This is a genomic window from Rhizobium sp. 16-488-2b, assembly GCF_017741815.1.
Taxonomy (GTDB): domain Bacteria; phylum Pseudomonadota; class Alphaproteobacteria; order Rhizobiales; family Rhizobiaceae; genus Rhizobium.
Genome location: NZ_JAGHMF010000026.1, coordinates 55,119 through 169,800, shown reverse-complemented (window position 1 = coordinate 169,800; position 114,682 = coordinate 55,119). Strand labels below are relative to the sequence as shown.

The window sequence follows — 114,682 nt, the reverse complement described above, 5'->3', positions numbered from 1 at the left end:
ACCCTCAGGCGACAAGCGCGCCCGTTGCGGCTGCGGCACCTGATCCGGCCGTCGAACTGGAAAAGAAGCGCGACCAGACGCGCAGCGAACTGGATGCGCTATCGAAGACCATCAATCTCTCTTCGAGCAAGGTCGCGGAACTGCAGAAGAGCATCGAAGATCTGGACAAGAGCACCAGCAGTGTTCGCCAGGCGCTGATCGATTCCGCCGCGCGGCGCAAGTCGCTGGAAAAGCAGATACTGGAGAGCGAGAAGAAGCTTGCCGATCTGGGCGTGAAGGAAGATGCGGTTCGCCACTCGCTGCACGAGCGGCGTGGATTGCTGGCCGAGGTGCTCGCGGCGCTGCAGCGGATGGGCCGCAACCCGCCGCCGGCGCTTCTGGTGACACCCGATGATGCGCTTGCTTCGGTGCGCAGCGCCATCCTGCTCGGTGCCGTTGTTCCCGGCATCCGCAAGGAGACGGACAAACTCGCCGCCGATCTCGGCAACCTGGCCTCGCTGCAGGCCGCAAGTGCCGCCGAGAAAGCCGGCTTGACGACGACGATGACCAACAGCCTCGAGGAAGAGCGGCGCATGGATTTGCTTCTCGCCGAGAACGAGAAATTGAGCCGGAGCAATACAGCCGAGCTCAATGCCGAGCGCCAACGCTCCGAGGAATTGGCGGGCAAGGCCACGAGCCTCGAGAGCCTTGTGGCATCGATGGAAAGCGAGATTTCATCCGTTCGCCAGGCGACGGCCGCGGCGCGCCAGGCGGAGGAAAATCGCAGGCTGCTGACGGATGAACAGCGCGCGCAGGCCAAGGCTTTGGCGGACAGCGGGGTGCCCGATAAAAACCGCATTGCGCCCGCATATCCGTTCGGAGAATTGAAGGCCAAGCTGGAGTTGCCCGTTGCCGGCGATATCCTGCGCCAGTTCGGCGATGCCGATGGAACAGGCCACGAGGCGATGGGTATGACGCTGGCGACCAACCCGGAGACGGTGGTCACCGCACCGGCGGATGGTCTGATCGTTTATGCCGGCGCGTTTCGCAGCTACGGGCAGATGATCATTCTCGATGCCGGCGATGGATATCACTTGGTTCTCTCCGGAATGGAGACCATGAACGCGCGGCAGGGCAAGTTTGTTTTCGCCGGCGAACCGCTTGCGGTGATGGGTGCGAAAAGAGTGGCCAGTGCGACTGCATTGGCGCTGGAAACAAACCGACCAACGCTTTACATTGAATTTCGAAAAGACGGAAAGCCGGTCGATTCCCGACCATGGTGGACCGCCAAAGACACCGGAAAGGCACGCAATGATTCGTAGGGCTTCTCTTGTTCTGGTTGGCGCATTGATGGGTGCGACGGCCATGAGCGTCATCTATTCCGCCGGTGTGCCCGCGGAAGCGGCGGGGGCGTCCACCTACAAGGAACTGTCCGTTTTCGGTGACGTGTTCGAGCGCGTTCGCGCCCAGTACGTGACGCCGCCGGCTGAAGACAAGCTGATCGAAAATGCCATCAACGGCATGCTTTCGTCGCTTGACCCGCATTCGAGCTACATGAACGCCAAGGACGCGGCGGACATGCAGACCCAGACCAAGGGCGAGTTCGGCGGTCTCGGCATCGAAGTCACGATGGAAGACGAGCTGGTCAAAGTCATCACGCCGATCGACGACACACCGGCCGCCAAGGCAGGTGTTCTCGCCGGCGACTATATTTCTGAGATCGACGGACAGTCCGTCCGTGGCCTGAAGCTTGAAGACGCTGTCGAGAAGATGCGCGGTGCCATCAACACCCCGATCAAGCTGACGCTGATCCGCAAGGGCGCCGACAAGCCGATCGAACTGACGATCGTTCGCGATGTCGTCGCCGTGCAGGCGGTCAAATCGCGCGTCGAGGATGATGTCGGGTATCTCCGCATCATCTCGTTCACCGAGAAGACTTATCCGGACATGGAAAAGGCGATCGAGAAGATCAAGAAGACCGTTCCGGCCGACAAGCTCAAGGGCTACGTGCTCGACCTGCGCCTCAACCCGGGCGGTCTGCTCGATCAGGCGATCCAGGTATCGGATGCGCTTCTGCAGCGCGGCGAGGTGGTTTCCACCCGTGGCCGCAATCCGGATGAAACCCGCCGCTTCAATGCCGGCCCGGGCGATCTGACTGATGGCAAGCCTGTGATCGTTCTGATCAACGGTGGCTCGGCTTCGGCATCGGAAATCGTTGCCGGCGCCCTGCAGGATCTGCGTCGCGCCACGGTTCTCGGCACGCGCTCCTTCGGCAAGGGATCGGTTCAGACCATCATTCCGCTTGGCGAGAACGGCGCACTTCGCCTGACGACGGCGCTCTACTACACGCCGTCGGGCCGCTCGATCCAGGGCACCGGCATCACGCCTGACATCAAGGTCGAAGAGCCGCTGCCGGATGATCTGAAGGGCAAGATGGTGACCGAGGGCGAATCCGCCCTGCGCGGCCACATCAAGGGCCAGAGCGAGACGGACGAGGGCTCGGGCTCCGTCGCCTACGTGCCGCCGGATCCGAAGGATGACGTGCAGCTCAACTACGCGCTCGACCTTCTGCGCGGCAAGAAGACGGACCCGTCTTTCCCGCCGAACCCTGAAAAGGCCGTTAGCGCCAAGTAATGATCAGATGAGGCGTCAGGCCGGATGAGGATCCGGCCTGACGCCTTTTTGCTGTCCTGATGATGGAAGCAGCCGAAGAATGAATACCGATCTGCACGCGCCTCTTGGACAGAACCGCAAACCCGGCGGCAAGCGCCCTGGCGTCTTGCACACGGGGCGGGTGGTCGCCGGGCTTTGCCTCGTGCTGATCGGCGGCTTTTCGGTCTATACCGCCTTTCGCGGTGATGGCCTGAAGCGCGAGACGCCGCCCGCCAAGGAGCAGGCCTCCGCCGTTCCTACCGATACCGCCCAACAGACCGCCGCGCCCGATGCCGCGCCTCCCAACGGCATGCCGCGCAGCGAGCCGAATTCCGGCGCCAATGTCGAGCGGATGACGACTGGCGATGGCTCGGTGGTGACCAAATACAGCCCGAAAACCCGCGACGGAAATGGCCCCGTTCTGATCGATGCCATGCAGGTGGGGCAGGATCCGCGAATGGCCGCGCTGCCGAACGATGCCCTGCTCGAGGCGTCGTCGTTCGGGCGGCTGCCGATCGTTGGCCCCGATGGTCGTCGGCCGATGGATCAGTATGCGCGGCCGTGGTCGGGCGCGCATGGAACGCGGATCGCGATCGTCGTGAGCGGGCTTGGCCTGAGCCAGACGGGCACGCAGCGGGCGATCCAGCAGTTGCCCGAGGAGGTGACGCTTGCATTCGCTGCAACCGGTAACAGCCTGCAGCGTTGGATGCAGGAGGCGCGCCGCTCCGGCCATGAAATACTGATCCAGGTGCCGCTCGAGCCTTTTGATTATCCGGCGAACGATCCAGGCCCCGACACGCTGCTGACGTCGAAAAGCGTCGCCAAGAATATCGAGAGCCTGCACCGGGCGATGGGCGAAATCACCAACTACACCGGCGTTTTGAACTACCAGGGCGGCCGTTTCCTCTCGGATGCGAATGCCCTGGAGCCTGTCATGCGCGATATCGGTAAGCGTGGGCTGCTCTTTCTCGACGACGGCACCTCGGCGCAGTCGAAGACGGCCGCGATTGCCAAGGGCACCGAGACGCCCTACGCCTTTGCGGACGTGCAGCTCGACGGGCAGGTGGATTTCAACGCGATCACCAACAAGCTGGATGAACTCGAGCGCGTGGCCAAGCGCAACGGCCAGGCGATCGGTGTCGCCTCGGCATTTGACGAGAGCATCGATGCCATTTCAAAATGGACGGAAGAAGCGGCGATGCGCGGCATCGAAATCGTCGGGATCGCCGCGCTGACCAACGATCCGAAGAAACCATAACAGAGACAACCATGAGCCAATCGACCGTTAAAGCCGAAGATCTGCCCTATCGCCCCTGTGTCGGCGTGATGATCCTCAACCGCGCCGGGCTCGTTTGGGCCGGCCGCCGGATTCCGGCGGAGAATTCGGAATATGATGGCTCGCCGCAGCTGTGGCAGATGCCGCAGGGCGGCATCGACAAGGGCGAGGACCCGCTGACGGCGGCCTATCGCGAGCTCTATGAAGAGACGGGGATGAAGACGGTGACGCTGCTTGCCGAGGCGAAGGACTGGATCAACTACGATCTGCCGCCGCAGCTGATCGGTATCGGGCTGAAGGGCAAGTTTCGCGGTCAGACGCAGCGCTGGTTCGCCTTCCGCTTCGATGGTGATGAGAGCGAGATCGCCATCAACCCGCCGCCGGGTGGACATTCCGCGGAATTCGACGCCTGGGACTGGAAGCCGATGGCGGAGTTGCCGGAACTGATAGTGTCGTTCAAGCGCGGCGTCTACGAGCAGGTGGTCAGCGAGTTTAGCCATCTCGCCGGATTGCCGGCTGCCTGATTTATGGCGCCAAATTTGGATGCCGGCCGCCTGGGCGACCGGCTCCTGTGGCGTGATTATTCGGCTTGGTCGGCCGAGTCGGCGTTCAGCTGGCCATACTTGGCCTCGCCGATCTTGCCGAGCAGCTCGAGCTGCGTTTCGAGGAAGTCGATGTGGCCTTCCTCGTCCATGAGGAGCTCTTCGAAGAGCTTCATGGAAACGTAGTCGCCGGCCTCATGACAGATATCGCGTGATTTCTTGTAGGCGGTGCGAGCGTCGTATTCGCCGGCGAGATCCGCTTCCAGAACTTCCTTGACGTTCTGGCCGATGCGCAGGGGCGCAAGCGTCTGCAGGTTGGGGTGGCCTTCGAGGAAGATGATGCGTGCGACGAGCTTGTCGGCATGCTGCATCTCTTCGATCGATTCAGCGCGCTCCTTCTTGGCGAGCTTGGTGTAACCCCAATCTTCAAGGAGCCGGTAGTGAACCCAGTACTGGTTGACAGCACCAAGTTCCAAAAAGAGGGCCTCGTTAAGCCGCTCGATGACTTTTTTGTCGCCTTTCAATGTCCGCTCTCCTGTTTTCTTCATGGAAGTTTCTGAGGCGGGACATGAAATCAAATATTTCGGCATCCGTCGAGTGCCGACGGGCGTGATAGTCCTCGGTCGTCTGAATGATGATGTCGACCACATTCGGGAAACAACCGCAGCAACGGCCGCGTTTTTCCATGGCGTGGTAGACTTTCGCAGGGACAATAAGCTGCCAACAGTCCTCATCGAGAAGGCTGTTGATAACCTCCCGGATTTCGGTGTCGGTTATATAGTTGCAACTGCAGACAAGCACGTCTTCATTCCAAACATGACAATGACTATCGTCTTTTTGCTAAAGAAGACGTTCGTTGTCAAGAAAGATTCATATTCAGGCACTCCCGCTTCGCCTGCCTTCCGGCCCGCTTACGATCCAATCAAAGCGGATGGTTCTCCGCTTGCGACGATGACCGAACGGACCCGCCATTGAAAATCAATGAAAATTACGGCCCTTCGGCATGACCGACGCCGTGGCTTCATTCCGCCCGCGCTTGTCATGCGTGGTTATTCTTTTTTCCATCACCGCCTTCTCCAATGTCTCGTTGAGCTTCTTCTGTCGGGGATCGGCGGTCGGTCGGCGCGCTTCGTCCGAGCGGTCGCAGACGCCGAAGCGATTGGCCTCCTTCTGCAAGAGGCCCAAGGCGTGCGTCATGTCCTCGATGTGATCGACAACCGTATGGATCACCCCACTCTGGCTCTGCAGCTTGCCGCGGATCTTGACGAGCCGGGCGCCCATGACGATGGCGCGATATTTCTCGAAGGTCTTCGGCCAGACGATGGCATTGGCGACGCCGGTTTCATCCTCCAGCGTCATGAAGATAACGCCCTTGGCCGAGCCCGGACGCTGGCGCACCAATACGAGGCCGGCAATCGTCACCCAGCGGCCGTTCGGCACCTTGAGCAGGTCGACACTGCGGGTGATGCCGATCCCGCGCAGTTCGTCGCGCAGGAAGGACAGAGGGTGCGCCTTGAGCGACAGCGACAGATATCGGTAGTCCTCGACCACCTGCTCGCCCGGCAGCATTGCAGGCAGTCTGGCTTGCGGCTCGACCTGCAGATCGAGATGAGATGCCTGATCGAACAACGGCAAGCGCTCGGCAGCACTCTTCACATCCAGCGCACGGACCGCCCATAGCGCCTCGCGCCGGGACAGGCCGATGCTGTTGAAGGCATCCGCATCCGCCAGCCGCTCGATGTCGGATTTTTCGAGACCCGAGCGCAGCCAGAGATCGCGGATGGATGTGTAGCCATATCCCCGGTGAGCCATCAGTTTCTCGCGTATGGCCTCCTCGGATAACCCCTTGACCTGGCGAAAGCCGAGGCGGACGGCGTGGTTGGCCTTGATGACATCAGTCATCTCACGATGGCGGAAATCGATCCGACGAACATCGAAGCGTCCGCCTTCCAGGAGGCAGTCCCAATCCGAGCTGTTGATGTCGACGGGCCGGATCTCCACGCCGTGTTCCCTGGCGTCGCGGACCAGCTGCGCAGGCGCGTAAAAGCCCATCGGCTGCGAGTTCAGCATGGCCGCACAGAAGACATCGGGGTAATAGGCCTTCACCCAGGAGGAGGCGTATACGAGCAGCGCGAAGGAGGCCGCGTGGCTTTCCGGAAAGCCGTATTCGCCAAAACCCTTGATCTGATTGAAGCATTGCTGTGCGAACTCTTTCGAATAGATCTCCTTGGACATCATGCCGTCGATGAAGCGCTTTTCGAAATTGCCGATCGTGCCGGTTCGCTTGAAGGTCGCCATCGCCCGGCGCAACTGATCGGCTTCCGCCGGCTTGAAACCGGCCGCGGTGATGGCGATCTGCATCGCCTGTTCCTGAAAGAGAGGGACACCCAATGTCCGTTTCAGAACGTCTTTTAGCTCCTCGCTCGGATAGTCGATCGGAATACCTTGCCGTCGCTGCTCTCTACGCTTCAGATATGGGTGGACCATGTCGCCTTGGATCGGGCCGGGCCGGACGATCGCCACCTCGATCACCAGATCGTAGAATTCTCTTGGGCGCAGGCGTGGCAGCATGCTCATCTGCGCCCGGCTTTCGATCTGGAAAACACCGAGTGTGTCGGCCCGGCAGATCATGTCATAGACGGGCTCTTCGTCTTCGTGTTTGGCATTGCCGAGATCCGCGAGGGTCTTCTTCTCGTCGTAATGCAGCAGAAGAAGGTCGAAGGCCTTGCGCAGGCAGGTCAGCATACCGAGTGCCAGAACGTCGACCTTCAATATCTTCAAATTGTCGAGATCGTCCTTGTCCCACTCGATCATGTAACGGTCCGGCATGGCCGTGTTCATGATGGGCACGACTTCATCGAGCCGATCGCGAGTGATGACGAAACCACCGACATGCTGGGTGAGGTGGCGGGGAAAGCTTAGAAGCTCTGACGCATATTTCAGCACGTTGTTGGTCACGATGTTTCCGGTATCAAGACCGGCAGCCTTGGCCTCGCGTTCCGAAAGCTTGTCGTCAGACCAGCCCCAGACCAGACTGCCAATCGCCGACTGGACGTCTTCCGACAGGCCAAACGCCTTTGCGACCTCCCGCCCTGCGGAACGCGTGCGGTAGCTGGTCACGGCCGCCGTGAGCCCGGCATGCTCCTTTCCGTATCGCTGGTATATGTGCTGGATCACCTCTTCACGCCGGTCATGCTCGAAATCGACATCGATGTCGGGAGGCTCGTCGCGGTCCGTGGACATGAAGCGGTCGAAGAGAAGCTTATTCTTCTCCGGATTAACCTCGGTGATTTCCAGGCAGTAGCAGATGACCGAGTTGGCAGCCGAGCCACGGCCCTGGCAAAGAACATGTAGCTTGTATCGGGCATGCATGATGATCCTGTGGACCGTCAGGAAATAAGGCGCGTATTGTTTTTCCTTGATTAGTTCCAGCTCATAGCGGATCTGCGCTCTGGTTTCATCCTTCATCTCCTCTGGAAAACGTCTGGCGGCTCCGGCCCAGGTCAGGCGTTCAAGTGTCTCGTAAGGGGTTTCACCCTCGTCGTTTTCATCCGGGTAATTGTGCTGCAGGTCGTCGAGGCAAAAACTCAGCCCGGCGAAAAACCTTTGTGTGTTGATGACCGCGTCCGGATGATCCCTGAAGAGACGTTTCATTTCACGTTCGTCTTTCAGATGGCGTTCTGCATTCGGCGTCAACAGGAAGCCTGCCTTATAGATAGGAACGTGTTCACGTATCGAGGTGACGACGTCCGACAAGGGGCGGCGAGCCGCTTCGTGAAATAGCGGCTGGTTGGTGGCGATGAGAGGCACACGGTTGCGGGCGGCCAGCATGGAAAGAACGGAAAAAACGCGCCTGTCGCGACCGTCATAAGCGGGCGTCAGTGCCATGTGGAACTTACCCCGGAAACGCTCGCGCAGGCGTCGGAGGCAGGCTTCGAAGACGGGGTGACGACCGGTATCGTCGGCGATTGATGGGTTGGGTACAAGCGCCAGCATCATCCGGTCTCCCCATTCGATAAGGTCGGCCTCCTGCAAGAGGCAACTGCCCTTTTCCGCGCGCAGATTACCGGCGCTCAGCAGGCGACAAAGATGGGCCCAGCCTTTTCGGTCTTGTGGATAGGCCAGAATGTCCGGGGTCTCATCCGAGAAAACGAGACGAGCCCCCGGCTGAAAGCGAATTGGGTCGAGAACGGTTTCTGGCTTCTCGTCCCCCTGCAGCCGTCCCTGCTGTTTTCGCTCGTATTTTTCTTTGATCGCCTTGGCTTGGGCATGCGCCCTGACGACGCCGGCCACAGAGTTGGTGTCGGCAATGCCGAGACCGCCCAATTTCAGGAGCGTGCCCTGCAGCACCATCTCCTCAGGCTTGGATGCACCTTCCAGAAAGGAGAAGTTCGTCTTAGCGCCGATCTCGAAAAAACCGGCGTTCATGCGAGCATTCCATGCATGTACCAGCTCTGCTTTTCATCGTAGCCGTAAAGGCCTTCGCGATAGATCCAAAACCGATAGCCCTGATCGTCCTCGATGCGAAAATAATCGCGCGAGGGCTTATCCTTGTCGTCGGTCTTGTCTTTCATCCACCATTCTTCGGCAATCCGTTCAGGCCCCTCGCTTTTGACAACGCGGTGGCGCATGCGGCGCCATTGAAAGCTGACGGGTGCGCCGTCGGGAACCTCTACGGCGAAAGCATCCATGGGTTCCGGCCGCTGCAAAATACGGACCGGTCTTTCGCTGCGTGCTGGTGGTGTAATGATTTGCTCAATTCGGGATGCCGATAAAGCGTCGATCGCGGGGACGAGAATAGCCGCCCTTTCTGGTATATGGCTCTCGCGTAACTGAAAGGTTTGAAGACAATCGGCACCGAGCCTTGCCGAAACGCGATCAACGAAGATGGCCAGCGATGCGTCCGTTTGACGGTGCCCCTCGAAATCGCTCTGGGCCGTATCGAAACTTTCATGGCGCAGGACATTGAGCCGCAGGATCTCGAACCCGTAGCCGGCGTCGAGATCGTCATGGACGGCCTGCAGGCGTTCGGTGAAGAGGACGGCGATGCGCTTGGGTTCCCGCAGCGGCCTGGTCGTGCCGGCCGCGATGCGGAAGACCTTGCCATCGACGCGAAACAGGACGAGTTCGAAAACGCGGCCACCGACGCCGCGCGCCTCCAGCGACGGTTTCAGCGCATGGGCGATCTGGTCGGTCACGGCCAGAATCTCCTCTTCCGCGACGACCGGTTCCATCAAGCGGCGCTCGGCCGAGAGGCTGGCGACGGGCAGGCGCGGCGATATCGGCTCCTCATCCGTTCCAAGTACCTGGTCAAGCCGCAACAGCACGCTTGCGCCGAAACGACGGGTCAGCGGCGCGCGCGGGGTTTCCATCAGGTCGCCGATGTATTTCAGGCCCATCTTGGTGAGTGCTGCGACCGTGTCGTCCGAGAGGCGCAGTGCAGCGACCGGAAGGGGAGCAACGACCCGTTCCGTCTCATCCGCGTCGATCACGCCTCCCTGGCCGAAACGGCTGACCGCCCAGGAGAGGCCCGGGGAGGCGGTGATAGCCCCTCGGACGTCGATGCCCATTTGAAAGAGCCTGGACAGGATATCCTTGAGGAGCGCCTTTTCGCCGCCGAAGAGGTGGGCGCAGCCGGTGATATCGAGAAACAGGCCATCCCTGCCGTCGAGCGCCACGAGCGGCGTATAGCGATCGCACCAGTCGGCGATGCCTTCGAGAAAGCGCAGGTCGGCAGCGGGATCCTCCTCGATCACCTCGATCGTCGGGTGGATGGCGCGCGCTTCGGCGACACCCATGCTCTTTTTCAGGTTGATCGCCTCGGCTGCCTCGTCCAGCGCCGTCAGCCGCATGGTGTTGGCGTGGCGGCCGGAGCAGACGATCGGCGGCGTCTCAGGACGATTGCGCAAACGCCAGGCGAGACCCCACTTCTTCCTGGATATGCGATCGGTTGGCAGATGCGGAAAATGCAGCGCCAGAATGCGCTGAGCGTTCGCCTGGAAAGCGAGTGTTGGCTGATGGGCGGACAGGGAAAAACCGGCGGTCATGGGGGTTCCACTCCAGAAGAATGGAGAAGGGAGCCGGGTTTCGGCTCTTCTCCAGGGTGATGCGAAAGATCGGATTGCCGATGCTGCCGCCCAGCATCGAACCATCAGGCAAGGGCCGCGCCGCAGATGGCGCGGGTTCGGCACGAAAGCGGAAGATGGCGCTGCTGGCCTCTTCCTCCGCTGCCTGCCGCAACAGGAAAAGCGGGCGGCGAGACGCCTTTGCCCGCAGGTTGAGACGGCGGCTCTCCGTCAGGCCGAAGGGCCTGGGATTGCCGCGAACCTCGAGAATGGTGGCTGGAAAGACGCCGCTTTCGACGGCGGTTTCCGCCAGCCACAGCGCATCCTCCAGCTTTTTGGGTGCGGCGTGCAGGAAGAGCCGCGGCTTCAGGCCGAAATCACTAAGGCCGACGGCATAGGGCCGTCCGGCCTCCATCGTCGCCACCGTGTCGGCGATCCAGAGGATCGGCAGGTGCGTATTCGCCCCCTCCTCTTGCCCATGCTGGAGCATGGCTGCGATCGCCAGAACGAAGCCGCTGCTTGCGCCGGCATTGCGCAGTAGCGTCGTGCGGATTTCGGTCAGGCCATCGAGCGGCAGGCCGCCGTCGAGTGCCTCATCCAGAGCGGGGATGCCAAGCGGCAGACGCAGGGCGTCTTCGCTCTTCGGCTTGTCGAGAACGGTTTCGGCCAAAGCCTGGTTTTCCGCCGCCGCCAATGCTGGCACCGGTTTTCCTTCAAGCTTTGCAATGGTTTCGCGGAGCGCAAAAAGCCGCTCGCGCGCCACGGCCGACTGTGCCACGACGTCACTCCATCTATCGGATGTTCCTATTATGTTCTTATGGATTCCAGAGCTCGGCCGAAGAGTCAACAGCCGTTTGATGTGAATTTATTCCTGCCTTTGATTCCGCTCTCGAAAATCAGCTGCAAAGGCTCTATATGGGCGGCAAAGGAAAGGAGCTTTTATGGCTCGCATAGACCAGAGCGACAATTGGCAGGATCGCCACGCTCCGACAATCAGCACGTTCGAGTCCCTGGCGATGGAGGCCTACAGCCACCTGCCGGAAGAATTCCGTGCGCTGACCACCAATCTGACGATCGAGATCGAAGACTTCCCCGACGACGACGTTTTCGAGGACATGGCGTTGGAAACGCCTTTCGATCTGCTCGGCCTGTTCGAGGGACGCGGGATTTCCGAACGCTTCACCCTGGAAACGGGCGAGCTTCCGAACCGCATCCGCCTCTACAGGCGGCCGATCCTCGATTACTGGGCCGAGAACGACGAAACGCTGGGCGATATCATCACCCACGTGCTGATCCATGAGATCGGCCACCATTTCGGTCTCAGCGACGACGATATGGAGCGGATCGAGGCGAGCGCCGAAGAGGCGGCCGAGCGCTAGGCGCTGCCTTCCCCTTAACGCTGGTCTTCGCCGGAAATTCTTACTGCTCGGAGAGCTTCATGTCGGGGTGGTAGTCCTTGCCCTCGACATGCTTGACGATCGCCTGGGCGCACATCACCTGGCCGGTCTGCGAGTTGAAGGTCATGGCCGGCGAGCCGTTCAGCGACCAGCCCTTGTTGAGGGCATCGGTTACGCGGTGGCAGAAGGCGGCGTCGTCCTGGCCGGTCAGAAGGCGGTAAAGCTTCATCACATCGTCTTTCAGTTTGCCGTCTGGCCTTTTGCCTTCTGGCGATCTGCAATCAGGCGGGCTTTATGAACCAGAGTTTCCGCCTGGACAAGATGCAGCCGCTCGATCATGCGTCCGCCGACATTGATGACGTTGAGGCCATCCGTGGCGGGGTCGGCGAAAGCTTTCATGATCGCTTGGGCTTCTGCGATGGCGGATGCGTCCGGGCCGAAATGCCGGTTGGCGGGCTCGATCTGCGCGGGATGAATCAGCATCTTTCCATCGAAACCCATGGCGCGTGCCTCGGCGCATTCGGTGTCGAAGCCATCGATATCCTTGAAGTCGTTGAAGACGCTGTCGATCGCGCAGAGGCCGTAAGCGCGCACGGCGAGGATCACCTGCATCAGCCAGGGCACGAGATACTGCCGGCCGGGTTGCGGCAGCACGCCTGTTTCCTTTCTGAGGTCGTTGAGGCCGACGACGAAGCAATCGAGCCTTGAGCCTGCCGTCCGTCCGGCCTCGGCGATCGCCGCGGCATTGAGGATGCCGCGCGGTGTTTCGATCATCGCCCAGATCCGCACTTCATCAGGCGCATCGGCATCCGCGAGAAGATCGCTGACTAACATGACGTCCTGCGGTTCGTTGACCTTCGGCAGCAGGACGGCATCCGGCTCAAGCGCGCTCACGAGTTCCATGTCGGCTCGGCCCCAGTTGGTGTCGAGGCCGTTGATGCGGATGATGCGTTCCTTGCCCTCGAGCGGCTTGCCCTGGAAGAAAGCGGCCAGGTTATCGCGCGCTTCGGCCTTCTTCTCGGGCGCCACGGAATCCTCAAGGTCGAAGATCACGGCATCGCAATCGAGCTGATGGGTCTTTTCAAGCGCGCGAGGGTTGATCGCGGGAACGCTCAGCACCGAGCGGCGCAGGTTCATCGAACGGGTGAGAGGAGACTGGCTCATCACGAATGTGTGTCAAGCTTTGTGACTGATGGCAAGACAACAAAAAGCCATGCTTATCTTGCAAAAGACAAGACGAAGGACCACATTCCTTTCCTAGAAAGGTTTCAAACCCATGCAGAATATTCGTTCCGTCTTCCTTTTGCTTGCAGGCATCACCGCATTCGCAGCATTGGCGCTCTTCACCTTTTCGGTGACGCTCGCCGTTGGCGCCATTCTGACGGTGCTGATGGTCGGCCGCGCTCTCTCGCTGAAGATGAAGGCGGCTCCCGTCTGCGCAAGGGCGAAGTCCAAGACGCGCGATGGTCAACCCATGCGCATCTGGAACGACGGTCGCGGCACGATCATCGATCTCTGATCGCCCCTCTCCGATCGCTTCTGGCGTCCCGAATTTATTTCATTCAGTCTGTCGGCTGGCGTTTTGCTCGCGCGTCCTAGATGCGGCAAGGCTTGTGGCTGCACAAGCATCACGCCAGGCATCAATGGAGGACTGCATGGAAAGCGAAACGCAAACCGGCCAGATGGCCATGCCGCCGGTCAAGAACGGGCTGCTCCCCTACATCACTGTCGACGGCGCGTTGAAGGCGGCGGAATTCTACAACAAAGCTTTCGGCGCCGAGCAGGCATTCGTCGTACCGCCCGATGAAAATGGGCGCACGATGCATGTGCATCTCTACATCAACGGCAGCTCACTGATGCTGAGCGACGCCTATCCCGAGCACGGTCATCCGTTCCGGCCGCACCAGGGTTTCTCGCTGCAGCTCGTCGTCGACGATATCGATCTGTGGTGGGATCGGGCGGTGAAGGCCGGGGTCGAGGTGGTCATGCCCGTCGAGCGCATGTTCTGGGGTGACCGCTATGGTCAGCTACGCGATCCCTTCGGCGTCTCCTGGGCGATGAACGAGCCCGCCAAGGCCGGCTAGATCAGTCGCGCCCGGCCGGCCGGGTCTTCGGGGCGCTGGCCGGGGCTGCAGATTCCCCTTCATTTTGCCGGGAAACTGGACTAAACGCTGATCAACACACTATCTCTGCCGAACTGGAGGCCAGGCCATGGAAAAATTCACCAAGCTGACGGGCGTCGCCGCCCCTCTGCCGGTTGTCAACATCGACACCGACATGATCATCCCGAAGGATTACCTGAAGACGATCAAGCGCACTGGCCTCGGCAAGGGTCTCTTCGCGGAAGCCCGCTACAATGAAGACGGCACGCCGAACGAGGATTTCGTTCTCAACAAGCCGGCCTACCAGAACGCTAAGATCCTCGTCGCCGGCGACAATTTCGGCTGCGGCTCCTCGCGTGAGCACGCTCCGTGGGCGCTGCTCGATTTCGGCATCCGCTGCGTGATCTCCACCAGCTTCGCCGACATTTTCTACAACAACTGTTTCAAGAACGGCATCCTGCCGATCAAGGTCAGCCCGGAAAATCTGGAAAAGCTGCTGGACGATGCCTCGCGCGGCTCCAATGCCATCCTGACGGTCGACCTGGAAAACATGGAAATCACCGGCCCTGATGGCGGCTCCATCAAGTTCGATCTCGATGCCTTCAAGCGTCACTGCATGCTGAATGGTCTCGACGATATCGGCCTGACGATGGAAAAGGGCAAGGAAATCGACCAGTTCGAAAAGGCCAACGCCGCTTCCCATCCCTGGGCCGCCTAAGCGCCTCGACAGGATTGCATGATCAAGCCGGCGGGTTCTCTCCCGCCGGCTTTTTCTTTGGCTGCACGGTAGCGCTGTTTCGGTGCTTTGACGCCGCGATAGGCTGGGCTACATTGCCTCTCGCTCAATTGCGGGATTAGCCTGGCATGTCGGACCAAGATAAATCACAGGTGTCATCGCCGACCGAGCTCGTGGAGGCGTTCGACGACATCGCTCAGGGGCTCGCCGAGCTCGATCGCGGCGAGAGCACCGATCTGGATGAGGTGCTTGAGAAAGCGCGGGCAATTGTTGTTGCCGCGGAGCGGCGACATGGACACCCCTTGGCGCAACATAAAGCTATCGACGGTAACGCCTGATCGGCTCGGTCGCTTCAGAGCAGCCGCTCTCTCCACATCTTGAGCTTCTCCAGCGACACACCGATGCCGCCGCAGACCTCGATCAGTGGGTTCTTGAAGCGGGCGAGGAGGTCGGGGTGGCAGTCGGCGACGGCAAGAGCGGCGCCACAGGCGGGTTCGACGAGGATGCGATAGGCGTCGGCGAATTTCAGGCAGGCGGCGACGGCTTCGGCGTCGGTCACCGTCACGCTCTCGATCGGATGATGCCTGGGAAGGTCGAAGACATGCTGGGCGACCTGGCGGGCGCCGAGCGAGGTGGCGATCGAGGTGATGGCGGGCAGGGTGATGCGTTCGCCGGCGGCCAGGCTGGCGTTGAAGGATGCGGCCCCTTCTGTCTCGACGGCGATGACGGGCACATTATCGAGGCCGTTGCGCTTTAGGCCGGCGACGATGCCGGCAAGCAGGCCGCCGCCGCCAACGCTGGCAATCACGCAGTCGAATTCGGCGCCCTTGGCCACCACTTCGTCAATCAGCGTGCCGTGGCCTTCCCAGAGCAACGGATGGTCGAACGGGTGCACATAGGCGGCCTTGCGCTCTGCGGCGAGATTGACCGCATGGGCATTGGCCTCGTCAAAGACGGAACCATGGACTAGGACGGCGGCACCGGTGGCTGCGATCGAGCGGCGGACGTCCTCGGAGGTCGTTTCCGGCACGACGATGGTGACAGGTATGCCGAGCGCACGGCCGGCATAGGCAGCGGCGATGCCGGCATTGCCGCCGGAGGCGCAGAAGATTTCCTTGGCGCCGTTTTCCACCTCATGCTGGCACAACCTGCCGACGCCGCGCAGCTTGAAGCTTCCCGCCGGCTGCAGCGCGTCCAGCTTCAGCCAGAGCGGCCTGTTTGCAGCGCTATAGTCGGCGGATGTCTGAAAGAGCGGCGTGTCGAGATGGAGCGGTGCGGCGGGCATGGGCGTTTTCCGGGTCATGGTCACGATGCCCTTCTTGTTGCCGATGCAAATCGAGGGGTCAACCGATCGTTCAACTGATCTTCAACTCTGGCGCCAACCGTACCGAAACGGCCTCTTGGTCGCTTGAAATGCCTTCTGCCGAGGGATAATAAGCCGCAACTTGTTTTTCCCGGAGGTTTCCATGACGACGCGCAATCTTTTCCTGCTGCCGGGTGACGGCATTGGTCCCGAGGCCATGGGCGAGGTCCGCAAGATCATCGCTTACATGAACGAGGAAATGTCCGCCGGCTTCGTCACCGACGAAGGTCTGGTCGGTGGCAGCGCCTATGACGCGCATGGCGCAGCGATCTCTGAAGCCGACATGCAGAAGGCGCTTGCCGCCGATGCGGTTCTCTTCGGCGCCGTCGGCGGTCCGAAGTGGGACGACGTTCCCTATGAGGTGCGCCCGGAAGCCGGCCTGCTGCGCCTGCGCAAGGATCTCGAGCTGTTCGCGAACCTCCGTCCTGCCATCTGCTACCCGGCGCTCGCTGCCGCTTCCTCGCTGAAGCCGGAGCTGGTCGAAGGCCTCGATATCCTGATCATCCGCGAACTGACGGGTGGCGTCTATTTCGGCGAGCCGAAGACGATCACCGATCTCGGCAATGGCCAGAAGCGCGCCATCGACACGCAGGTCTACGACACCTACGAGATCGAGCGCATCTCAGCCGTGGCCTTCGAAATGGCCCGCACGCGCCAGAACCGTGTGTGCTCGATGGAAAAGCGCAACGTCATGAAGTCGGGCGTGTTGTGGAACCAGGTCGTCACCGCGACGCACAAGGACAAGTATTCCGACGTCAAGCTCGAGCACATGCTGGCGGATGCCGGCGGCATGCAGCTGGTGCGCGCGCCGAAGCAGTTCGACGTCATCGTCACCGACAACCTGTTCGGCGACATGCTGTCCGACGTTGCCGCCATGCTGACGGGCTCGCTCGGCATGCTGCCGTCGGCTTCGCTTGGCGCGCCTGACGGCAAGACCGGCAAGCGCAAGGCGCTTTACGAGCCGGTGCATGGTTCGGCCCCCGATATCGCCGGCAAGGGCATTGCCAACCCGATCGCGATGATCGCCTCGTTCGCCATGTGCCTGCGCTACTCCTTCGCCATGGTCAAGGAAGCCGACAATCTCGAAAAGGCGATTGCCAACGTGCTCGACAAGGGCATCCGCACGGCCGATATCATGGCCGACGGCGCCAAGAAGGTCGGCACGGTCGAGATGGGCGAAGCGATCCTCGCCGAGTTCAAGGCGCTTTCTGCCTGATATTTCACGTGAAACATCTTTCAGACCCTTCGCATCTCACGATGCGGAGGGTCTTTGCATTGAAGGTGCCTATCGCCGCCCCTATCTCACTCCTGCATTGAGAAAAGAGCGGGAGTGGAATGAGCGAGAGCGATCGAAGGCCGGGTTTCTGGGGCTATCTGAAGAAGCGCTACCAGGCGCGCCGTACGATCCATCGCCGGGTTCCCTGGAAGGGGTTTGCCTTTTCCGCGATCAACGCCGTGGCCATCGCCTTTTTCGTGTTCGATCGCCCGCTCGGTATTGCGGCCAAGGAACTGGCGCAGCCGCTGGTCACGCTTGCCGGTGATATCACCGACATCGGCAGGCTTGCCTGGATTCTCGCCGGTCTGACAACCGTTGTTGCGACCGCCTATCTGGTCCGACGGCGCTTGTGGAAAGTGCGCGAGCGGTTCCGGATGATCTATTTCGGGCAGATGACTGCCTATGTAGCGCTATCCGTCCTGTTCACCGCCATTATCGCCAACTCCCTGAAGTTTGCGATCGGGCGCGCGCGACCGCTGATCTATGATCAGGAGGGTATCTTCAGTTTCGCGCCGTTCAACATGGATTTTCTGCACCAGAGTTTTCCCTCCGGGCATTCGGCGAATATCGGGGCGCTGTTCATGGCGTTGGCGCTGCTCTTTCCCCGCTTTCGCCTTGGCTTCGTGGCCATTGGTCTGTGGCTGGGCGCCACCCGTATCATCATCGGCGTGCATTATCCCAGTGACGTTACGGCGGGGCTGGCGCTTGGCGCGTGGATCGCTTTTGCCACGTCCATCCTGTTTGCACGCTTCGGTCTGGTGTTCTCGATCGGGCGCGATGGCGGGTGGCCGATACCGCGGCTCAGCCGCTTGTTGTAAGCGCCTCCGTAAAAATTCTGTAGTCTGCTTCTGCTAGGTCTCGGTGGTTGATCGACAACCCCTGACCAGGACCGCCGACAGACATGAAATCCTTTCTCTCTTCGCTTGAGAAACGCAGGCTCCGCTGTCGTCACGGCATGCCGCATCTGCGTTGGCAGTCCTGTCTGTTCGTCACGGTCAACGCCGTGATCCTCTCGCTCCTATTGTTCGATGGTCCTGTCGGCGGCGATCACGTGCCGCCAACCATTCGCAGGGTCGGCCTGATGTTGACCGATTTCGGCAAGTCCGACTGGATCATCATCGTCAGCGCCTTCCTTCTGTTCCAGGGCTGGGCATCGTCGCGCACCGCCACCAGCGTGCGTCACCGCCTGCAGGCGCTCAGGGTCAGCTGGATCGGCTGCTATCTCTTAACCTCGATCGCGTTGTCGGGACTGGTCGCCAATCTCCTGAAACGGCTGATCGGGCGGGCCCGGCCGGAACATTTCCAGGACTACGGCATCTTCTCGTTTTCGTCCTTCTCCGGTCATTCCTTCGAAAGCTTCCCATCAGGCCACGCAACGACGATCGGCGCCTTCTTCGCCGCCTTCGCGCTGCTTTTCCCGCGCTATCGCATTGCTTTCGCGGCTTGTGCGCTGTGGTTCGGCATGACGCGGGTCATGGTGAGTGCGCATTATCCGAGCGACGTGATCGCCGGTCTGGCGCTCGGCGGGTGGTTCTCGATGATGGTGGCCATCGTCTACGCGCGCCATAATCTTCTGTTTCGCCCAAGCGTCGGCGGCTGGCCACAGCCGAAGCGGCTGTTTCCGGCCATAGAAAACCCGGCGCCTTTGGAGCGCCGGGCCTTGTCTCTCGTCTCCGGGATGGTCAATCCATTGCGTGGATATCGCGGTTCTTGGTCTCCGGCAGGAAAATCAGGCCGATCACAAGCGTGATCGCAGCGAAGATGATCGGGTACCAGAGGCCGAAGTAGATGTCGCCGGTGGCGGCACTCATCGCGAACGCCGTTGCCGGCAGCAGGCCGCCGAACCAGCCGTTGCCTATGTGATAGGGCAGCGACATGCCGGTGTAGCGGATGCGGGTCGGGAATAGTTCGACCAGCAATGCAGCGATCGGGCCGTAGACCATCGTCACATAGAGAACCAGCACGAACAGGATGGCAATCGTGCCGATCCAGTTGACGCGAGCGGGATCAGCCGCCATGGCGAAGGTGCCGCCGCCGGCGATATTGTAGACCGCCATGTCGGTGACGCCATTGGCTTCATCCGCCGTCAGCAGCTTGGCCGCCACCAGCTTGTCGGCCGGCATCGTCTCCTTGGCCCCTGCGCGGATCGCATCGGCGTTCAGCGCAAGTTCCGGATTGGCGGCGATGAAAGCATCGAGCTTCGCGTCCGGCACCTTGATGGCGCCGCGGTTCAGTGGATAGCCACCGTCGTGGAGCGCGATGTTGATGCTCTTCTCGAAGGCCGCAGTAAGGCCCTTGGCTTTGTCGCCGGCAGCGACTGCGTCAAAGCTGGTGATGGTTTCGTCACCGATCTTCACAGTCGCTGGCTGGCCGGCAGGGCCGGGGACGACATCATAAGGCACCGAGTTCTTGGTCAGGAAGGCTGTCGCCACGTCGCAGGAACTGGTGAACTTCGATGTGCCGGTCGGGTTGAACTGGAACTTGCAGTCCGTCGGATCGGCCGTCACCGTTGCCCGGACCGAGGCCTGGGCTTCGGCAAGCGCCGGGTTGGCGGTCCAGGTGAGGGCCTTGAACAGCGGATTGTAGGTGACTGCCGCAATCAACAGGCCAGCCATGATGATCGGCTTGCGGCCGATCCTGTCCGACAGGCCGCCGAAGATGACGAAGAACGGCGTGGCGAGAATGAGGGCCACGGCGACCATGATATTGGCTGCCTGCAGGTCGACCTTCAGAACGTTCTGCAGGAAGAACAGCGAGTAGAACTGACCGCCGTACCAGACGACCGCCTGGCCCATGGTGGCGCCGAGCAGGGCGATGAGGGCGATCTTGGCGTTTTTCCACTGACCGAATGCTTCCGTCAGCGGCGCCTTGGAGCCCTTGCCTTCCGCCTTCATTTTCTGGAAGGCGGGTGATTCGTTCATCCGCACGCGGATCCAGACGGAGACGCCGAGAAGGACGACCGAGACCAGGAACGGAATGCGCCAGCCCCAGGCGGCGAAGGCTTCCTTGCCCATGATGAACTGGACACCGACGATGACGATCAGCGACAGGAAGAGGCCGAGCGTCGCGGTGGTCTGGATCCATGAGGTGAAGTAGCCGCGGCGGCCATTCGGCGCGTGCTCGGCCACGTAGGTGGCTGCCCCGCCATATTCACCGCCGAGCGCCAGGCCCTGCAGCAGGCGAAGTGCGATCAGGATGATCGGCGCGGCGATGCCGATGGTGGCGGCACCGGGAAGGATACCGACCAGGAAGGTCGAGAGACCCATGATCAGGATCGTCACCAGGAAGGTGTATTTACGCCCGACGAGATCGCCGAGTCGGCCGAAGACGAGCGCGCCGAATGGGCGTACCAGGAAGCCGGCAGCAAAGGCCAGCAGCGTGAAGATGTTACGGGTGGCTTCTGGATATTGGGTGAAGTAGGTCGCGCCGATATAGGTGGCGAGCGAGCCATAGAGATAGAAGTCGTACCACTCGAATACGGTGCCAAGCGAGGAGGCGAAGATGACCTTCTTCTCCTCCGATGTCATCGGTCCGGCTTTCGCGCCCCCGACGCTTGCGACATTTGCCATGTTCTGTCCTCCACAGAATGATGTGAAATGCGGCGCGCGACCATACTCTCCTCAAAGCATACCCCTGGTCGCGGTTCGCCCGAGGAAAGTGTGCCAGAAAATACCACGCTTACGGAGAGCGGCTTTGGGATTATGACTTTAGTCTAAGGCTTTGCAGTCAGGCCGGGCCGCAGCAGCTCAGGTTCAGGCACGAAAAAAGCCGGATGGCGGACCATCCGGCTTCGATCGTTTTCGTGAAGTGCCTGTCTTAGGCGGCTTCCGTCGTGTGTGCCTTGCGGACTTCCTCGTCCGTCAGGATACCGCTGGCGCGGAGCAGTGCGGCGAAGCGACCGTTGCTCTGGCTGAGCTCGTCGAAGCTGCCTTCTTCGACGACGCGGCCGTTGTCGAGGAAGAGAACCTTGTCGGCTTCGCGAACCGTCGACAGACGGTGGGCGATGATGAAGGTGGTGCGGTTCTGACGAAGATTGTCGATCGCAGCCTTCACGCGGTTCTCCGTTTCGACGTCGAGCGCACTGGTCGCCTCGTCCAGCACCAGGATCGGCGCATCCTTGAGGATGGCGCGGGCGATGGCCACACGTTGGCGCTCGCCACCCGAAAGCCTGTTGCCGCGTTCGCCGACATGGGTGTCGTACTGGTCTTCGCGGGTCTCGATGAAGTCGGCGGCAGCGGCGGCTTCAGCTGCACGGCGCATGTCTTCATCCGAAGCGTTCTCCCGGCCGAGGCGAATGTTGTCGCTGATCGAGCGGTTGAGCAGGCCTGCATCCTGGAACACAGTGGCGATATACCGACGCAGCGACTTGCGGGTGATCTTCGTCGTATCGTGGCCGTCGACGAGGATCTGGCCGCTGTCGGGGTCGTAGACGCGCTGCAGCAGGTTGATCATCGTGGTCTTGCCCGAGCCGGTCGGGCCGACGATCGCAACCGTCTGGCCAGCCTTGGCGGTGAAGGACACGTTGTGCAGGCCCTGTGCCGTGTTGCCGAAGCGGAACGACACGTTGCGGAACTCGACTTCGCCCTTCACGTCGGTGATGTCGGCGTTGCCGGCAGGCTCTTCGCGATCACGGACCGAGTCTTCGAGAGCATAGAAGTCCTCGAGCTTGGAACGGGCCTCGAAGATCTGCGAGGCGAACTGGCGCATCTGGTCGAGACGAGAGATCAGAAGGTTGGCAAAGCCGATGAAGGCGATGACGTCACCGATGCGCAGCTCGCCGGCCTGGACCATGACGGTACCAATGACGAGAATGATCATCATGGCGATCGTCGAAGCCATGCGGTTCATCGCGCCGGCCAGCGCCCACCAATCGAGAACCGGGTACTGGGCCTGCAGCAGGCGTTCGGTGAAGGACTTCAGAGCCTTGGTTTCGGCTTCGATACGGTTGTAGCTGTGCAGCACCGAGACGTTGCTGATCGAGTCGCTGACATGCGAGAAAACCGTGTGGTAGTGGTTTTCGACCGAAGCCTGGCCATCCTTCGTGCGGCTCATGACGAGACGGCCGATCAGCCAGTAGGCGATACCGAGCACGACAAGCACGCCGGACAGACGGACGTCCATCGAGATCGCCGTCGGGATGAGGATGGCGATGGCAACGGCGGTCGCAAGGTGATTGCGCATGAATTCGAGCCAGAGGCCGAACAGCGTCTCACAGGCGCGCAGCAGCGTATGCAGGGCATTGGACGTGCCACGCTGATGGTGCCAGGAGAGCGGCATGGAGATGATGCGGCCGAAAGCTTCCGTCAGAAGCGTTGCGCGGCGGCCATGCGCCAGCCGGTCAGCCTCGCGGGCGACCAGGACGAAGGCGATCGTGTTGAAGACGGCGAAACCGGCCCACATGAACAAGATCGGCTTGACCTCGCCTTTGCCGGAAATTGCATCTATAATGCGGCCGAAAAGGATCGGCTCGGCGATGGTGATCGCTGCGAGCACGATGTTCGCGATAACGACCAGGGATACGCGGAACTTATAGGCGCCAAGATAGCGCAAAGCTCTTGCATAGACCTTGAAAAGCGACACGGCGAATTCCTCTTTGTGCATCTGCGAAATAGCGGATGTTGCGATGCTACAAAAACCTATCTGAACTGGCGATTAACAAGGCATTCATTGTTGGAATTTCGCCGTCGCGCCGATGCCCGCTTTCATGAGCGACTGCCAGATGTGGTAAAATTTCTTAGTGAAATGAAAAGGGGCGGCATTTAACCCTTGCGTTGTCGCGTCAAACTGGCACAACCATAAACGATATTCTGAACTCTAATTTCAATTGCATCGATAACCGTTCGCTATCGGGGCAAATCCTGTCGCAGCGGCTTCACTTAAAAGCCTGTGATGGGATGGGGGCATTTTAGTGAATATTCATTCATTAATTCAATTACTTGTCGTTCTTGAAGAGTGCCGGAAACCGGAAGCGGTGGTCGATGAGTTGAAGCATGTCGTCCTGTCTTATGGCTTCGAGTTTCATGGGTTGCTTCGCTACCCCAAACACAGCGAGGACCTGACAGGGGCGGCGCTCGCCGGCGAATGGCCCGAGGGATGGCCGCAGATCTACGTCGGCAAGAAATATATGCTGAACGATCCGACAATCCGTTATCTCGCCTTCGCGCAACAGCCGTTTCGCTGGAAAGATAGTCTCGCGGCATTCCGCAAGGATCCGCACTATCGGCGGATGGAACAGGTGATGTCCGCTGCCTGGGGCTATGGCCTGAAGGACGGCTACATGTTTCCGATCCATGGGAGAAGCGGTGTGCTCGGCTATCTGAGTGTCGGCGGCAAACCTGTCGATTTGTCTCCGCTCGAGATCACGCTGTTCGATGCGATCGCCAAGCGGGCATTCTGGCGCCTGCTCGAACTGCGCGGCGAAGACGGTTCGGTGTCGGACGATCTGTCGGGTGCCGACACAAGGCTTACGCGGCGCGAAATGGAAATCCTTCAGTATCTCGCGGAAGGACTGACGTCGGTCGAGATCGGCAAGCTGTTGCAGATCTCCAACCATACCGTCGACTGGTATATGAACGGTCTGCAGGACAAGCTGAAGGCAAAGAACCGCCAGCATGCCGTGGCTGTTGCTTTCCGCCACGGGCTCATTAGCTAGCTAGTTTAGAGAAATTCGATCTTGCGTCGTCGTGGGAAATTGAACTTTCCGTGACAGCGGGTTAAGACTCCTTTCGCGGGTGCAGCATTGCCCGTTTTTATGCCGTGAGGAGACTGCATTTGCCCATTTCCAAGATCCTTGTCGCCAACCGTTCCGAAATTGCCATCCGCGTGTTTCGCGCTGCCAACGAGCTCGGGATAAAAACGGTCGCGATATGGGCTGAGGAAGACAAACTGGCGCTGCATCGCTTCAAGGCGGACGAGAGTTACCAGGTCGGCCGCGGCCCGCATCTTGCGCGCGACCTCGGCCCGATCGAGAGCTATCTTTCGATCGACGAAGTCATCCGTGTCGCCAAGCTCTCCGGAGCGGATGCGATCCATCCGGGCTACGGCCTGTTGTCCGAGAGCCCCGAATTCGTCGATGCCTGTAACAAGGCCGGCATCATCTTCATCGGCCCGACCGGCGATACGATGCGCCAGCTCGGCAACAAGGTGGCGGCCCGCAATCTCGCGATCTCGGTCGGCGTTCCCGTCGTTCCGGCCACCGATCCACTGCCTGACGATATGGCCGTTGTTGCCAAGATGGCTGACGAGATCGGCTATCCCGTCATGCTTAAGGCATCCTGGGGCGGTGGCGGTCGCGGCATGCGCGCCATTCGCGATCCGAAGGACCTTGCCCGCGAGGTGACCGAAGCCAAGCGTGAGGCGATGGCCGCCTTCGGCAAGGATGAGGTCTATCTCGAAAAGCTCGTCGAGCGCGCCCGTCACGTCGAAAGCCAGATCCTTGGCGATACGCATGGCAATGTCGTGCATCTCTTCGAGCGCGACTGCTCGATCCAGCGCCGTAACCAGAAGGTCGTAGAGCGCGCGCCAGCCCCTTATTTGAGTGAAGCGCAGCGCCAGGAACTGGCCGCCTATTCGCTGAAGATCGCGGGCGCCACTGGCTATGTCGGCGCCGGCACCGTCGAGTATCTGATGGATGCCGATACCGGCAAATTCTACTTCATCGAAGTCAATCCGCGCATCCAGGTCGAACACACGGTGACCGAAGTCGTCACCGGCATCGATATCGTCAAGGCGCAGATCCACATCCTCGACGGCTTCGCGATCGGCACGCCGGAATCGGGCGTGCCCGCACAGGCCGATATCAAGCTCAACGGCCATGCCCTGCAGTGCCGCATCACCACCGAGGATCCGGAACACAACTTCATCCCGGATTACGGCCGTATCACCGCCTATCGTTCGGCATCCGGCTTTGGCATTCGTCTCGATGGCGGCACGTCCTATTCGGGCGCCATCATCACCCGCTATTACGATCCGCTCTTGGTTAAGGTCACGGCCTGGGCGCCGAGCCCGTCGGAAGCGATCTCGCGCATGGACCGCGCGCTGCGCGAATTCCGTATCCGCGGCGTCGCCACCAACCTGACCTTCCTGGAAGCGATCATCACGCATCCGAAGTTCAAGGATAACAGCTACACTACCCGCTTCATCGACACGACGCCGGAGCTGTTCCAGCAGGTCAAGCGCCAGGACCGCGCGACGAAGCTGCTCACCTATCTGGCCGACGTCACCGTCAACGGTCACCCCGAGGCCAAGGATAGGCCGCGCCCGACGGCGGATGCCGCCGAGCCCGTCGTGCCCTACACCAACGGCACGACGATCAAGGACGGCACCAAGCAGCTGCTCGACACGCTTGGTCCGAAGAAGTTCGGCGAATGGATGCGCAACGAAAAGCGCGTGCTGATGACCGACACGACGATGCGCGACGGCCATCAGTCGCTGCTCGCGACCCGCATGCGCACCTACGACATCGCCCGTATCGCCGGCACCTATGCGCATGCACTGCCGAACCTGCTCTCGCTGGAGTGCTGGGGCGGCGCCACCTTCGACGTCTCCATGCGCTTCCTGACGGAAGATCCGTGGGAGCGCCTGTCTCAGGTGCGCGAGGCGGCACCGAACCTCCTGCTGCAGATGCTGCTGCGCGGCGCCAACGGCGTCGGTTACAAGAACTACCCTGATAACGTCGTCAAATACTTCGTCCGCCAGGCTGCGGCCGGCGGTATCGATCTATTCCGCGTCTTCGACTGCCTGAACTGGGTCGAGAACATGCGCGTGTCGATGGATGCGGTGGCGGAAGAGAACAAGCTTTGCGAAGCTGCGATCTGCTATACCGGCGATATCCTGAACTCGGCACGTCCGAAGTATGATCTGAAGTACTACACCGATCTCGCCGTTCAGCTGGAAAAGGCCGGCGCGCATATCATCGCGCTGAAGGATATGGCGGGCCTGTTGAAGCCGGCCGCTGCCAAGGTGCTGTTCAAGGCGCTGCGCGAGGCAACCTCGCTGCCGATCCACTTCCATACGCACGACACCTCGGGCATTGCGGCCGCGACCGTTCTGGCTGCCGTCGACGCCGGCGTCGATGCCGTCGATGCGGCCATGGACGCGCTGTCGGGCAACACCTCGCAGCCGTGCTTGGGCTCGATCGTCGAAGCGCTGCGTGGTTCGGAGCGCGATCCGGGTCTCGATCCGGAATGGATCCGCCGCATCTCGTTCTACTGGGAAGCGGTGCGCCACCAGTACGCGGCCTTCGAGAGCGATCTCAAGGGACCGGCGTCGGAAGTCTACTTGCACGAAATGCCGGGCGGCCAGTTCACCAATCTCAAGGAACAGGCCCGCTCGCTCGGCCTCGAGACCCGCTGGCATCAGGTGGCGCAGGCCTATGCCGACGCCAACCAGATGTTCGGCGATATCGTCAAGGTGACGCCGTCCTCCAAGGTGGTCGGCGACATGGCGCTGATGATGGTGAGCCAAGATCTGAGCGTCGCCGACGTCGTCAGCGTAGACAAGGAAGTGTCCTTCCCTGAATCCGTCGTCTCGATGCTGAAGGGCGATCTCGGTCAGCCGCCGTCTGGCTGGCCGGCAGCGCTGCAGAAGAAGGCGCTGAAGGGCGATGCGCCCTATACGGTGCGTCCCGGCTCGCTGCTTGAGGATGCTGATCTCGATGCCGAACGCAAGACGATCGAAACCAAGCTGGAGCGCGAGGTCAACGACTTCGAGTTTGCCTCTTATCTCATGTATCCGAAGGTCTTCACCGACTTCGCTCTGGCATCCGACACCTACGGCCCGGTCTCGGTTCTGCCGACGCCTGCCTATTTCTACGGTCTTGGCGACGGCGAGGAGCTGTTTGCCGATATCGAGAAGGGCAAGACGCTCGTCATCGTCAACCAGGCGATGAGCGGCACCGACAGCCAGGGCATGGTCACCGTGTTCTTCGAGCTCAACGGCCAGCCGCGCCGCATCAAGGTTCCGGATCGCGCCCATGGTGCCACCGGAGCTGCTGCCCGCCGCAAGGCTGAGCCGGGCAATGCGGCCCATGTCGGCGCGCCGATGCCTGGCGTAATCTCCCGCGCCTTCGTCTCGGCCGGCCAGACGGTCAGCGCCGGTGACGTGCTGGTGTCGATCGAAGCCATGAAGATGGAAACGGCGATCCACGCCGAGAAGGACGGCACGATCGCCGAAGTTCTCGTCAAGGCCGGCGACCAGATCGATGCCAAGGACCTGCTGGTCACTTATGCAGGGTAAGTGATGCTGGCGGGCGTCGTGTCATGCGGCGCCCGGTCGGGCTATCCGCTGTGTGGCGTTCTTGGCGGCGTACCGTGTCGTTTCAATAGGTTACGGACGCGGCCACTTACTCTGCCGTCATCCTCGGGCTCGTCCCGAGGATCTGCCAACGGTCCAACTTGCTTGACGTGCATGGACACTTGGCGCGTGTTTTTGTCGACTCGACGGCGCGTGCTGATCCGTCGCGAATGTCCGCACCGTTGAACTCCGGGAGGCGTGCTTAGATCCTCGGGACAAGCCCGAGGATGACGCCGAGCGGGTTTTTGACTCGCGTTTCAATGAGTTGCGGCTGCGGCCATCCGCTCCGCCGTAATCCTGACTTTGCCCCGTGATCTCGTAATTATCCCTCAAATATCGTAGGTATGCGCGGCGTTGATCGTCGAGATGAAGCGCTTGGTGCGTTCGCGTTCCGGGGCGGTGAAGATGTTCTTCGCGCTGCCGGTCTCGACCACGCTGCCCGCTTCCAGGAAGACGACGTCGTTGGCGATCTTCGAGGCGAGCCTCAGGTCGTGGGTCGCCATGACCATGGTCGTGCCCTCGCTGGCGAGGCGGCCGAGGACGTCGACGACTTCGGCGGAGAGTTCCGGGTCGAGCGCCGATGTCGGCTCGTCGCAGAGAAGGACGCGGGGCGAAGGGGCCAGCGCGCGGGCGATCGCCACGCGCTGCTGCTGGCCGCCCGACAGCGTCGAGGGCCAGGCATCGGCCTTGTGGGCCATGCCGACCTTGGTCAGGAGTTCCATGGCGCGGTTGCGGGCCTTTTCCTTCGGCCATTTCAGCACGGTCACCAGGCTTTCCATGACGTTTTCGATCGCCGTCTGGTGCGGGAAGAGCTGGAAATTCTGGAAAACCATGCCGGTCTGACGGCGGATCTTCTGGATCGCCTGCCAGCTGGTCTTCTGGCCGGGCTTGAAGGTCAGGGTTTCCTCGCCGAGGCGGATGGTGCCTGCGGTCGGGATCTCCAGGAGGTTGATGCAGCGCAGGAGCGTGCTCTTGCCGCCGCCCGAGGGGCCGACGAGCGCGGTAACGCTGCCTTCGGGAATGCGGATGCTGATGTCCTTCAGGATAACGGCGTCGCCGAAGCGCTTTTCAATATTCGAGAGCTCAATCATGCGTTTGCCTCCAGCATGCCGCCATAGCGGGCGAAGCGGCGCTCCAGCCTGACCTGCAGGGCCGAGAGAACGGAGCTCAGGGCGAGATAGATGAGGGCTGCCTCTATATAGAGGATCAGCGGTTCATAGGTGGTGGCGACGATGCGCTGGGCGGCCTGGAAGAGCTCCGGCACGGTGATGGCGGCGGCGAGCGACGTATCCTTGACCAGCGAAATGAAGGTGTTCGACAGCGGCGGCACGGCAACGCGACCGGCCTGCGGCAGGATCGTCCGGCTCATCGCCTGGCGCCAGCTCATGCCGATCGAATAGGCGGCCTCCCACTGGCCCTTGGGCACGGAGGAGATGACGGCGCGGATGATCTCGGAGCTGTAGGCGCCGATGTTGAGCGTGAAGCCGATCAGGGCTGCCGGGAAGGCGTCGAGCAGGATGCCGATGCTGGGCAGGCCGTAGAAGATGACGAAGAGCTGTACCAGAAGCGGCGTGCCGCGGATCACCCAGACGTAGAAGCGGGCGATCGCCACGAAGGGGGCTGCGCCAAAGAGCCGGGCGATCGCGGTGATCAGGCCGAGTACGAGCCCGAAGGTGAAGGACAGCAATGTCAGCGGAATGGTGAAGACCAGCCCGGCCCACAACAGGGGCACGAGCGAATCCGCCATCAATTGAAGCCAGTGCGGCACGGGCGTTCCCTTTCGCGGGGTTTATAGGTTTTTACGTGGAATACCCCTCCCCAACCCCTCCCCACAAGGGGGAGGGGCTAAGAGGTGGCACTATGCGTGCAGAACGTACGCATTGGCGCTCATGTCGGATTTAGTCGGAAAGCGCCCAATAAAAAGCCCCTCCGCCTTGCGGGGAGGGGTTGGGAGGATATCTGCGCTGTGCTTCAGACTTACTTCGAGACGTCCTGGCCGAAATACTTGTCGGAGATCGTCTTGTAGGTGCCGTCGGCCTTGATATCGACGAGCGCCTTGTTGATCGCTTCCAGCAGTTCCGGTTCGCCCTTGCGGATGATGATGCCGGAGTGGTCGGCATTTTCTTCCTGCGCGGCGATCTTTACCGGGGCGTCGGGCTTGTGCTTCTTGAAATCGAGGAAGGACAGGCTGTCGTTGATGGTGGCGTCGGCGCGCTTGGTGAGCACCAGCTGGATCGACTGGTCGAAGCCGTCGGTGCCGACGAGTTCGGCGCCGGACTGTTCGGCGAGCTTGCCGAAGTTGCTGGTCAGTGACTGCGCCGACTTCTTGCCCTTGAGATCAGCGAAGGTCTTGATGCTGTCGTCGCCGTCGCGAACGATGAGCACGGCCTTGGAGGCGATGTAGGGCTCGGAGAAGTCATACTTTTGCTTGCGTGCATCGGTGATGCCGACCTGGTTGATGACGGTGTCGTAGCGCTTGGCGTCGATGCCGGCGATCAGGCCGTCCCACTTGCCTTCGACGAACTCGGCCTTGACGCCGAGCTTGGTGGCGACTGCTTCGCCGATCTCGACGTCGAAGCCGACAAGCTTGCCGCTGGCATCATGGAAAGTGAACGGGGCGTAGGTGCCTTCGGTGCCGATCTTCAGCACGCCCGCCTGCTTGATGGCGGCGAGGTTTTCGCCGGCCAGTGCCGGCATCAGGGCGGCGGCCTGGATCAGGGCTGCGGTGGCGAGGGTCTTCAGGAGGTTCATGTGTCTGTCCAATTCACCAGTGTGTTCGATGGCTGAAAAATCGCAGAAAAGCCGATGCCGCGATGCGTCAAAAACTGCGAAGAAAATCGGCAATTGCGAATATTTTTCTCATTTATCACGGTTTTGGTGTTCAGTGTTTCACAATGTGAGGCGATGATTTGTTTGCTCCCGCTTGTTTGCACGTTTGTATCGGTTTATGCATGATTCAATCGATTTGAGATTGGTCAGGCTAAATCCGGCATGAACACGAACGAACTTCTGCTGCAGGAGCGCAAGAGCGTCATTTCGCGCAAGCTGCAGACCCATGGGCGCGTGCTTGCCGCCGAGCTCGCGGCGGAATTCGGTGTCTCCGAGGATACGGTGCGCCGCGACCTGCGCGAGATGGCGGCGGCGGGGCTCTGCGAGCGGGTCTATGGCGGCGCGCTGCCGGTTTCGCCTGCCGGCGGCAGCCTCAATCACCGCGCTGGCATCGCGCGCGACCGCAAGCAGGCGCTGGCGGCGGCCGCCGTTTCGCAGATCGCGGCCGATATGACCGTGTTCTTCGATGCGGGCAGCACGAACCTGGCGATAGCCATGGCATTGCCGATGGATCTGCCGCTGACGGCGGTGACCAATGCGCCGTCGATCGCCGCGGCGCTGATCGACAAGCCGCTCGTCAACGTCATCCTGATCGGCGGATTGATCGACCGGCAGGTGGGCGGCGCGCTGGGGGCAAAGGCGATGCGCGACATGGAGCCGCTGTCGCCCGACCTCTGCATTCTCGGCGCCTGCGGCGTCGATATCGCGGCCGGCGTCACCGTCTTCGGTTTCGAGGATGCGGAGTTCAAGCGCTTCGTCGCGACCAAGAGCCGGCAGGTACTTGTCGCCGTCACCTCCGACAAGTTCGGCACGGCCGCGCCGCATGGCGTGCTCTCGGCCGCCGATTGCGGCTGCCTCGTGGTTGAGCGCGATGCCGATCCTCAGATGCTGGCGCGCTACCGCGATCTTGGATGCAAGACGCTGGTTGCCGGCGAAAACGAATAAATATCGTTCAATGATGCGCCGGACGAGGAGTGCCGGCGCCAGTGCATAATGGGAAGAGACATGGATAATCACGTCAACACAGCGCTTCCGGTCAGAAGCGGCTACGTCACCAAGAACAGGACGGCGGTGTCGCTGCTGTTCCTGATCAACGGCTTCACCGTTGGTTCCTGGGCGCCGAAGATCCCCGAATTCGCCGAACGACTGGAGCTCAGCAAGTTCCACCTCGGGCTGATGATCCTGGTGCTTGGGATCGGCTCGCTGACGCTGATGCCGATTGCCGGCGCACAGATCGCGCGGCATGGATCGCGGGTCGTATCGCTTGCCATGGCCGTGTGCCTGCTGCCCGGCCTGCTGGCGCTGACGCTGGCGCCCAATATTGTGATGGCGGCAATCGCGATCTTCCTGTTCGGCGGCTTCATGGGGGCCATGGATGTTGCCATGAATGCCAATGCGGTCGCCGTCGAGCAGTCGATGCGGCGGGCGATTATGTCGTCCTGTCATGCCTTCTGGAGCCTCGGCGGGTTGATCGGCGCCGGCCTCGGTGGGCTGCTGATCGCGCATTTCGGCGTGTTTGCACATGCCATCGTCGCGACGGCTCTCGCGGCCATCACGCTTGCGGTTGCCTGGAACATGATCCTTGCCGACCAGCCGCATCCCGATACGAAGAAAGAGAAAACGCGGCTGCCGATGGTGCCGCTGCCCTGGCTGCTCGGTCTCGTCGCGCTGTTTTCGATGATGCCGGAAGGCGCGGTTCTCGACTGGGGCGCGCTTTATCTCCGCGAAGAACTCGGTGCTTCGGTTGCGCTCTCGGGCTTCGGCTTCGCTGCCTTCTCGCTGACGATGGCGGCGATGCGCTTTGCCGGCGACCTCGTTCGTGATCGCCTGGGCGGCGTCATGACGCTCAGGATCTGCACGCTGTTCGCCATCGCGGGCATGCTTCTCGCAGGTTTCGCGCCGAATGCGGAGATCGCCATCCTTGGCTTTGCCTTCTGCGGCATCGGTATCTCCAACATGGTGCCGATCGCTTTCTCGGCAGCGGGCAATATTCCACATCTGAAGGCAGGTATCGGTATCTCGGTCGTCACCACCATGGGCTATTCCGGCATGCTGGTGGCGCCGTCGGCGATCGGCTTCGTGGCCGAGCATGTCGGCTTCTCCGTCGTTTTCATGGCGCTGCCGGTGCTTCTCCTCGTGGTGCTGGCGCTCTCCAACCTGGCGCGCTATGCGGACGGCATTTCCGGTGGTGGTCACTAAGAGACGTCAAACAAAGTGATGGATGCCGCGGGTTGACAAGCGGGCGGTCATGATCCACCTGAAAGGCACGAAATTTAAGGGTTCAAGAGCTCTATCCATGTCTTCAGCTACGGATTTTGATCCGAAACCGCGCCGCGCATCCGTTGCCGTCGATGTCGGCGGCGTCATCGTCGGCGGCGGCGCGCCCGTCGTCGTCCAGTCGATGACCAATACGGATACGGCCGATATCGACGCCACTGTCGCCCAGGTGGCCGCGCTCTACAAGGCCGGCTCCGAGCTTGTTCGTATCACCGTCGATCGCGATGAAAGCGCTGCCGCCGTGCCGCGCATCCGCGACCGGCTGCTGCGCCTCGGCATGGACGTGCCGCTGGTCGGCGACTTCCATTATATCGGCCACAAGCTGCTTGCCGATCATCCCGATTGCGCCGAGGCGCTGGCGAAGTACCGGATCAATCCCGGGAATGTCGGCTTCAAGGACAAGAAGGACAAGCAGTTCGGCGACATCATCGAGATGGCGATCCGCTACGACAAGCCTGTGCGTATCGGCGTCAACTGGGGGTCGCTCGACCAGGAACTGCTGACCGCTCTGATGGACCAGAACTCGGCCGCCGGTTCGCCGCTCTCGGCCCGCCAGGTTACCCGCGAGGCGATCGTGCAGTCGGCGCTGATCTCGGCCAATCTCGCCGAAGAGATCGGCCTGCCGCGCAACCGCATCATTCTGTCGGCCAAGGTCAGCCAGGTGCAGGACCTGATCGCTGTTTATTCCATGCTGTCTGAACGTTCCGACCATGCGCTGCATCTCGGCCTCACCGAGGCCGGCATGGGCACCAAGGGCATCGTCGCTTCTTCTGCCGCCATGGGCTACGTGCTGCAGCACGGGATCGGCGATACGATCCGTGTATCGCTGACGCCGGAGCCGAATGGCGACCGTACGCGTGAAGTGCAGGTGGCGCAGGAAATCCTGCAGGTCATGGGCTTCCGCCAGTTCATTCCTGTCGTCGCGGCTTGTCCCGGCTGCGGGCGTACGACGTCGACGGTCTTCCAGGAGCTGGCGCAGAACATCCAGAACGACTTGCGCAAGAACATGCCCGTGTGGCGCGACAAGTATCCGGGTGTCGAGGCGCTCAACGTCGCGGTCATGGGCTGCATCGTCAACGGCCCCGGTGAGAGCAAGCATGCCGATATCGGCATCTCGCTGCCAGGAACCGGCGAGAGCCCGTCTGCGCCCGTCTATATCGATGGCCAGAAGGCGATGACGCTGCGCGGTCCGAATATCGCGTCGGATTTCGAGGCGCTGGTCGCCGATTACATCGAAAAGCGTTTCGGCCAGAACAGGACGGCGGCGGAGTAATCCGCGCCGTCGCTTTTCCTATCCAAAATCAGATCCGGCTGGTGAGCAGCTTCAGCCCTGCGAAGCAGTAGAAGGCCGCCATGGCGCCTTCGATCCAGCGGCGCAGGCTTGAATAGATCTTCAGCGCCTGCGGTGTCGAGAAGAGCACGGCATAGCCCATGAAGACGATGAAGCCCGTCGTCAGGCAGATGCCGACGATCAGGCCGGCAACGGATGCCGGCGCGCCCTGAGGCATGCCGAGCGCGATGATCGCCAGCCATGCGAAGATCGCCTTCGGATTGGTGACGTGAATGCCGTAGCCGCGCAAAAGTAGCGCGCGGGTCGACATGTTCTTCGGCGTCGTGGCCTGCTTGATATCGGGATTGGCGCGCACGGCCTTGAAGGCCTTGTAGGCAAGATAGAGCAGATAGAGGCCACCGAAAATCTTCAGGATCTCAAGCGCCACCGCGTAGGTGTTGAGAATGGTGGCAAGCCCGAGTGCCGCCGCGCAGGCCCAGGTGAAGGAGCCGGCGAAAATGCCGAGCGAGATCGTCATGCCGGCCTTGCGGCCATGCACCATGGATGTCGAGACGATCGCCATGATGGCCGGGCCGGGGCTGATGACGGCGACGATATAGGCGATATAAGCCGGCAGGATCTGCGGAAGGTAGCTCAGGGTCTCGTGCATGGCGCTTCTCTTGGGAACGGCCGCGCATCGTTGCGGCCTTGCGCCAAGTTCTAGGCGCGCCACGTGTCGCTCGGCAAGAGAGCAGAGCCTGAGCGGGCGCCGGAATCTTGTCTCGGTGACGTTTTTTCAGCGATTGCTGTCTCAGCTCTTGCGCTCGGCGATGAAGCGGGCTGCTTCGACGAGAACCGTGGCGCGCTCGCCATAGGGGGCCAGCAGCGCTTCGGCTTCCTTCACATGGGCTGAGAGCGTCGCCTCGGCCCAGGCCATGCCGTGCAGGCCCACCAGAGTACCCTTGCCGCGGCCGGCGTCCTTGCCGGTTGCCTTGCCCATGGTGGCGCTGTCGGCGGTCAGGTCGAGGATGTCGTCGGCGAGCTGGAAGGCGAGGCCGATGCGTTCGCCGAACCGGCGCAATGTCGCGCGGTCCTCAGCCGGGCTGCCGGCCACGATGGCGCCCGCCTCGCAGGCGAAGCGGATGAGCGCACCCGTCTTCATCGCCTGCAGCATGATGATGCCCTGTTCGTCCGGCGCCTGCTTCTCCGCGGCCAGATCGAGCGCCTGTCCGCCGGCCATGCCGCCGAGGCCGGAGGCGCGCGACAGCGCGAGGATCAGCGCGACCTTGCGCGCCTCGTCGATACCTGGCGTCGAGGCGATGATGTCGAAGGCGTAGGTGAGCAGGCTGTCGCCGGCGAGAATGGCGGTCGCCTCGTCATAGGCGATGTGCACCGTCGGCTTGCCGCGGCGCAGGTCGTCGTCGTCCATGGCAGGCAGGTCGTCGTGGACGAGCGAATAACAGTGAACGCATTCGAGCGCGGCGCCGATCCGCAGGGCGGCGTCGCGATTGCCGCCGAGCATCGTTGCCGTCTCGACGACCAGAAACGGGCGCAGCCGCTTGCCGCCGTTCAGCACCGCGTAGTGCATGGCCGAGCGCAGGTTTTCCGGGCGTGCGATCTCGTCGTCCAAGACCGCTTGAGAAAGCAGCGCGTCGAGCACGCCTTCGATCTCACGGGCGTTGGCTGCGAGCCGGCTTTCGAATGTCTTCAGATGCGCGTTCATGCGGCGTTGTTTGGCACGGGCGGGCTTGGGCTTGCAACGGAATTGTCGACAGAGCAACCAAGATTTCCTTTGTGTCTGGCCATGCCAGTTTGCAGGCGGTATGGAGAAGAGGGGAACGAGACTGGGTCAGGGGAATTGGACATCACGCCGGAGACAGACGACAGCATGGCCATGCCGATCCATCGGCGCGCCCTCGTTTGGCTAAAGGGTCGTTCGCTTATGATGCGCATTGTTCTGGCGATCGCCGCGCTGCTTGTTCTGCCCTATGCGCTGATCTTACTTTACGTGCTGCCCTTCATCCATCCAGTCTCGACCTTGATGCTGCGCGATCTGGTTCTCTTGCGCGGCTACGACCGGCAATGGGTGTCGATCGACCAGATCTCGCCGGTTCTGGTGCAATCGGTGATGATGTCGGAAGACGGGCAGTTCTGTTTCCACGGTGGCGTCGACTGGGGCGAGATGCGGATGCTGGTGACCGACACGTTGCGCGGTGAAGCGACGCGCGGCGGCAGCACCATTCCGATGCAGACGGCGAAGAACCTCTTCTTGTGGAACAGCCGTTCCTTCGTGCGCAAGGCGATGGAACTGCCGCTGGCGGTGACGGCCGATTTCGTCTGGTCGAAGCGGCGGCTGATGGAGATCTATCTCAACATCGCCGAATGGGGCCCGGGTATCTATGGCATCGAGGCGGCGGCGCGCTATCATTTCAAGGTGCCGGCGTCGAAGCTCACCAGCCGGCAGGCGGCGCTGCTTGCGGTGTCTCTGCCCAATCCGATCGACCGCAATGCCGGCAAGCCGGGCCGCGGCCTGCGCAGTCTCGCCGGCGTCATCGAGCGCCGGGCGCGCAATTCCGGCGAATACATCAGATGCATTTATGACTGACATCAGAAGATGTCGCTGGTGACCCCAGATATCATCTGGCATGCGTGATCGCACGTATGAAGGATGATGTGCGGCTCGGCCGCGCTTGCTTGCAAGGGAGATATCTTTGGACCGGCTGACGCTCTATATCGGCAACAAGAACTATTCCTCCTGGTCGTTTCGCCCCTGGATCGCTCTGACGGCGGCCGGCATTCCGTTCGAGGAGGTTCTGGTTCCTTTCGACAACGCGGCCGGCAATCCGCACTTTCGGGCGTTTTCGCCGACCGGGCAGGTGCCGGTGCTGCAGCATGGCGCCACCCGCGTGTGGCAGTCGCTCGCCATCATCGAATATGTCGCCGAGCTTTATCCCGAAGCCGGCCTGTGGCCGAAGGCGCGCGACAAGCGGGCCGTGGCGCGCGCGGTGTCGATGGAGATGCTCTCTGGCTTCAGGGCGCTGCGCAGCGCCTGTCCGATGAACATGCGCCGCCCGAAGGGCCGGATTGCGCTTGCCGACGGCGTCATGGCCGATGTGGCGCGCATCGAGACGATCTGGCGGGATCTGCGCGCTCATTCCGGCGGTCCCTTTCTGTTTGGTGAATTCTCGGGCGCCGATGCGATGTTCGCGCCTGTCGTCAATCGCTTCGAGATCTACGATCTGGTGGCGTCGGGCGATACGTTGAGCTATATGGCGGCGATGAAGGCCCTGCCGGCCTGGAAGGCCTGGGAGGATGCGGCGCGCGCGGAGCCTTGGATCGTCGAGGAAGACGAGGTCTGATAAGAGATTCACGTGAATCTCAAAAAATAAAGCTGGGGACTGGTCAAGCCCCTCCAAGGCATGTATAAGCGCGCAAAATTTCCGAAATCGCGATATGTCGTTTCGGCCGCCAGTCTGGCCGTTGGATGTGTTCGCCTGTGAAGTGGAGTAAGAAAAATGGCTGTACCTAAGAGAAAAACAAGCCCGTCCAAGCGCGGTATGCGCCGCTCTGCTGACGCGCTGAAGGCCCCGACCTACGTTGAAGACAAGAACTCCGGCGAACTGCGTCGCCCGCACCATATCGATCTGAAGACCGGTATGTACCGCGGCCGTCAGGTTCTGACGCCGAAGGAAAGCGCATAATTTCATTATGCGTTCTGCTTCAGCAGAATTCGCAAGGCCGGCCGTGTGCCGGCCTTTTGCGTTTTGGCAATAATATATCGCATGATCACTTGAAGTGACGCGGTGATTTACGGCACTATTCTTCCACCGAGGGAGAATACCGCCACATGTTCACTGCAATTCCGCTGATGGTCGTGCCTTTCATTCTCTATAATCTTGCGATGGTCGGGTTCATGGGCAGCGGCGGACTTCCCGCGCTTCACAATGACCTCATCGTACTGTCGATGATCTCAGGGGCGATCTGGAGCATGTCGCTTGGTGACCTGTTCATCGTCGTGGCGCTCGTCGTTCTGTTCTTCGAGATTTTGCGCGCAACGCGCAACGCGCGCGGCAGCCTGGCCAACCACATGCTGTCCATGCTTGTCTTCATCGCGTTTCTGGTGGAGTTCCTGCTTGTTCCGGATGCGGCGACGCAGGTGTTCTTCATTCTTCTGACGATCGCGCTGATCGATGTCGTCGGCGGCTTCGCGGTATCGATCCGCAGCGCCGGGCGGGATGTCTCTATCGGGCTATGAGTCTCGGCATCTCCCCGAGCTCTCGGCTTGAGGAGATGCGAAGCGATCGGGGTCTGGTATCAGAGACTGTCGAGCTTGCTCTGAAGCGCGCGCAGCTGTTCCTTGAGTTCGTCGATATCCTTGGCTTCGGCCTTGCGGCTTTCCTTGGCGGCTGTTGCCGGCGCCTTGAAGGGCGAGAACATCTGCATGGCCTGCTGGAACATCTCGGTGTTGCGGCGCACCTGGTCCTCGACCATCTGCATGGGCAGTTGCAGGTTCTTCGTCAGCGGCGTCTCACCGAACGCGCGTGTCACCTGCTCGCGCATCTGCGTCTGCTGTTCGGTAAAGGCGCGCATGGAGTGTTCCAGGAAGCTCGGAACCACCATCTGCATCTGGTCGCCGTAATAGGTGATCAGCTGGCGTAGGAAGGAAATGGGTAGCAGCGTGTTGCCGGTCTTCGATTCCTGCTCGAAGATGATCTGCGTCAACACGGAATGCGTGATGTCGTCGCCGCTCTTGGCGTCCTGTACGGTGAAGTCCTCTCCCTTCTTCACCATCTCCGCCAGGTCTTCCAGAGTCACGTATGTGCTGGTGCCGGTGTTATACAGTCGGCGATTGGCGTATTTCTTGATCGCTACCTGGCCCTCATTCTTCGCCATATGAATCTCCCAAAGCCCGTCTTATTGTCATTGAAATTCCTCCACTTGGGAGTGTAGACGCAAAATCGGGCCGGTGACAATCTCTTTGTGCGATGCGGCAAGCCCCTTTTAGTGCAAGACAATTCACGCAGCGTAAGTTCTTTCGAAAATTCGCATGTGCTGTCTTGTCGTTTGACTTGGCGATGAAGCTTTGTCAGTTTCAACCTATATGTGGTGGAGCAAACGAGGAGACCTTCATGTCCAGTCCGTCTATCGTCATCGCCAGCGCCGGCCGTACGGCCGTCGGCTCGTTCAACGGCGCTTTCGCCACCGTCGCCGCCCATGAACTGGGTGCCGCGGCCGTCAAGGGCGCGCTCGATAGGGCGGGCGTCGATGCCTCCGAAGTGGACGAGGTCATCCTCGGGCAGGTGCTGCCGGCGGGCGAAGGGCAGAACCCGGCGCGCCAGGCGGCGATGAAGGCCGGCGTTCCCAAGGAAGCGACCGCCTGGGGCATCAACCAGCTCTGCGGGTCCGGCCTGCGCGCGGTCGCACTCGGCATGCAGCAGATCGCGCTCGGCGATGCGAAGATCATCGTCGCCGGCGGCCAGGAATCGATGTCGATGGCGCCGCATGCAGCACATTTGCGCGCCGGCACCAAGATGGGCGACATGAAGATGGTCGACACCATGATCAAGGACGGCCTCACCGACGCCTTCTACGGCTACCACATGGGCGTGACCGCCGAAAACATCGCCCGCCAGTGGCAGCTGACGCGCGAGGAGCAGGACATGTTCGCCGTTGCCTCGCAGAACAAGGCCGAGGCCGCGCAGAAGGCCGGGCGTTTTAGCGACGAGATCATTCCCTTCGTCATCCAGGGGCGCAAGGGCGACGTCACGGTCGATGCGGACGAATATATCCGCCACGGCGCCACCATGGAGGCAATGGCCAAGCTTCGGCCGGCGTTCGACAAGGAAGGCACGGTGACGGCGGCTAATGCATCTGGTCTCAATGATGGCGCGGCCGCTGCCGTGCTGATGACCGAAGCGGAAGCATCGCGTCGCGGCATCCAGCCGCTGGCGCGCATCGTCTCCTGGGCCACCGCCGGCGTCGATCCGCAGATCATGGGCACCGGCCCGATCCCGGCCTCGCGCAAGGCGCTGGAAAAGGCAGGCTGGTCGATCAACGATCTCGACCTCGTCGAGGCCAACGAGGCCTTCGCCGCGCAGGCCTGCGCGGTCAACAAGGATCTGGGCTGGAACCCCGAGATCGTCAACGTTAATGGCGGGGCGATTGCCATCGGTCACCCGATCGGCGCGTCCGGCGCGCGCGTGCTCAACACGCTTCTGTTCGAGATGAAGCGCCGCGGCGCCAAGAAGGGACTTGCGACATTGTGCATCGGCGGCGGAATGGGCGTCGCCATGTGCTTCGAAGCACTCTAATAGCCTGCTTTATATCGTGTCGTGGTTGAGCTCCGGGGATAGCGGAGCCTTACATATGGGGAGCGGAACATGAGCAGAGTCGCTGTTGTCACCGGCGGTACGCGCGGTATTGGCGCCGCCATTTCACTGGCCTTGAAGAGTGCGGGCTATCGGGTCACGGCCAACTATGCCGGCAATGACGAAGCCGCCCAGGCGTTTCATGCGGAGACCGGCATTCCAGTCTTCAAGTGGGATGTATCGAGTTACGAAGCCTGTTCCGAAGGCCTTGCTCGGATCGAAGCCGAGCTCGGCCCGATCGACGTGCTGGTCAACAATGCCGGCATCACGCGCGACGCGATGTTTCACAAGATGACGCCGCAGCAATGGCACGAGGTGATCAACACCAACCTCACCGGCCTGTTCAACATGACGCATCAGGTTTGGGCCGGCATGCGCGAGCGCAGCTTCGGCCGCATCGTCAATATCTCGTCGATCAATGGTCAGAAGGGCCAGATGGGGCAGGCGAACTATTCGGCGGCAAAGGCCGGCGATCTCGGCTTCACCAAGGCGCTTGCCCAGGAGGGCGCGACGAAAAACATCACCGTCAACGCCATCTGCCCCGGCTATATCGGCACCGAGATGGTGCTCGCGGTTCCTGAGAAGGTGCTCAACGAGCGCATCATTCCGCAGATCCCGGTCGGGCGTCTTGGTACGCCGGACGAGATCGCGCGCTGCGTGGTATTTCTCGTTTCGGATGATGCCGGCTTTATCACCGGCTCGACGCTCAGCGCCAATGGCGGGCAGTTGTTCGTCTAAGGCGGGCTTTGCCTTGCGCAGATCTGCTTAGCGGATCGAGGCGGTATGTTCGGTATCGCTGACGGTCGTCTGGTGCGACGGCTTATGCGGGGTCTTGCTCGTGTCGTATGGGTTGAGCGCCGCATAAGTGGCGAGCGCAATCGTCAAGATTGCCGCAGCGCCGATGATCTTCGTCATTGTCTTTCCCTCCCAAGCCGGTCGAGGCATTCCTGATCCCGACCGGTGTCGATATTGGGGCGAATTCGAGGAATTATTCGGTCATTCAACCGTTGGGATGGTGCCGGTCGCGGACCTTCACCGGCACGCGGACGCGCACCTGGTTTTCAGTGCGGAGCGCCATTGCTGCCTTTGCCAGAAATGCCGCCGCGATCAGGATGGCGGTTGCCGAATTCAGGATGATCTGGGCCATGATTTTGTCCTCTCACAAGGGCGGCGCGTCTGATGTGCCGCCGTTTCGTGAGGGGAATATGAGCCTGCCGGCCGTTACCGGATAGACCAGGCTTTGGCGACCGATTGTCAACGCGAAATTGACAATCGGCATTTCGCGGTCACGCAGGCTCGCCGCTGATCCAGGTCTGGTTGACCTTGATGCCGTCGGTCATATGCACTAGATCGGCGCGCAGGCCGGGCGCGAGGCGGCCACGGTCATCGAGCTTCAGGAAGCGGGCGGGGTAAAGCGTTGCCATGCGCAGCGCTTCTGATAGCGACAGATCGAGATAGGTGAGGCCGTAGCGGATCGCCGAGGCCATATCGACGTCGGAGCCGGCGAGCGTGCCGTCTGACAGCACCAGTCTCGAGCAGAAGGCGCCGGTCTCGCGGCGCACCGTGCGGCCGTTCAGCGTAAAGCTGTTCTCTGTGGAACCCACCAGCGACATGGCGTCGGTGACGAAGAACAGCTTGCCCTCGCCGCGCTTGGCTCTCAGCGCCGTGCGCAGCGCCTTGGGATCGACATGGTGGCCATCGGCGATGATGCCGCACCAGACGGCCGGATGATCGATTGCCGCGCCCACAAGCCCCGGTGTGCGATGGCCAAGCTGGCTCATGGCGTTGAAGAGATGCGTCACCCCACGGGCGCCGGCGTCGAAGCGCGCTTCGGCGGCCTCGCTCGTGCAGTCGGAGTGGCCGATGCTGACGGTGACGCCTGCCTCGCTCAGTTCTCGTACCTGTCGTGCCGTGACCTGCTCGGCCGCGATCGTCACCAGCAGCGTGCCGATCGCCTCGGCGGCGGCGGAGAGCGCCTTGACGTCGCGATCCTCGACCGGACGCATCAGTTCGGCCAGATGCGCGCCCTTGCGGGCAGGCGCGAGATGAGGCCCCTCAAGATGAAGGCCAGCCACGCCGCGGTTCGTCTTGACCGCTTCTTTCGCGGCGTCGATGGCGGCGACCGTGGCTTCACCGGTGTCGGTGATCAGCGTCGGCAGCAGCGACGTTGTGCCATAGGGCCTGTGCCCCTCGGCGATGCGGTACATGGAGGCTGGCGACGGTTCGTCGTTGAGCATCCGGCCGGCGCCGCCATTCACCTGGGCGTCGATGAAACCGGGCGCGAGGATACCGCCGTCGAGCGTGATCGTCTCGCTGTCTGGCAGGTCGTTCAGGTTGGCGATCGTCTCGATACGTCCATCGGCAACGACAAGCGCCCCGTCGTCGTGAAAGCGCTCGCCGTCGAAGATGCGGGCGCCGGTGAAGATCTTGCGCGACATCAGACGGTCTCCGTCACCTTCAAGAGGTTCGCCGGCTTGTCGGGGTCGAAGCCCTTGCGGCGGGTGACCGCCTCGATCATGCGGTAGTACACCAGCAGCGAGACCAGCGGGTCCAGGAGGCCGTTGCCGGTCGTGGGGACGCGCAGGTTGATGCCGGGGAGTTCCTGGGTCGAGAAGGGCACGGTGGTGGCGCCGAGCTTGCTCAGACGCTCCAGCGCCTTGACGTTGTTTGCGTAAGCCGCGTCATCGGGCGTGAAGGCAAGGATCGGGAAACCCGTCTGCACAAGGCGCATCGGGCCGTGCATGAGTTCGGCAAGCGAGAAGGCTTCAGCATGCAGGCCGGAGGTCTCCTTGGCCTTCAGCGCTGCCTCGAGCGCGATGGCGAAGGCCGGGCCACGGCCGCCGGTGTAGAGCGAGGTGGCGTTGAAAAGCACGTCTTCGGCGGCAGCCGTATCGATGCCCGATGTGGCGCTCAGCGCTTCGGGAAGCTTTTCAAGTGCGGCCTGCAGGTCGCCACTGGCGCCGATTGCCGCCGTGACGCCCGAGAGGGCCGCGACCGAGGCGATGAAGGACTTGGTCGCCGCGACGCTCTTTTCGGCGCCGGCGTTGAGGTCGAGCACGAGATCGGCCTGCTTGGCGAGCGGGCTGTCGGTGACGTTGACGACGGCAATGGTCGTCGCGCCGCCGCGCTTGGCCGCTTCCTGAAGCGCAACGATATCGGGGCTCGCGCCCGACTGCGATACGGTGAAGTGGATGCCGCCCTTGAGGCGCAGCGGCGTGCCATAGACCGATGCGATGGACGGGCCGACCGAGGCCACCGGAATTCCGCAGGTGATCTCGAAGAGATATTTGAAGAAGGTGGCGGCATGGTCGGACGAGCCGCGCGCGGCGGTGGTGACGACGCTTGGCGCATTCCTGGAAAAGAGCTTGGCGATCTCGTCGAAAACAGGCTTTTCCTTGCGCAGCAGCGTGGCGACCACCTCGGGGGACTGGCCGGCTTCCTGCAACATCAGCGACTGGGTTTCACTCATAGCTCGTCTCCAATTCTCAATTCTGCAACAAAATCATATGCATCGCCACGATAGTGGGAGCGGGTGTATTCAACGACGCGCTGGTCTTCCAGGCGCGATACGCGTTCGATCAGAAGGGCAGGTGCGCCGGCCGCAACGTCGAGCGCTGCCGCCGAGGTCGCGTCGAGCGTGACGGCGGAGAGCTTCTGAAGCGCGCGCACCGGACGGTGGCCGCTTGCCGTCAGCGCGTCGTAGAGCGAGCCTTCGCCGCCGGCGGTGTCATCGAGAAACTTCACGGGGACCACGGAGCGATCGATCGCCAGCGGCAGCCCGTCGGCAAGGCGCAGGCGATCGAGGCGCAACACGCGCTCGTCGACGCCGAGGCCCAGCAGGAAGGCCTCCTCCGGCGAGGGCTTGTTGATGGTGCGCGACAGGATACGCGCCGCCGGCACACGGCCGCGCGAGCGCATGTCTTCGGAGAAGGACGAAAGCCGCCAGAGCGACTGCTCCATGCGCTCGACCTTGGCCGAAACGAAGGTGCCGCTGCCATGGCGTGATTCCAGCGTGCCTGAGTTCAGGAGATCGCGATAGGCGGTGCGCACCGTGACGCGGCCGATCTTCAGGGCTTCGGCCAGATCGCGCTCGCTCGGAAGTGCTGCCCCCGGCTTCAGCAGCCCCTCATTGATCAGGCCGGTCAGTGTCTGCGCGAGACGACGATAGAGAGGCCCGCTGCGCGCTGTGTCGCGCAGTCCACGTGCCTCGATCTCCGCTATCAGACTGGTTCTATCCATGAGATTAAAATAGAACCTCTTTGGAACCAATTGCAAGAGCTAACTTGCATGAAAAAACCCTCGCAGAGCTCTGCGAGGGTTTGATGACATCGGGCATGGTCGGCTTGTTGCCGTCAGCTCTTGGAGAAAATGTAGTCCGTTTCCTGGCGCAGCACTTCGCCGGGGCGCAGAACCGCGTTGGGGAAGCCCTCGTGGTTGATGGCGTCAGGCCAGATCTGTGTTTCCAGGCAGAAGCCCGCGAAGGGGCCGTATTTGCGGCCGCCGATACCAGGCACCGGTACATCGAGCTTGAAGGCGGCGTAGAACTGGACGCCGGGCTCGGTCGTGCGCACTTCCATCGACACGCCTGAATAGAGGCTGCGCGCGAGCACCACGGAACGCTTGGCGACACGTTCGGACGAGAGGCAGAAATTGTGGTCGTAGAGCGCCTGGGTGTCGCCCTCGAAGCGCTTCAGCGAGGCCATTTCGCGGAAGTCGAAGACCGTGCCCTCGACAGGCCGGATCTCGCCGGTCGGAATCTGGCGCTCGTCGGTCGGAAGGTAGCTGTCGGCCGCAATCATGATGTCGTGGCCAAGCGTGTCGTCGCGACCGTCGAGATTGAAATAGGCGTGCTGGCAGACATTGGCGATGGTCGGCTGGTCGCTGGTCGTCTCGTAGACGACCGAGAGTTCGCCATCGCCATGCACGCGGTAGGTGACGAGGATGGTGCAATTGCCGGGATAGCCGCCGCGGCCATCGGCATCGACGATCTTCAGGACGACGCGGTCGCTGTCGTGCTCGACGATCGTCCAGTTGCGCAGCGCGATGTTCTCGAAGCCGCCATGCAGGTGGCTGACGCCGTTTTCGTTGAGGTCGAGCTGATAATTCTTGCCATCGATCGTGAACTTGCCGCCGCCGATGCGGTTGGCGTTGCGGCCGGGCGTCGCGCCGAAATAGGCGGAATGGGCGGGATAGCTGTCGAAATCATCGAAGCCGAGGGTGAGCGGCGCGTCATGGCCTTCGAGCCTGAGGTCCTGGATGACCGCGCCCCAGGTGATCACCTTGGCGGTCAGGCCGCCGCCCGAGATTTCGACGCGATGGACGGTCTCGCCCGTCTTCGTCGTTCCAAAAACGTCCCGCTTCAATCCATCCGCCATCCTGTTTCCTCCCCGGTTCGCGTCCGCAATTTCGGGCCAGAACCTGCTCTCAATTGAATGAAATCGCAACCGCCGCGATATGAAAAACAAACGCCGCCGGTCAGGTCCGGCGGCGTATCAAGCAAAGCGAAAAGGTCTCAGCCGTCCTCGCCAATATCTTCCAGATTGTAAGGTGTCGTCTGGTAGATTTCGTTGATCCAGTTGCCGAACAGCAGATGCGCGTGGCTGCGCCAGCGGTTCTGCGGCGGGATCGACGGGTCGTTGTGCGGGAAATAATTGTGCGGCATCTTGATCGGAACGCCGGCATTCACGTCGCGGAAATACTCGTCGCCGAGCGATGTCGAATCATATTCGACGTGGTTGAAGATATAGAGCCGATTGCCCTTCTTCTCGTGAACGAGGCAGACGCCCATCTCGCTCGATTCCATCAGGATTTCCAGCGTCTCGGATTTTTCGATGTCGGCGCGGCGCACTTCCGTCCAGCGTGAGACCGGAACCTCGAAATTGTCGGAGAAGCCGTTGAGATAGACCGACGACGGCTTGAGGTTCTTGTGGCGATAGACGCCGAAGGCCTTTTCCGTCAGCGCGTGCTTGGGAATGTCGTGAAAATGGTAGATCGCGGCCATCGCGCCCCAGCAGACATTCATCGCGGAGTGCACGTTGGTGCGTGTCCAGTCGAAAATCTGCTGCATTTCATCCCAATAAGTAACGTCTTCGTATGGAAGCGTTTCGATCGGCGCGCCTGTGATGATGAAGCCGTCGAACTTCCGGTGTTTGATCTCCTCCCAGGTCTGGTAGAAGGAGAAGAGATGATCTTCCGAGGTGTTCTTCGCCTTGTGATTCCCGACGCGAACAAGCGACAGCTCGACCTGCAGCGGCGAGGCGCCGATGAGGCGCGCCATCTGGATCTCGGTCTTGATCTTGTTCGGCATGAGGTTCAGAAGCCCGATCTGCAGGGGGCGAATGTCCTGACGGATCGCGGCCGTCTCGGTCATCACGCGCACACCTTCCTGAACCAGGGTTTCAAAGGCGGGCAGGGTATCGGGGATCTTGATCGGCATAGCGGTCACTCGATGAAAAAACGAAAATATCGCTATCGGTCCGCACGCGGCCCTTTAGCAACTTCTTTAACGTGGCTGCAAGCCGGCCGGCCAAATCACCACGGAGCGCTCTAAATAGACCCAGTCAGGCCGCGAATCAATGACCGATACGCGGCGTCGCCTATTTGCCGAGGTAACTCGCGCATTACCTGATGCTAGAAACTGTTGCTGGACAGGCTGACTCACGGTGCTATTCAGGTGCTACATACGCGTAAGGAAGCATGATGGCAGAGGACGTCAAAAGCAGACCGAGCATCCAGGGGCAGGACCGGGTAGGGTATGATCTCAGCCTGATCTTCCGGCTCAAGGTGATGTTTTCGGCATTCTGGCATTCCAGGGTGCGGGCGCCGGTGCTCATTCTTTCGACGGCGTTGATCGGGATCATTCTGGCGACAGCCTATGCCACCGTCATCCTCAACCAGTGGAACGCGCCTTTCTACGACGCCATCTCGCGGCGCGACCTGCCGGGGTTCTTCCACCAGCTGAAGATCTTCGCGCTGATCGCCGGCATGCTGTTGCTTCTCAACGTGGTGCAGGCCTGGCTGAACCAGATGACGGCGCTTTACATGCGCGAGGGGCTGACGCGCGACCTCGTCGACCAGTGGCTGCAGCGCAAGCGGGCGCTCAGGCTCGCCTCCAGCGGGCTGATCGGCGTCAATCCGGACCAGCGCCTGCATGAGGATGCGCGTAATCTGGCGGAAAGCACGACCGGACTTGTCATCGGTCTGGTGCAATCGACGATCCTGCTGGTGAGCTTCATCGGCGTTCTCTGGGAGCTGTCGAGCGGCTTCGTCTTCCGTTTCGGCGAATACGCCTTTTCCATTCCTGGCTACATGGTGTGGGCGGCGATCTTTTACGCGGCTTCCGCCTCGGTGCTCAGCCAGCTCGTCGGGCGCAAGCTCGTCAAGCTCAATGCCGACCGTTTCTCCAAGGAGGCCGAGCTGCGCTTTGCACTGATGCATGCCAACGAGAACATTCCGGCGATCACGGCTGCGCGCGGCGAGGAGAACGAGCGGGGTCGGATCAACACCGATATCAGCGCCGTTCTCGCCGTCATCAAGAAGCTGGCGATGGCCAACGTCAACCTGACATGGGTGTCGGCAGGCTATGGCTGGCTCGTCGTCGTCATTCCGATCATCGTGGCGGCGCCCGCCTATTTCTCCGGTGGCCTCACCTTTGGTCAGCTGATGATGTCGGTCGGCGCGTTCAACCAGGTCAACACCGCGCTGCGCTGGTACGTGTCGAACTTCGGCCCGATCGCCGAATGGCGCGCAACCTTGATGCGCGTCACCGATTTCCGCCAGGCTTTGACGACCATGGGCGACGACGTCGACCTCAAGGAAACGATCGCCTACGAGCGCAGCGCGCCGGGAACGCTGACGCTCGAGGATGTGACGATCGCCACGAAGATGGACGAGGAGATCGACCAGTGTGGCGGCTTCCGGCTGCATGAAGGCAGCGTCACCATCAAGGCCGGCGAGAAGGTGATGATCAACGGCGACCACAACGTCAATCGCAAGCTGCTCTTCCTGGCGATGTCGGAACTGTGGCCCTGCGGCAGCGGCAAGATCGGCCTGCCACCCACCGACGACATGCTGTTCGTGCCGCAATCGGCCTATATTCCCGGCGGTACCTTGCGCGAAGCGCTAGCGTTTCCCGCAGCCGCCGACACCTACAAGAACGACGATGTGGTGGCGGCGCTCGAAAAGGCGGGGCTGCACAATCTCGTTGCCCGTCTCGATACGCGCGCACGCTGGGACAAGCTGCTCGATGCCGATGAACAGCGGGCTATCGGTTTCGCGCGCCTCTTGCTGGTCCGGCCGCAATGGATGGTCTTCGACGAAGTGCTCGAGGGCATGGAGCCCGAATGGCAGTCGACGATGATGAAGGTGCTCGAGGCGATGCCGGATGCGACGATGATCTATATTGGCCGCTCCGATGCCTATATCGAGGCCTTCCGCCCGCGCGTGCTGCATCTCGAAGCGCTGGCCGCTAGGCCCGACGAAAACAAGGTAGCGGACAAGGCGCCGAACACCCCGGCGCCGGCGCTCTGATCGCTTCGATCGGGATCACATCGGCGGAACGATGCCGTTGGTGCCGACCGTGACCTGTGCCGCGGAGACCGTTCCGTCCGCTGTCTTCTCGCCCATGACGATGACATGTGCGCCTGGCGTCAGGTCCGATTTCTGTGCGGCGGTGAAGGTCACGATCGGCGTATCGTCCGATATCGAGATGGTCTTTTCCTTGCCCTGATAGGTCAGTGTCACGGTGTGGCCATCGACGGATTTGACCGCCTTGGCGACGGTTGCGTTGGTCATGCTGCTGTTGGGCTTCAGGTCCCAGGGGCGGCTACCTTCGCCGGTGCCTTTCATGGCTGCCGGAAAAATCAGGACCTCAAGCGCGCCATCGCCGCCGTCCTGTTTGGGCAGCGAGGCGATGCCGACGAAATCGCCGGGCTTGATGTCTTCGACCGACGCCTTCTTGATGCCGCCAACCTTCCATTCGGGCTTCAGTGCAATGGTCTGGTCGGCGCCCTCGCGGGTCTTGACGACGAGCGTGTCGCTGGAAAGGCTCGCGATATCGCCACGAACGCGCACACGCTGCGCATCTGCTGCCGATGTGATCTGCGACGCGCTCAGAAGAATGCCGATGGCAAGCGCCGCGACATGGCTGGTAATCAGATAGCGAGACATGGGTTTTCTCCTCATGGCTCCGGGGGCGGGAGCCTTCGGGAGATTAGGCACGAGGTCTCAGCGCTGGCCAATCAATGAAATGTGAGGGTTTCCGGCTCGGAGACGGGAACTATCTGGCAAGGATTGCCAATGGGTGGGAGAGCTTGGATGCTGGAGAAGAGCCTTGCGGATTTGTATCGCGGTTATATCGACTGTCTGAATTTCCAAGATTGGGAAAACCTTGGGACATATGTCGAGCAGGATGTGCGCTATAACGGCCAGATGGTTGGCCTCTATGGCTATCGGCAGGCGCGTGAGGCCGAGTTTCGCGCGATACCCGACCTCCATTTCGACGTCCAGATTCTGATCGCCGATGACACCACGGTGGCCAGCCGGCTGAATTTCAACATCAGCCCGCAAGGCATGTTTCTCGGGTTGCCGGTCAACGGCAGGCGAATCTCGTTTTCCGAGAACGTGTTCTACGAGTTTGCCGAGGGCAAGATCGCCAACGTGTGGTCGATCGTCGACAAGGCGGCGATCGAGGCTCAGCTTTCGGCGGCGTAGAGGGCGATCAGCCCTCCAGCTCTTCCCGGAGCATTTCGAGTTCCAGCCACTCTTCTTCCATCTTCACCAGGCTGTCGCGGAATTTCTCCATCTCGGCGGCCAGGCGGTTGAAGGTCGTGGGGTCCTTGGAGAAGAGGTTGGGGTCGGCCATCTTTTCCTCGCGCTTGGCGATCTCGGCTTCGGCCTTGGCCATCTCCTTGGGGAGGTTTTCGAGCGCGAATTTCTGCTTGAAGGAGAGCTTTCCCTTGCCCTTCGGCGCTTCGGCGGTAGGGGCCGCATCCTGCGCTTTCGCCTTCTCGGCTTTCTCCGCCTTCTTGCGCTCGTCGGCTGCACCCTTGCGCTGCGCCAGCATGTCGGAATAGCCGCCGGCATATTCGATCCAGCGGCCATCGGGCGCATCGGGAACAGCAGGTGCGATGGTCGAGGTCACGGTGCGGTCGAGGAAGTCACGGTCGTGGCTGACGAGGATAACGGTACCAGGGAAGCCGGCGACGACCTCCTGCAGGAGGTCCAGCGTCTCGATGTCGAGATCGTTGGTCGGTTCGTCGAGGATCAGCAAGTTGGACGGCCGCGCCAGCATGCGGGCGAGCATCAGGCGGGCGCGTTCGCCGCCCGAGAGGTTCTTGATCGGCGTGCGGGCCTGCTCCGGCTGGAACAGGAATTCCTTCATGTAGCCGGTCACATGGCGCTGCTCGCCGTTGACAAGCAGGTTCTCGCCGCGCCCGTCGGTCAGATAATGCGCTAGCGTGTCCTCGGGGTTCAGATCCTCACGCTTCTGGTCGAGCGTGGCGATCTCCAGATTGGTGCCGAGCTTGATGATGCCGGTGTCGGGCGGCAGCTGGCCGGTCAGCATCTTCAGGAGCGTCGTCTTGCCGGCGCCGTTCGGGCCGACGAGGCCGATGCAATCGCCGCGATGAACGCGGATCGAAAACGGCGTGACGATCGGGCGCTCGCCATAGGTCTTGGTGATCTTGTCGGCTTCGATGACGAGCTTGCCGGATTCCTGCGCGTCGGAAACGGTCGCCTGCACGGTGCCCTGCGGACCCTTGTGGCCGCGATAGCTGGCGCGCATCGTCTGCAGCTCGCCGAGGCGGCGCATGTTGCGCTTGCGGCGCGCGGTGACGCCATAGCGCAGCCAGTGCTCCTCGCGCTCGATTGCCTTGCCGAGCTTGTGCTGTTCCATCTCCTCGGCTTCCAGCACCTGGTCGCGCCAGGCCTCGAAATGGGCGAAGCCGCGGTCGAGGCGGCGCGAGGTGCCGCGGTCGAGCCAGACGGTGGCGGTCGAGACTTTTTCGAGGAAGCGCCTGTCGTGCGAAATGAGAACCAGCGCGCTGCGGGTCTTCTGCAGCTCGCCTTCCAGCCATTCGATGGTGGGAAGATCGAGATGGTTGGTCGGCTCGTCCAAGAGCAGGATATCGGGCTCGGGCGCCAGAACGCGCGCAAGCGCCGCGCGGCGCGCTTCGCCTCCCGAGAGGTTCTTCGGGTCTTCCTCGCCGGTGAGGCCGAGATGCGAGAGCAGATAGGTGACGCGGTAGGGATCGTCGCCCGGCCCGAGGCCAGCTTCCGCATAAGCTTGCACAGTGCTGTAGCCGGCGAAATCGGGCGCCTGTTCGAGATAGCGCACCGTCGATGATGGATGGCGGAACACTTCGCCGGACTGCGCCTCCACCATGCCGGCGGCGATCTTCAGGAGCGTCGACTTGCCGGAGCCGTTGCGGCCGACAAGACAGATCTTGTCGCCGGGCTCCACCTGCAGGGCAGCACCCGCCAGAAGCGGCGCGCCGCCGAAGCTCAGGAAGATATCGTCGAGTTTAAGGATAGGGGGCGCCAAAAATCAGACTCCGGAAAGATCGTAAGGGCGGGCGAGCACGATGGCACGGCCGCTTTCAAGCGAGAAGCGCACGGGGCCTTCCGCGACATTGGAAATGGTGCGCGACGAGCCGAAGGGCAAATGGAAATCGCTGAGCGGATAGCGGGCGTTCTCGATGAAGAGGCCGTTGAGCTCGCTGAAGGCGGGCACGGAAAACAGGCTGTTCTTCGGCAGGTCGAGCGTAATGCTGCCCGCGATCAGCGGCACGGCTTCTTCCGTGCCCGAGGTGAGCAGTACATCGAGGCCGGTCTCGGCGAGGCTGACGGCGTAGAGCAAGTGCTGCAGCGCGTGGTCTGAACGGTCGCCTGAAAGGGCGCCGACGAGGATCAGCCGCTTTGCACCGCGGGCGATCGCCTCCGACACGGCGATCTCGCCATCGGTGGCGGCCTTGGCGGCGGGGTAGGGTTTTCTCGGAATGTCCGAGAATGCGGCCGTCAGATCATCCGGCGTGGAATCGAAATCGCCGACCCAGAGTTCCGGCCTGACATCGAGCGCCAGCGCGTGCCGCATGCCACCATCGGCCGCGATGAAACGGCTGCCCGAGACGGCGGCGCGAAGGCGCTCCGTCATGTGCAGCTCGCCGCCGAGCAGGATGGTGAAGGTGGATTGGCTCATGGGCATTGCCCATAGCGCAAAGCGGAGGAAAAGGGAAAGGGCGCGGACATGGTTTGTCCGCGCCCTCCGGCGTTTCTGCGATAAAGCCTGGCTAAAGCGCGTCGCGATCCTTCGGATTCGCTTGCCACGCTTTAAGCCTTTGTCTGTCGCATGTCGGTGCCGCAAAACCGCTGCACACTTTTGCGCGACATGCTTTAGAACCGGTAGGTCACACCGGCGCCGATCAGCCAGGGATCGAGTTTGGCCTTGCCGGTCATATCGGCGCCGCCGACGTTCACGTTGAAATCGGGACGCAGGAAGATCTTCTTGACGTCGACATTGAGGCCCCAGTGCTCGTCGAACATATAGTCGAAGCCGGCCTGGAGCGCGACGCCGAAGGTGTTGTCGATATCGAGGCTCTGGGCGCTCTTGCCCTTCTCGTTGTAGAAGATCGTGTAGTTCAGGCCGGCGCCGACGTAGGGATGGAAGTTGCCGAAGTCGTTGAAGTGATACTGCAGCGTGACGGTCGGCGGCAGCAGCCAGGTCTTGCCGATCTTGCCGAGCCCGTCGATCGAGCCTTCGCCGGTGACGTTGGCGAATGTCGTACCGAGAATGAGTTCGGCGGCAATGTTGTCGGTGAAGAAGTAGGTGACGTCGAATTCAGGAATGACGGTGTCCGAATAGGAGAGATCCGATCCCGCGACGCCGCCAACGTAGCCGGAATCCTGGGTAATGACGCCGAGCGCGCGCAGGCGGATCATCCAGGGGCTCTGGCTCTGTGTCGCTTCCTGTGCCGCGGTCGGCTGGGTCAGGTCGGCGGACATAGCCGGAAATGCGGCGCTGGCGAGAGCGGCGGCTGCAAAAATGGCTTTGAGTTTGAAATGGCGGGGGTTCACTGATTCTCTCCTGAATTTTACGTCCAGCAGAGCTTTAGGAAATGACGCCAATCAATAGATTGATTCAGATCAATTCGTGCGCTTATTTTGACAGGCTTGGCGCAGGTGGCAGGTTCTTGTCCTTGACGGCGAACACGCGTTCGAATCCGCCCATGAACTTGTCGAACAGTCCGGCGAAGGTTTCCGCTTCTTCCGCGGACCAGTCGGCGATCACGTCCTTGATGATGGCGAGCTTCTGGGCCTTCAGTTCCTGCAGGAGCCGCTGACCGAAAGGCGTGACCTCCACGAGGATGCGCCTTGCATCCTGCTGCGAGGCGGCGCGTTGCAGGACGTTTCTGCCCACCATATCGGCGACGATGCGGCTGGCGCGCGAGGGGTCGATGCGCATGGCCTCGGCTATGGTGCCGACAGTAACCTCGCCCTGCTCGGAGGCTCGCATGACGGCATCGAGCACGTCGAGATGCGAGAGCTCGATATCAGGCGCCACCTTGGCGATGGCGAGGCGGGCGATGAGGCGCCGCCCCGTGATCATCCGCATACGGGTCATGCTCTGCCCAATATGCACGATGTCCTCGATCGCGGCGTCCGGCTCGCGGGTCTCTTCTGCGGTATCGTTCATGCGCGGGACGATAGCAGGAACTGTCGCGCAAGAAAACATGCTGCTGTCATTTATGTGACATTGACATTTATATGCTGATAGCACATAAATGCGACGAAACCCTGAAAGATCATCCGATGAACATGCAAGTCGCCGCGCAGCCTCTGGTCACGGATCCCCGTCGCCGGCTCATTCTCTTTCTTTTCCTGACGGCCGCCCTTTTCATGGCCACGCTCGACAACCAGATCGTGGCCACTGCCTTGCCCACTATCGTCGGCGAGTTCGGCCAGATCGAGCGCTTCGGCTGGATCGGCTCGGCCTATCTCCTTGCCGTCAGCGCTGTCATGCCGCTCTACGGCAAGCTCGGCGACCTCTTCGGGCGCAAATACGTGATGATGGCGGCGATCATCATCTTCACCGTGGGCTCGACGCTGTGCGGTCTGGCCGTGTCGATGGATACGCTGATCGCGGCGCGCGTGCTGCAGGGGCTCGGCGGCGGCGGCATCATGGTGTCGATCTTCGCCGTCAATGCCGATCTGTTCGAGCCGCGCGAGCGGGCGAAATACCAGAGCTATTCCAGCCTTGTGCTGATGGCATCCGGCGCCATCGGCCCTGTCCTCGGTGGCGCGATGAGCGATCTGTTCGGCTGGCGCTCGATCTTTCTCGTCAACGTGCCGATCGGCGCGATCGTGATCGCCGGGCTGGCCTTCATGCTGCCCTACCGCAAACCGAACCGCCGTCCGAAGATCGATTATGCCGGCGCGCTGCTCTTGGCGATGACCACCAGCTGCATCGTGCTTGCCGCCGATGGCAGCCAGCTTTTCGGCTCGCTCGTCGCGCCGGGCAATCTTGCGATCATCGCGCTCGGAATCGTCTGTGCCATCGGCTGGGTGCTGGTGGAGCGTCGTGCCGCCGAGCCGATCGTTCCGCTGTCGCTGTTTCGTAACCCGACATTCGGCCTGCTGCTTGTCATGTCGGTCATGAGCGGCGCGATCGGGATCGGCATGGTCAACTACTTCGCGCTGTTTCTGCAGACGACCACAGGCCTGTCGCCTTCGGCCGCCGGTGCGCTCTTCATTCTTCTCACTGGCGGCATCGTATGCGGCTCGCTGTCGGCCGGGCGGTTCATTTCGGCGACGGGACGCTACAAGCCGTTCGCCGTCGCCAGCCTCTCCTTCGGCACGGTGGCCTTCGCGCTGCTGTCGCAGGTGCATGCCGGAACACCCGTGATGATCATCGGCGCGATCATGGCGGTGCACGGCATCGGTATCGGTCTGGCGCAGCAGGTGCCGATCATCGGCGTGCAGAATGCGGCGCCCGCCCGCGATGTCGGGGCGGCGACCGGATCGGTAACGTTGTCGCGCATGGGCGGTGCCTCGATCGCCATCTCCATCTATGGTGCGATCATCGGCTCGCAGCTCGGTCGGACGGGAGCGTCTATCCCCGGCGTCGAGAATGTCGAGCAGCTGACGCCGAAGATGATGGCGGCCTTGCCTGAAGCCGCGCGCCAGGCGGTGGCGGATGCCTATGCCAGCGCCTTCGTGCCGTTGTTCCTGACCTCCTGCCTCATCGCCTTCCTCGGCCTGCTCGCGGCCCTCATGCTGAAGCCGGTGCAACTGCCGCGCACGGGTGGCGCTACGCCCGCGAAAGCGGCTGCCGAGGCCGCCGAATAGCCAACGAACTTGGCCAACGAACCCGGGCCGACGTCCACTCTTGCCAGACGCCGGCTACGGATATACATCTTGCGACGCTCTAACGGGGTGCCTCGTATCTTCCAGATGCTTGGCTGAGAGGCTTGCGAAAGCCAACCCGCGGAACCTGATCCGGCTAACACCGGCGGAGGGATTAGACGCGTGACACCAGGCACCGCCCTTTTCCCCTTCATTGAACCTAGAGGAGAGGTGTCATGACCCATTTCAAGACCTATGCGCTCGGCGCTGCCATGCTGCTGGCTGGCTTTTCGGCAACGGCAGCACACGCCGCCGACAAGACGCTCACCATCTACACCTATGAAAGCTTCACTTCCGAATGGGGCCCGGGTCCCAAGGTGAAGGCAGCATTCGAGAAGACATGTGGCTGCACGGTCAACTTCGTCAGCGTTGCGGATGGCGTGGCGCTGCTGTCGCGTCTCAAGCTCGAAGGTGCCGGCACCAAGGCCGATGTCGTGCTCGGCCTCGACACCAACCTCATCACCGAAGCCAAGGCCAGCGGCCTGTTCGATGCGAGCGGCGTCGATACCGGCGCGCTGCAGGTCCCCGGCGGCTTCAAGGATGATGTCTTCGTGCCTTATGACTACGGCCATTTCGCCGTGATCTACGACACGCAGACGATCAAGACGCCGCCGGCGAGCCTGAAGGAGCTGGTCGACGGAGATCCCGCGCAGAAGATCGTCATCGAGGACCCCCGCACCTCGACACCGGGCCTCGGCCTGCTTCTCTGGGTGAAGTCGGTCTATGGCGACAAGGCGCCGGAAGCCTGGGCGAAGCTCAAGAAGCGCGTGCTGACGGTGACGCCAGGCTGGTCGGAGGCCTATGGCCTGTTCACCAAGGGCGAGGCGCCGATGGTGCTCTCCTATACGACATCGCCCGCCTATCACATGGTTTCGGAAAACACGGATCGCTACCAGGCAGCCGCTTTCTCCGAGGGACATTACATCCAGATCGAGGTCGCGGGGCTGTTGAAGAACGCGCCGGACAAGGCGCTGGCGCAGGACTTCCTGAAGTTCATGGTCACCCCTGGCTTCCAGGACACAATCCCGACCAACAATTGGATGATGCCGGTGTCCAAGACCTCGGAGCCGTTGCCGGATGCTTTCGGCAAGCTCGTCAACCCGTCGAAGACCTTCCTTATGAGCTCGGATGAGGTCGCCAATAACCGCAAGGCCTGGATCGACGAGTGGCTGGCCGCCATGAGCATGAATTGATGCTTCTTGCGCCGTCCGAAAGACGATATGCGCTGGCCGGCGGGGCGCTCAGCCTCGCCGGCATTCTCGTTTTCGTGACGGTCGCGACGCTGTCGCTGCTGATCTCCACCGATGGCATGCCTGTCGGACCGATTCTTTCCGATCCATACATCCTGCGCGTTTTGCGCTTCACGCTTCTGCAGGCGGCGCTTTCGACGCTGCTGTCTGTCGTGCTGGCCATCCCGGTCGCTCGGGCGCTGGCGCGGCAGCCGCGATTTATCGGTCGCATCTGGATCATTCGGCTCATGGCGGTGCCGATGGGGCTGCCGGTGTTGATCGGCGCGCTCGGCCTGATCGGCATCTGGGGGCGGCAGGGTGTCGTCAACACGATGCTCTCATGGGCGGGTATCGACCAACCCGTCAGCATCTACGGGCTGTCGGGCATTCTGCTTGCGCACGTGTTCTTCAACCTGCCGCTCGCCTGCCGGCTGATGCTGGCGGCGCTGGAGCGGGTGCCGGGCGAATACTGGCTGGTGGCGAGCGGCCTCGGCATGCGGCCGGTTTCCGTCTTCCGCTTCATCGAGTGGCCAGTGCTGCGCTCGGTGATCCCGGGCGTGGCCGGGCTGATCTTCATGCTTTGCGCCACCAGTTTCACGCTGGTGCTGATGCTCGGCGGCGGCCCGGCGGCGACCACGATCGAGGTGGCGATCTACCAGTCGCTGCGCTTCGATTTCGACCCCGGCCGCGCGGTGGGCCTGTCTCTTTTGCAGATTGCGCTGACGGCCGTGGTCCTAGGGATCCTGTCGCTGCTGCCGGCATCTGGCGATGCGGGGCTGACGGCGGGTCGCACGATCCGGCGGCCCGATGGCACGCTCTTCGGTGCATGGATCGCCGATCGCGCGCTTCTCACGCTGGCGGTACTCTTTCTCGGCCTGCCGCTGCTCTTCATCGTCATCGCCGGCCTGCGCGCCGATCTGGTGAAGCTGGGCGGCGAAGCGATCTTCTGGCGGGCGCTTGCAACCAGCGGCATGATGGCGCTCTCGTCGGCCTTGCTGTCGTTCGCCCTGTCGATGCCGCTCGTGCGTGCACGCCATACGCTGTCGCTTGAGAAGAGAGCACGGCGCGGCACGCGGTCCTTCTCTGCCGCGATGGCTGCCGCCTCGTCGCTCGTGCTGCTCTTCCCACCCATCGTTCTCGCCACGGGATGGTTCCTGGCGGCGCGCGGTGTCGGCGACGTCAATGTCGTGGCGCCGGTGCTTGTCGTCGTCATCAATGCGCTGATGGCGATGCCCTTCGTCGTCAGGGTGCTGGAGCCTGCCTACGCAATCCACCAGCGCCGCACGCAGCGGCTGAGTGCCAGCCTCGGCATCTCCGGCCTCGCCAAGCTGCGGCTGATTTCGTGGCCGGATCTGCGCAAGCCGGTGCTGACGGCGCTGTCGTTTGCCATGGCGCTGTCGCTGGGTGATCTCGGCGTCGTCGCGCTGTTCGGTTCGGATAGTTTCGTGACGCTGCCATGGCTGGTTTATTCCAGTCTCGGGAGCTACCGCACCAATGATGCGGATGGGCTGGCGCTGATCCTTGGCGTGATCTGCCTGCTGTTGACGATTTCGGGCACGATGGGCTCTGGCGTGACGGATGAACCGAAGCGGGAGGCGCTATCGCATGACTGATGCCATCGAGATGCGCGGCGTGACGCTGCGGCTGGGCCAGAATACATTCCTGTTCGATTGCGGGCTGCCTGAGGGCGCGGTCATCGGCGTCACAGGTGCGTCGGGCGCGGGGAAATCCACTTTCCTCAATCTGCTGGCCGGTTTCGATACGGCGGATGCGGGGCAGATCCTGTTTGATGGAAAGGATGTTGGCCATCAGCATCCGGCAGAGCGGCCCGTGTCTCTGGTGTTTCAGGACAACAACCTCTTTGCCCATCTCGATGTCTTCACCAATATCGGGCTCGGCATCCATGCAGCGCTGAAGCTGGGCGATGCCGATCGGCGCGCCATCACCTCGGCGCTTGAGAAGGTCGGGCTGTCAGGCTTCGAAAAGCGGATGCCGGCGACGCTTTCCGGTGGTGAGCGGCAGAGGGTGGCGTTTGCCCGGGCGCTGGTGCGTCAGCGACCCATCCTTTTGCTCGACGAGCCCTTCGCCGCGCTCGATCCGAGCCTGCGGCGCGACATGGCGGGGTTGCTTCTGGCCATGCACCGCGACAGCGGCAACACGGTTGTGATCGTGTCGCACGATGCCGACGAGATCAGGCGGATTGCCGACTATGCGATTTTCATCGATCAGGGCAGGGTCGCGGTGGCGGCGCCGATCGCGCGGTTTTCGACCGGCGAGAACAATTCCGCGCTGCGGCAATTTCTCCGGATCGACGAATCTTAACAAGACAACGGCACTTTCGCCATAATTTGCGGCGACCCAGAGAACTCCTTAACCACGTTAGGCTTGCTAAAGTATAAAGCCGCCATATTTAGGCAGAGTCTCGCTATGCAACCGATGCGGAAATCAGCTAAAGCAAAGACTTGGGCCCTCGATTGTGCACTGCGGAAACGGGGGCGTACGCCTGTTGAACCTTGATGAAGACGACCGGGGCGCCATGACGGCGAGCCGGCCGAGAAGCGCGATGACTCGGAGAGCCAGACTGGACCGCATGACGACGTGGAAACTGCCCGCGCCTTCCAGTGATGTGTTCTTCGCAGCGTGCCGCTGGGCGCGACGGGCGTCGATCCTGTCCGCCTCAACCGTGGCGCTCTACGGCTGTCAGTCGGCGCTCGAACAATCCTATCAGCCCAGCGTCGGCCCTTCGTCCAATCCGCAGATCGTCGATGAAGTGCAGAAGAACGATCCGCGTGCGGCCATGGGCGCGCGCGAGCACCCGCGCATCGTCGCCAGCTATGGCGGCGAATACAAGGACGCCAAGACAGAGCGTCTGGTGGCGCGCATTGCCGGCGCGCTGACGGCGGTGTCGGAAAATCCGAGCCAGTCCTACCGCATCACCATCCTGAATTCGCCCGCGATCAACGCATTTGCGCTGCCCGGCGGCTATCTCTATGTCACGCGCGGTCTTTTGGCGCTTGCCAACGATGCGTCGGAAGTGGCGGCCGTGCTCTCGCACGAAATGGGCCACGTCACCGCCAACCACGGCATCGAACGGCAGAAGCGTGAAGAGGCAGAAGTGATCGCCAGCCGCGTCGTTGCCGAAGTGCTTTCGAGCGATATCGCCGGCAAGCAGGCGCTGGCGCGCGGCAAGCTGCGCCTCGCCGCCTTCTCGCGCCAGCAGGAATTGCAGGCCGACGTCATCGGCGTGCGCATGCTCGGCGAAGCCGGCTACGATCCCTATGCGGCCAGCCGCTTCCTCGATTCCATGGCCGGCTACAGCCGTTTCATGTCGGTCGATCCCGATGCCGACCAGAGCCTGGACTTCCTGTCGAGCCATCCGAACTCGGCGCAGCGCATCGAGCTTGCGCGCGACCACGCCCGTGCCTTCGGCCAGGAGGGCAAGGTCGGCGATACCGGGCGCGGATATTATCTCGACGGCATCGATGGCCTGCTCTATGGCGATAGCCCGGAAGAGGGCTATGTTCGCGGCCAGACCTTCCTGCATGGCGGTCTCGGTATCCGCTTCGACGTGCCGCCGGACTTCAAGATCGACAACAAGGTCGAGGCGGTCATGGCGACCGGTCCCGGCGATATTGCGATCCGCTTCGACGGCGTGGCCGACAACCAGAACCAGTCGCTGACCAATTATATCTCCAGCGGTTGGGTCACCGGGCTCGATCCGTCGACCATCCAGCAGATCACCGTCAACGGCATGGAAGCGGCTACCGCGCGCGCCAGTGCCGATCGCTGGGATTTCGACGTGACTGTCGTGCGCAACAATTCGCAGATCTTCCGCTTCCTCACGGCCGTGCCGAAGGGAAGCACCGCGCTGCAATCGACGGCCGACGTGCTGCGCTCCAGCTTCCGACGCATGACGCCGGCCGAGGCCGCGTCGCTGAAGCCGCTTCGGGTCCGCGTTCTGACGGTACAGCCGGGTGACAACATCACCACGCTCGCGGCGCGGATGATGGGGACGGATCGCAAGCTTGATCTGTTCAAGCTGATCAACGCCCTGCCGACCGGTGCCTCGGTGGCACCCGGCGACCGCGTCAAAATCATATCGGAATAAAAAGAGGCCCGGCTTGCGCCGGGCCAGTTGCATCACTGGGGAGTAATCTCGGAGTAATCGGGGTTAGTGCGCGGCCATGTACGGATCGGCGCTGACGAGGGCTGTCCGGAGCTTTTCCATGGCGCGGCTTTCGATCTGGCGGACGCGCTCCTTGGAGATGCCGAGGTCGGCGCCGAGCTCTTCCAGCGTCGCACCGTCTTCGGCAAGGCGGCGGGCGCTGATGATCTTCATCTCGCGTTCGTTGAGATGCGTGAGCGCGGAAGCAAGCCACACCCGGCGGCGTTCGCCGTCGATCATGTTGGTGACCTGTTCATCGGGAAGTGGTTCGTTGCTGACGAGGAAGTCCATCTTCTCGGCGCTGTCGGCATCGCCGGACACCGATGGTGCCTGGAGCGAGGCGTCGTTGCCGGAAAGGCGTGCATCCATGGTCTGGACGTCGGAGAGGCTGACGCCGAGCGCCGCGGCGATCTCCTGATGGATCGATTGCAGCGTCAGCTGCGTATCGCCCTTGGCGAGCTTGGCGCGCAGTCGGCGCAGATTGAAGAACAGTGCCTTCTGGGCCGAGCTGGTGCCGCCGCGCACGATCGACCAGTTGCGGAGAATGTAATCCTGGATCGAGGCGCGGATCCACCAGCTTGCATAGGTGGAGAAGCGGACATCGCGCTCCGGCTCGAAGCGGGCGGCTGCTTCCAGAAGGCCGACATAGCCTTCCTGGACAAGGTCGCTCATGGGAAGTCCGAAGTTGCGGAATTTCGCGGCCATGGAAATGACGAGGCGCATATGCGCCATTGCGATCTGGTTGCGTGCCCCGCGGTCGTCGTTGTGCTTCCAACGGACAGCGAGGTCATGTTCTTCCTCGCGGGCAAGATAGGGAGCCGCCATGGCGATCTTGATCATGCGCCGGTCTGCAGACATGTTCTTCATATCGGTCTCCTGAGTTCAGACTTTTAGCCCTGAAAAAGGGCAAACAAGGCTTGCTTCCGGACATTGCGGACCGGATCAAATTCATGGCTGGAAGATATGAAGGCCTCTAACTCTGGACGTCTCAGAGAGAGGCCCTAGTTACTGCTATGTGCTGGTTATGCCGCGAGCCCAGACCGTTTTCTTCACGTTGCCAAATTGGCAATTTGTGGAAGGCATGATCCGCTCCTCGTCGCATCCTGACATGAAAACCGGACCTCCAGCGAAATTGCTTTCTCCCGGAAGTCCGTGGTGACAGTGTGTAAACGCGCGACCGTGGAAAAGGTTCCAATAAAAAAACCCGGCACGATGGCCGGGTTTTTTGGTGAGAAGAAAGCCTGAGATCAGGCTGCTTCTTCCTCTTCTGCTTCGTCTTCTTCCACTGCCTTGCCGCGCTTCGGACCCTTGTTCAGGTTCGTCTCGACGAGGCGGACGGCTTCGGTTTCCGAGAGCTTGTTGACGGCGGCGATTTCGCGCGCCATGCGGTCAAGCGCTGCTTCGTAAAGCTGGCGTTCGGAATAGGACTGTTCCGGCTGGTTTTCGGCACGATAAAGGTCACGAACGACTTCAGCGATCGAGATCAGGTCGCCGGAGTTGATCTTGGCATCGTATTCCTGCGCGCGACGGGACCACATGGTGCGCTTGACGCGCGCCTTGCCCTGCACGACCTTCAAAGCACGCTCGACGAAATCCGTCTCGGAAAGCTTGCGCATGCCAATGCTCATAGCCTTTGCGACCGGCACTTTCAGGCGCATCTTGTCCTTCTCGAAATCGATAACGAAAAGTTCGAGCTTCATCCCGGCAACTTCTTGCTCTTCGATGGCGCTGATGGTACCGACGCCATGAGCGGGGTACACGATCGATTCACCGGTCTTGAAACCATGGCGGGCTGCTGAAGGCTTTTTCTGCTGGATCGTCATTCTTGTCAAAAACTCCCTGTTACGCTTCCGGCCAAGGCCGGAGCCGGGTCAGTCAGGCCCGGATGAGACGGTCGGATCCGTCGGGTGACTTTACTTCTGGTCCCACCGGGAAGAAGCAAGCATATTCAGACACGCAATCTTAGGGCGTGACAGCTCAAGATCATGATATGTCACGGAAATCGCGCTTGGATTTGTTTGCTTTCGTGGTGGTTTGGGGCATCCTTGATGCCGCAAAAGGAACAGTGTGTGAAAGTTACCACAAAAATATGAGGAAATCAATAATTTACTGCGTATGAGTCATGCGGGCAACACATGTCGCCCCCATAAGTCATGCATATCCGCCGTGAGATTGGGCAGATTCCGGCCCTGTCTCAGACTATAGTATCAATGGGCGATCAATCGCCGGCGCCGGGCTTTTCCGAGAAGTATTTCTCGAACTTTCCGGTCTCGCCATCCACGTCCTTGGCGCCATCCATCGCGTCCTTCTTGACGGTGATGTTAGGCCAGATGCTGGCGAACTCGGCATTGATCTTCAGCCACTTGTCGAGGCCCGGTTCGGTATCCGGCTTGATTGCCTCGGCGGGACATTCCGGCTCGCAGACGCCACAGTCGATGCATTCGTCAGGATTGATCGCGAGGAAATTCTCGCCTTCATAGAAGCAATCAACGGGGCAGACTTCAACGCAATCGGTATATTTGCAGCGAATGCAATTGTCGGTCACGACATAGGTCATGAAGAACTCCAGGATTTTCACGCAGACGGGGCCGGGCAACCTGGAACGTCGCGCCTTTCCCCTGGCCGGAGACGGACATGACCAGTCTTGGGAACTGCCACGCCATCCGGCAAGTTGCTTGTGAAGTATCGGCTTTAGTGCCGGATTTCAAGGATAAAGAAAGCTCGAAAGCGCCGAGTTTGGAGACGGATTTTCTAATCGTCGTCGGACATCAGGCGGTCGATTGCGCGGCGCTCTTTCTTGGTCGGGCGTCCAGCGCCCGTATCGCGGGTCGCCTGCTCGTAGGGCGTCAGCTGTTTGCGGTCTTGCGCGGAGGGGGAGATGTCGTCGTAGAGGAGGCGGGCCTCCTCGAAAGGGCCGCGCCGCGCGCCACCGGATTTGACGATCAGAACGAACTCGCGGCGGTCGAGCGAGAGCTCGATCCTGTCGCCGGTCTTGATCTGGTGGCTTGGCTGGGAAACGCGCTCGCCGTTGATGCGCACATGCCCGGATTGAACATGGGCCTGCGCCAGCGAGCGCGATTTGATCATGCGCGTGAAGAACAGCCACTTGTCGATGCGCTGGCGCGAACCGCTTGATGGCTGTGTCTTCTCGCTCATCGATTACTTCTTCATCTGCTCCTTCAAGGCAGCGAGCTTTGCGAAGGGCGAATCCGGATCGACCGGCTTTTCCTTGCGCGGGGGCTTTGCCTCGAAGCGCAACGGCTGGGAGCCGCCACGGTTGTTGTTGCGGTCGTCGCGACCCTTGCCGCCGCGGTCCTGACGGTCGCCGCGCTGGTCGTTGCGGCCCTGGTGCGGCTTGCCGCCGTCCTTGCCGCGGTTCTGGCGGTTGCCGTCGCGATTCTCGCCTTCGCCGCCCTGGCGACGATGGCCGTGGCCACGATCCTGGCGGTCACCCTGGCGCTCACCTCGCTCCTGACGCTCACCCTGGCGTTCGCCGCCACGGCGCTCGCCATGGCCGCGTGCCTGGCGCTGGTTGCCGTCGGTGCGGCCACCAAGACGCCAGAGCAGAACCGGCTTCGGCTCTTCGGCTTCTGTTACAGCGGCTTCGGTTGCGGGCGCAGCTTCGGCAGAGGCTTCGGTCGCGGCTGCTTCAGCGACTGGTGCTTCAGCGGCCGGCACTTCGGCAACAGGCGCTTCGGCGGTTTCGGCAGCCGGCGCTTCCGCAGCCGTCTCGTCAGCAGAGGCGCTGTCGGCGTCGTCGTGCTCGGCGGTTTCAGCGGCGGCGTCAGCGGTTGCTTCCGTCGTTGCTGCTGTGGCCGGCGTCGCGGCGGCGTCCTGTGCTGCCAGATAGGTGGCTGCTTCCTCGGCCTTCACGGCGTCGGCGCGGTAGCCGAGACCCTTCAGGATCTCTTCCATATCCTCGAGCGTGGCGCCGAGGATGGAGAGCATCGCGGTTGTCGTGGTGAAGCGGCGGCCGTCATAGGCACCCTCTGGGCGGTTCGGCTGACCCGGCTTCCACTGCAGCAGCGGACGGATGATGTCTGCCAGGCGCTCGAGGATATCGACGCGAACGGCGCGCTTTCCAAGGAAGCGGAAGCCCGCCAGCTTGTAGAAATTGCGCTCATAGCTCGGATCGGTGACGACCGAGGTGCGGCCAGCGGCCAGAACCGGAATGAGGTCGCCGTAGCCCGGCTTGTCGAGGCCGTCGTTCTTCAGCGCCCAGAGCAGCGTGATGAGCTCGGCCGGAGCCGGCTTCAGGAGCGCTGGAACGAAGATGTGGTAGGCGCCGAAGCGAACGCCGTAGCGACGCATCGAGGCGCGCGCGTCCTGATCCAGCGACTTGACCTCTTCGGTCACGTCACGACGGAAGAGCACGCCGAGATTTTCCACCAGCTGGAACGCCAGACCCTTGGCGAGGCCCTGCAGGTCTTCAGCGCGCGACAGATCGTCGAGCGGCTTCAGCACGGTCGAAATGTGGTGATTGACGAAGCGCTCCAGGCGGGCGGCGACGTGGTCGCGCGCATTGCCGGTCAGCTGTTCGTCGGCAAGCAGGATCAGGCGCGGACGCATGATGTGCTCGGTGCCGGCCAGACGTGCCACAGGATCGCCGAGCCAACGGATCGAGCCGTCGGAGCCGATCGCCAGATCGCCGTTGCCGGACGCGTGAATACGCGCTGCGCGGGCTTCGAATTCCAAAGCAAGCGCCTTTTGCGAAGCAGCCTGGACAGCCTTCGCGTCCGGACCATCCGCTCCCGATACAGGCGTGAACCGGAAACCCGACAACTGCCCTACATGATGTCCTTCTACGAAGACATCGCCATTTACACTGATTTCAGCTTCCAGCATCGCATTCTCTCTCAGGCGCTTCATGAGCACAGATGTCCTGCGATCAACAAAGCGTTTCGTCAACCTTTCATGTAACGCATCGGACAATCGATCTTCGATTTCCCGCGTCTTTTCCTGCCAGTGTGTCGGATCGGCAAGCCAGCTGGGCCGATTCGATACATAGGTCCACGTCCTTATCTGCGCGATTCGCGCCGAAAGCGTGTCAATTTCACCGTCAGTTCGATCCGCGCGGTGCACTTGTTCGGCAAGGAAATTCTCATTCACCGTGCCATAGCGCACGAGATCGGAAAAGAGGGTCGCGATCAGATCGGCGTGCTGGGCCGGCGTAATGCGCCGATAATCCGGCAGCGCGCAGGCCTCCCACAGCTTTTCGACCCTTGCAGGGGTATCGGCCAGATCGCGAATCTCGGGATAGCGCGACAGCTGCTCGAGCGCCTGCTGGTCGACAGCCGGCAGCGCGCGCGTCAGGCCGGGCACGCGCGGCCCGGTTTCAAGGCTGGCGCGCAGCGTCTGTATCGACTTGAAATCGAGGTCCGTGGTGCGCCACTGCAGCACCTTGACGTTGTCGAAGTGGTGGCCCTCGATGCGGCCGACCAGCTCCTCGTCGAACGGATCGACATGACCGGTCACGCCGAATGTGCCGTCGCGCAGATGGCGTCCGGCGCGGCCGGCGATCTGGGCGAGCTCGGCGGGATTGAGGTTGCGGAACTGGTAGCCGTCGAACTTGCGGTCCTGCGCGAAGGCGACATGGTCGACATCGAGGTTGAGTCCCATGCCGATCGCGTCCGTCGCCACCAGATACTCGACGTCGCCTGCTTGATACAGCGCCACCTGGGCGTTGCGGGTGCGCGGGCTCAATGCGCCGAGAACGACGGCTGCGCCACCGCGCTGGCGGCGGATGAGCTCGGCGATCGCATAGACCTCATCGGCCGAAAAGGCGACGATGGCCGAGCGCTGCGGCAGGCGGGTGATTTTCTTCTGGCCGGCGTAGAGCAGGTGCGACAGGCGCGGGCGCTCGACGACGGTGATGCCGGGAAGCAGATGCTGGAGGATCGGCCGCATGGTGCCGGCGCCAAGCAACAGCGTCTCGTCGCGGCCGCGCAGATGCAGGATACGGTCGGTGAAGATGTGGCCGCGCTCGAGATCGCCTGATAGCTGCACCTCGTCGATGGCAACGAAGGCGGCCTTGGTCTCGCGCGGCATGGCTTCGACGGTGCAGACCGAGTAGCGCGCATTCGGCGGCGAGATCTTCTCCTCGCCGGTCACCAAAGCGACGTTGTGGACACCAACCTTTTCGCAGACACGCGTATAGACCTCGCGCGCGAGCAGGCGCAGCGGCAGGCCGATGATGCCGGTGCCGTGGGCAACCATCCGCTCGATGGCATAATGAGTCTTGCCTGTATTGGTTGGACCGAGCACCGCGGTCACGCCGCGCCCACTCAGTATCATCGGCTGCGATGTCAGTGTCTTTGTCCTGCAGACGGGGCGGGGGTGCCCCGGGGGTAAAACCAAGCTCCTGATCCGAAGCAGACAAACAAATGGACAGCCGCCGGCGCAAACGCAAGGGCTGATTTCAATTTCACCGGCGGATTTTAGCTCTCGCGAATAGCTTGTGGAATGCTCGCATAGCGATTCGGAACAGCAGTAGAACGAATCGGAGACGAATCGCTGACTCCCGATGATTCAGGGTTTGTTCACTGCTGAGTATTGATTTTGAATCACTTTTTCCCACCAGATGCTGAATCGGAAGATTCTCGTTTGGCGTGTGTCGGTGTTTTTGTTCGGCGGATAAGGAACCGGCTCCCAGCCGTGACTTCGGTCCCGCCCGAAATGTAAAAAATCCGTTTCGAAGCAGGCTCGATCAAATCCGGAACAAAGAGCAGACGAATCAGCGACTTTGCCGACTTCCCGGTTTGTTCACGGCAACCTATTGTATTTTATGGAAATTTTAACCATAGGCGCAAATGCGGCCTTCGCCGCTGTGCCTACGCAGCTTCGGCGCGGGTATGCCAGGTGCCGTCGGCTTACCTGCTGAAAAATATTGTCCTCTTGGAAAAATCGGCGGAACCAAAAGCCGGCTTACGTGTTTCTGGCTCATTCAAACTCGAAATGCGCTGAGGTCACGGGATATGCTTGGAACGATACTACTCATTATCCTTATTCTGCTTTTGCTCGGAGCCCTACCGAATTGGGGTTATAGTCGCAGCTGGGGCTATGGACCTTCTGGCGGTTTGGGCTTAGTTCTTGTGATTATTATCATTCTCGTACTCATGGGCCGCATCTAACGCGCGCCAAAAACCCTGGGAGACATAGTTATGATGAAGAAGATTGTACTCATCGGCGCTCTGGTCGGCGCACTCGCATCCTGCACGGCCACGGAACAAGGCACCGCGATCGGCGCCGGCACCGGTGCTGTCATCGGTGGCGCGGTCAGCCACAGCTGGGGTGGTGCGGCCGTTGGCGCCGTTGCCGGTGGTCTCGCCGGCGCACTCATCGGCCAGTCGGTCGAACGCCGCGGCTACTGCGTCTACCGCGACCGCTACGGCCGCCGCTACGAAGCACGTTGCCCGCGCTAATGGCTTTGGCCTGAGCGATCGGGCCCACGGATAAGAAAAGGCGTCGGTTTCCCGGCGCCTTTTTTGTGTCTTGCAGTCGGGGACGACCGCCAAAGAAAAAGGCCGCATCGCGGGGCGATACGGCCTTTGAATCTTCAGTTCGGCGCCGGATTAGTTCTTGGCGCGCTCGACGTAGGAGTTGTCTTCGGTCGCGATGACGACGCGGGTGCCGGCGTCGATATGCGGGGGAACCGAGGTGCGGACGCCGTTGGAGAGCATAGCCGGCTTGTAGGAGGACGATGCCGTCTGGCCCTTGACGACCGGCTCGGTCTCGGTGATCTCAAGCGTCACGTGGCGCGGCAGCTGCAGGGCAAGCGCTACACCTTCATGCATCGACAGGATGCAGACCATGCCTTCCTGCAGGTAAGCCTTCTGGTCGCCCATGGTCTCATTGTCGACGACGACCTGGTCATAGGATTCCGGGTTCATGAAGTGGAAGCCTTCGCCGTCCTCGTAGAGGAACTGGTGGTTGACGTCTTCCACGAAGGCGCGCTCGACCTGTTCGGTCGTGCGCCAGCGCTCGGAGACCTTCACGCCGTCGACGATGCGGCGCATGTCGACCTGGGTGACCGGCGTGCCCTTGCCCGGGTGGAAGTTGTTGGCCGTCAGAACGACGTAGAGCTTGCCGTCCACATCGAGGACGTTGCCCTTGCGGACGGAAGAGGCGATGACCTTGACCATAAGAGTTCCTTGTAACTCGGCTTTTGGCGTCGTAGAGGACTGTCGAAATGGCCCCGGAGACGCAATCAGGTGTTCTTTGGGGGCGCAACTAACCTAAAATCCGGCAAATAGCCAGCCCTTGCGTTGGTTGATCCGGTCAGGACAGCATTCGATGAAACCCTCGATCGCCAAAGCGTCGCCCTGGTGGACGCCCAGTGTGCATGCCGACCGCCGGCCGTTCCTGATCGGACGCAACCGGATTCAGGCGGTTCTGCGCGGCTATTTCGCTCGCGAGGACTTCATCGAGGTGGATACGGCCACGCTGCAGGTGTCGCCTGGAAACGAGGCGCATCTGCATGCGTTTGCCACCGAGGCGCTGACCACGGATGGGCAGGCCGCACCTTTTTATCTGCACACTTCGCCAGAGTTCGCCTGCAAGAAGCTGCTTGCCGCCGGCGAGGAGCGCATCGCCTGCTTCGCGCATGTCTATCGCAACCGCGAGCGCGGGCCGCTGCACCATCCCGAGTTCACCATGCTTGAATGGTATCGCACCGGCGAGAGTTATGAGAGCCTGATGATGGACTGCGTGCGCATCGTAGCGCTTGCGGCCGAGACGATGCAGACGACGATGCTCAGCTATCGCGAGACTAACTGCGATCCCTTCGCCGGGCCGGAGCGCCTGAGCGTCGCCGAGGCGTTCCGCCGTCATGCCGATATCGATCTTCTGGCCTCGGTCAGCGCCGATGGCTCGACCGACCGCGAGCATCTGGCGGCCGAGATGCGGCGCAACGGCATGCGCGTCGCCGGAGACGATCAATGGGCCGATCTTTTCAGTCGCGTGTTGGTGGAGAAGGTCGAGCCGCATCTTGGCATGGGCCGCGTGACCATCCTTGACGAATATCCGGTCTGCGAAGCCGCCCTCGCACGGCCGTCGGCCGGCGATCCGCGTGTGGCCGAGCGCTTCGAGGTCTATGCCTGCGGTGTCGAGCTGGCGAACGGCTTCGGCGAGTTGACCGATCCCGTCGAGCAGCGCCGCCGCTTCGAGATCGAGATGGCGGAGAAAAAGCGGATCTATGGCGAGACCTATCCGATCGACGACGACCTGCTTGACGCGTTGGCGATCATGCCCGACGCCAGCGGCATCGCGCTTGGCTTCGACCGGCTGGTGATGCTGGCAACGGGCGCGCGGCGGATCGATCAGGTGCTGTGGGCGCCGGTTGCGGAGTACGGGCAGTGACGATCACCCGGCCGATCAAGACGGTGGACGAGCTCGCCAATGCCGGGCTCATCGCCGATCGTGACCGCGAAGCGCTGGACGACGTCGCGGCGCGCTATGCGATCGCGATGACGCCTGACATGGCGCGGCTGATCGACCATGACGATCCAGAAGATCCGATCGCGCGCCAGTTCGTGCCCGATGCCGCGGAACTCGTGATGACGCCGGAAGAGCGCGCCGATCCGATCGGCGACCACGCGCACAGCCCCGTCGAGGGCATCGTTCACCGCTATCCCGATCGCGTGCTGCTCAAGGCGGTGCATGTCTGTCCAGTCTACTGCCGCTTCTGCTTCCGTCGCGAGATGGTGGGGCCGCAGGGACTGGGGACGCTCGATCCCGCTGCGATGAAGGCTGCCTTCGATTATATTCGGGGCCATGACGAGATCTGGGAGGTCATCCTCACTGGCGGCGATCCGCTGGTTCTGTCGCCGCGCCGGCTGCGAGATATCCTCGAACAGCTCAAAGATATCGATCACGTCAAGATCGTCCGGTTTCACAGCCGCGTGCCAGTTGTCGACCCCGACAGGATCGACGCGGCGTTGATCGAGGCGTTGAAGGCGAGCGGCAAGACCACCTATGTCGCGCTGCATGCCAACCATCCGCGTGAGCTGACGACCGAGGCGCGCGCCGCCTGCGCCCGGCTTATCGATGCCGGCATCGTCATGGTCAGCCAGTCGGTGCTGCTCAAGGGCGTCAATGACGATCCCGATGTTCTGGCGGAGCTGATGAAGGCCTTCGTCGAGACGCGGGTGAAGCCCTATTATCTGCATCATCCCGATCTGGCGCCCGGCACCAGCCATTTCCGGCTCTCGGTGGAAGAGGGGCAGGCGATCGTCGCTTCATTGCGTGGCCGCATCTCTGGATTGTGTCAGCCGACCTATATTCTGGATATCCCCGGTGGATACGGCAAAGCCGATATCGGCCAAAACTCGATCCGCAGAAACGCGGAGGGTTGCTATTCGGTTTCCGACTACAACGGACAAGAGCATATCTACCCGCCGCGCGGGAGTTAACTGTACCGTTCTTCGTTTCATTTCAGCACTCGGGTTCATTCATGCTCGGGCCAAGCGTCGTTTAAGCTTTTCCTGCAAAGCAATGATCCGATTTGCTTTATCTCTACTGATCAGCCGAAGATGCTAAATTCTTAGCTTTTCATCGTGGCCAGATTTAACCACATGCCTTAGCGGAATATTGGTTTTTCCTCCTTAAAAGCACCTCCATGACAGGGCGATGAGCGCCCGCTCTGGTTATGACAGCTTGGAGATGTGAGGATGAATACGACGATCCGCGAACTGCTTGCGAAATTCGGCAAGCTGCCTGTGGCTATCGACACCGTGGCTGACGATGCCGATCTGTACGCGGCGGGGCTCACCTCCTTCGCATCGGTTCAGCTCATGCTCGGCATCGAGGACGCCTTCGATATCGAATTCCCGGACAATCTCCTCAATCGCAAGTCCTTCGCCAGCATCTCGGCCATCGCCCGGACCGTTGATCTGATCAAGGATAGCCGGAAGGTCGCCTGATGAACTTCCCGGTCAAAATCACGGAAGACAGTTTTGCAGCAAGGGCTGCCCGCGTTGCCGCCATTGCGGCGAAATTCGCGGACGCCGTCGATTTTGAAGGCCGGTTTCCTCAGGAGGCCGTGGATGCAATGAAGGCGGAGCGCCTGCTCAGCATCCAGATTCCCCGCAGCCTCGGTGGCGAAGGCGCCACCACGACCGAGATCGCCGAGCTCTGCTCGATGCTCGGCCAGGCCTGCGCCGCCAGCGCCATGGTTTTCGCCATGCACCACATCAAGCTTTCCAGCCTCGTCGAGCATGGGGCGGATAGCGCGTGGCACGCCGACTTCATGCGCCGCATCGCGGCCGAGCAGCTGCTGATCGGGTCGGCGACGACCGAAGGCGGCATCGGCGGCAATCTGCGCAACAGCATTTGCGCCATCCATGTCGAGGACGGTGTTTGCCGTCTCGAAAAGGATGCGACCGTCATTTCCTACGGGGCGCATGCCGATGCGATCCTGATCACCTCGCGCGCTCATCCTGACGCGGCGCCTTCGGACCAGGTTCTGACAGCGTTTCTGAAAGATCAGTACACGCTCGAAAAGACGCATGTCTGGAATACGCTCGGCATGCGCGGCACCTGCTCCGACGGCTTCTTGTTCAAGGGTGAAGCGCCGGCGAGCCAGATCCTGCCGAAGCCTTTCGCCGAGATCGCGGCGCAGTCGATGCTGGCGTCCTCGCACCTGCTCTGGAGCGGCGTGTGGTATGGCATCGCCATCGACGCATTCTCTCGTGCGCAGGCTTTCGTACGCGCCGCTGCCCGCAAGTCGCCGGGTGCGCCGCCACCTGGCGCGCTGCGTCTCGCCGAAGTGTCGAACCTGTTGCAGATGGTGAAGTCCAACGTCGTCGCCGGCCTCAAGGCCTACGAGGATGCCAAGGCTGATCCCGACAAGCTGTCGTCCATGGCGTTTGCCGTGGCGATGAACAACGTCAAGATCGCATCGTCGGAAACGATCCTCGAGATCGTCAACCACGCGATGCTGATCTGCGGCATCATGGGCTACAAGAACGGTACGCCGTTCAGCCTCGGCCGCCATCTTCGCGATGCGCATTCCGCTCAATTGATGATTTCCAACGACCGCATCCTTGGCAACACGTCGAGCATGCTCCTTGTCCACAAGCAGGACACCAGCCTACTGGGGTAACTCACATGGATATGCAGACCTCCTTTCTGGACCGGCTCTTTGAATCCGGCCTTCTGATCGATATGGGCGTCGACGGCCTCTATGGCCGCAGCGGCCAGTTCGAGGACGTGATCGCCGCCTTCGAGCGCCTGATCGATCGCTTCGGCGGCGCGGACGGCGCGGAAGCGATGCGCTTTCCGCCGGGCATGAACCGCGAAATCTTCGAAAAGAGCGGCTACATGAAGAGCTTCCCGCAGCTGGCCGGCACGGTCCACAGCTTCTGCGGCAACGAGCTCGACCACATGAACCTGTTGCAGTGCATGGAAGTGGGCGACGACTGGACCAAGGGCCAGGAAGCCACGGAGATCGTGCTGACGCCGGCCGCCTGCTATCCGCTCTACCCGACGGTCGCCCGCCGCGGCAACCTGCCGAAGGACGGCGCGCTGTTCGACCTGCAGTCTTACTGCTTCCGCCACGAGCCGTCGCGCGATCCGGCCCGCCAGCAGCTGTTCCGCATGCGCGAATATGTCTGCATGGGTACCGAGCTGCACGTCACCGACTTCCGTCAGAAGTGGATGGATCGCGGCCTTGAGATGATGAAGCTCGTCGGTCTCGACGTCACCATCGACGTCGCCAACGATCCGTTCTTCGGCCGCGCCGGCAAGATGATGGTCAACAACCAGCGTGACCAGAACCTGAAGTTCGAGCTCCTGATCCCGATCACCTCGACGGCCAATCCGACGGCCTGCATGAGCTTCAACTTCCACCAGGATTCCTTCGGCCAGAAGTGGGGCCTGAACCTCGAGGACGGCAGCGTTGCCTTCACGGCCTGCGTCGGCTTCGGCCTGGAACGCATCGCGCTGGCGCTGTTTCATCACCATGGCCTCGACGTCAAGCTGTGGCCGGCCTCCGTGCGCCAGGCGCTCTGGGGCTAAGGGGAACGATGGCATCCGTCTTCCCGGGGATCAGCCCGGACAGCTATTGCCCGCATGCGCTGCATTCCATGGAGCGCATGTGGCCGGAGACCAATTGCTATATCGACCTCTGGATCGAGGTGCTGAGCACGCTTGGGCTCCCGCCCGAGGCGATGCTGGGCTTCACGCTCGGCCAGGATTTCGAGGGCGACCAGTTCACCTTCTTCAAGGTGCCGCTGGAGGATCTCGAAGCACTCTACGGTATCAGGGTCACCGAGCTTGCGATCTTCGACAAGGTCGAGCGGCATGTCGCGACGCAGATCGCGCGCGGCCGTCTCTGCCTGATCGAGATGGACAGCTTCTATATGCCCGACACGCAGGGCACCGCCTACCGGCAGGAGCACGGCAAGACGACGGTTGCGATCAACCGGGTGGATGTCGCGAACAAGCGTGTCGACTATTTCCACAATGGCGGCTTCTTTTCCCTCGAGGGCGAGGATTTCGACGGGCTGTTCCAGCTCGATCTTCGCGACGAGGATCCGCAGTTCCTGCCCTATACCGAGTTCGCCAAGTTCCCCGACGCGCCTGTCGATCCGCAGGCAACGCGGGGCGTTTCGCGCGCGCTGCTGTCTTCGCATTTCGCCCGCCGCCCGCGTGAAAACCCGATCCGTGCCTTCGCATCGGTCTTTCCCGAGCAGGTCGAGGCCGTGGCCGAGCGGCCCTTCGGCTTCTTCCACAAATACGCCTTCAACACGCTGCGCCAGTTTGGCGCCAATTTCGAGCTCATGGCCGATCATCTGGTCTGGCATTCGGAGACCGAATTCGGCGAGGCCGCAGAGCATGCGCGCAAGCTCTCGGAGGCTGCGAAATCCGTGCAGTTTCAGCTGGCACGCGCCGTCACGCGCAAGAAGTTCGCGCCGCTAACGACTGCGCTTGATCCGGCGGCCGATGCGTGGGATTCGATGATGGCTTCGCTCACGAAACGTCTTTGAAGCCGGAGGCCTGATCATGCGTGGGAGACTGGCGAGCATCGCGGCGGAGGAGATCGCGCTCAGCGAGGGATGGAATCTGGTTCTGACGGAACCCGGCGCCTGCGCCAATCCGCACGACCTGCCGCTGTCCGCCCAGTTCATCCCCGCCGAGGTGCCGGGCACGGCCGCCGCCGCGCTGGAAAAAGCAGGGCTGTTCGACCGCGAAAACCCCGTGCCGCTCGACAACAGGGACGCCTGGTATGTTTGCCGCCTGTTCGACGCTGCGCCGGGTGATGCCATTTTGCGCTTCGAGGGGCTGGCGACGCTTTGCCATGTATTCCTGAACGGCCAGGAGATCCTTTCGTCCGAGAGCATGTTCACCATGCATGAGGTGCCGGTGACGCTGTCAGGCGGCGACGAGCTGGCGCTTTGTTTTCGCGCGCTGGCGCCCCGGATTGCCGACAACGGCCCGCGCGCCCGCTGGCGGCCGCAGATGATCACGCCGCAGGGCTTGAAGAATGTCCGCACCACGCTGCTCGGCCGCATGCCCGGCTGGTGCCCTGAAATCCACGCCGCCGGCCCTTGGCGCCCGCTCACGCTGGTGCGCCGCGATGTCGTATCACTGGATGACGTCAGTGTGCGGGCGGTGCTGGAGCCGGATGGTTCAGCCAAGCTCAGCGTGTCGCTCCGCACCGACGCAGAGGCGCCCGAATTGTCGCTGCGTTGCGGCGGCGTCGAGCAGGCGTTCGAAAAGGTCGGCGAGCGGCACTACTCGGCCATTCTGAGGCTGAAGGACGTGGAGCCCTGGTGGCCTCACACGCACGGAACGCCGCGCCTTTACGATTACGCGGTCGTCATCGATGGTGTCGAACATCCGCTGGGCAAGACCGGCTTCAGGAGCGTCGCGGCCGATCGCGGCAAGGATGGCGGCGACTTCGCGCTTCTCATCAATGGCGAGCGGGTGTTTTGCCGCGGCGCGGTGTGGACCACCGCCGATATCGTGAAGCTTCCCGGCGCGCGGGCGGATTATGAGCCGTTCCTGCGGTTGGCGGCCGAGGCGGGCATGAACATGATCCGCATCGGCGGCACCATGGCCTACGAGACGCCGGAGTTCTTCCAGCTTTGCGACGAGCTCGGGCTGATGGTCTGGCAGGACTTCATGTTCGCCAATTTCGACTATCCGAAGAACGATAAGGCCTTTACCGCGCATGTCCACGCGGAGGTCGAGGAGTTCCTGCACGGCGTGCAGGGTTCGCCTTCGCTTACGGTGCTCTGCGGCGGCAGCGAGATCTACCAGCAGGCGGCGATGCTCGGCCTGCCGCCGGAATTCTGGTCCGGCCCGATCACCGACGAGATCATACCGGCGATCGCGGCGCGGCTCTGCCCCGAAATCCCCTACGTCGCCAATTCGCCGTCCGGCGGCGCCATGCCGTTTTCGCCGAATGCCGGCGTGACGCATTATTACGGCGTCGGCGCCTATATGCGGCCGCTTGACGATGCGCGCCGCGCGAACGTGCGCTTCGCGGCTGAAAGCCTTGCCTTCGCCAACGTGCCGCAGCAGAAGACGCTGCAACGACATCTCGATGTTCCACCAGTGCACAGCCCGCTATGGAAATCGCGTGTTTCGCGGGATCGCGGCGCCTCCTGGGATTTCGAGGATGTGCGCGATTTCTATCTCGGCCATCTCTACGACGTCGATCCCGCGCGCCTGCGTCGCGAAAACCGCGATCTTTATCTCGACTTGTCGCGCGCCGTCACCGGCGAGGTGGCGGAAGAGACCTTTGCGGAATGGCGGCGCAGGGGATCGAGCTGCAATGGCGCGCTGGTCTGGACGCTGCAGGACTTGTTGCCCGGCGCCGGCTGGGGCGTGATCGATTCAACCGGTGCGCCGAAGCCGATCTGGTACGCGCTGCGCCGCGCCTTCCGGCCGGTGCAGGTGCTGGTGACCGACGAGGGGACCAATGGCCTCGATGTGCATGTCATCAACGAGACCGAACACAGCCTGCAACTCGATCTCGAGGTCATCTGCTTCAGAAACGGCCGGCAGAATGTGGCAAGCGGCGGACGCATCCTGACGCTTGCGCCACGCAGCGCCGAGACGTTTGCCGCAACCGATCTGTTCGGCGCGTTCTTCGACACCACCTACGCGTTCCGCTTCGGGCCGCCGGCACATGACGTCACGGTGGCGCGCCTCAGGCTTCCCGAGGGTGGCGCGGTGGTGGCCGATGCCTTCCATTTCCCGCAGGGGCGCTCGAGAGCCGTGCACGATGCCGAGATCCAGGTGTCGCTGGTCGAGGATGGCGGCGCGTGGTTTGCGGATCTGGCGACCGACAGGCTGGCGCAGTCGGTGCATTTCAGCGTCGATGGTTTCCGGTCCGACGATGACTGGTTCCATCTGGCGCCGGGGGTCGCCAAGCGCGTTCTCCTGCGGCCGCTCTCCGGGCGAGGAGCGGATGATCGCCCGACCGGCGAGGTGCTGACACCGGGCGGCGCGCGCGCCTTTTCCTTCTAAGTCGCTCGTCGCAAAAGATGAGGCGCAATCAATTTCGAAAGACTTTCTTACTAAAATAGGCCCTTCGAACGGCCTAAAGCGGATACGTTATGTCTAAGGGAATTATCGCGAATTCTGTGATGAACGGGGCGGCGGGAATGCTGCTCCTGGTAACGGGATTCCTGTCTTCCATCATCACCGCTCGGCTGCTCGGGCCAGAGGCGAACGGCATCGTCGCCTTCTCGCTCTGGCTCGTGGTGACAGGCGCGTCGATCGCCGAGCTCGGCTCCAGCATCACCATGTCGAAGACGCTGCCGCAGCTTCAGGCGGAAGGTTTTGACGCGCGCCGGCGGCTGGGTTTCGCCTCGTTGCTCGTCACCGTCATGCTGTGCTCGACGCTGTTGCTGCTCGGCCTCTACGCCCTGTTTTTCCTGACGTCCGAGCAGATGCATTGGGCAAAGACCGCACCCTCGGTCGCCTATGTGACCGGTGCGCTTTTCTTCGTTCAGGCGATCGGATCCTTCGTCAAATTCTACCTTATCGGTGAGCGGCGGCTGACTGATTTCTTCAAGCTCGCCATGGGTGTGTGCCTGTTGCAGCTGATCGGCGTCGGCGCCGGCGCGGTTCTTTATGGGGTCGAGGGTGTGCTGGTCGGCTATCTGTTGGGGCAGATGGTGTTCTTCATCGCCACCATTCCGATCCTGATGACGCCGCGCGACCGCTGCGGGGTGCCGCTGAAATATCTGGCGGCCTCGTCCATCGTACTATCGGCGCAGTTCCTGATCGATTCCATCTTCCTCAACAGGCTGGAGCTCCTGTTCCTGCAGCAGTTCTGGTCGGTCGAGATGGTCGGTTTCTATGCCGTCGGCCTGTCGGTTGCCAATATCGCGCTGCAATTGCCGATCCAGATGACGGGCAGCCTGCTCCCCTATTATTCGGAGCGGCGCCACTCCAGCGACGACCGCACCCTGCCGGTCGAGGTGTTCGCGGCCGTTACCCGCAGCATGGCCTATATCATCCTGCCGATGAGCTTCGGGCTTGCCGCCATATCGAGCGAACTGGTGCGCGCTGTCTTCGGCGAGGCATTCGCGCGCAGCGGAACCGTCGTGGCGCTGCTGGCGCTTGCCGCCCCGTCCTACACTTTCATGCAGACGCTCAGCCTCTATCTGCTCTCGATGGACCGCGCCCGCGACCGGCTGAAGGTCAGCCTCGTCGGCGCTGCCGTGATGACGCTTGGCTGCCTTGCGGTCGTTCCATTCTTCGCCGCCGAGGGTGCCGCGATGGTGCGCATCGGCGTGTTCACGATTATGTGTATTATCATGGTGCGACAGACCGGTTTCGGCTCTCAGCTCTCCGGTTTGTACGTAAATCTGCTCAAGACGCTTGCCGCGTCGGTTCTGTGCGCAATTATAGCCCTTGGAATTTTACACTATATCAATGGTTCTATTGGACTTCTTCTCGCAGTCGTTCTTGGGGGTGCTGGCTATATTGTTGCGCTCAAGCTTTTAAAGGCAATTCCGCGAGAGGATGCCGATGTTATGTTGTCGATCGTTGAAAAATTGCCCGGCTCGGTAGGAAAGTCCGCCCGCAAGGCAGTCGCCTTCATTGCGCCAGCGCGCGCCAAGCTGGCGGAAGAAGAAGAGCCCATCGAGATCACGGTCGAGACCGGTCTTGCCGAAGGCGCCGGCAATCAGGCTGCGCTGCCATTCGCTTTCGATGGTACGATCGGCCTGTTCAAGCCGGAGAACGCAGGCGTTGCCAAGCGCTCCACGGCCGTGCTCTTCGTCAATCCCTGGGGGCTTGAGGAAATGTGCAGCCGGCGGTTCTTCCGCGTGACGGCGGAGCATTTCGCGGGCCTCGGCGTGCCCAGCCTGCGCTTCGATTATCCCGGCGCCGGTGATGCTCTTGATGTCGATGACACTGTCGGCCTGAAGATCTGGGAAGACGCGATCCGCAATGCGGCCGAGCGGTTGAAGCAGCTGAGCGGCTGCAGCCGCATCATCATCGTCGCGCAGGGGCTCGGTGCGGCACTGGCGCAGAGAACCGCGCCATCGATCGAAGGCGTCGATGCCGTCGCCTTGCTCGGTCCCGTCGTCAATGGCCGCGCCTATCTGCGCGAGCTTCGTGCATGGGCGACGTTCATCAATCATCACCTGGGATTGGGCGAAGATGCCATTCCCGAGGGCAAGCACATGATCGCCGGGCTGCAGATGCCCGATGGGATCGCCGCGGAACTGTCGAAGGTCCGCATCGCCGCGCCGGAAACGCTGGCAGCACAGCGCTACCTCATTCTGGAGCGCCCGGAGCGCGCCGACGACACGACGCTCGCCGACAATCTGACCGCGCTCGGCGCGACGGTCGAGCAGCAGACGTTCAAGGGCTACGACAGGCTGATCTCCGACCCGGTCTTCTCGCGCACGCCGATGGAGGTCGTCGAGACGCTGGCGCAATGGGTGGACGAGCAAACGTCGGTCGATCCGGCCGCTGCGCCCTCCGCCTCCGCTGTCGATACGCAGTCGCTCGCAGGCGACGGCTTCGAGGAAGTGCCGGTCCGTTTCGGCGCGTTCAATCATCTGGTCGGCGTCGTGACGCGCCCGGTCGGTCGGCCGCGCGGCAACAGCGTGGTGTTTCTGTCGACCGCCTACGACCGCCAGTCCGGCTGGGGTCGCGCGGTCACCGACATGGCCCGGGGGCTTGCCCGCGAGGGCGTCGCCTCGATCCGCTTCGATTCCGCCAATGTCGGCGACAGCCCGCCGCGTCCCGACGCACCGGATCAGATCCTCTATTCCGCCACCCAGAACGCCGATGCGCAGGCCGCACTCGATCTGCTCGAGGGCATGGTTCCCGGACCGCTGATGGTTGCCGGGCGCTGCAGCGGCGGCTATGTCGCCATCCGCTCGGCTGTCGACGATGTTCGAGTGAAGGCCGCTGTTTCGATCAATCCCTTCGTCTACTATTGGGATCCGAACCAGCCGGTCGAGCGCAAGCATGTCGTATCGGTGCCGCGCAGCTTCGAGGATTACGGCCAGCGGCTTTCCAGCTTCGCAACGGTCAAGCGCCTGCTGAAGGGCGATATCGACGTGCTGGCGGCGACGCGCAATGTCATCATCGCCTTTTCACGCCGCATGTCGGTGCGCATCGCGCCGCTGCTCGAATATCTGCCGAGCCGCCGGCACACTGCGAGCGAAGTGAAGAAGTCCTTCGTCACCGTCGGCAAGCGCAAGGTGCCGCTGACGTTGATCTATAGCGAAGGCGATGTCGGCCTGGAGCACATGTACTTCCACTTCGGCCCCGGCGGCCGCAAGTTCGAGCGCCATCCGAACGTCCGGCTGGTGATGCTGCCGGATGCCGATCACAATCTGACCCCACCGGAATCGCGCCGGACGGTGTTTGCCGAGATCGCGCGGCTGGCGAAGGCCTGAGCGGGCACAGGCGTGCGCCTGCCCGTTTTGGGTCGGGTAGATTTTTCAAATTGTCGAGGTAACAGCGCCGACTTTTATTAGCCGGCGATGAGCTCCTTGTAGACGCCGATGTACCGTTCCGCGACGACGTCCCAGGAATAGGCCGAGGCATCGGAGAGCAGGGCGGCCCGCACCGCGGGGCCTTCGGCTTTCAGGCGCTTGTAGACCGTTTCCAGCGCGAGGGCTGCGGCGGCCGTATCGGCGAAGTCCGCGAGCAGAATGTCCTTGTGACGCTCGCCGAGAGCTTTATAGGCTTCGTTGGTGTTGAGCACCGGCAGCAGACCGGCGCTCATGGCTTCCAGCGCCACCAGCCCGAAGCCCTCATAGGATGAGGCCGAGGCGAAGATCGAGGCGTCGGCGATGATGCGGCCGACGGCGGCGTTGTCGGCGTCGACATGGATGGTGACGGCGTCGTTCAGCTTCAGCCGGTCGATCTGGGCCATCAGGTCCTGTCGGGTCAGGTCGGATTCGACGCCGGCGATATCGAGATGCCAATCCGGATTACACACCCTCAGCACCGCCAGTGCGTCGATCAGCCTGTCGAGGCGCTTGTTGACCGAGAACCGGCCGATCGTGACGATCCGGCGCTTAGGCGCACGGGATGCGCGGTCGGCGAACTTGCCGATGTCGGCGCCGTTTTCGATGAGAATGCTGCGGCTCGGCGCGATCTTTTCGAACTGTGCGAGATCCGACATGCTGCAGCCGATGACCCGCTTATAGGCCATGGCCGAGACGCGAGTGATGGTCTGAAACCAGACCTTCTTGATGGTCGCGAATTTCGTCGTGTGGAAGAAGCCGCCATGGGTGGTGACCACCATCGGCTTGCGATGCAGGAAGCGGCCCCAGGCAAGCGCATCGAAGAAGAAGTCGATCGCGTGCACATGGATCAGGTCTGCGTCGCCGAGATGGCGGAAGACCTCAGGCGCGAGCGGATAGCGCGTGCTGCCGGACCAGGGGATGCGGACGATGTCGATGCCATCGATGGTCTCACGCGAGGGAAGCTTCTTGTCGCGGGCGGTAAACAGACTGTCGAGCGTGACGACGCGGACGCGGTAGCCGCGCTTGAGTGTCTCGCGCGAGAGGTTGGCGATCACGTCCTCGAGGCCGCCGCGATTGGGCAGGAATTGGCGGATGACGTGAACGATCAGCGGCGCGCTGGCGGCGACCGGTTCGACGTCATGGGAATAGAGTTCGGCGGCGGACATGTGTCGTTCCTTCGGCCGCGATGAACAGGTCACGGCTTTCATCGATGCCACATGGCAACGGGCTGCGTTAAGGCGGCGTTAAATGTCCGCGGCTTCGGGGATTTGCTTTGGCGAAGAGTTAACCGACCGTCACTACGGGCTTAAAATGCCCGGAAGGTCAGCGTCGTCAGCGAGCGGACAATGCCGGGAATGCTGGCGATCTGATCGTTAACGAATTTACCGATGTCCTCGCCTTCCTGGATATAGACTTTGAGAAGCAGGTCGTAATCGCCGCTGGTCGAATAGAGCTCCGAGACGCGTTCGGTCTTGTAGATGGCGTCGGCGACCTCGTAGGTCTTGCCGGGGGCGCATTGGAGCTGGACGAAGATCGGCTTCATGGGAATTTCCTGCATCGAATTCTGTTGCCGCGCATAATGCGCGAAACGACGGGTGGGGCGCAAGCGGTTCCGTCAACCGGCGGCTTCGCGGACGATCCAGTCGCGGAAGGCTGCGAGCGGGGCGTAGTCGGCGCGTTCGGCGGGAAAGGCCAGATAGTAGCGTTCCTTGCTCTCCATCTCGCGATTGACCGATGCCACGAGATCGCCGCGCTTCAGCTCGTCCTGGATGAGGAAGGCCGGCAACAATGCCACGCCGAGGCCGGCGATCGCCGCCTGGGCTGCAGTCGCGAACTGGTCGAAGAGCATGCCGTGGACGGCCTGCGGCGGCACTTCGTTGTCGGCGAACCATTGTTCCCAGGCATCTGGGCGGGTGGTCAGATGCAGCAGCGGGACGTCGACGAGGTCGGATGGCTGGCTGATGCCGTAGCGGTCGCGGAAATCGGGGCTGCAGGCGGGCACGGTCTTTTCCGACATCAGGAAGGTCAGCTCCGCGCCCGGCCAGAGCGGATGGCCGAAATGAATGGCGGCGTCGATCGAATCGAGCCGAAAATCAAAGGAGGAGAGGCGGGTGACGAGGTTGATGGTAACGCCCGGATTGGCGGCGAGGAAGCGGCCGAGGCGCGGCGCCAGCCAACGGGTGCCGAAGGTCGGCAATATGGCCAGGTTGAGCGTGCCGCCGTGCGGATTGGCGCGCAGGTTCAAGGAGGCGCTGGAGATGCGCCGCAGCGCCTCGCGGATCTCGCGGGCATAGCCGTCGCCGGCAAGCGTCAGGCGCACCGTCTGGCGCTCGCGAATGAAGAGCTCGACGCCGAGCTGCTCCTCCAGCGTCTTGATCTGGCGGCTGACGGCGCTTTGCGTCAGGTCGAGTTCCTTGGCGGCGGCCGTGACACTGCCGGTGCGCGATACCGCCTCGAAGGCGGAAAGCAGCGCGGTGGAGGGTAGAAAACGCCTTGACGTCAGCATGGGTCATTCCATTTCAGAATGAGCTATTTCCGAAATGTCGATATTTATGGCTTTCGGGCGCTTGTAAATAGCTGCACTAATCATAATCGGAATGAACGTGGGGATTTCTATCATGGCAGGCTTCGTTTCCACAGACCGCATCCGTTCGCTGTTCACCGAAGCGATGTCGCGGATGTATCGCGCCGAGGTGCCGCAATACGGAACGCTGCTGGAACTGGTTTCCGACGTCAATGCCGAGGTGCTGGCCAAGGACAATGCGCTGCGCGAGCGCCTGACGCGGGCCGGCGAGCTGGAGCGCATCGATGTCGAGCGCCACGGCGCCATCCGTCTCGGCACTCCCGAAGAGCTTTTCACCATCCGCCGCCTCTTCGCGGTCATGGGCATGCAATCGGTCGGCTATTACGATCTCTCGGTGGCCGGCGTGCCTGTTCATTCCACCTGCTTCCGCCCGGTCGACCAGGCCGCCCTCAGCGTCAATCCGTTCCGGGTCTTCACCTCGCTGCTCAGGCTCGAGCTGATCGAGGATGAAGCTCTGCGCGCCGAGGCCGCCGATATCCTGTCGAAGCGCCGCATCTATACCGAGCGCGCCATCCAGCTGATCGAGCGTCATGAAGAGGCCGGCGGGCTGACGGAAGCGGAAGGGCAGGAGTTCGTCGCCGAGGCGCTGGAGACCTTCCGCTGGCATGGCGAGGCGACCGTGACCGCCGAGACCTACAAGCGCCTGCACGACGCGCACCGGCTGATCGCCGACGTCGTCTCCTTCAAGGGGCCGCATATCAACCACCTGACCCCGCGCACGCTGGATATCGACGCCGTGCAGGCCCGCATGCCGGAGCGCGGCATCACGCCGAAGGCCGTCATCGAAGGGCCGCCGCGCCGGGCTTGCGACATCCTGCTGCGCCAGACCAGCTTCAAGGCGCTGGAAGAGGCGATCGCCTTTGCCGGGGAGGCCGGTGCCACGAAGGGTACGCATACGGCCCGCTTCGGCGAGATCGAGCAGCGCGGCGTGGCGCTGACGGCGAAGGGCCGCGCGCTCTACGACCGGCTGCTGGCCTCGGTTCGCGGCGAGGTGCAGGTCGGTGCGGGCGGCGCCAAGGCCGGCGATTACGACAGCGAGCTTGCCGAGCGGTTCCGCGAACTGCCGGATAGCTGGGCGGCGCTTCGGGCCGAGCAGCTGGCCTTCTTCCACTATTCCGCGACGCCCAAGGGTATTGCCGCCGCCGTCGATGGCGCGCTGCCTGACGATGCCGAGGCGCTGATCGAGCTGGGTTATCTCACCTTCGATCCCATCGTCTACGAGGACTTCCTGCCCGTCAGTGCCGCAGGGATCTTCCAGTCGAACCTCGGCACGGACCAGCAGCAGAATTACGCGACCCGGTCCAACCGCTCGGCCTTCGAGGAGGCGCTCGGCGCGACCGTCACGGATGAGCTTGACCTCTACGCGGAACGTCAGGCACGCTCGCTGGAGGCGGCGATCGATCTGCTCGGGCTTTCCGGCCTGCGCCTGAGCAACGTTGCCTGATATCCGCGAACGGAGCTCTCCGATGCTGAATGATCCGCGCTCCCACGGCCTCTGGGAAAAGACCGCGCCGCAGCCGCCGGCAACGGTGCCGCTTTCGGGCGCGGTGACCGCCGATATCGTCGTGGTCGGCGGCGGCTATACCGGGCTGTCGTCCAGCCTGCATCTGGCGGAAGCCGGCAAGTCGGTGGTGCTGCTCGAGGCCAACGAGGTTGGTTTCGGCGGCGCGGGGCGCAATGTCGGGCTGATCAATGCCGGCATGTGGGTGATGCCCGACGATCTTCCCGGCGTTCTCGGCCCCGTCTATGGCGAGCGCCTGCTCGACCTGCTCGGCAATGCGCCGAAGCTGGTGATGGAGCTGATCGACAAGCACAAGATCGCCTGCGAGCTCGAGCGCAACGGCACGCTGCATGTGGCCGTCGGCGCCGATGGCCTCAAGGAAATCACCGATCGCGCCAGCCAGTGGGCGGCGCGCGGTGCCAATGTCAGATTGCTCGACGCCGCCGAGACGGCGCGGCGGGTGGGCAGCCACGCCTATACCGGATCGCTGCTCGACATGCGCGCCGGCACGCTGCAGCCGCTCGCCTATGCGCGCGGCCTCGCGCACGCCGCCGTCAAGGCCGGCGTTGCGCTGCATACGTCGAGCCCCGTCATCGCCACCGAGAGAAACGGCAAGCGCTGGACGGTGAAGACGTCGAAGGGTTCGGTCACTGCCGACTGGATCATCGTTTCGACGGATGCCTACAGCACCGGCCCCTGGGAGCAGGTGCGCATCGAGCAGGTGCATCTGCCCTATTTCAACCTGGCGACCCGGCCACTCGGTGACAATCTGCGCAAATCGATCCTGGCTGGCCGCGAGGGCGTCTGGGACACCAAGGAAATTCTCTCCTCCTACCGCATGGACCAGGCCGGCCGGTTGGTGTTCGGCAGCGTGGGCGCGCTGCGCAACACAGGGCTTTCCGTCCACAAGGGCTGGGCGCGACGCGCGCTGAAGAAGCTCTTCCCGCAGCTTGGCGATGTCGAGTTCGAATGCGAGTGGTACGGCAAGATCGGCATGACCGACAATGCGCTGCCACGCTTTCACAAGTTCGCCGACAACGTCGTCGGCTTTTCCGGCTATAATGGCCGGGGGATCGCGCCGGGAACGGTGTTCGGCCGCACGCTTGCCCGCCATATTCTGGGCGAGATGAGCGAGGCCGACTTGCCGCTGCCGCTGACTGATCCCGCCGAGCCGCGCTTCCGCGCCGCCAAGGAATTATGGTACGAAGCCGGCGCCCAGGTCGCCCACTTCGCCGATGCCCGCTTCTAAGAACAATAAGGTTGGAACCACGACAATGACCATCGAAACGCTCGATCTCGCCACCGAAACCAAGACCCTGCTTGCCAAGCTCGGCGTCAGCGCCGACCGCTTCACCGGCGGCACGCTGCGGGTGACGTCGCCCGTGACAGGCAAGGAAATCGGCGCGCTGAAGGAAGTGTCGGTCGCCGACGCCAAGACCGCGATCGATAACGCCCACAAAGCGTTTCTCGAATGGCGCGCCGTTCCGGCGCCTAAGCGCGGCGAGCTCGTGCGCCTGCTCGGCGAGGAGCTGCGCGCGGCCAAGGCCGAGCTCGGCCGGCTGGTGTCGATCGAGGTCGGCAAGATCACCTCCGAAGGTCTCGGCGAAGTGCAGGAAATGATCGACATCTGCGATTTCGCCGTCGGCCTTTCGCGCCAGCTCTACGGCCTGACGATCGCCACCGAGCGTTCCGAGCACCGGATGATGGAAAGCTGGCACCCGCTCGGCGTCGTCGGCATCATCTCGGCCTTCAATTTCCCCGTCGCCGTATGGTCGTGGAATGCGGCGCTGGCGCTGGTCTGCGGCAATTCCACCGTCTGGAAGCCGTCCGAAAAGACACCGTTGACCGCACTTGCCACGCAGGCGCTGTTCGAAAAGGCGCTGAAACGCTTTGTCGCCGAAGGCGGCACGGCGCCGGCCAATCTCTCGACGCTTCTGATCGGCGGCCGCGATGTCGGCGAGGCGCTGGTCGATCATCCGAAGGTGCCGCTGGTGTCGGCCACCGGCTCCACTGCCATGGGCCGCGCCGTCGGTCCGCGCCTGTCGCAGCGCTTTGCCCGCGCCATCCTCGAACTCGGCGGCAACAACGCCGCGATCATCTGCCCGACGGCCGATCTCGACCTGACGCTCCGCGGCGTGGCCTTCTCGGCCATGGGCACCGCCGGCCAGCGCTGCACCACGCTGCGCCGTCTGTTCGTGCATGAGAGCGTCTACGACGCGCTGGTTCCGCGCCTGCAGAAGGCCTACGGCTCCGTCAGCATCGGCAATCCTCTGGAAGCGGGCACGCTGGTCGGTCCGCTGATCGACAGCCAAGCTTACAGAAACATGCAGTCGGCGCTGGAGCAGGCGAAGGCCGCAGGCGGCAAGGTTACCGGTGGCGAGCGTGTCGAAAACGGTGCCTCCGACGCCTTTTACGTGCGCCCGGCGCTGGTCGAAATGCCCGCGCAGACGGGTCCGGTCGAGAACGAGACCTTCGCGCCGATCCTCTACGTCATGAAGTACAGCGATTTCGACGCGGTGCTCGAAGACCACAATGCCGTGCCGCAGGGCCTGTCGTCGTCGATCTTCACCAATGACATGCGCGAGGCCGAAACCTTCGTCTCGGCGCGCGGTTCGGATTGCGGCATCGCCAACGTCAATCTCGGCCCATCGGGCGCCGAGATCGGCGGCGCGTTCGGCGGCGAGAAGGAAACCGGCGGCGGCCGCGAATCCGGCTCCGACGCATGGCGCGCCTACATGCGCCGTACCACCAACACGATCAACTACGGCAAGACGCTGCCATTGGCGCAGGGCGTGAAGTTCGACGTCGAATAAGCGTCTGAGGACTGCGATGATTAAGGGGCGGGAGCGCGATGGCGTTGCCGCCCTTTTTGCTGCCGGCTAGAATCATTCTAAGTATTTTCCAATTATTTCAAGCCTTTGTGATGGCCTACGGGTCGCCTAAACTTGAAATCGGGTGCCAAGGAAAATATACCGCTGCAATATCATGGATATCGCAGATGACATGCCATGGAGGGCATCATGACCGTCTCCCTTAATCGCCTCTCGCAGGCCGCAGCGCTCGGCGCCATGCTTCTTGCCGCGACATCGCTCGCTTCGGGCGCCAAGGCGCAGGAAGATGAGTCCGAGGGGATCGTCGTCTACAACGCCCAGCATCAGAGCCTCGGCATGGAGTGGGTGGATGCCTTCACCAAGGAAACCGGCATCAAGGTGACGATGCGCCAGGGAAGCGACATGCAGTTCGCCAACCAGATCATCCAGGAAGACGAGGCGTCGCCCGCCGACGTGTTCCTCACCGAGAATTCGCCGGCGATGACGCTGGTCGATGCCGCCGGGCTGTTCGCGCCGATCGACAAGGCAACGCTCGACCAGCTTCCGGAAGAGTTTCGCCCGAAGGACGGCATGTGGGCGGGCATCGCGGCGCGCTCGACGGTGTTTGCCTACGACAAGACCAAGCTCACCGAGGACAAACTGCCGAAGTCGATGATGGATCTCGCCGATCCGGCCTGGAAAGGCCGCTGGGGTGCCGCCCCCGTCGGCGCCGATTTCCAGGCGATCGTCAGCGCGCTGCTGCAGCTGAAGGGCGAGGAAGCGACGGCGGCATGGCTGAAGGCGCTGAAGGAAAACGCCACCTCCTACAAGAGCAACACGGTTGCCATGAAGGCGGTCAACGCGGGCGAGGTCGATGGCGCGATCATCTATCATTACTACTGGTTCGGCGATCAGGCGGCGACAGCTGAAAACAGCAAGAACGTCGCGCTTCACTACTTCAAGAACCAGGATCCGGGCGCCTTCGTCAGCCTGTCGGGCGGCGGTATCCTGAAGTCGAGCCAGCATCAGAAGGAGGCGCAGGCGTTCCTGAAGTTCATCACCGGCAAGACCGGCCAGGCGATCCTGAAGAACGGCACCTCCTATGAATACGCCGTCGGCAAGGGTGCCGCCTCCAACGACAAGCTCGTGCCGATGGCCGAGCTGCAGGCGCCCGTTGTCGATGCCTCGCAGCTCAACAGCAAGAAGGTGGTCGAGATGATCACCGAGGCGGGGTTGATCTAGGGTCTGCAGCGCGGCGGTCGGGGCAAAACTGTTGCTTTTGCCTCAAGAAAACTTTAGGCCATGACGATACACGGCAACCGTCTTTCAAAGACGGTTGCCTTCCTTTTTCAGCGTGTCAAAGGCGCGGCCTTGCTGCAGGACAACAGATTGCTTGCTTCCGATATGCCAACGGCGCGGCCAGCGGCAGGACTGGCGCGACCGCGCCGGGGCATGCCTTATGCGCCCGTCGTGCTTTTCGCTGCAATCGTCGCGCTGTTCAGCCTCGTTCCCCTCGGCTTCATCGGCTGGATTACGGTGGATGTCGGCTGGGAAACGGTGAAGCAGCTGGTGTTTCGCCCGCGCGTCGGCGATCTCCTCGTCAACACCGTCGCCCTCGAAGTCATCACAGTGCCGCTGTCGATCGTGCTGGCGGTAACGCTTGCCTGGATCACCGAGCGCACCGATGTCCCCTTCGCGCGGCTCTGGGCCTGGTTGGCCGTGGCGCCGCTCGCCGTGCCTGCCTTCGTGCACTCCTACGCCTGGGTCAGTCTGGTGCCGGGCATGCGCGGGCTGCAGAGCGGCGTCTTCGTTTCGGTGCTCGCCTATTACCCGTTCCTCTACCTGCCCGTCGCGGCGGCCCTTCGCCGGCTCGATCCGGCGATCGAGGATGCGGCTGCCTCGCTCGGGCTTGGACCCTGGGCGGTGTTCTTCCGCACCATCCTGCCGCAGCTTCGGCTCGCCATCTGCGGCGGCTCTCTGCTGATCGCGCTGCACCTGCTGTCGGAATATGGGTTGTTCGTGATGATCCGCTTCGACACGTTTGCGACCGCGATCGTTGACCAGTTCCAGTCCGCCTATAACAGCCCGGCCGCCAATATGCTCGGTGGCGTGCTGGTCGCCTGCTGCCTGCTCCTGCTCGCCATCGAGGTCCTGGTGCGCGGCAATGAGCGCTATGCCCGTGTCGGCTCAGGCTCGGCGCGCCCGGCCGATCGCCGCCGTCTCGGCTGGTTCGCTGTGCCGGCGGTGCTTCTGCCCGTCATCGTCGCGGCGCTGACGCTCGGCGTTCCCTTCGTCACGCTGGTGCGCTGGCTCTATCTCGGCGGCGCTGGCATCTGGCGGGTCGACGTGGGCAATGCCTTCGTGCAGTCGATCGTGCTGGCGCTTGCCGGCGGTATTCTGGCGACGATCGCCGCCGCGCCCATGGCGTGGCTGTCCGTGCGCGCGCCGGGCCGCGTGCAGCGAGTGCTCGAAGCCTGCCACTATTATGTCGGCTCGCTGCCTGGCGTGGTCGTGGCGCTGGCGCTGGTGACGATCACCGTGCGTCTTGTGCTGCCGCTCTACCAGACATTCGCGACGCTGCTGCTCGCCTATATCCTGCTCTTCCTGCCGCGCGCCATGGTCGGCCTTCGTGCCAGCATCGCGCAGGCGCCGGTGGAGCTGGAGCGCGCCGCGATGGCACTTGGGCGCACGCCGGGCCAGGCGGTGCGGCAGATCACCATGCGGCTTGCAGCGCCGGGTGCGGCGGCCAGCATCGCGCTGGTGGCGCTCGGGATCACCAACGAGCTGACAGCGACGCTGATGCTCTCGCCCAACGGCGTCGAGACGCTGGCCACGAAATTCTGGTCGCTCACCAGCGAGATCGATTACGTCGCCGCCGCGCCTTACGCCTTCATGATGGTCGTGCTCTCACTGCCGCTGACCCTTCTTCTCCATGCTCAATCGAAACGGACTGCCGGACAATGACGCTGCTTACGATAGACGGTGCCAGCAAGCGTTACGGTCAGGTACAGGCGCTCGATAACATCTCGCTTGAGGTGACGGCAGGCAGCCGCACCGCCGTGGTCGGCCCGTCCGGTTCCGGCAAGACGACGCTGCTTCGCATTATCGCCGGCTTCGAGCAGCCGGATCAGGGGCGCGTCACGCTTGATGGCGAATTGCTGGCCGACGGGCCGGCGGCGGTGCCGGCGCACAAGCGCGGCATCGGTATCGTCTCGCAGGAAGGCGCGCTGTTTCCGCATCTCGACGTCGCCGGCAATATCGGCTTCGGTATTGCCCGCGGCGCTGATAACCGCGACAAGCGGGTGTTGGACCTGCTCGATATGGTCGAGCTCGATCGCGGCATGCTGACGCGCCGCCCACACCAGCTTTCCGGCGGCCAGCAGCAGCGCGTGGCGCTGGCGCGCGCGCTCGGCCGCGAGCCACGCCTGATGCTGCTCGACGAGCCCTTCTCGGCACTCGACACGGGCCTGCGCGAAAACATGCGCAAGGCGGTGGCCCGCGTGCTGCAGGCGGCCGGCATCACCAGCATTCTCGTCACCCACGATCAAGCCGAGGCGCTCTCCTATGCCGATCAGGTGGCCGTTCTGCGCGATGGCAAGCTTGTGCAGGCCGGATCACCGCAATCGCTCTATCTTGCGCCGCGCGATCGCGAGACGGCGCTGTTTCTCGGCGACGCCGTGATGCTGCCGGCGATCATCCGCGACGGCCATGCCGATTGTGCGCTCGGTCACGTCGCCGTCGACAGCCAGCATCAGGGCAAGGTCGAGATCATGCTCCGGCCCGAACAGATCCGCGTCGTCACCGACAGCAGCGAGCAGCCTTATGGTGGGCGTGTCGTCGAGGTGGATTTCGGCGGCGCGACCTGCACGGTTGCTGTCTCGCTCGACGGCGTGGCGCTGCCGCCGATCCTCATCAAGACCTCCAGCGTGGCGCTGCCTTCCCGCGGCGACCGGGTGCGGCTCGAGATCGCCGGCAAGGCGCATGTTTTCGTGCGCTGAGGGGTGCCCTCGGCGCTTGCCCATCCGCTAAACGCTGTCAGGCGATCTTGAGCTCTTCGTCTTCCGCCTCGTCTTCCAGCCAGCCGCCGGTAAAGCCCGCGCGTTCCAGGCCAGTGCGGATAACGTCGGACTTCCGCATCAGGTTCCAGATGAAATCAGAGCGGTCGTTTTCGATCGACATGACGAGCAGCCCCTGGTCGATACCGACGCAGCGGTCGTCTACCCAGCCCTCCGGTCCCGCCGTCTTGACGGATGGGTTGAAGCCACCGGGGAAACGGCCCTCGTAGCAGAGGTCGGGATAGGCCTGGAGCAGCGCCCGCGTGCCTGAGATCGCAGCCTCGCGGTCATAGGGCAGGGCTGCAAGCGCGCACCATGGCGCAAGCGTTCCATCATCGGGGCCGAGCGGGGCGCCACGGGCGGCATAGCCGAGCACGCTCGGGCGCCGGTCGCCATGACGGCTGCGCGACGGCGGTGGACCGTCGGAGGCAGACAGGCCCCAGATATCCCTGGAGTAACCGATGAAATTTCCGGGGTTACGCTCGGCGTAGTCGCGCTGCACTTCGATGCAAATCTGGGTGTTGCGGAAATAATCGCTGTCGCGCGCCGTCATCGGCCTGTCGCGGATGCCGCGAAAATCGATCCAGGCATGCGAGAAGAGGTGGATGAAGAAGGGCCCGGCATAGAGATAGCACTTCTCGTCGAAGAGCATCCAGGAATAGCTCGAGGTGAAGGCGTCGTAGCTCGATTGGGGGATCGGGTGCGTCGGCGAGGCGAGCGCCAGCGTGTAGAGCAGCACCGCCTCGTCATAGCCCTGCCAGCGCCAGCGCAGGAAGCCGCTTGAGGGCTTCCAGCCCATGCAGATGGTCTCGCCCTTGTTCAGCGCCCAATGCCAGTCGATGCGCTCGTAGATCAGCGTCGACAGCCGGCGGATCTCGGTCTCGGCCTCGTCGTCACCATCGAAATAGGCCGCTGCCGTCAGCACGCCGGCGACGAGCAGCGTCGTGTCGATGGTCGATAGCTCGCTGTTCCAGGCGCGGTGGCCGGTGTCCATGTGCAGGAAGTGGTAGAAGAAGCCCCTGTAGCCGATCGCGTGCCGCTCGCGGCCCTGGTGGCCGTTGGCGAAGAAGCAGAGCGTCGTCGTGGTGCGTGAAATCGCGTCCGCCCTGGTCATCCAGCCGCGCTCGACGGCGACGGTGTAGGACGACAACGCGAAGCCGACGGCGGCGATGCTGCAGGGCACGTTTGCGACCGACGTATCGGCGACAAGCCCGTTATCGGGGTTGGAATGTTTCAGGAAGTAATTGAACGCCGCCTGCTGCAGCCTGTCGACCAGCGCGGCATCTGTTTCCTCGGTCCGTTGCAGCATCTTCTCCCGCCCAATCGGTTATCCTGCCCCTTGCTTCAACATGGGCAGGTGCGACGCGCAAATCAATGTTTTTTGAGGGGTGAGGTTGGGGCGTTGCGCATCGCGGGACGTAGAGGAGATTGGTTTCCGGCCTTGAGACGGATGGCATCTGCCCTCTCGACCGTCACCCTCGGCCTTGTGCCGAGGGTCTAAGCACGTTTCCGCGAATTCAACGGTGCTGATGTTTGCGACGGGGCGGTGTTCGCCGTCGAGCGTCACCCAACTGTCGAAAACAGGGCGCCAGGTGTCCATTCATGTTGAGCAAGAGGGACCGTGCTCAGACCCTCGGGACGAGCCCGAGGATGACGGTCGCGCGTGCGGCTTCGCGCTTCGGTCCTATGGACGCGTCGATCAATGCGGCCAATCGGCGATCGTATAATTACAATATATCAACTGGTTGGGAAGATTTGGAGCGGGCGAAGGGGTTCGAACCCTCGACCCCAACCTTGGCAAGGTTGTGCTCTACCACTGAGCTACACCCGCTCATAATCCCGACGGCCTGTGGTAGTTTGGAGGACCGTGGGCGCCACCTTGCGGCGACGGGCGCTATATCGCCCAAACGATTTTCAAATGCAACAGGGAAATGACGGAAAGGCGAAGAAAAATTTGAAAAGCTTTCCCGGCCCCAGCTAAAATGCCGCAAATGCAGGGAAAAGCGGCGAATAGGCACGTTGCAAAAAAGGGGAGGGAGACGTAATCAGGGGGCGCCTTATCCCAATAGAGTGCTGGAACGAGCCATGACCGAGAAGACGCCGAAGACCGCAACCGAACTCTACGCCTTTCTCGACGGGCTCGGCATCAAGCACAGCACCAAGACGCATGCGCCGGTGTTCACGGTGGCCGAATCGGTGGCGCTGCGCGACGAGATTCCCGGCGGTCACACGAAGAACCTGTTCGTGAAGGACAAGAAGGACCAGTTCTTCCTGCTTACCGTCGAGGAGAATGCCTCGGTCGACCTGAAGACGGTGCACACGCTGATCGGCGCCGCCAGCAAGGTGTCGTTCGGCAAGCCGGAGAAGCTGATGGAGTATCTGGGCGTCATTCCGGGCTCGGTCACGGCGTTCGGCGCGATCAATGATTCCGACCACAAGGTCACATTCGTTCTTGATGCCGATCTCATGAAGGACGAGATTATCAATTGCCATCCGCTGTCCAACGACGCGACCACGTCGATTGCAAGTGCGGACCTCGTTCGCTTCATGGAAGCGACCGGTCACACGCCGCTTGTCTTGAAAGTGACGTCCTGACATACGATTTTAACGCTAGAAAAGCCGGCTGACCGGCGCGGCGGGAGATACTCATGAGCGGCAACGACAATCCCTACAGCAATTCCTTCGGCCAGATGTCGGCAACGGCGAGCTATGGCGGCGCGCCTGCGGCACCCGCCCAGGCAGTGGCGCCAGCGCCGATGGCGTCCGCCGGCGGCTATATCAAGGATACGACGACGGCGACCTTCAGCAAGGACGTCATCGAGGAGTCGCGCAACCAGCCTGTTCTCGTCGATTTCTGGGCGCCCTGGTGCGGTCCGTGCAAACAGCTGACCCCCGTCATCGAAAAGGTGGTCAACGAGGCTCAAGGGCGCGTCAAGCTCGTCAAGATGAATATCGACGACCATCCGTCGATCGCCGGCCAGCTTGGCATCCAGTCTATCCCTGCCGTCATTGCCTTCGTTGGCGGTCGTCCGGCCGATGGTTTCATGGGTGCGGTGCCCGAAAGCCAGATCCGTGAGTTCATCGATCGTGTCGCCGGTCCCGCGGGTGCCGATCAGGCTGCCGAGATCGAGGCTGTGCTTGTCGAGGCCGATGGTCTGCTCGCCAGCGGCGACATCAATGGCGCCGCACAGCTCTACGGCGCCGTCATGCAGGCCGATCCCGACAACGCCAAGGCGCTCGCCGGCATGGCGCAGTGCATGATTTCAGCCAACCAGCATGAGCGGGCGCGCGAGGCGCTGAACGAACTCCCCGACGAGATGGCGGCCGATCCGGCGATCCAGGCGGTGGTGAAGAAGCTCGAGCAGATCGAGGAAGCCCGCAAACTCGGCGATCCCGTGGCTCTGGAACAGGCGCTTGCCGCAAACCCCGACGATCACGAGGCGCGCATGAAGCTCGCCAAGATCCGCAATGTCGAGGGCGCACGCGAGGAAGCGGCCGATCACCTGCTTTACATCATGCGCAAGGACCGGACCTTCGACGACGACGGCGCGCGCCGCCAGCTTTTGCAGTTCTTCGAGGTCTGGGGCTTCAAGGATCCGGCCAGCGTTTCGGGACGGCGCAAGCTTTCGGCGCTGCTGTTCTCTTAAGCATCAGCGACATTTCGCCTTTCGGTTTGCCGCCATCGACCCTTGCGTTTTCGATGGCGTACCCCACATTCGTTTAGATGCGGACGTGTGGTTTAGGTCCGCCGATTATGCGGGACGAGTGCCGATGCAAGTGGGGAATGCACGATATCTGAAGAGCGGCGATGTGCCTGACACGATCGCCGTCTTCCCCTTGACCGGCGCTCTGCTGCTTCCGACCGGTCAGCTCCCGCTCAACATCTTCGAACCCCGCTATCTCGCCATGTTCGACGCGGCGATATCAGGCAACCGGCTGATCGGCATGGTGCAGCCGGCGCTTGGCGAGAGCGACGACAAGAATAGCGACGGCAATCTCAGCGCCGTCGGCTGCGTCGGGCGCATCACCTCGTTCGCCGAGACCGGCGACGGTCGCTACATCGTATCGCTGACCGGCGTCTGCCGCTTCCGTCTGCTCGACGAAAAGGACACGCACCAGCCATACCGCACCTTCCGCATCGCGCCGTTCATCTCCGATCTCTCGGCACGCAACGAGGAGGACGCGGTCGACCGCGCAGCCCTTCTCGCCGCCTTCAAGGCCTATCTCGAGGCCAACAAGCTGGAGGCGGACTGGGAGAGCGTGGAGCGCGCCAGCAACATGACGCTGGTCAATTCCCTGGCGATGATGTCGCCCTTCGGCCCGGCGGAAAAACAGGCGCTTCTCGAGGCGCCGGATCTGAAGACGCGGGCCGAAACGCTGATCGCCATCACCGAGATCGTCCTTGCCCGGGTCTTCGGTGACTCGGATACGATTTTGCAGTAGAAGCGGTCGCATGGACGAAAAACTGAGCCGCGTCGATCCCAAGCTTCTGGAGCTGATGGTCTGCCCGCTGACCAAGGGGCGGCTCACCTATGATCGCGAGCACAACGAGCTCGTCTCCGAAAAGGCGAAGCTCGCCTACCCGATCCGCGACGGCATTCCGATCATGCTGGTATCGGAAGCGCGCGAGATCGAGGAATAGATCAAGCCCCTAGAGCCTTTCCTGGCTAGATTGAAGCATTCTGTTGGCTCAAACGGAGTCGGATGGTCGTTCGGCCGGCGCGCGTCGTAGCCAAAGCATACGGCCAAGCCGGCCGAACGATCAGACGGCCCGTTTCAGCCAACCCCGGTGGTTTGCTTCGCAAACCAGCTAGGGCCGGGCATCTTTCCGCCAGGATCAAAGGCGATCGGCTCGACCGTACCTGGGGTATGCCCTTCGCCAATCGCCTTTGCCCTGACGAAAACCTGCTCCGGCAGAATGCTTCAAGCTAACCAGGAAAGGCTCTAGATCGCCTCGCCCGCCAGCAAGCGCGGGTTGCCCGCTGCCGTCGTGCCGGCGGCCTGGCCGATGAAGTAGGATTTGAGGCCCGGCAGGCGATCTACGAGGCCGAGGCCGAAGTCGCGGGCGATGCGGATCGGTGCGAGGTCGTTGGAAAACAGGCGGTTCAGCACATCCGTCGTCACGCCCATGCGGAAGGTGTCGAAACGGCGCCAGGCCTGATAGCGCTCGAGAATGTTGATCGAGCCGATATCGAGGCCGAGGCGGTCGGCTTCGACGATGGTTTCGGCGAGCGCCGCCACATCCTTGAAGCCGAGATTGAGGCCCTGGCCGGAGATCGGGTGGATGCCGTGGGCGGCGTCACCGGCGAGCGCCAGGCGCGGGGCGACGAAGGCGCGCGCCAGCGTCAGGCCAAGCGGGAAGGCGCGCTTGTCGCCCACCACCTTCAGCGCGCCGAGCTTGTGGCCGAAGCGGCGCTCCAGTTCTTCCTCGAAAATCAGGTCGTCGGAGCGAACCAGCCGGTTGGCATCCGCCGTCGTTTCGGTCCAGACCAGCGAGGAGCGGTTGTCCTTCAACGGCAGGATGGCGAAGGGGCCTGAGGGCAGGAAGTGCTCTTCGGCGCAGCCATTGTGCGGGCGTTCGTGCTCAACCGTGGTTACGATGCCGGACTGGCCGTATTCCCAATGAACCGTCTTGATGCCCGCGAGATCGCGCAGGTGCGAGCGCACACCATCGCAGGCGACCACGAGTTTGGTCTCGATCGTGCTGCCATCCGACAGCGTGATTTCGGCGTGGGTGTCCAGCGTCTTCAGGCCGGTGGCGCCAAGGCCGTGGGTGATCTCGATGCCGAGGCGTTCGCAGGCGCCGCGCAGAGCGCCGACCATCGCGACATTCGGGATCATGTGGGCGAAGGGCTTGCCGTCCTCGACCTCGCCGTCGAAGGTGAGGAAAACAGGACGGACCGGATCGGAGGTCTTGGAATCGGTGACGATCATCTTGGTGATCGGCTGTGCCGTCGGCTCGATCTCGTTCCAGATGCCGAAAACGTCGAGCATCTTGGTGGCGGCGGCGATGATGGCGGACGCGCGTGGGTCCTTGCGCCAGACGTCTGCGGGGGCTGCCTCGACCACCGCGACATCAAGATGCGGTGCCGCCTGCTTGACCGCGACAGCCATGGAGAGCCCGACATAACCCCCGCCAACCACAAGCATGTCACGCATAACGCCCGTCCCGTTCTTTTAGAATATCCTATTGATCTATATAGATCATCATCACCGCACTTCCTACCTGCTGGAGCCATACAAAATGACGCGCCACACCGAAAAGCCGACCGCGATGGAAACTCTGCTTGCGACGCTCGATCTCGAGCCGATCGAGGTCGATATCTTTCGCGGTACAAGCCCGCAGGTCGGCTGGCAGCGAGTGTTCGGCGGGCAGGTGATCGCGCAGGCGCTGATGGCGGTGCAGCGCACCGTCGAAGCCGAGAGGATGGTGCATTCGCTGCATGCCTATTTCATGCGGCCCGGAGACCCGGCCGTTCCTATCATTTACCAGGTCGAGCGCATCCGTGACGGATCGAGCTTCAACACCCGTCGCGCCACCGCCATCCAGCATGGCAAGGCGATCTTCGCGCTCTCGGCGTCATTCCAGATCGTCGAGCCCGGCTTCGAGCATCAGGCCGCCATGCCCGACGTGCCGATGCCCGAGACGCTGATCGACGAGAACGAGATGGCGAAGCGCTATCTTGCGCACGCACCCGAGGCGATCCGCAGATATTGGGGACGTGAGCGGCCGATCGAGGTCCGGCCCGTCTCGCTCACGCACTACTTCTCCGACAAAAAGCTCGATCCGCTCCAGCATATCTGGGTTCGCGCCAACGGAGCCGTTCCGGACGACTGGCACTGCCAGGCGGCACTGCTGGCCTATATCTCCGACATGACGCTGCTCGACACGTCGCTTTATCCGCACGGCACCTCGATCTTCGACCAGACGATTCAGGTCGCCAGTCTCGATCACTCCATGTGGTTCCATCGCCCGGTCAAGCTCGACGACTGGCTCCTTTATACACAGGACAGCCCATCCGCATCCGGCGCGCGAGGTTTGACGCGCGGTAGCCTCTATACGCGAGATGGTGTCCTGATTGCGTCGGTGGCGCAGGAGGGCTTGATTCGTAATAGGGCAAATGACTAATTCGGATGCAAATTTCTTCGTTTGTGTATTTTTTGAGCGATTATTAGGCAATCATTTGCCTGTTTATTGGCGCTTGTAAATATACTCCTTATTTTTCAATACCTTAACAAATCGTTTCGAATCTGGCACGGCCCTTGAATGTAAGAGGTCGGTCGCTGGTCGCAAACGGCAGTGGCAAGGAGAGTCGGCTCCGTGCCGAGGGTAACGAAGGATGGGAAACCAGATGAAAATTGTGATGGCCATTATCAAGCCGTTCAAGCTGGATGAGGTGCGCGAAGCCCTCACGGCGATCGGCATTCAGGGCCTGACCGTGACCGAAGTGAAGGGTTACGGGCGCCAGAAGGGACATACCGAAATCTATCGCGGCACCGAATACGCGGTCAGCTTCCTGCCGAAGCTCAAGATCGAGATCGCCGTCGCAACGGAGATCGTCGACAAGGCTGTCGAAGCCATCGCCTCGTCGGCCAAGACCGGCCAGATCGGCGACGGCAAGATCTTCGTTTACTCGATCGACCATGCCGTGCGCATCCGTACCGGCGAAACCGACGCAGAAGCGCTGTAAGTAACGGTAGAGCCAAGGAGCTTTTCTCTATGTCAATTTCGAAGTTTTCTCCCACTCTGGCGCGCCTTGCCACTGCGTCCGCAGCGCTTCTCGCGCCGGTCGTCGCCTTCGCGCAGGATGCCGCCACGACGGCCGCTGCTGCCGCTCCGGTTGCGGACAAGGGCGACACCGCCTTCATGTTCATCTCCACACTTCTCGTGCTGTTCATGATCCTGCCGGGCCTGGCGCTGTTCTACGGCGGTCTCGTTCGCGCCAAGAACATGCTGTCGGTTCTGATGCAGTGCACGATGGTTGCCGCCGTCATGATGCTCATCTGGGTCATCTACGGTTACTCCTTCGCCTTCGGCGGCTCCGAGAGCGCCTACTGGGGCGGAACGGCGAAGATGTTCCTCGCCGGCGTTACCAAGGATTCGACCGCTGCGACCTTCTCGCAGGGCGTCGTCATTCCTGAGTTCATCTTCGCGATGTTCCAGATGACCTTCTCGGCCATCACGCCTGCTCTGATCGTCGGCGCGTTTGCCGAGCGCATCAAGTTCTCGGCCGTGGTGCTCTTCTGCGCACTGTGGGCCACCTTCGTCTACTTCCCGATCGCTCACATGGTCTGGGACGCAAACGGCCTGCTCTTCAAGATGGGCGCGCTCGACTTCGCAGGCGGTACCGTCGTTCACATCAACGCCGGCGTTGCCGGTCTGGTTGGTGCGATCATGGTCGGCAAGCGCATCGGCTTCGGCAAGGACATGATGGCGCCGCACTCGATGACGCTGACCATGGTCGGTGCCTCGATGCTCTGGTTCGGCTGGTTCGGCTTCAACGCCGGCTCCAACCTGGAAGCTTCGGGCGGCGCGATGCTCGCCACCGTCAACACCTTCGTCGCCACGGCTGCCGCCGTCGTTTCGTGGGCTGTCGTTGAAACGCTTACCCGCGGCAAAGCCTCCATGCTCGGTGGCGCTTCCGGTATGGTTGCCGGTCTGGTCGCCATCACGCCGGCTGCCGGCATCGTCGGCCCGATGGGCGCGATCATCATGGGTCTGATCGTTTCGCCGCTGTGCTACTTCTTCGTCTCCGTGGTGAAGAACAAGTTCGGCTACGACGATACCGCTGACGTCTTCGGCGTTCACGGCATCGGTGGTATGTTCGGCGCGATCTTCACCGGCATCTTCGCCAGCGCATCGCTCGGCGGTGTCGGCTATGCCGAAGGCGTTACCATGGGCGGCCAGGTCATGACGCAGATCACCGCGATCGCCATCACCATCGTATGGTGCGGCATCGGCTCGGCGATCCTCTACAAGATCGTCGACGTCATCGTCGGCCTGCGCGTTCCCGTCGAAGCCGAGCGCGAAGGCCTGGACCTCGCAACGCACGGCGAAGCTGCTTACCACTCCTAATCAAGGCTTGCGGCGCCTGAAAACAGGCGCCGCTGAACAGCCCGTCGCGGCTTGATCAACACTCGAGCCGCCTTTGGCCCGGACCTTTCAAAGGTTCGGGCCTTTTTATTTTCCGATGTATGAGTCAGACCCCGCATGGTTAACATCGCTTTAACCGTCCTTTGGTTAGGTGGAGCGGACGCATTGGGCGCGAAGCGCATTGGCGATTCGCACGCATCAGGCATTGGACGGGTACAACACATGGCAAGAAGCACATCGCCAGCAATGGATGGCCGGCCGAACCGTTTCTCCCTTTCGGGGTTCATTTTCCGGCAGGCGCAGACCCTTTTTGGGTTTGCAATCTTCATTGCGCTGGCACTGGCCGTCGCGGCATTGGCAACCTGGAACGTCGCCGATCCGAGCTATTCCTACGCCACCGGCAACGAGCCCACCAATGTGCTCGGCTATAGCGGTGCCGCGTTCGCCGATATCCTGATGCAGTTTCTCGGCCTTGCCAGTGTCGTTGCGCTGCTGCCCGTCGTCGCCTGGGCGCTGGCATTGATCTCCGGCCGCCGCTTCACCCGCATTCCGGCGCGCGCCGCCGCTTGGGGCCTCGGCTCCGTTCTCTCCTCGGCCGTTCTCGGCTGCTTTCCGCCGCCGCTCACCTGGCCGATCCCCAACGGCATCGGCGGCGTCATCGGCGACATGATCCTGCGCTTCCCGGCGCTGTTCGTCGGCGCCTATCCGACCGGCACCTTTGCTACCGCCGTCGGCTGCATCTTCGCCGTCCCCTGCGTGTGGATGATGCTTTTTGCCGCCGGCATCGTCGGCCGCACCGAGGAGGAAGAGGCGGAAGAGGAAGAAGAAAACTACGCCGCCAGCCGTTCCAAGCTGCGCTCGGTGGGCGATGAGGACGACGAAGACGACGAGGGCGGCTGGCTTGCCTTCGGCGCGCTGACGCATGCCTGGTACATGAGCCAGGCCCGCATGCGCCGCATGCTCGGCATGGGCCCGCGCAAGCGCAAGCTTGATGATTACGACGCGCCTTACGATTTCAACGATGACGAGTTCGGCAAGCTCAACGAGCCGGTGCGCGCCAAGGCGCCCCAACGCGGCGAGCGCATGGATCCCTCGATGGATCCGTCGATCGCGCCCCGGGCCGGTTCGCCGCGCCGCGTGGTGTCTGCGCCGTCGATCTCGCTCAACGACGATGATGACGACGATATGGGCTATGACGGCGACATGCCGCCGCGCCCGGCCGATATCCTGCCCGATGACGAGGACGACAATGGCTGGATGATGCGCGCGCCCGCCAAGCAGCCCGGCGGCCGCGCCGAGCCGCGCGTGCAGCAGGCCGCCGCCCGGCCCAAGCTCGGCGCCCGTATCGAGCGCGAGCAGCAGGGCTCCTTCATCCGTCCCGAAGGCTTCCAGCTGCCGTCGATGCACCTGCTTGCCGAACCCAAGGCCGTCGTGCGCGATTCGACGCTGTCTGCCGACGCGCTGGAGCAGAATGCCCGCATGCTCGAAGGCGTGCTCGAGGATTTCGGCGTCAAGGGTGAGATCATCCATGTCCGCCCCGGCCCCGTCGTCACGCTTTACGAACTGGAGCCGGCTCCCGGCATCAAGTCGTCGCGCGTCATCGGCCTTGCCGACGATATCGCCCGCTCGATGAGCGCGATCGCCGCCCGCGTCGCCGTCGTGCCGGGCCGCAACGCCATCGGCATCGAGCTGCCGAACAATATCCGCGAGACCGTCTACCTGCGCGAGATGATCGCCTCCAGAGATTTCGAGACCTCCAAGGCCAAGCTCGCCATGGCGCTCGGCAAGACGATCGGCGGCGAAGCCGTGATCGCCGACCTCGCCAAGATGCCGCATCTGCTCGTCGCCGGCACCACCGGCTCGGGCAAATCGGTCGCCATCAACACCATGATCCTGTCGCTGCTCTACCGCATGACGCCGGAGCAGTGCCGACTGATCATGATCGACCCGAAGATGCTCGAACTCTCCGTCTATGACGGTATTCCGCATCTGCTCTCGCCCGTCGTTACCGATCCGAAGAAGGCCGTCGTGGCGCTGAAGTGGACGGTGCGCGAGATGGAAGAGCGCTACAAGAAGATGTCGAAGATCGGCGTGCGCAACATCGACGGCTTCAATTCCCGCGTCGAGCAGGCGCTCGCCAAGGGCGAGGCGATCTCGCGCACCGTGCAGACGGGCTTCGACCGGGAAACCGGCGAGGCGATGTACGAGACGGAAGAGTTCGATCTGAAGCCGCTGCCCTATATCGTCGTCATCATCGACGAAATGGCCGACCTGATGATGGTCGCCGGCAAGGATATCGAAGGCGCCGTGCAGCGCCTGGCGCAGATGGCGCGCGCCGCCGGCATCCATGTGATCATGGCAACGCAGCGTCCCTCGGTCGACGTGATCACCGGCACGATCAAGGCCAACTTCCCGACCCGCATCTCCTTCCAGGTGACGTCGAAGATCGACAGCCGCACCATTCTGGGCGAGCAGGGCGCCGAACAGCTGCTTGGCATGGGTGACATGCTCTACATGGCAGGTGGCGGCCGCATCCAGCGCGTCCACGGCCCGTTCGTGGCCGATGGCGAGGTGGAAGACATCGTCGCCTACCTGAAGACGCAGGGCGCGCCGCAATATCTCGATGCCATCACCGCCGATGACGACGAGGACGGCGATTACGGCGGCGGACCCTCCGGCACCGGCAATCTCGCCGATAGCGATGATCCTTACGATCAGGCCGTTGCCATCGTCCTCCGCGACGGAAAGGCCTCGACCTCCTACGTCCAGCGCCGTCTCGGCATCGGCTACAACCGCGCGGCGTCGCTGATCGAGCGGATGGAGCAGGAGGGCATCATCGGCCCGGCCAACCATGCCGGCAAGCGCGAGATCCTGGTTCCCACCGAAGGCGATATTCTCGACCGGTAAGGGCGTGCGCGCCCTTGATTCCGGCAGTTTCAGCGCGATTTACTTCGCATGGACCTAAGCTTCACGGAAACCTGATCGGCGCGAAAACGTTACCTTTGGCCGGTCGTGCTAGGACGCCATGAAGACGCCGCGTTTCGGCAGCATGCAGACTGCATAAAGGAGACTTTCATGAACCACTCCGACACATTCCTGGACCGCCTCACGCTGACACGGCGCCACATGCTGGGCGCGCTTGCTGTCGCGGCTGCGTCCACCGCGCTGCCGCTCAACGTCTTCGCTCAGGCGGCCGCGGCTGCGTCCAACAGCAACGCCGCGCAGGCGATCGCCGACCACTTCTCCTCGGTCGCCACGATGCAGGGCGAGTTCGTGCAGTTCGGCCCCAAGGGCGAGCAGACCGGCGGCAAATTCTTCATCCAGCGCCCGGGCAAGCTGCGCTTCAACTACGACGACCCTTCGCCGATCCGCGTGATCGCCGATGGCAAGAACGTGGCGATCGGCAACATGAAGCTGAAGACCTGGGATCTCTACCCGCTGTCGAAGACGCCGCTCAGCCTGCTTCTGGCACAGAAGATCGACCTGTCGGCCGGCTCGGTGAAGAGCGTCAAGGAAGAGTCCGACCTGACGACCATCGCGCTCGGCAACAACACCGTTTTTGGCAACTCAACCATCACCATGATGTTCGACCCGAAGACCTATGATCTGCGCCAGTGGACGATCACCGACAACCAGGGCAAGGACACCTCCGTCATGGTGTTCAACGTCAAGACCGGCGTGCAGTTCGACGACAAGGTGTTCAAGGTGCCTTACGAGGTCATCCCGGGAACGGCTGCCTATCGCGATTGATGTTTGGTGACGGGGCAGGGAGGAACCATTTTCTTCAGCCCCATCCGTTCCATCCACGCAGCCTTTGCTCTAAAGCCCTTCCAACAGAATTGGAAAAGGCAGCGCAATGGGCTTCTCGATCACCACCTGGAACATCAATTCGGTCCGGCTGCGCATGCCGATCGTCGAGCAGCTCTTCCTCAAGCATCGCCCCGATATCATCTGCCTGCAGGAAACCAAGGTGCCGAACGAGCTGTTCCCGTTGGCGCCCTTGAAGGCGATGGGCTACGAGCATGTGATCATCCATGGCCAGAAGGGCTATCACGGGGTGGCGATCGCCTCGCGGTTTCCGCTGGTCGAGGATCACAGCACCGATTACTGCAAGGTCGGCGATGCCCGGCACATTTCGGCGGTGTTCGAGCGCGGCGGCAAGCGTATCCGCATCCATAATTTCTATGTGCCCGCCGGTGGCGACGAGCCGGATCGGGCGATCAATCCGAAGTTCGGCCACAAGCTCGATTTCATCGAGGAGATGAAGCTCTTGAAGGCCGACGGTGAGGCCAATACCTCGGCGATCCTGGTGGGCGATCTCAACATCGCGCCGATGGAGCACGACGTCTGGTCGCACAAGCAGCTTTTGAAGATCGTCAGCCACACGCCTGTGGAGACCGAGGGCCTGCTTGAGGTGATGAAGCGCGGCCAGTGGCTCGATCTGATGCGCCAGAACGTGCCGGATACGCAGAAGCTCTATACGTGGTGGAGCTACCGCGCCAAGGATTGGGAAGCGGCGGATCGGGGCCGGCGTCTCGACCATATCTGGTCGTCGCGCGATCTCGGGCCGCATCTGCAGCGCATCGAGATTCTGAAAGAGGCGCGCGGCTGGGACCGGCCGTCCGACCACGTGCCGGTGACGGCGCATTTCGATCTCTGATTAGCTTAGGCAGGCGCCTCAGGCGAAGCGGTGAAGCTCGGCGGCGGCCTTGGCCGCCAATGCCGCGATATTGTCGCGGATGCGCTGCTGGATCAGCAAAGCCGCATCCGGATATTCCTCGATCAGCCGGTGAAACAGCGCGCGGGTGATGCGGATGATCGCCGTGTCCTCGCGGGCGATCGCCGTGAACTTGCGCTCGACGAGCGTGACCAGCGCAAGCTCCGACAGAAGCGTGCCGGACCCGACAACCGCCTGAACCTCAGGCTTGTTGTCGCGTCCGGTGTGGCTCAGTTCGACACTGCCGCTGACGATGACGTAGGCGCTGTCGGCGGGAGAGCTTTCGCGAAAAAGCATCTGCCCGTTCGAGATCACGCGCCGATCCGCGCCGAAGGCGATCAGCCTCAGCTGATCCTCCGACATTCCGTTGAAGAGCGGAAGCTGCGCAAGCAGCTGGATATCGTCATTCAGCGCCATGATTACGGGACGATCTTGTAGCCGCCGTTTTCCGTGACCAGGATTTCGGCGTTCGACGGATCGCGCTCGATCTTCTGGCGCAGGCGGTAGACGTGGGTTTCGAGCGTGTGGGTGGTGACGCCGGAATTGTAGCCCCAGACCTCCTCGAGCAGTACGTCGCGGGTGACGACCTTCTGTTCGGCGCGGTAGAGATAGCGGATGATCGCCGCTTCCTTTTCGGTGAGGCGGATCTTCTGGCCGTTTTCAGTGGTCAGAAGCTTCTGGCTCGGCTTGAAGACATAAGGCCCGACGCTGAAGGTGGCGTCCTCGCTCTGCTCGTGCTGGCGCAGCTGCACGCGGATGCGTGCAAGCAGAACCGCGAAGCGGAAGGGCTTCGTCACATAGTCGTTGGCGCCGGCCTCGAGGCCGAGAATCGTATCTGAATCGGTGTCATGGCCCGTCAGCATGATGATCGGCGCCTTGAGGCCGCCCTTGCGCAGAAGCTTCACAGCCTCGCGTCCATCCATGTCGGGAAGGCCCACATCCATGATCAGGAGATCGATGGCCGTCGCGCGGGCGCGTTCGACACCCTTGGCAGCCGTGGATTCCTGGAGAACCGTGAACTCGTCATAGAGCGAGAGCTGCTCCGTGAGGGTTTCGCGGAGGTCGTCGTCATCATCCACCAACAAAATGGTGCGTGCTGTCATGCGGCTATGTCCCTCGCCATCTGGTCCCCTTACTCCTACGCCAACTTGAGGATGTTGGCAAAGATCAGGATACCAAGCTGTTGTCGTATATGGTGCTATATGATTTCAATCATTGCCCCGGCAATTGCAAAAACATGTGAGAAACATGGAAAAAACAAGGCGGAAACCGTCTATACAACCAACGATCATCACGGTTAGACCCGCACCGGGGCAGAAAAGCCGGGCTTTGCTACAATTCGGCACAGTCGTGGTGCCCGCAGCGGTTGGTCGTTCGGGGCGCACCACACGCAAGCGTGAGGGTGATGGGGCCACTCCGATCGCCGAAATGCGGCTGATTTCGGGTTTCGTTCGCGGCGAAAAAACCTCCGGTTTGCGAACGCGGCTACCGATTCGCCTTATCCGCGAGGACATGCTCTGGTGCGATCAGCCTGATGACGCCAACTACAACAGGCTGGTCAAGGCGCCGTTCAGCAAAAGTCACGAAAAGATGAAGCGCGACGACGGGCTCTATGACGTCTGCCTCGTCATGGACTGGAACATCAGCTCACGCGCCCGCAATCGCGGCTCGGCGATCTTCTTCCACCTCATCCGCCCCGGCTACAAGCCGACAGAGGGCTGTATCGCCATTCACCCGCGCGACATGAAGCGCATCCTGCCTTACTTGCGCAAGGGCACCGTCGTCAGGGTTTTGTAATCCCGGAATAAGAGAGCAGGGGTGATATCGCGGGCCGCCTGACCTATATGCAATCCGACCGACGCCCGGGCTGAAAGGCGTTTCGGGAAATGGCGGGATAGCCGCCGTTCAACCACGCCCCGTTCCATTCATCGCTTTCGCGGAGATTTATTGTGGCACAGCAATCCATCATTACGTTTCACGACGGACATTCCATTCCCCAGGTCGGCCTCGGCGTCTGGCAGACGCCCAACGATATGGCGGCACCCGCGGTGCGCGCGGCCATCGAAGCCGGCTATCGCCATGTCGATACGGCCGCCGTCTATGAAAACGAAGAGGGCGTCGGCGAGGGTATCCGCTCGTCGGGTATCGACCGCAAGGACGTCTTCCTGACGACCAAGCTGTGGAACGCCGACCAGGGCTACGACACGACGCTGAAGGCCTTCGACAAGAGCCTGAAGCGCCTCGGCACCGATTATGTCGACCTCTACCTCATTCACTGGCCGGCGCCGAACCGCGACGCCTATGTCGATACCTGGAAAGCCTTCATCAAGCTGCGCGAAGAGGGCCGGGCGAAGTCGATCGGCGTCTCGAATTTCTACCCTGAACATATCGAACGACTGATTGCCGAGACCGGCGTCGTGCCCGTCATCAACCAGATCGAGCTGCATCCGGACTTCCAGCAGAAGGCGGCGCAGGAAGCGCACAAGAAGCTCAACATCGCCACACAGTCCTGGAGCCCGCTCGGCCAGGGCAAGCTGATCGCCCACCCAGTTCTTGCCAAGATCGCTCAGAAGCACGGCAAGACGCCGGCGCAGGTGATCATCCGCTGGCACATGGATAGCGGCCTCGTCGTCATCCCGAAATCGGTAACGCCGTCGCGTATCGTCGAGAACTTCCAGGTTTTCGACTTCAAGCTCGATGGCGATGACATGGCCGAGATCGCCAAGCTCGACAGCAGCTCGGCGCGCATGGGCCCGGACCCGAAGACGGCGACGTTCTAAGGATGTGAATTAGAGGTGTGGGCCTGGAGTTTGTAGCTCTAGGCCCCGCCCTGCCATGTCTTCACCGCCTCCAGCGGCCAGACCAGCATCAGCACGTTGAGCGTCAGGTTGTCCCGGATCATGTAGCCGGTGAAGATCTCGAAGAAGATGGCGATCGTAACAGTTAGCCAGACCGGCGCGCGCCAGGCGAAGAAGAAGCCGAGCACCATGAACACCGTGTCCATCGCCGAGTTCAGAATGCTGTCGCCGTAATAATCGAGCGAGATCGTCGCCGTGCGATAGCGGTCGATGATGATCGGCGAGTTCTCCAGCAGCTCCCAGCCGGATTCGATCACCAGCGCCAGAAGCAGCTTCATCGCGATCGGCTTGCCGCGCAGCACCAGATGCGCCAGGCCGTAGAACAGGAAGCCGTGGATGATGTGGGACGGCGTGTACCAGTCCGACATGTGCTGCGAGTTGCCGCTGGAATTGACGGTGCCCTCCCACAGCTTGACGTAGCCGCAGGTGCAGATCGGCGTGCGCCCCATCAGATACTCGGCGACGATCTGCGCGATGAGCACCCCAAGGCAGGCGATGAACCAGTAGGTCTGGTGCCTGTCCCTGTCAGTCGCCTGCAGCGCCGTCACTGGCCGGCCTCGCCCTCGGGCGCGATCGTGTGCTTCATGATCAGCGGCATCTGCGCCAGCGTGAACAGGATGGTGATCGGCATGGTGCCCCAGACCTTGAAGGCGACCCAGGTGTCGTCGGAGAAGTTGCGCCAGACGACTTCGTTGAGCACGGCCAGGAACAGAAAGAACACGCCCCAGCGGACGGTCAGCTTGCGCCATCCCTCGGCATCGAGCTGGAAGGCGGCGTTGAAGACATAGCCGAGCAACGACTTGCCGAACAGCAGCCCGCCGAGCAGCGTGAGGCCGAACAGCGAGTTGATGATCGTCGGCTTCATCTTGATGAAGGTCTCGTCCTGCAGATAGATCGACAGCGAGCCGAAGATCAAAACGACGATGCCCGAGACGAAGGGCATGATCGGCAGGTGTCGCAGCACGACCTTCGAGATGACGAGCGAGATCACCGTCGCCGCCATGAACAGCGCGGTCGCGACGAAGAGCGGGCCGCCGAGCGAGGCGAGAGCCGGGAATTTCTCCACCAGCCAGGGACCGCGCAGGTTGGCGAAGAAGAAGATCAGCAACGGCCCGAGCTCCAGCGCCAGCTTGAGCATCGGGTGATGCTTGTCTGTCGCCGACGGGGTGATATCGCTCTCGGTCGTCATGAGGTCCCTAATCCGTTCCCTAATCAGTCTTTGTCGTCAGTTCTTATCGTCAGTCTCTATCCCGGACGCTTGCGCGCCCTTGCGGGCATATCTGTGGCATCAATCGTGATCGGCGGCAATGGCGGCGATTTGATCAGCCCCGCGCGTCGCCGAGGCCTGCGATCGCATGGGCGAAATCCTCGGCCTCGAAGGGCTCCAGATCGTCCACGCCTTCGCCGACGCCGATGAAGTAGACCGGCAGCTTGTGCTTGGCGGAGATGGCGACGAGGATGCCGCCGCGCGCCGTGCCGTCGAGCTTGGTCATGATCAGGCCGTTGACGCCGGCGACGTTGCGGAAGATCTCGACCTGGCTCAGCGCATTCTGGCCGGTGGTCGCGTCGAGCGTCTGCAGCACGGTGTGCGGCGCGTCCGGATCGAGTTTTCCAAGCACGCGCACGATCTTCTCGAGCTCGGCCATCAGCTCCGTCTTGTTCTGCAGGCGGCCGGCTGTGTCGATGATCAGCACGTCGCATTTCTTCTGCTTCGCCTGCTCGAAGGCATCATAGGCAAGCCCCGCCGCATCGGCGCCGAGCTTGGTGCCGATGAATTCCGATTTGGTGCGGTCGGCCCAGATCTTCAGCTGCTCGATCGCCGCCGCGCGGAACGTATCGCCGGCAGCCACCATCACCTTCAGCCCGGCGCCGGAAAGCTTGGCGGCCAGCTTGCCGATGGTGGTGGTCTTGCCGGTGCCGTTGACGCCGACGACCAGAATGACATGCGGCTTGTGGCTGAGATCGAGCTGCAGCGGCTTGGCCACCGGCTTCAACACCTTGGTGATCTCGGCCGCCATGATGCGGCTCACATCCTCGCCCGACACATCCTTGCCGTAGCGCTCCGACGCCAGCGTATCGGTGACGCGCAGGGCCGTCTCGACGCCGAGATCGGCCTGGATCAAGAGGTCTTCAAGATCCTGCAGCGTGTCGTCGTCGAGCTTGCGCTTGGTGGAGAGCGCCGAGATCTGGCCGGTCAGCTGCGACGAGGTGCGCGCGAGGCCGGCGCGCAGACGCTGGAACCAGTTGAGCTTGGCCGGGGGGACGATGGTGACGGGTTCGGGGGTCGCCGTGGCGGTGGAGAAGCCCTTGGGGAGGATCGGGGTGTCGGTGTCGGTCGGAGTTGGTTCGGTGGAGTCGATAGACGCTGGCTCGGAGGGCGTGATACCCCCCTCTGCCCTGCCGGGCATCTCCCCCACAGGGGGGGAGATTGGCTGGGCTTGCTCGCTCGCTTCATTCTCGACCGTTTCGTCGGTTGATGGCTCGGCCTTGCCACTCTCCTCGACATCAGAGGTCTGGTCGGAAGCTTCCGGCGAGTCGATCTCCCCACCTGTGGGGGAGATGTCCGGCAGGACAGAGGGGGGTACCGCACCCACTGAGCCAACGTCTTCCGCCTCAGCAACAGGCTCCGCCTCCGCCTCAGCCTCCAGCAAGGACAACGGCACCAACCCGACATCATCAGTCGTAAGCGCCGTCGGCAGATCCTCGGAAACCTCGTCCTCGCCAACACCTTCGCCATCGGCCGAAGGCCCACCGGCCGTCTCCACCTCCTCCGGCAACACCGGATCGGCGGCAACAGGCAAGTCTTCCACCGGCGCCGATGGCACCGGCACCGTCACCTCGGCAACCGGCACTTCCGCGACCGGCTCGACCGCGACCTCGGGGGCCTTGGTCTCGACCGTATCCGGCGCCTGCTCTTCCGCCGTCTTGTCGGGGCCGAAGGTGAAGACCTTTTTGATGAAGCTGAACGCCATGAGAATTCCGTCAGGTCAGGCCGCGGAGGCGGCCGTCAGTTGCATGTCGAGGTGCTTGCCGTTGTGGCCGACGATATCGACCTCGACCAGCGCGCGGGGGCTTAAGCCCGGCGCTGCGACAAGCGTGAAGTTTTCCGTATGCGCCAGTCCGTTGTTTTCCACCAGCAGCCATTGCCGCGTGCCGACCATCTCGTCGAGATGGGACTGATGCAGCATATGTCCAGTGGCGCGCAACCGTGCGGCCCGCTCCTTGACCAACGCCCGGTCGAGCTGCGGCATCCGTGCCGCCGGTGTTCCCGGTCGCGGGCTGTAGGGGAAGACGTGCAGATGCGCGATCCGCGCATCCTCGGCGAGCCTCACTGCATTGCCGAACATCTCTTCCGTCTCGGTCGGGAAACCGGCGATCATGTCGGCGCCGATCGAGATCTCCGGCCGCAGCCTTCTGACCTCGTTGACGAAAGCAAGCGCATCGGCGCTGGAATGCCTGCGCTTCATCCGCTTCAGGATCATGTCGTCGCCATGCTGCAGCGACAGATGCAGATGCGGCATGAAGCGCGTTTCGTCGGCGATGAGATCGAGGAGATGTCGGTCCGCCTCGATGCTGTCGATCGACGACAGACGGAGACGCCGGATGTCGGGCACCTGCTTCAGAAGCGTCTTCGCCAGCAACCCCAGCGTCGGCTCGCCCGGCAGGTCGGCGCCGTAGCTGGTGGCGTCGACGCCTGTCAGCACGATCTCGCGATAACCGCTTTCGGTGAGCTTGCGCGCCTGATCGACCACCGATCCCATCGGCACCGAGCGCGAATTGCCGCGGCCATAAGGGATGATGCAGAAGGTGCAGCGGTGGTCGCAGCCGTTCTGCACCTGGATGAAGGCGCGCACGTGGCCGTCGATATGCTTGACCATCTGCGGCGCGGTCGCCTTGACGCTCATGATGTCGTTGACGCGCAGCTTCTCTTCGGCCGAGACGCCGAAATCCGGAAGCGCGCGATAGTTGGCGCTCGCAAGCTTCTCTTCGTTGCCGAGCACAGCGTCGACCTCGGCCATCTCGGCGAAGGTGTGTTTCTCGGTCTGCGCGGCGCAGCCAGTGACGATGATGCGGGCTTCAGGATTGTCGCGACGCGCGCGGCGGATCGGCTGGCGCGCCTGGCGCACGGCCTCGCCCGTAACGGCGCAGGTATTGACCAGAATGGCGTTGTTCAGCCCGGCCTTCTCGGCCTCGGCCCGCATCACTTCGGATTCGTAGGTATTCAGACGACAGCCGAAGGTGATGACCTCGACCCCACTCACTTGGCTTCCGCCCCCGGAGCCTCGACCGCCTCATCACGCTGCCAAGCGCCGGTCACGGGATCGACGGTGCCGGACCATTCCCATTCGGCAGGACCGGTCATGACGACGTGGTCGTCCTCACGCCATTCGATGGTGAGCGGCTGCCGGCTCGGCGCGGTGGCGACATCGATCGTGACCTTGCGGCCGGTACGGCCGGTGCGCGCGGCGGAGACGCCTGCTGCGCAGGCGGCCGAACCGCAGGCAAGCGTCAGGCCGGCGCCGCGCTCCCAGGTGCGGGTGCGCAGGCTCGCGTCGGACGTCACCTGCGCAAGCGTGATATTGGCCTTCTCGGGAAACATCGGGTGATTTTCGAGCAGCGGCCCGAAGCGCTCCAGATCGAAGCTCATCGGATCCCTGTCGACCCAGAAGATCGCATGCGGATTGCCGATCGACATGGCCGAAGGCGAATGCAGCACCGGATTGTCGATCGGTCCGATCTGCAGCTCGATGCGGCTGGTATCGAAGAACTCTTCCGCAAGCGGGATCTTGTCCCACTGGAAAACCGGTCGGCCCATGTCGACCGAGATCGTCCCATCCTCGTGCTCGGCGGCGTTCAGGATGCCGGCGACGGTCTGGAAAGTGAAGACCTTCTGGCCGGTCTCGGCCGACAGCGCCTGCACCACGCAGCGCGTGCCGTTGCCGCAGGCCTGCGCCTTGGTGCCGTCGCAGTTCAGGATATCGATCCAGGCATCGGTGCCCTCGGCCTTCGGATCGTGGATCGCCATGATCTGGTCGAACTGGGTCTCGGAGGCCGCATTGAGCGCGATCGCGGCTTCGGGTGTGACCTTGTCCTTGCGCCCGCGCATGTCGACAACCAGGATCTTGTTGCCAAGCCCGTTCATCCTCGCGAATTCGACCGTTGCGCTCATTGTCTCATGTCCATGTGTGTTTGGGCTGTATATGGCGGAAATGCGCGGGAATTACCAGTGGCGGCGTGATCGGCCCATCCGCTCCTGTCCACACCGTGGCGGCGGGGAAAATTTCGCGGCACGACCGAGAAGCATCCCGACATTATCAGCATGATAGCGAAATTCGGCGCGCCTCGTTATCCCCGTCATCCGGCGTCGCTCCACAATGGCCATGTCATCGGACAGGGAGCCGGGTTCGCGAACCGGTAACGCCAAGGTTGGCATCCGGCGTTCGGTGATGGTTGTCAGAGGTGGTTCCAAGGCCGTCAGGGCCGCGGGATCATCCGGCAAAGAAAGGCCGAGAGACGCTCCTGTCGGCTTAGACGAACCGGAAACCTTGAAGCAATCGGGCAGGTGGAAACGCCTGACACACATACCAACCATACAATGCCGCCTGCCCGTTCCCGTTTTTATGGGGCACCGCCCGCTGCCGTCGCCGAGTCTTGCTCGGGCGCGGGGTTTTGTGGTGTCGTGGTGGTGCCAAGTGTCCACGGACGTCGAGCAAGTGGGACCGTGCTTAGATCCTCGGGACGAGCCCGAGGATGACGATGGAGTGAGTGGCGTTCGCTCGTAACCTATTGAAAGCGTGAGGTGAAATAAATTCTCGACGTCATCCTCGGGCTTGTCCCGAGGATCTAACCACGCCTCCCGGAACGCAACGGTCATGGATGCGAAAACCAC

102 protein-coding genes, 1 tRNA gene, 2 pseudogenes and 2 riboswitches (1 of these 107 running past the window's edge) are annotated in these 114,682 nt (G+C 62.2%); of the genes and pseudogenes, 58 read left to right on the top strand and 47 right to left on the bottom strand.

Translation table 11 applies throughout. The features are described 5' to 3' along the window. The 4 genes from J5286_RS21210 to J5286_RS21195 all read left to right on the top strand — a co-directional run. Window positions 1-1,301: the 3' portion of a murein hydrolase activator EnvC family protein gene (locus J5286_RS21210; RefSeq protein WP_209191991.1), read on the top strand. The gene continues 133 nt to the left of window position 1, outside the view; 1,301 of the gene's 1,434 nt are visible here — the last part of the coding sequence; its start codon lies beyond the left edge, outside the window; the stop codon is at window positions 1,299-1,301. Beyond that, entirely contained in the window at window positions 1,291-2,613 is a 1,323-nt protein-coding gene (locus J5286_RS21205) for a S41 family peptidase (RefSeq protein WP_047509025.1), read from the top strand. The genes J5286_RS21210 and J5286_RS21205 overlap by 11 nt, the downstream gene beginning before the upstream one ends. Window positions 2,614-2,692: 79 nt before the next feature. Continuing rightward, a complete protein-coding gene (locus J5286_RS21200; RefSeq protein ID WP_209191990.1) occupies window positions 2,693-3,889 on the top strand; it encodes a divergent polysaccharide deacetylase family protein in 1,197 nt (398 codons plus the stop codon). An 11-nt stretch (window positions 3,890-3,900) separates the two neighbouring features. After that, a complete protein-coding gene (locus tag J5286_RS21195; RefSeq protein WP_018901053.1) occupies window positions 3,901-4,431 on the top strand; it encodes an RNA pyrophosphohydrolase in 531 nt (176 codons plus the stop codon). A 56-nt stretch (window positions 4,432-4,487) separates the two neighbouring features. Here J5286_RS21195 and bfr read toward each other — a convergent pair whose 3' ends face one another. From bfr to J5286_RS31275, 5 genes and pseudogenes are all read right to left on the bottom strand, one after another. Then, window positions 4,488-4,973: a bacterioferritin gene (gene bfr / locus J5286_RS21190; RefSeq protein ID WP_018901052.1), complete on the bottom strand. Its 486-nt coding sequence runs from the start codon at window positions 4,971-4,973 to the stop codon at window positions 4,488-4,490. Then, a pseudogene (locus J5286_RS31280) lies at window positions 4,939-5,333 on the bottom strand ((2Fe-2S)-binding protein). Before J5286_RS31280 ends, bfr begins: the two are co-directional and overlap by 35 nt. A 94-nt stretch (window positions 5,334-5,427) precedes the next feature. Continuing rightward, complete coding sequence (locus J5286_RS21180) at window positions 5,428-8,877, bottom strand: error-prone DNA polymerase (RefSeq protein ID WP_209191988.1); 3,450 nt, start codon at window positions 8,875-8,877, stop codon at window positions 5,428-5,430. Next, entirely contained in the window at window positions 8,874-10,301 is a 1,428-nt protein-coding gene (locus tag J5286_RS21175) for a Y-family DNA polymerase (RefSeq protein ID WP_245206421.1), read from the bottom strand. Before J5286_RS21175 ends, J5286_RS21180 begins: the two co-directional genes overlap by 4 nt. Window positions 10,302-10,341: 40 nt before the next feature. Further along, window positions 10,342-11,292 carry an ImuA family protein gene (locus tag J5286_RS31275; RefSeq protein WP_348529279.1) on the bottom strand — a complete coding sequence of 317 codons (951 nt, stop codon included), beginning with the start codon at window positions 11,290-11,292 and terminating at the stop codon, window positions 10,342-10,344. Window positions 11,293-11,455: 163 nt separating this feature from the next. On the opposite strand from J5286_RS31275, the gene J5286_RS21170 reads away from it, so the two are divergent. Then, window positions 11,456-11,893 carry a metallopeptidase family protein gene (locus J5286_RS21170; protein ID WP_183899995.1) on the top strand — a complete coding sequence of 146 codons (438 nt, stop codon included), beginning with the start codon at window positions 11,456-11,458 and terminating at the stop codon, window positions 11,891-11,893. Window positions 11,894-11,933: 40 nt separating this feature from the next. Here the strand turns inward: J5286_RS21170 and J5286_RS21165 are convergent, their stop codons facing one another. Both J5286_RS21165 and J5286_RS21160 read right to left on the bottom strand, forming a co-directional pair. Beyond that, complete coding sequence (locus J5286_RS21165) at window positions 11,934-12,140, bottom strand: DUF1737 domain-containing protein (RefSeq protein ID WP_018901046.1); 207 nt, start codon at window positions 12,138-12,140, stop codon at window positions 11,934-11,936. A gap of 11 nt (window positions 12,141-12,151) precedes the next feature. After that, window positions 12,152-13,075 carry an HpcH/HpaI aldolase/citrate lyase family protein gene (locus J5286_RS21160; RefSeq protein ID WP_209191986.1) on the bottom strand — a complete coding sequence of 308 codons (924 nt, stop codon included), beginning with the start codon at window positions 13,073-13,075 and terminating at the stop codon, window positions 12,152-12,154. Between the two features lie 112 nt (window positions 13,076-13,187). On the opposite strand from J5286_RS21160, the gene J5286_RS21155 reads away from it, so the two are divergent. The 4 genes from J5286_RS21155 (at window position 13,188) to J5286_RS21140 (ending at window position 15,087) form a co-directional block, all read left to right on the top strand. Next, window positions 13,188-13,430: a hypothetical protein gene (locus J5286_RS21155; protein ID WP_111562683.1), complete on the top strand. Its 243-nt coding sequence runs from the start codon at window positions 13,188-13,190 to the stop codon at window positions 13,428-13,430. A 136-nt stretch (window positions 13,431-13,566) separates the two neighbouring features. Then, window positions 13,567-13,995 carry a VOC family protein gene (locus J5286_RS21150; protein WP_018901043.1) on the top strand — a complete coding sequence of 143 codons (429 nt, stop codon included), beginning with the start codon at window positions 13,567-13,569 and terminating at the stop codon, window positions 13,993-13,995. 127 nt (window positions 13,996-14,122) lie between these two features. Next, window positions 14,123-14,731, top strand: coding sequence for a 3-isopropylmalate dehydratase small subunit (gene leuD, locus J5286_RS21145; protein ID WP_018901042.1), 609 nt, complete (start codon window positions 14,123-14,125; stop codon window positions 14,729-14,731). Window positions 14,732-14,877: 146 nt separating this feature from the next. Next, entirely contained in the window at window positions 14,878-15,087 is a 210-nt protein-coding gene (locus tag J5286_RS21140) for a hypothetical protein (protein WP_209191985.1), read from the top strand. A gap of 14 nt (window positions 15,088-15,101) precedes the next feature. Here the strand turns inward: J5286_RS21140 and J5286_RS21135 are convergent, their stop codons facing one another. Beyond that, complete coding sequence (locus tag J5286_RS21135) at window positions 15,102-16,034, bottom strand: pyridoxal-phosphate dependent enzyme (RefSeq protein WP_209191984.1); 933 nt, start codon at window positions 16,032-16,034, stop codon at window positions 15,102-15,104. Window positions 16,035-16,215: 181 nt separating this feature from the next. Between J5286_RS21135 and leuB the strand changes: the two genes are divergently transcribed. The 3 genes and pseudogenes from leuB to J5286_RS21120 all read left to right on the top strand — a co-directional run. Continuing rightward, a complete protein-coding gene (gene leuB / locus J5286_RS21130; protein ID WP_209191983.1) occupies window positions 16,216-17,328 on the top strand; it encodes a 3-isopropylmalate dehydrogenase in 1,113 nt (370 codons plus the stop codon). Between the two features lie 119 nt (window positions 17,329-17,447). Further along, window positions 17,448-18,206: a phosphatase PAP2 family protein gene (locus J5286_RS21125; protein ID WP_209191982.1), complete on the top strand. Its 759-nt coding sequence runs from the start codon at window positions 17,448-17,450 to the stop codon at window positions 18,204-18,206. Window positions 18,207-18,289: 83 nt separating this feature from the next. Further along, window positions 18,290-19,018 (top strand): annotated as a pseudogene (locus J5286_RS21120) (phosphatase PAP2 family protein); the annotation flags it as partial. A gap of 52 nt (window positions 19,019-19,070) precedes the next feature. Here the strand turns inward: J5286_RS21120 and J5286_RS21115 are convergent. Further along, window positions 19,071-20,957: an MFS transporter gene (locus J5286_RS21115; RefSeq protein ID WP_209191980.1), complete on the bottom strand. Its 1,887-nt coding sequence runs from the start codon at window positions 20,955-20,957 to the stop codon at window positions 19,071-19,073. Between the two features lie 247 nt (window positions 20,958-21,204). Then, on the bottom strand, window positions 21,205-22,968 hold the full coding sequence (locus J5286_RS21110; RefSeq protein ID WP_113009421.1) for a glucan ABC transporter ATP-binding protein/ permease: 1,764 nt from the start codon (window positions 22,966-22,968) through the stop codon (window positions 21,205-21,207). A gap of 328 nt (window positions 22,969-23,296) precedes the next feature. Between J5286_RS21110 and J5286_RS21105 the strand changes: the two genes are divergently transcribed. Next, window positions 23,297-24,040, top strand: coding sequence for a helix-turn-helix transcriptional regulator (locus J5286_RS21105; RefSeq protein WP_209191979.1), 744 nt, complete (start codon window positions 23,297-23,299; stop codon window positions 24,038-24,040). A gap of 119 nt (window positions 24,041-24,159) precedes the next feature. Further along, a complete protein-coding gene (gene pyc / locus J5286_RS21100; RefSeq protein WP_209191978.1) occupies window positions 24,160-27,624 on the top strand; it encodes a pyruvate carboxylase in 3,465 nt (1,154 codons plus the stop codon). 386 nt (window positions 27,625-28,010) lie between these two features. On the opposite strand, the gene J5286_RS21095 is transcribed toward pyc, so the two are convergent. The 3 genes from J5286_RS21095 to J5286_RS21085 all read right to left on the bottom strand — a co-directional run bounded on the left by J5286_RS21095 (window position 28,011) and on the right by J5286_RS21085 (window position 30,432). Beyond that, window positions 28,011-28,772: an amino acid ABC transporter ATP-binding protein gene (locus J5286_RS21095; protein WP_209191977.1), complete on the bottom strand. Its 762-nt coding sequence runs from the start codon at window positions 28,770-28,772 to the stop codon at window positions 28,011-28,013. Next, window positions 28,769-29,449 (bottom strand): ABC transporter permease subunit, encoded by a 681-nt coding sequence (locus J5286_RS21090; protein WP_113009335.1) that lies wholly within the window; start codon window positions 29,447-29,449, stop codon window positions 28,769-28,771. Before J5286_RS21090 ends, J5286_RS21095 begins: the two co-directional genes overlap by 4 nt. Window positions 29,450-29,658: 209 nt before the next feature. Beyond that, entirely contained in the window at window positions 29,659-30,432 is a 774-nt protein-coding gene (locus J5286_RS21085) for an amino acid ABC transporter substrate-binding protein (protein ID WP_209191976.1), read from the bottom strand. A 240-nt stretch (window positions 30,433-30,672) separates the two neighbouring features. On the opposite strand from J5286_RS21085, the gene J5286_RS21080 reads away from it, so the two are divergent. The 3 genes from J5286_RS21080 to ispG all read left to right on the top strand — a co-directional run bounded on the left by J5286_RS21080 (window position 30,673) and on the right by ispG (window position 34,060). Continuing rightward, window positions 30,673-31,455 (top strand): DeoR/GlpR family DNA-binding transcription regulator, encoded by a 783-nt coding sequence (locus tag J5286_RS21080; protein WP_209191975.1) that lies wholly within the window; start codon window positions 30,673-30,675, stop codon window positions 31,453-31,455. Window positions 31,456-31,515: 60 nt separating this feature from the next. Beyond that, complete coding sequence (locus tag J5286_RS21075) at window positions 31,516-32,709, top strand: MFS transporter (protein WP_209191974.1); 1,194 nt, start codon at window positions 31,516-31,518, stop codon at window positions 32,707-32,709. Between the two features lie 97 nt (window positions 32,710-32,806). Next, the gene (gene ispG, locus J5286_RS21070) at window positions 32,807-34,060 is read left to right on the top strand and encodes a flavodoxin-dependent (E)-4-hydroxy-3-methylbut-2-enyl-diphosphate synthase (RefSeq protein WP_113238175.1); all 1,254 of its coding nucleotides are present in this window, start codon (window positions 32,807-32,809) and stop codon (window positions 34,058-34,060) included. A 28-nt stretch (window positions 34,061-34,088) separates the two neighbouring features. Here the strand turns inward: ispG and J5286_RS21065 are convergent, their stop codons facing one another. After that, entirely contained in the window at window positions 34,089-34,727 is a 639-nt protein-coding gene (locus J5286_RS21065) for a LysE family translocator (protein ID WP_111562668.1), read from the bottom strand. A gap of 141 nt (window positions 34,728-34,868) precedes the next feature. Next, on the bottom strand, window positions 34,869-35,780 hold the full coding sequence (locus J5286_RS21060; protein WP_209191973.1) for a polyprenyl synthetase family protein: 912 nt from the start codon (window positions 35,778-35,780) through the stop codon (window positions 34,869-34,871). 135 nt (window positions 35,781-35,915) lie between these two features. Here J5286_RS21060 and mtgA point away from each other — a divergent pair, with 135 nt between their 5' ends. From mtgA to J5286_RS21040, 4 genes are all read left to right on the top strand, one after another. Then, window positions 35,916-36,662 carry a monofunctional biosynthetic peptidoglycan transglycosylase gene (gene mtgA, locus J5286_RS21055; protein ID WP_209191972.1) on the top strand — a complete coding sequence of 249 codons (747 nt, stop codon included), beginning with the start codon at window positions 35,916-35,918 and terminating at the stop codon, window positions 36,660-36,662. Window positions 36,663-36,768: 106 nt separating this feature from the next. Continuing rightward, window positions 36,769-37,416: a glutathione S-transferase family protein gene (locus J5286_RS21050; RefSeq protein WP_209191971.1), complete on the top strand. Its 648-nt coding sequence runs from the start codon at window positions 36,769-36,771 to the stop codon at window positions 37,414-37,416. 156 nt (window positions 37,417-37,572) lie between these two features. Continuing rightward, window positions 37,573-37,758 (top strand): 50S ribosomal protein L32, encoded by a 186-nt coding sequence (gene rpmF / locus J5286_RS21045; protein ID WP_003543812.1) that lies wholly within the window; start codon window positions 37,573-37,575, stop codon window positions 37,756-37,758. Between the two features lie 146 nt (window positions 37,759-37,904). Further along, window positions 37,905-38,312, top strand: a complete 408-nt coding sequence (locus J5286_RS21040) for a hypothetical protein (protein WP_047508975.1) — start codon at window positions 37,905-37,907, stop codon at window positions 38,310-38,312. A gap of 59 nt (window positions 38,313-38,371) precedes the next feature. Here J5286_RS21040 and phaR read toward each other — a convergent pair whose 3' ends face one another. After that, window positions 38,372-38,950: a polyhydroxyalkanoate synthesis repressor PhaR gene (gene phaR, locus J5286_RS21035; RefSeq protein WP_018901844.1), complete on the bottom strand. Its 579-nt coding sequence runs from the start codon at window positions 38,948-38,950 to the stop codon at window positions 38,372-38,374. A 236-nt stretch (window positions 38,951-39,186) separates the two neighbouring features. Here phaR and J5286_RS21030 point away from each other — a divergent pair, with 236 nt between their 5' ends. Further along, a complete protein-coding gene (locus tag J5286_RS21030; protein ID WP_209191970.1) occupies window positions 39,187-40,368 on the top strand; it encodes an acetyl-CoA C-acetyltransferase in 1,182 nt (393 codons plus the stop codon). A gap of 69 nt (window positions 40,369-40,437) precedes the next feature. After that, window positions 40,438-41,163, top strand: a complete 726-nt coding sequence (locus tag J5286_RS21025) for a beta-ketoacyl-ACP reductase (RefSeq protein WP_209191969.1) — start codon at window positions 40,438-40,440, stop codon at window positions 41,161-41,163. Window positions 41,164-41,190: 27 nt separating this feature from the next. On the opposite strand, the gene J5286_RS21020 is transcribed toward J5286_RS21025, so the two are convergent. From J5286_RS21020 to metA, 7 genes are all read right to left on the bottom strand, one after another. Next, complete coding sequence (locus tag J5286_RS21020) at window positions 41,191-41,340, bottom strand: hypothetical protein (protein WP_209191968.1); 150 nt, start codon at window positions 41,338-41,340, stop codon at window positions 41,191-41,193. Between the two features lie 85 nt (window positions 41,341-41,425). Then, entirely contained in the window at window positions 41,426-41,572 is a 147-nt protein-coding gene (locus tag J5286_RS21015) for a hypothetical protein (RefSeq protein ID WP_209191967.1), read from the bottom strand. Window positions 41,573-41,711: 139 nt separating this feature from the next. Next, window positions 41,712-42,863 (bottom strand): N-acetylglucosamine-6-phosphate deacetylase, encoded by a 1,152-nt coding sequence (gene nagA, locus J5286_RS21010; RefSeq protein WP_209191966.1) that lies wholly within the window; start codon window positions 42,861-42,863, stop codon window positions 41,712-41,714. Beyond that, window positions 42,863-43,894: an SIS domain-containing protein gene (locus J5286_RS21005; RefSeq protein ID WP_209191965.1), complete on the bottom strand. Its 1,032-nt coding sequence runs from the start codon at window positions 43,892-43,894 to the stop codon at window positions 42,863-42,865. Before J5286_RS21005 ends, nagA begins: the two co-directional genes overlap by 1 nt. Next, window positions 43,891-44,664, bottom strand: a complete 774-nt coding sequence (locus J5286_RS21000; protein ID WP_112942684.1) for a GntR family transcriptional regulator — start codon at window positions 44,662-44,664, stop codon at window positions 43,891-43,893. Before J5286_RS21000 ends, J5286_RS21005 begins: the two co-directional genes overlap by 4 nt. 113 nt (window positions 44,665-44,777) lie before the next feature. Then, window positions 44,778-45,800, bottom strand: coding sequence for an aldose epimerase family protein (locus J5286_RS20995; protein ID WP_209191964.1), 1,023 nt, complete (start codon window positions 45,798-45,800; stop codon window positions 44,778-44,780). Window positions 45,801-45,937: 137 nt separating this feature from the next. Continuing rightward, a complete protein-coding gene (gene metA, locus J5286_RS20990; protein WP_209191963.1) occupies window positions 45,938-46,861 on the bottom strand; it encodes a homoserine O-acetyltransferase MetA in 924 nt (307 codons plus the stop codon). Between the two features lie 34 nt (window positions 46,862-46,895). Beyond that, window positions 46,896-46,973: riboswitch (SAM riboswitch) on the bottom strand. A gap of 151 nt (window positions 46,974-47,124) precedes the next feature. On the opposite strand from metA, the gene J5286_RS20985 reads away from it, so the two are divergent. Continuing rightward, the gene (locus J5286_RS20985; RefSeq protein ID WP_209191962.1) at window positions 47,125-48,954 is read left to right on the top strand and encodes an ABC transporter ATP-binding protein/permease; all 1,830 of its coding nucleotides are present in this window, start codon (window positions 47,125-47,127) and stop codon (window positions 48,952-48,954) included. 15 nt (window positions 48,955-48,969) lie between these two features. Here the strand turns inward: J5286_RS20985 and J5286_RS20980 are convergent, their stop codons facing one another. After that, window positions 48,970-49,608: a DUF5666 domain-containing protein gene (locus J5286_RS20980; protein WP_209191961.1), complete on the bottom strand. Its 639-nt coding sequence runs from the start codon at window positions 49,606-49,608 to the stop codon at window positions 48,970-48,972. Between the two features lie 132 nt (window positions 49,609-49,740). On the opposite strand from J5286_RS20980, the gene J5286_RS20975 reads away from it, so the two are divergent. Then, a complete protein-coding gene (locus J5286_RS20975; protein WP_209191960.1) occupies window positions 49,741-50,136 on the top strand; it encodes an ester cyclase in 396 nt (131 codons plus the stop codon). Between the two features lie 7 nt (window positions 50,137-50,143). On the opposite strand, the gene J5286_RS20970 is transcribed toward J5286_RS20975, so the two are convergent. The 4 genes from J5286_RS20970 to J5286_RS20955 form a co-directional block, all read right to left on the bottom strand. Further along, a complete protein-coding gene (locus J5286_RS20970) occupies window positions 50,144-51,967 on the bottom strand; it encodes an ABC-F family ATP-binding cassette domain-containing protein (RefSeq protein WP_209191959.1) in 1,824 nt (607 codons plus the stop codon). A 3-nt stretch (window positions 51,968-51,970) separates the two neighbouring features. Continuing rightward, window positions 51,971-52,627: a thiamine diphosphokinase gene (locus J5286_RS20965; protein ID WP_245206354.1), complete on the bottom strand. Its 657-nt coding sequence runs from the start codon at window positions 52,625-52,627 to the stop codon at window positions 51,971-51,973. Window positions 52,628-52,815: 188 nt separating this feature from the next. Beyond that, complete coding sequence (locus J5286_RS20960; protein WP_209191958.1) at window positions 52,816-53,496, bottom strand: OmpW/AlkL family protein; 681 nt, start codon at window positions 53,494-53,496, stop codon at window positions 52,816-52,818. A gap of 82 nt (window positions 53,497-53,578) precedes the next feature. Then, window positions 53,579-54,115 (bottom strand): MarR family winged helix-turn-helix transcriptional regulator, encoded by a 537-nt coding sequence (locus J5286_RS20955; protein ID WP_209191957.1) that lies wholly within the window; start codon window positions 54,113-54,115, stop codon window positions 53,579-53,581. A gap of 116 nt (window positions 54,116-54,231) precedes the next feature. Between J5286_RS20955 and J5286_RS20950 the strand changes: the two genes are divergently transcribed. The 5 genes from J5286_RS20950 (at window position 54,232) to J5286_RS20930 (ending at window position 61,161) form a co-directional block, all read left to right on the top strand. Next, entirely contained in the window at window positions 54,232-55,767 is a 1,536-nt protein-coding gene (locus J5286_RS20950; protein WP_209191956.1) for an MDR family MFS transporter, read from the top strand. A gap of 73 nt (window positions 55,768-55,840) precedes the next feature. Continuing rightward, window positions 55,841-55,956, top strand: a riboswitch (TPP riboswitch). An 80-nt stretch (window positions 55,957-56,036) separates the two neighbouring features. Further along, window positions 56,037-57,017, top strand: coding sequence for a thiamine ABC transporter substrate binding subunit (gene thiB, locus J5286_RS20945; RefSeq protein WP_245206413.1), 981 nt, complete (start codon window positions 56,037-56,039; stop codon window positions 57,015-57,017). Continuing rightward, a complete protein-coding gene (gene thiP, locus J5286_RS20940; protein ID WP_209191954.1) occupies window positions 57,017-58,666 on the top strand; it encodes a thiamine/thiamine pyrophosphate ABC transporter permease ThiP in 1,650 nt (549 codons plus the stop codon). Before thiB ends, thiP begins: the two co-directional genes overlap by 1 nt. Further along, window positions 58,659-59,375 carry a thiamine ABC transporter ATP-binding protein gene (locus J5286_RS20935; protein ID WP_209191953.1) on the top strand — a complete coding sequence of 239 codons (717 nt, stop codon included), beginning with the start codon at window positions 58,659-58,661 and terminating at the stop codon, window positions 59,373-59,375. The genes thiP and J5286_RS20935 overlap by 8 nt, the downstream gene beginning before the upstream one ends. A gap of 241 nt (window positions 59,376-59,616) precedes the next feature. Beyond that, window positions 59,617-61,161 carry a M48 family metalloprotease gene (locus J5286_RS20930; protein WP_026283613.1) on the top strand — a complete coding sequence of 515 codons (1,545 nt, stop codon included), beginning with the start codon at window positions 59,617-59,619 and terminating at the stop codon, window positions 61,159-61,161. Between the two features lie 63 nt (window positions 61,162-61,224). On the opposite strand, the gene J5286_RS20925 is transcribed toward J5286_RS20930, so the two are convergent. From J5286_RS20925 to J5286_RS20905, 5 genes are all read right to left on the bottom strand, one after another. Then, window positions 61,225-62,085, bottom strand: a complete 861-nt coding sequence (locus J5286_RS20925; RefSeq protein WP_018901866.1) for an RNA polymerase factor sigma-32 — start codon at window positions 62,083-62,085, stop codon at window positions 61,225-61,227. A 380-nt stretch (window positions 62,086-62,465) separates the two neighbouring features. Then, window positions 62,466-63,041, bottom strand: a complete 576-nt coding sequence (locus J5286_RS20920) for a CarD family transcriptional regulator (RefSeq protein ID WP_018901867.1) — start codon at window positions 63,039-63,041, stop codon at window positions 62,466-62,468. Window positions 63,042-63,436: 395 nt separating this feature from the next. Beyond that, complete coding sequence (gene fdxA, locus J5286_RS20915) at window positions 63,437-63,775, bottom strand: ferredoxin FdxA (RefSeq protein WP_026283614.1); 339 nt, start codon at window positions 63,773-63,775, stop codon at window positions 63,437-63,439. Between the two features lie 194 nt (window positions 63,776-63,969). After that, window positions 63,970-64,374, bottom strand: coding sequence for an Hsp15 family ribosome-associated heat shock protein (locus J5286_RS20910; RefSeq protein ID WP_018901869.1), 405 nt, complete (start codon window positions 64,372-64,374; stop codon window positions 63,970-63,972). A 3-nt stretch (window positions 64,375-64,377) separates the two neighbouring features. Next, window positions 64,378-67,512 (bottom strand): helicase-related protein, encoded by a 3,135-nt coding sequence (locus J5286_RS20905; RefSeq protein WP_209191952.1) that lies wholly within the window; start codon window positions 67,510-67,512, stop codon window positions 64,378-64,380. 680 nt (window positions 67,513-68,192) lie between these two features. Here J5286_RS20905 and J5286_RS20900 point away from each other — a divergent pair. Then, on the top strand, window positions 68,193-68,348 hold the full coding sequence (locus J5286_RS20900) for a DUF3309 family protein (RefSeq protein ID WP_081619995.1): 156 nt from the start codon (window positions 68,193-68,195) through the stop codon (window positions 68,346-68,348). A gap of 30 nt (window positions 68,349-68,378) precedes the next feature. Continuing rightward, window positions 68,379-68,639, top strand: a complete 261-nt coding sequence (locus tag J5286_RS20895; RefSeq protein WP_018901871.1) for a YMGG-like glycine zipper-containing protein — start codon at window positions 68,379-68,381, stop codon at window positions 68,637-68,639. 150 nt (window positions 68,640-68,789) lie between these two features. Here J5286_RS20895 and efp read toward each other — a convergent pair whose 3' ends face one another. Then, the gene (efp, locus tag J5286_RS20890) at window positions 68,790-69,359 is read right to left on the bottom strand and encodes an elongation factor P (RefSeq protein WP_112982824.1); all 570 of its coding nucleotides are present in this window, start codon (window positions 69,357-69,359) and stop codon (window positions 68,790-68,792) included. A gap of 151 nt (window positions 69,360-69,510) precedes the next feature. Between efp and epmA the strand changes: the two genes are divergently transcribed. From epmA to J5286_RS20850, 8 genes are all read left to right on the top strand, one after another. Then, complete coding sequence (gene epmA, locus J5286_RS20885; RefSeq protein WP_209191951.1) at window positions 69,511-70,575, top strand: EF-P lysine aminoacylase EpmA; 1,065 nt, start codon at window positions 69,511-69,513, stop codon at window positions 70,573-70,575. Then, window positions 70,572-71,627: a lysine-2,3-aminomutase-like protein gene (locus J5286_RS20880; protein WP_209191950.1), complete on the top strand. Its 1,056-nt coding sequence runs from the start codon at window positions 70,572-70,574 to the stop codon at window positions 71,625-71,627. Before epmA ends, J5286_RS20880 begins: the two co-directional genes overlap by 4 nt. 258 nt (window positions 71,628-71,885) lie before the next feature. Then, a complete protein-coding gene (locus J5286_RS20875) occupies window positions 71,886-72,137 on the top strand; it encodes an acyl carrier protein (RefSeq protein WP_018901875.1) in 252 nt (83 codons plus the stop codon). Further along, complete coding sequence (locus J5286_RS20870; protein WP_209191949.1) at window positions 72,137-73,318, top strand: acyl-CoA dehydrogenase family protein; 1,182 nt, start codon at window positions 72,137-72,139, stop codon at window positions 73,316-73,318. The genes J5286_RS20875 and J5286_RS20870 overlap by 1 nt, the downstream gene beginning before the upstream one ends. Before the next feature lie 5 nt (window positions 73,319-73,323). Next, window positions 73,324-74,232 (top strand): amino acid--[acyl-carrier-protein] ligase, encoded by a 909-nt coding sequence (locus tag J5286_RS20865; RefSeq protein ID WP_112942666.1) that lies wholly within the window; start codon window positions 73,324-73,326, stop codon window positions 74,230-74,232. Window positions 74,233-74,240: 8 nt separating this feature from the next. Beyond that, window positions 74,241-75,203, top strand: a complete 963-nt coding sequence (locus J5286_RS20860) for a DUF1839 family protein (RefSeq protein WP_209191948.1) — start codon at window positions 74,241-74,243, stop codon at window positions 75,201-75,203. Window positions 75,204-75,219: 16 nt separating this feature from the next. Further along, complete coding sequence (locus J5286_RS20855; RefSeq protein WP_209191947.1) at window positions 75,220-77,694, top strand: glycoside hydrolase family 2 protein; 2,475 nt, start codon at window positions 75,220-75,222, stop codon at window positions 77,692-77,694. An 89-nt stretch (window positions 77,695-77,783) separates the two neighbouring features. Next, window positions 77,784-81,095: an alpha/beta fold hydrolase gene (locus tag J5286_RS20850; RefSeq protein WP_209191946.1), complete on the top strand. Its 3,312-nt coding sequence runs from the start codon at window positions 77,784-77,786 to the stop codon at window positions 81,093-81,095. Window positions 81,096-81,172: 77 nt separating this feature from the next. Here the strand turns inward: J5286_RS20850 and J5286_RS20845 are convergent, their stop codons facing one another. The 3 genes from J5286_RS20845 to J5286_RS20835 form a co-directional block, all read right to left on the bottom strand. Further along, entirely contained in the window at window positions 81,173-82,339 is a 1,167-nt protein-coding gene (locus J5286_RS20845; RefSeq protein ID WP_209191945.1) for a glycosyltransferase family 4 protein, read from the bottom strand. A 140-nt stretch (window positions 82,340-82,479) separates the two neighbouring features. Then, window positions 82,480-82,716 (bottom strand): Lrp/AsnC ligand binding domain-containing protein, encoded by a 237-nt coding sequence (locus tag J5286_RS20840; RefSeq protein WP_112425684.1) that lies wholly within the window; start codon window positions 82,714-82,716, stop codon window positions 82,480-82,482. Window positions 82,717-82,788: 72 nt separating this feature from the next. Further along, complete coding sequence (locus J5286_RS20835) at window positions 82,789-83,679, bottom strand: LysR family transcriptional regulator (RefSeq protein ID WP_209191944.1); 891 nt, start codon at window positions 83,677-83,679, stop codon at window positions 82,789-82,791. 112 nt (window positions 83,680-83,791) lie between these two features. Between J5286_RS20835 and hglS the strand changes: the two genes are divergently transcribed. The 6 genes from hglS to J5286_RS20805 all read left to right on the top strand — a co-directional run bounded on the left by hglS (window position 83,792) and on the right by J5286_RS20805 (window position 92,066). Further along, window positions 83,792-85,201, top strand: coding sequence for a 2-oxoadipate dioxygenase/decarboxylase HglS (hglS, locus tag J5286_RS20830; RefSeq protein WP_245206352.1), 1,410 nt, complete (start codon window positions 83,792-83,794; stop codon window positions 85,199-85,201). Window positions 85,202-85,223: 22 nt separating this feature from the next. After that, the gene (locus tag J5286_RS20825) at window positions 85,224-86,507 is read left to right on the top strand and encodes an NAD(P)/FAD-dependent oxidoreductase (RefSeq protein WP_209191942.1); all 1,284 of its coding nucleotides are present in this window, start codon (window positions 85,224-85,226) and stop codon (window positions 86,505-86,507) included. Between the two features lie 25 nt (window positions 86,508-86,532). Beyond that, on the top strand, window positions 86,533-88,071 hold the full coding sequence (gene amaB / locus J5286_RS20820; protein WP_209191941.1) for an L-piperidine-6-carboxylate dehydrogenase: 1,539 nt from the start codon (window positions 86,533-86,535) through the stop codon (window positions 88,069-88,071). A 207-nt stretch (window positions 88,072-88,278) separates the two neighbouring features. After that, window positions 88,279-89,310, top strand: a complete 1,032-nt coding sequence (locus J5286_RS20815) for an iron ABC transporter substrate-binding protein (RefSeq protein ID WP_209191940.1) — start codon at window positions 88,279-88,281, stop codon at window positions 89,308-89,310. Between the two features lie 60 nt (window positions 89,311-89,370). Continuing rightward, on the top strand, window positions 89,371-91,032 hold the full coding sequence (locus tag J5286_RS20810; RefSeq protein WP_112533273.1) for an ABC transporter permease: 1,662 nt from the start codon (window positions 89,371-89,373) through the stop codon (window positions 91,030-91,032). After that, window positions 91,029-92,066 carry an ABC transporter ATP-binding protein gene (locus J5286_RS20805; protein ID WP_209191939.1) on the top strand — a complete coding sequence of 346 codons (1,038 nt, stop codon included), beginning with the start codon at window positions 91,029-91,031 and terminating at the stop codon, window positions 92,064-92,066. Before J5286_RS20810 ends, J5286_RS20805 begins: the two co-directional genes overlap by 4 nt. Before the next feature lie 37 nt (window positions 92,067-92,103). Here J5286_RS20805 and J5286_RS20800 read toward each other — a convergent pair whose 3' ends face one another. Next, a complete protein-coding gene (locus tag J5286_RS20800) occupies window positions 92,104-93,432 on the bottom strand; it encodes a glucoamylase family protein (RefSeq protein ID WP_209191938.1) in 1,329 nt (442 codons plus the stop codon). A 447-nt stretch (window positions 93,433-93,879) separates the two neighbouring features. Next, window positions 93,880-93,954 (bottom strand) — tRNA-Gly (locus tag J5286_RS20795). 254 nt (window positions 93,955-94,208) lie between these two features. Here J5286_RS20795 and J5286_RS20790 point away from each other — a divergent pair. From J5286_RS20790 to J5286_RS20775, 4 genes are all read left to right on the top strand, one after another. Next, a complete protein-coding gene (locus J5286_RS20790; protein WP_111562633.1) occupies window positions 94,209-94,718 on the top strand; it encodes a prolyl-tRNA synthetase associated domain-containing protein in 510 nt (169 codons plus the stop codon). A 53-nt stretch (window positions 94,719-94,771) separates the two neighbouring features. Then, window positions 94,772-95,770, top strand: a complete 999-nt coding sequence (gene trxA, locus J5286_RS20785) for a thioredoxin (protein ID WP_209191937.1) — start codon at window positions 94,772-94,774, stop codon at window positions 95,768-95,770. Window positions 95,771-95,894: 124 nt separating this feature from the next. Further along, window positions 95,895-96,566: an LON peptidase substrate-binding domain-containing protein gene (locus tag J5286_RS20780; RefSeq protein ID WP_112941062.1), complete on the top strand. Its 672-nt coding sequence runs from the start codon at window positions 95,895-95,897 to the stop codon at window positions 96,564-96,566. A 10-nt stretch (window positions 96,567-96,576) separates the two neighbouring features. Next, window positions 96,577-96,765, top strand: a complete 189-nt coding sequence (locus J5286_RS20775; RefSeq protein WP_018901898.1) for a Trm112 family protein — start codon at window positions 96,577-96,579, stop codon at window positions 96,763-96,765. A gap of 302 nt (window positions 96,766-97,067) precedes the next feature. Here the strand turns inward: J5286_RS20775 and J5286_RS20770 are convergent, their stop codons facing one another. After that, window positions 97,068-98,282 (bottom strand): ubiquinone biosynthesis hydroxylase, encoded by a 1,215-nt coding sequence (locus tag J5286_RS20770; protein WP_112982808.1) that lies wholly within the window; start codon window positions 98,280-98,282, stop codon window positions 97,068-97,070. A gap of 85 nt (window positions 98,283-98,367) precedes the next feature. Here J5286_RS20770 and tesB point away from each other — a divergent pair, with 85 nt between their 5' ends. The 6 genes from tesB to J5286_RS20740 all read left to right on the top strand — a co-directional run bounded on the left by tesB (window position 98,368) and on the right by J5286_RS20740 (window position 105,877). Then, complete coding sequence (tesB, locus tag J5286_RS20765) at window positions 98,368-99,252, top strand: acyl-CoA thioesterase II (protein ID WP_209191936.1); 885 nt, start codon at window positions 98,368-98,370, stop codon at window positions 99,250-99,252. A gap of 211 nt (window positions 99,253-99,463) precedes the next feature. After that, entirely contained in the window at window positions 99,464-99,814 is a 351-nt protein-coding gene (locus J5286_RS20760) for a P-II family nitrogen regulator (RefSeq protein WP_018901903.1), read from the top strand. 29 nt (window positions 99,815-99,843) lie between these two features. Continuing rightward, window positions 99,844-101,199, top strand: coding sequence for an ammonium transporter (locus J5286_RS20755; RefSeq protein ID WP_209191935.1), 1,356 nt, complete (start codon window positions 99,844-99,846; stop codon window positions 101,197-101,199). A gap of 240 nt (window positions 101,200-101,439) precedes the next feature. Next, window positions 101,440-104,124: an FtsK/SpoIIIE family DNA translocase gene (locus J5286_RS20750; RefSeq protein WP_209191934.1), complete on the top strand. Its 2,685-nt coding sequence runs from the start codon at window positions 101,440-101,442 to the stop codon at window positions 104,122-104,124. Between the two features lie 168 nt (window positions 104,125-104,292). After that, window positions 104,293-104,967: an outer membrane lipoprotein carrier protein LolA gene (locus J5286_RS20745; protein ID WP_209191933.1), complete on the top strand. Its 675-nt coding sequence runs from the start codon at window positions 104,293-104,295 to the stop codon at window positions 104,965-104,967. Window positions 104,968-105,073: 106 nt separating this feature from the next. Continuing rightward, window positions 105,074-105,877 (top strand): exodeoxyribonuclease III, encoded by an 804-nt coding sequence (locus tag J5286_RS20740; protein ID WP_047508808.1) that lies wholly within the window; start codon window positions 105,074-105,076, stop codon window positions 105,875-105,877. A gap of 18 nt (window positions 105,878-105,895) precedes the next feature. Here the strand turns inward: J5286_RS20740 and J5286_RS20735 are convergent, their stop codons facing one another. Continuing rightward, window positions 105,896-106,351, bottom strand: coding sequence for a cyclic nucleotide-binding domain-containing protein (locus tag J5286_RS20735; protein WP_018901914.1), 456 nt, complete (start codon window positions 106,349-106,351; stop codon window positions 105,896-105,898). A gap of 2 nt (window positions 106,352-106,353) precedes the next feature. Next, window positions 106,354-107,037: a response regulator transcription factor gene (locus tag J5286_RS20730; protein WP_018901915.1), complete on the bottom strand. Its 684-nt coding sequence runs from the start codon at window positions 107,035-107,037 to the stop codon at window positions 106,354-106,356. 145 nt (window positions 107,038-107,182) lie between these two features. Here J5286_RS20730 and J5286_RS20725 point away from each other — a divergent pair, with 145 nt between their 5' ends. After that, window positions 107,183-107,731 carry a L,D-transpeptidase family protein gene (locus tag J5286_RS20725; protein ID WP_245206402.1) on the top strand — a complete coding sequence of 183 codons (549 nt, stop codon included), beginning with the start codon at window positions 107,183-107,185 and terminating at the stop codon, window positions 107,729-107,731. Window positions 107,732-107,883: 152 nt separating this feature from the next. Beyond that, a complete protein-coding gene (locus J5286_RS20720; RefSeq protein WP_209191932.1) occupies window positions 107,884-108,714 on the top strand; it encodes an aldo/keto reductase in 831 nt (276 codons plus the stop codon). 38 nt (window positions 108,715-108,752) lie between these two features. Here J5286_RS20720 and J5286_RS20715 read toward each other — a convergent pair whose 3' ends face one another. The 5 genes from J5286_RS20715 to dapF form a co-directional block, all read right to left on the bottom strand. Beyond that, window positions 108,753-109,340, bottom strand: a complete 588-nt coding sequence (locus tag J5286_RS20715) for a DUF2585 domain-containing protein (RefSeq protein WP_209191931.1) — start codon at window positions 109,338-109,340, stop codon at window positions 108,753-108,755. Further along, complete coding sequence (locus tag J5286_RS20710) at window positions 109,337-109,981, bottom strand: septation protein A (protein ID WP_209191930.1); 645 nt, start codon at window positions 109,979-109,981, stop codon at window positions 109,337-109,339. The genes J5286_RS20715 and J5286_RS20710 overlap by 4 nt, the downstream gene beginning before the upstream one ends. A gap of 133 nt (window positions 109,982-110,114) precedes the next feature. Beyond that, window positions 110,115-111,764, bottom strand: coding sequence for a signal recognition particle-docking protein FtsY (gene ftsY, locus J5286_RS20705; protein WP_209215380.1), 1,650 nt, complete (start codon window positions 111,762-111,764; stop codon window positions 110,115-110,117). 15 nt (window positions 111,765-111,779) lie between these two features. Beyond that, complete coding sequence (gene mtaB / locus J5286_RS20700; RefSeq protein WP_209215379.1) at window positions 111,780-113,054, bottom strand: tRNA (N(6)-L-threonylcarbamoyladenosine(37)-C(2))-methylthiotransferase MtaB; 1,275 nt, start codon at window positions 113,052-113,054, stop codon at window positions 111,780-111,782. After that, complete coding sequence (gene dapF / locus J5286_RS20695; RefSeq protein ID WP_209191927.1) at window positions 113,051-113,962, bottom strand: diaminopimelate epimerase; 912 nt, start codon at window positions 113,960-113,962, stop codon at window positions 113,051-113,053. Before dapF ends, mtaB begins: the two co-directional genes overlap by 4 nt. Between the last annotated feature and the right edge of the window lie 720 nt (window positions 113,963-114,682).

Bases quoted from the DNA above. Each gene is read 5' to 3' on its own strand.
- J5286_RS21205 (WP_047509025.1), top strand. From the start codon at position 1,291: ATGATTCGTAGGGCTTCTCTTGTTCTGGTTGGCGCATTGATGGGTGCG.
- J5286_RS21200 (WP_209191990.1), top strand. From the start codon at position 2,693: ATGAATACCGATCTGCACGCGCCTCTTGGACAGAACCGCAAACCCGGC.
- J5286_RS21195 (WP_018901053.1), top strand. From the start codon at position 3,901: ATGAGCCAATCGACCGTTAAAGCCGAAGATCTGCCCTATCGCCCCTGT.
- J5286_RS21180 (WP_209191988.1), bottom strand. From the start codon at position 8,877: ATGAACGCCGGTTTTTTCGAGATCGGCGCTAAGACGAACTTCTCCTTT.
- J5286_RS21175 (WP_245206421.1), bottom strand. From the start codon at position 10,301: ATGCGGCTGACGGCGCTGGACGAGGCAGCCGAGGCGATCAACCTGAAA.
- J5286_RS21170 (WP_183899995.1), top strand. From the start codon at position 11,456: ATGGCTCGCATAGACCAGAGCGACAATTGGCAGGATCGCCACGCTCCG.
- J5286_RS21165 (WP_018901046.1), bottom strand. From the start codon at position 12,140: ATGAAGCTTTACCGCCTTCTGACCGGCCAGGACGACGCCGCCTTCTGC.
- J5286_RS21160 (WP_209191986.1), bottom strand. From the start codon at position 13,075: ATGAGCCAGTCTCCTCTCACCCGTTCGATGAACCTGCGCCGCTCGGTG.
- J5286_RS21155 (WP_111562683.1), top strand. From the start codon at position 13,188: ATGCAGAATATTCGTTCCGTCTTCCTTTTGCTTGCAGGCATCACCGCA.
- J5286_RS21150 (WP_018901043.1), top strand. From the start codon at position 13,567: ATGGAAAGCGAAACGCAAACCGGCCAGATGGCCATGCCGCCGGTCAAG.
- leuD (WP_018901042.1), top strand. From the start codon at position 14,123: ATGGAAAAATTCACCAAGCTGACGGGCGTCGCCGCCCCTCTGCCGGTT.
- J5286_RS21140 (WP_209191985.1), top strand. From the start codon at position 14,878: ATGTCGGACCAAGATAAATCACAGGTGTCATCGCCGACCGAGCTCGTG.
- J5286_RS21135 (WP_209191984.1), bottom strand. From the start codon at position 16,034: ATGCCCGCCGCACCGCTCCATCTCGACACGCCGCTCTTTCAGACATCC.
- leuB (WP_209191983.1), top strand. From the start codon at position 16,216: ATGACGACGCGCAATCTTTTCCTGCTGCCGGGTGACGGCATTGGTCCC.
- J5286_RS21125 (WP_209191982.1), top strand. From the start codon at position 17,448: ATGAGCGAGAGCGATCGAAGGCCGGGTTTCTGGGGCTATCTGAAGAAG.
- J5286_RS21115 (WP_209191980.1), bottom strand. From the start codon at position 20,957: ATGGCAAATGTCGCAAGCGTCGGGGGCGCGAAAGCCGGACCGATGACA.
- J5286_RS21095 (WP_209191977.1), bottom strand. From the start codon at position 28,772: ATGATTGAGCTCTCGAATATTGAAAAGCGCTTCGGCGACGCCGTTATC.
- J5286_RS21085 (WP_209191976.1), bottom strand. From the start codon at position 30,432: ATGAACCTCCTGAAGACCCTCGCCACCGCAGCCCTGATCCAGGCCGCC.
- J5286_RS21080 (WP_209191975.1), top strand. From the start codon at position 30,673: ATGAACACGAACGAACTTCTGCTGCAGGAGCGCAAGAGCGTCATTTCG.
- J5286_RS21075 (WP_209191974.1), top strand. From the start codon at position 31,516: ATGGATAATCACGTCAACACAGCGCTTCCGGTCAGAAGCGGCTACGTC.
- ispG (WP_113238175.1), top strand. From the start codon at position 32,807: ATGTCTTCAGCTACGGATTTTGATCCGAAACCGCGCCGCGCATCCGTT.
- J5286_RS21065 (WP_111562668.1), bottom strand. From the start codon at position 34,727: ATGCACGAGACCCTGAGCTACCTTCCGCAGATCCTGCCGGCTTATATC.
- J5286_RS21060 (WP_209191973.1), bottom strand. From the start codon at position 35,780: ATGAACGCGCATCTGAAGACATTCGAAAGCCGGCTCGCAGCCAACGCC.
- rpmF (WP_003543812.1), top strand. From the start codon at position 37,573: ATGGCTGTACCTAAGAGAAAAACAAGCCCGTCCAAGCGCGGTATGCGC.
- J5286_RS21040 (WP_047508975.1), top strand. From the start codon at position 37,905: ATGTTCACTGCAATTCCGCTGATGGTCGTGCCTTTCATTCTCTATAAT.
- phaR (WP_018901844.1), bottom strand. From the start codon at position 38,950: ATGGCGAAGAATGAGGGCCAGGTAGCGATCAAGAAATACGCCAATCGC.
- J5286_RS21030 (WP_209191970.1), top strand. From the start codon at position 39,187: ATGTCCAGTCCGTCTATCGTCATCGCCAGCGCCGGCCGTACGGCCGTC.
- J5286_RS21025 (WP_209191969.1), top strand. From the start codon at position 40,438: ATGAGCAGAGTCGCTGTTGTCACCGGCGGTACGCGCGGTATTGGCGCC.
- J5286_RS21020 (WP_209191968.1), bottom strand. From the start codon at position 41,340: ATGACGAAGATCATCGGCGCTGCGGCAATCTTGACGATTGCGCTCGCC.
- J5286_RS21015 (WP_209191967.1), bottom strand. From the start codon at position 41,572: ATGGCCCAGATCATCCTGAATTCGGCAACCGCCATCCTGATCGCGGCG.
- nagA (WP_209191966.1), bottom strand. From the start codon at position 42,863: ATGTCGCGCAAGATCTTCACCGGCGCCCGCATCTTCGACGGCGAGCGC.
- J5286_RS21005 (WP_209191965.1), bottom strand. From the start codon at position 43,894: ATGAGTGAAACCCAGTCGCTGATGTTGCAGGAAGCCGGCCAGTCCCCC.
- J5286_RS21000 (WP_112942684.1), bottom strand. From the start codon at position 44,664: ATGGATAGAACCAGTCTGATAGCGGAGATCGAGGCACGTGGACTGCGC.
- J5286_RS20995 (WP_209191964.1), bottom strand. From the start codon at position 45,800: ATGGCGGATGGATTGAAGCGGGACGTTTTTGGAACGACGAAGACGGGC.
- metA (WP_209191963.1), bottom strand. From the start codon at position 46,861: ATGCCGATCAAGATCCCCGATACCCTGCCCGCCTTTGAAACCCTGGTT.
- J5286_RS20985 (WP_209191962.1), top strand. From the start codon at position 47,125: ATGGCAGAGGACGTCAAAAGCAGACCGAGCATCCAGGGGCAGGACCGG.
- J5286_RS20980 (WP_209191961.1), bottom strand. From the start codon at position 49,608: ATGAGGAGAAAACCCATGTCTCGCTATCTGATTACCAGCCATGTCGCG.
- J5286_RS20975 (WP_209191960.1), top strand. From the start codon at position 49,741: ATGCTGGAGAAGAGCCTTGCGGATTTGTATCGCGGTTATATCGACTGT.
- J5286_RS20965 (WP_245206354.1), bottom strand. From the start codon at position 52,627: ATGCCCATGAGCCAATCCACCTTCACCATCCTGCTCGGCGGCGAGCTG.
- J5286_RS20955 (WP_209191957.1), bottom strand. From the start codon at position 54,115: ATGAACGATACCGCAGAAGAGACCCGCGAGCCGGACGCCGCGATCGAG.
- J5286_RS20950 (WP_209191956.1), top strand. From the start codon at position 54,232: ATGAACATGCAAGTCGCCGCGCAGCCTCTGGTCACGGATCCCCGTCGC.
- thiB (WP_245206413.1), top strand. From the start codon at position 56,037: ATGCTGCTGGCTGGCTTTTCGGCAACGGCAGCACACGCCGCCGACAAG.
- thiP (WP_209191954.1), top strand. From the start codon at position 57,017: ATGCTTCTTGCGCCGTCCGAAAGACGATATGCGCTGGCCGGCGGGGCG.
- J5286_RS20935 (WP_209191953.1), top strand. From the start codon at position 58,659: ATGACTGATGCCATCGAGATGCGCGGCGTGACGCTGCGGCTGGGCCAG.
- J5286_RS20930 (WP_026283613.1), top strand. From the start codon at position 59,617: ATGACTCGGAGAGCCAGACTGGACCGCATGACGACGTGGAAACTGCCC.
- J5286_RS20925 (WP_018901866.1), bottom strand. From the start codon at position 62,085: ATGAAGAACATGTCTGCAGACCGGCGCATGATCAAGATCGCCATGGCG.
- J5286_RS20920 (WP_018901867.1), bottom strand. From the start codon at position 63,041: ATGACGATCCAGCAGAAAAAGCCTTCAGCAGCCCGCCATGGTTTCAAG.
- fdxA (WP_026283614.1), bottom strand. From the start codon at position 63,775: ATGACCTATGTCGTGACCGACAATTGCATTCGCTGCAAATATACCGAT.
- J5286_RS20910 (WP_018901869.1), bottom strand. From the start codon at position 64,374: ATGAGCGAGAAGACACAGCCATCAAGCGGTTCGCGCCAGCGCATCGAC.
- J5286_RS20905 (WP_209191952.1), bottom strand. From the start codon at position 67,512: ATGATACTGAGTGGGCGCGGCGTGACCGCGGTGCTCGGTCCAACCAAT.
- J5286_RS20900 (WP_081619995.1), top strand. From the start codon at position 68,193: ATGCTTGGAACGATACTACTCATTATCCTTATTCTGCTTTTGCTCGGA.
- J5286_RS20895 (WP_018901871.1), top strand. From the start codon at position 68,379: ATGATGAAGAAGATTGTACTCATCGGCGCTCTGGTCGGCGCACTCGCA.
- efp (WP_112982824.1), bottom strand. From the start codon at position 69,359: ATGGTCAAGGTCATCGCCTCTTCCGTCCGCAAGGGCAACGTCCTCGAT.
- epmA (WP_209191951.1), top strand. From the start codon at position 69,511: ATGAAACCCTCGATCGCCAAAGCGTCGCCCTGGTGGACGCCCAGTGTG.
- J5286_RS20875 (WP_018901875.1), top strand. From the start codon at position 71,886: ATGAATACGACGATCCGCGAACTGCTTGCGAAATTCGGCAAGCTGCCT.
- J5286_RS20870 (WP_209191949.1), top strand. From the start codon at position 72,137: ATGAACTTCCCGGTCAAAATCACGGAAGACAGTTTTGCAGCAAGGGCT.
- J5286_RS20865 (WP_112942666.1), top strand. From the start codon at position 73,324: ATGGATATGCAGACCTCCTTTCTGGACCGGCTCTTTGAATCCGGCCTT.
- J5286_RS20860 (WP_209191948.1), top strand. From the start codon at position 74,241: ATGGCATCCGTCTTCCCGGGGATCAGCCCGGACAGCTATTGCCCGCAT.
- J5286_RS20855 (WP_209191947.1), top strand. From the start codon at position 75,220: ATGCGTGGGAGACTGGCGAGCATCGCGGCGGAGGAGATCGCGCTCAGC.
- J5286_RS20850 (WP_209191946.1), top strand. From the start codon at position 77,784: ATGTCTAAGGGAATTATCGCGAATTCTGTGATGAACGGGGCGGCGGGA.
- J5286_RS20845 (WP_209191945.1), bottom strand. From the start codon at position 82,339: ATGTCCGCCGCCGAACTCTATTCCCATGACGTCGAACCGGTCGCCGCC.
- J5286_RS20840 (WP_112425684.1), bottom strand. From the start codon at position 82,716: ATGAAGCCGATCTTCGTCCAGCTCCAATGCGCCCCCGGCAAGACCTAC.
- J5286_RS20835 (WP_209191944.1), bottom strand. From the start codon at position 83,679: ATGCTGACGTCAAGGCGTTTTCTACCCTCCACCGCGCTGCTTTCCGCC.
- hglS (WP_245206352.1), top strand. From the start codon at position 83,792: ATGGCAGGCTTCGTTTCCACAGACCGCATCCGTTCGCTGTTCACCGAA.
- J5286_RS20825 (WP_209191942.1), top strand. From the start codon at position 85,224: ATGCTGAATGATCCGCGCTCCCACGGCCTCTGGGAAAAGACCGCGCCG.
- amaB (WP_209191941.1), top strand. From the start codon at position 86,533: ATGACCATCGAAACGCTCGATCTCGCCACCGAAACCAAGACCCTGCTT.
- J5286_RS20815 (WP_209191940.1), top strand. From the start codon at position 88,279: ATGACCGTCTCCCTTAATCGCCTCTCGCAGGCCGCAGCGCTCGGCGCC.
- J5286_RS20810 (WP_112533273.1), top strand. From the start codon at position 89,371: ATGACGATACACGGCAACCGTCTTTCAAAGACGGTTGCCTTCCTTTTT.
- J5286_RS20805 (WP_209191939.1), top strand. From the start codon at position 91,029: ATGACGCTGCTTACGATAGACGGTGCCAGCAAGCGTTACGGTCAGGTA.
- J5286_RS20800 (WP_209191938.1), bottom strand. From the start codon at position 93,432: ATGCTGCAACGGACCGAGGAAACAGATGCCGCGCTGGTCGACAGGCTG.
- J5286_RS20790 (WP_111562633.1), top strand. From the start codon at position 94,209: ATGACCGAGAAGACGCCGAAGACCGCAACCGAACTCTACGCCTTTCTC.
- trxA (WP_209191937.1), top strand. From the start codon at position 94,772: ATGAGCGGCAACGACAATCCCTACAGCAATTCCTTCGGCCAGATGTCG.
- J5286_RS20780 (WP_112941062.1), top strand. From the start codon at position 95,895: ATGCAAGTGGGGAATGCACGATATCTGAAGAGCGGCGATGTGCCTGAC.
- J5286_RS20775 (WP_018901898.1), top strand. From the start codon at position 96,577: ATGGACGAAAAACTGAGCCGCGTCGATCCCAAGCTTCTGGAGCTGATG.
- J5286_RS20770 (WP_112982808.1), bottom strand. From the start codon at position 98,282: ATGCGTGACATGCTTGTGGTTGGCGGGGGTTATGTCGGGCTCTCCATG.
- tesB (WP_209191936.1), top strand. From the start codon at position 98,368: ATGACGCGCCACACCGAAAAGCCGACCGCGATGGAAACTCTGCTTGCG.
- J5286_RS20760 (WP_018901903.1), top strand. From the start codon at position 99,464: ATGGGAAACCAGATGAAAATTGTGATGGCCATTATCAAGCCGTTCAAG.
- J5286_RS20755 (WP_209191935.1), top strand. From the start codon at position 99,844: ATGTCAATTTCGAAGTTTTCTCCCACTCTGGCGCGCCTTGCCACTGCG.
- J5286_RS20750 (WP_209191934.1), top strand. From the start codon at position 101,440: ATGGCAAGAAGCACATCGCCAGCAATGGATGGCCGGCCGAACCGTTTC.
- J5286_RS20745 (WP_209191933.1), top strand. From the start codon at position 104,293: ATGAACCACTCCGACACATTCCTGGACCGCCTCACGCTGACACGGCGC.
- J5286_RS20740 (WP_047508808.1), top strand. From the start codon at position 105,074: ATGGGCTTCTCGATCACCACCTGGAACATCAATTCGGTCCGGCTGCGC.
- J5286_RS20735 (WP_018901914.1), bottom strand. From the start codon at position 106,351: ATGGCGCTGAATGACGATATCCAGCTGCTTGCGCAGCTTCCGCTCTTC.
- J5286_RS20730 (WP_018901915.1), bottom strand. From the start codon at position 107,037: ATGACAGCACGCACCATTTTGTTGGTGGATGATGACGACGACCTCCGC.
- J5286_RS20725 (WP_245206402.1), top strand. From the start codon at position 107,183: ATGGAAAAAACAAGGCGGAAACCGTCTATACAACCAACGATCATCACG.
- J5286_RS20710 (WP_209191930.1), bottom strand. From the start codon at position 109,981: ATGACGACCGAGAGCGATATCACCCCGTCGGCGACAGACAAGCATCAC.
- ftsY (WP_209215380.1), bottom strand. From the start codon at position 111,764: ATGGCGTTCAGCTTCATCAAAAAGGTCTTCACCTTCGGCCCCGACAAG.
- dapF (WP_209191927.1), bottom strand. From the start codon at position 113,962: ATGAGCGCAACGGTCGAATTCGCGAGGATGAACGGGCTTGGCAACAAG.